The organism is Rhizobium mayense, from assembly GCF_030272705.1.
Taxonomy (GTDB): domain Bacteria; phylum Pseudomonadota; class Alphaproteobacteria; order Rhizobiales; family Rhizobiaceae; genus Rhizobium; species Rhizobium mayense.
Genome location: NZ_JARFYM010000014.1, coordinates 1 through 115,343, shown reverse-complemented (window position 1 = coordinate 115,343; position 115,343 = coordinate 1). Strand labels below are relative to the sequence as shown.

Genomic DNA, 115,343 nt, shown 5'->3' with positions numbered 1-115,343 from the left:
CAGCTTCGTTGCGATCAAGATCTTCGGGTCCGATTTATCGCGGCTATACGCTGGATTGATCGCCCGGTCCTCAAAGGTCTGGGTCCCGTGCAACCGGCGCAGATTGTCCTTTTCGCGTTCAAATCGCTTTTTCCGCTCTCCCGATTTGTCCGATCCTCGTGAAACCGATTCATGGTGATAGAGGCAGGCGAACGGTGTCCAGATGATGCGGAAACCGGCTTCGTGGGCGCGCAGGCAATAGTCGACGTCATTATAGGCGACGGCGAAATTCTCTTCATCGAATGTGCCGATCGCTTCGGCGCAGTCGCCAGAAATCAACATGACCGCGCCGGTCACACAGGTCATCGAATTGCGGACATGCAGCCGGTTCATCGGGCCGCCGAAGTCCTTGGGCTTGTTTCCATACCAATGACCCGCCAGCCCGCCGAAGCCGACGATGACGCCGGCATGCTGGATCTTGTCGTTCGGATAGAGAAGCTTGGCGCCGACAATCCCGGTTCCCTCGTAGGCGAGACAGGCCACCATCTCTTTCAGCCAGTCCGGATCGATAATTTCGACGTCGTTGTTGAGGATGAGATAGTGCTCACCCTTGGCTGCGCTTAGACCGCGGTTGACCGACCGAGAGAAATTAAAGGGTTCCGGTGTGATCGAAGCCGAAAACGCGGGCTGCGTTTTGCGGTAGTGCTCGTAAAGATCCAGGACGTTTTTGTCCGAAGAGCCGTTGTCGATGACAAGTACTTCGAAATTGGCATAGTCCGTTCGCTCGAAGATATCCTTCAGCACCCGGGAAATCAGGTCGAAACTATCCTTGCTCGGAATAATGATGGAAATCTTCGGCCATGAAGTCTCCGGGTGCTCGAACACCACCCGATGCAGGGTTTTTGTCAGTGCCTCCTCGACGCGGATGGGCTGCCGTTGGCGCTCAAAGCAGTCGACAAGGGCTTTTCTTGCATTGGCCGTCGCGGCATCCATGAATTTTCGCGAATAGGTGCGGCCGTTGCGCCTCCACCAATAGGCGGGGTAGGGCAGATGAAGGATCGTGTTGTCGGGCAATCCTTCCAGATAGCGCAGCAGCAGGTCATAATCCTGCGAGCCGTCATATCCGGTGCGGATATTACCGATCTCCTGTAGTCGGCTGCGGCGGTAGATGGAGAAATGGTTGATGTAATTGACGCCCGTCAGCAGAACCGGGTCATAGGCGGGCTTCAACATTAGACCCGTGGGCTTTAGCGTGTCGTCGACAACCAGTTCGTCGGTATAAAGGAAGTTCGCATTCGGATTCTGCTCGAACGTATGCCGCACGACCTTGAAGGCATGGGGAGCTATGACGTCGTCATGGTCCAGCAGAGCGATCCACAGGCCGCGCGCGTGCAGAAGTCCGGCATTTGTGGCGGCCGCTATTCCACCGTTCTTCTCGTTCAGAATGAAGCGAATAGTGTCTTTCGGTCTCCGCGTCTCATACCATCGCCGAGTTTCCGGCGAGGTCGATCCGTCGTCGCTCAGAATAAGCTCCGTACCCTCTTCGTTTTGTGCTTCGAAGGATCTTACGAGATCGTCGAGATACCGAGACGGCGCGTTGTAGACCGGAACGACAACGCTCAGCCACATTCCCGCCGTCGAAGAAATAGGCGCGGCAGCGAGGTCGGCGGCAAGCCGATAGCTCGCCTCCGCATGTTGTATCGCCGCGCTCGGCGAGCGCTTTCCGAAGGCGAGCTTCGGCATCTTCGTCCAAAATTGCGCCAGTTTACCGAGATCGACGCGTTCCGCTTCCCCATGTGCGCCGAGCAGAGTTGAAATATGCTTCTCGGCCGATTGCGCTGAAGAAAATGCCGCAACGTCGAAGCTGAACGTGGTTGGGAAGCTGGCCGGGTCGGCGCGCAGGGAGCAGATGGTGCCGACCGCTCCCACGTCGGCTGTGATGATAAAGCGGCGTCCTGCCGACAGCGTGACCGCATCCTTTTCCCGGAATCCGCGACCGCGATTGACATAGAATTTCGGGTCGATGGCTTCATCGGTGCCGGCTATATGAACGACGACGAGCCTTTTCCGGACAGGCGGGAACCGAATTTCGAAGGCGGGATCATCACCAAGGGATTTCCAAAGATTGGAATGGGCGCCGGGAGAAATCTCTCGTTCAAGATCGTCGTTGGGTAAAATCTTAAGTCTCATTGATTTCTCGATATCCAAATTCCAGCCGCGAATAGTGTCACCCTGGCCGGCCATCAAGCCATATCACCGAGCCCATCGAAACGTATGCCTGGAAATGCCAGTGTCGCGCTTTGCCGCATTTTTTCTATCGACTGTTGTGTGGCATTGCGCGCGACAATTCGCCGGTCTCCATCCTCCACAAGCTGATCGACGGCCATCAGCCATTCCTCCATTGTGTTGCCGATGTGAATTTCTCCGGCAACGGCACAGCGTGCAAATGTCGCGCATCGGGAAAATATCGCGGCGGCTCCCATGCGGCTTATGTCGATCCGCTTGGTATCTGCCCGGCTGTCATTGGTCCTTCCCGCCAGGAGCGGCGTCAAGGCGATGTCGGCGCCATGATCCGTGGTCCTCGCGAGATAGGACGACCACGGCAATTGCGGGCTTATCTTCATTCTGCTGGAGTCAATGTCCTGACGACGCCATTGGCGTGCGAGCTTGCCATCGGCAAAAACCTCGAAATGCAAATTTTCATGCTTGCGCATTGCCGAGTTGACGATCGGCATCAGGAATTCGTGCTCGTGGCGGTGAATACCCGTGGCATGATAGACCATCTTCAGCGTCGCAGTCGTTGCGCTGCTGATCTCGGCTGATTCCCGGGTGCGTTCTGCCGGCATCGGGGCCAGGATCTCGACCCTGTGACCGGCATTGGCCAGCGTGCCCGCCAGGGCCTCCGTGGATACCCATAGATGGGTCAGCAACCGATTGAGGCGCGGGAGAGGCCGGATGGCGAGATTGAGCAGTCTGAATTTATAGGGCCAACCGGCTTCGTCGCCCGCGACGAGGGCGGGAATATCATCGTCGATGAAATAGGCTACGCCCGCCAGGTTGTCGCGCCAGTGCTCCAGCCAGCGCAATTGCGGTTCCTTGATGTAGCGGCAAATGATGACAAATAACCCTTCGCCATCGACATCGTCCAATCTGTCGTCGAGGCCCCTCATGAAGATCGGGACATTGGCAAGAGCTTTGGTTCGCTCATCCAGATAGTAGCTCGCGCTGGGATTAGGGTGTCGCGACAGGATGAGAAGCTGTTTCGCAGCAGGGGCAATACCATCAGGGGATGTGGCAGAAGGTTGCGGCCTTGGTATCAATCCGTAGATGATGTCGCGCAGAGTTTGCATGGGTGACCGACCGAGCGCGATTAGCCTAGACGATTTCGCACGGTCGTCAGCAGGCCGAAGACAATGCCCCAAATTGCCAAGGACGCTGCGAAAATGCCGCCGATCCAGAGTGCCCGTTTGGGATATTCCGCTTCACCCGGCAGGTTCGGCGCAAGAAACGTGTCGAGATAGAGGAGCTGTTGCTTGCTGACAAACTGCACTTGCTCCAGCGTTTTCATACTCGCGGCGAACTGCTGTTCGGCCAGGCTTTGCTCCAGTTCTCGCTGAGACATATCGACCGATACGTCGGCGAGGTTCTGCTCGGATTTATTTTGTCCCGCCACCTGGCTGTTCAGATCCTCCAGCTGCTTTTCCTTGCTGTCGATTTGGCGCTTCAGAACCTTCATCTGTGGCGCAGTCGGCGATACCGTTGCGAGAAGCGCGTCATATTTTTGCTGAAGGTTGATTTTGTCGGTCTGCACGCTCGTGATCAAACTGGTGAGAATTGCCGATGATCCCTCGACGCTGAGGACGCCCGTTTGATTGCGGGCGAGCTGAAGCTGCTCCCGTGTTTTCTGCAATTGATTCTTCGCATTGTCCAAATTGGTTTGAGCGGTGGTGAGGACGTCGCGCCACATGCGGTTGTTGACGTCGTTGACCACGGCTTCGGAAGCCGCAACGACTTCCGTCAATATCTTTTGCGCGTCGGCAGCCGAAAAGGCGCGGACCTTCACGTTCACGATACCGCTGTTGGCATCGATTTTGACCGAAACCATATCCTCCCAGTAGTCGAGCATCTTCTCCGACGTCGCGTCCTGCTTCAGCCTCGCGAGCGGATCGATCGTCGGGTTTCCATAGAGTTTCTGGAAGTCGACCTTGTCCCGGAGAGCGGCCACCATATCCTTGCTGGTGATGAAATTGGTGACGATCAGCGTATTCTGAATAATTTCAGCCGATGGCAGGCCGGTTATCTTGGTCAGCTGATCTTTCCCGAGCGCCGGCGTCGATGACCGGACGGTAAAGCGTGTTTCGGACTGGTATTGATCCGAGGCAATGCGCGTGAAGTAATAGATCGAAGCGGCGTTCGGAATGACGAGCAGCAATACCGTCAGAACCAGTATCGCCCAGCCAATAACCTGCTCCAGGGGGCGGGGGCGCAGTCCGACTACTTTGTAAAGCTGGCTTCGCTTTGATGTCGAAAAACGCAATTTGCGCGCAGTCACCGACAGTTTCGCGGCAACATCGCGGCTGTGCTGGATCGCAGTCAGCTGAACAGTTTCAGACGTCTTTCCGGTATCGTGAGCCATGTTGGACCTAATTGCCAATCCGTCGCATCTTATCTGTTCAATCTGTAGTATGCTTCGATGGCCTGTTCGACCTTGTCGAAAATCATGAGTCTGCCGTCGACAAGCACCATCCCCTTGTCGCAATGCTTTTTGATCATGCTCATGCTATGCGAGATCATGATGATGTCGGAATATTTTCGCCGACTCTCAAATGCGGCTCGACAGCGTTCCTGGAACCGGGCATCGCCCACGGCCAGAACCTCGTCGACAAGATAGCAGTCGAATTCGATAGCCATGGAGAGCCCGAAGGCCAAGCGGGCGGCCATGCCGGAAGAATAGGTGCGCACCGGCGCATTGATATAGTCGCCAAGTTCGGCGAACTCTTCGACAAAACGGGAGACTCGCCTGACATCCTCCCCATAGGCGCGGGCGACAAAATGAAGATTCGCGCGGCCGGTCATAAGGGGATTGAAGCCGCTGGAGAGGCCCAATGGCCAGGAGACCCGAACGTCTTTGGTGATCTTGCCTGAATTCGCCAGCATCGTGCCGGCGATCATCCGCATTGTCGTCGATTTTCCAGCGCCGTTCACGCCGAGCAGGCCGTAGGAATAGCCGGACATGAATTCGCAGGTCACGCGGTCCAGGATTACCTTTTTGCTGTTTTGCGTCTTGAAGTATTTCGACACGTTCTTGAAGCGGATCATCACGCATCTCTCGCTTATATCTGATGATCCTGCACGGACGCCCATATCAGTGAGAGGGTCGCCCAGAGAATGAACAAGCCAAGCAATATGATGAGTGGCGTGGTGATCCGATGCGGAAAGACAGCTTCGTCCGGAAGCTTCGGGTTCACGAATACAGCTAGGTAAAGCGTCTTTCGAAGTGCTTCGGCAAGCACGGCGTCGTAGTTCCTCTGCGAAGCCTCATAGAGCTTTTCCGCAATCACCCGATCTGTGTCGAGCCTGGAATATTCCAGCAGTGCTTTGGCCAGACTCGCATTTTCCGGCCCGGTTAATTCCGATTTCTTTTTGTCGATCTGGGCATCAAGGCTTTGCAGAGCAAGGGCCAGTTGCTGGTAGGTCGGAGAACCCTCCGCATGCGACTGTTTCATCACGAAAAGGCGCGTTTCGAATTCGAGCTTCTGCGCAAGCAGTCCTGTCAGCAGCGTGCTGCTGTCCTTGGCTTGCGCCTCTGGACTGAGCAGCCCGGATTGATGCTGAAATTGGTTGAGCGCGGTCAGGGTGTCGGCATAGGTCTTCCCGCTTTTCTCGACATCCGCCTGCATGCTTTGCACGATGTCGTTGCGCGCGCGCTGCGAGAGCTCGTTGATCAATGCCTCGCTCTCCTGGATGATGGCGTTGGAGAGCTTTACGGAATCGTCGGGCGTGAACGCGCGCACCTTCAACGTGATGATACCGGAGGAGACATCGATGTAGGCACTGACGTGGTTTTGCCAATAGTCCAGAAATTTCTCGTCGGAGTCCGACGAGCGGAATCGAGACAGGATATCCGCATCGTCCCGCGCGAACATCGATCGATAGTCGAGCTTCTCGCCGATCCGTTTGAGGATCTCCGTCGAGCGAACGAAGCTCGTAACGACGTAAGCATCCTGTGTGGCTGAACGCATATTGAGTAGGCCCGCCGACCCGCCGCCATTGTCGGATCCGCTCTTGTCGTCCGAACTGGCGCCGGAAAGGGCACGAACGGCGAAGCGGGCTTCGGCGACATACTGATCCGAAGCGACGAAGACGTAATAAATCACGCTCGCCAGAAACGGCAGGATGACCAACAATAAAAAGATGACGAACCGAAGCGGCGGCTTGCCGCCGGATTGGGGCACGGGTTCCTGTGTGCCGGGAACCGGTATATATTTGATGTCTTCCAGATCATTGTTCTGGCGCCGTTCGGGCACCCTTCGCCGAAACAGTGACGGCAAGAGATGTCGCGCCGGCTTTACCCGCGGAGACCGCTGATCGACCGTCTCTTCAATGGCTATTTTGGGCATATCGGCTTGCATTTGTGTTTCGCAATTCCGGCGCGCTCGGTCTCATCGCCTCACGCACATAATGATCAAAAATAAGGTCTTCCTCGAGCATTAGCTCGGCAATATGCAGTGAGCGCAATCTCGCCGCGACGTCCTCCAGAGCGGTGTGCCGGGAGAGCAGCGGAAGATCGCCTATGGAAATGCCGAGCAGCTCGCCAATCGCGTCTTGGAAATGAAGGCTGTCGGCATCATGCCCGACAATGGTGAAACGTGAGAGGAGGTCGATTGCCGCAGCAACGTCGCCACGCGTGGCTAGTTGCTCCGGAGTTGTGGCGACCAGTTGGCGGGTAACGGGGGATACCAGAACGTTTCTGACGTTCTGCGATGCTTTCTTGAGCGCCGATTTAAGGGACGCCTCACTTTCGAGATTGACCTCAGCAAAGTGTTCCGCCGCCGGTGCCAGGATGATCCTATCCCGGTCGCCAAAGAATGAGATCTGGGTTTTTGCCATTCGCTTCAAAAGAAATATGCGCAGGGCCAATTCATAATAGGGGTCCGTGAGCAGAACGATGGCCTTGAACCCCTTGTCGAGGAACTCCTCGTAGTTCCGCAGCAGCAGGCGCCCACTGATATAGATCGACTGGATGGCGTTGAGATGGAAGGCCTGAAGCGCGGTTTCATGGCCGAAACGCTCTACGGACGGCAGCTCATATTGGAAATGGCGCCCGCAGTGATAATCGAATTTGACCATCGGCAGGAGCTGTGTTTCCAGGCGCAGGATCTTCAGCGGGACCGGTTGCGACACTTGCGGCCGGCGATAAATCAACAATCCCGACTTGGCGTCGTGGATCGTGAGTGTGCTTCGCTTGGCAATGTCGGGAATGATCGTCGTGTCCAATTTGAACCCGACCCGCCCGTTCTCGTGTCGACCTGAGTCGACAACCGCCTGTTTGATCTGATCGCAGGGCAAGACCATCAGCTCGCCATCCGCATCCGATACCCTGATATGCGGCAGATCGGAAAATCCGTCCGGAATGAGATAGCCTTCCAGAACCGTACCCCGATCATATTCGAGATTAAACAGCACGGGTGCCCTCCAGGGTCGGGTTAAGGAGCCGCGTGCGCTTTGCGCGCCAAGAGCGAAAAGCACGGTCCGCCGGAATGGCCGAAGTTCTGATCCTTGATTGTGATGTCGCTGTATCCAAGCTTTTCCAAAAGCGTCAATATGTCGTCTCTATGCATCCAGAAGTGCCGATCCTTCATGCCGCCGCAGAAGGATGCGTTCGAGTTGGCATGCTGATAGCTGCGTTCGTAGTAGCGGACCGGAACGCCCTCGATCACCTTCGTTTCGACCTTCCCGCTGAACGGATTCCGCCGCACATCGCCCTTGGGCATCGCCTCTTCGAGAAAAAAGTGCGTCCAGATAAAAACGGCATTCGCGCGGCTGGCCAGCAGTCTCAAAAACTCTCCGGGATCGGCCATGTGATAGAGGACGCCCGAAGCTATGGCAAAATCATAGACTTCTTCGTGGTCGGTAAGCCACGCCTGAATATCACCCAACAAGAACGAAGCGCTGCTGATATCGAGAATTTGCCTTGTCACCAGGCATCGCAGGAAACAAAGCCGATTTGCCTCGATTGCGTCGATCCGCGCCGGACGTTGGCGATGCAGCATGTATGTGTGCATTCCTTCCAGCGGCCCCACTTCCAGGATAGTCTTCCCTTCGATCGAGCCGAACGATCGCAGCGCCCAATCTAACCGATCGTCCGCATAGAGATGATGCTTTCCGGCATTGAGTCCGAGGGCAGTGGGAAAAGCGCAATTCCAGCCGGGAAGGGCGTCAATCGCATTCTGATGGTCGGGTTTGCCTTGCTCGTATTGATCAAATATCGCCTCCAGAGAATTCTCTGGCGTCTTTTTCCTGGGTCGCTTCGCAAAACCGAGCATTGACAACACTTTCATTTCCATCGGTAGTTCGTCCGGTTTCGAGGCGTCTCTAGGCCGGTATAGTGGGTCGGACTTTGGCCGCCATTTTCTGAATTGCCGCGGCGTGTCCCTTGGACGGCACAATTCATATTGCGGTCTCTTTCACGGCCTAGCGACCACCCGAAAGACTTGTTCCATATCCTCCTTGCTGCCATGGCAATCCGGCGAAGGATGAATTCGACCTTGCTAATCCTGGGTTGTTTAATTCAGTTGCCAATATGTCGGTCATGGTTTAGAGCCCAAGGCCATGATAAGCAAGGGTACCCTCACAAAAAGGAAAGGCGTTCGGTTCCGTTTTTGGATCTAAGGATGCGGATTCGGCTTGTTTTCATTGGTTAACGGGTTCCTCTATCATTGAGTGAATATTAATCTAAGTCTCTTAGAAAATACCGGTATAAATTGTGTTATTCACGTTTTCAGCCTAAATTTTGCAGTGGATATACGACCATCACGTGAGCTAATAAGATCGCACTAGAATTTTTTTGACGGCGTTTGTGCTAAATTGGCTTGTTGAGGGGGCCTCATTATGCTCTTCAAGGCGCCGACGGGTTTTATGAATAATGCGCTGCCCTGATCCAGTCGGTAAGGTCGGCCGGTATTGATTTTGAGGTTATTCAATTGATTCGCGTAGGGGCGGCGATACTAGTTTGCGTTGTGCTGGCGGGATGCAATTCCGTCTCGAGCGAAGGGCCGCTGGCCGGTGCGATAGATGATGACGCTGGGCAATCGGGCGCCGAACTTGGGCGCAAGAATACGGCCGTTTTCGATGTTGTCGACATAGACAGTCGCACGGCGCGCCTTGTCTCCGATTATGTTTCCGGCGCACTTAATCGTCGGTTCGGGATAGGCGGCTCTGTCGGACGCGTTGTTATCGGTGTCGGCGATTCGTTGCGAGTGACCATTTTTGAGGCTGGCGCGGACGGCTTGTTCTCGACGGCTCAGTCCAAGCAGGTGTCGCTGGATATTGTCGTTCAACCGGATGGGACCGCTGCCATTCCCTATGCCGGCACGGTCAAGTTTGCCGGCAAGACGCTGGAGCAGGCCCGTCAAGCGATCCTGGCGGCACTGGCCACCAAGGCGGTCGAACCTGATGTCATTGTAACGAGCACCGGGACGGCATCGCGCACGGTCACCGTTTCCGGCGCTGTCGGCCGTCCCTCGCTGGTTCCTTTGGATTTGACTGGCGAAAAGATCACGCAGGTCATCGCCAAGGCGGGTGGACCGGTCACCCAGCCTTACGAAACCTATGTAACATTGGTTCGCGGCAACAAGACAGGGACAGCTCTTTTGAAGTCGATCATCGAGCATCCGACTGAAGATATTTATGTCCAGCCTGGCGATCAGATCTTCCTCGTACGTGATCCCAGGACCTTTACCCTGCTTGGTGCGGTCAAGGGTGATGGCCGCCTCGAGTTCGGGGCGAACGACTTGAATCTTCTCGAGGCCGTCGCTTTGGGCCATGGCGCGATCGATGAAGCTGCCAACGCGAAGGGATTTTTCCTGTTCCGTTACGAAGAGCCGGAAATCGTCCAAAGCCTGCTCGGCCTCGCTCGCTTCCAAGAGCTCGTGCGCAAGGGCATGTCGCCGGATTCCAAGGGACGCTATCCGATTGTCTATAAATTCGACATGTCGCATCCCGACAGTCTGATCGTCGGCCAGACGTTCCCCGTCAAGAGCCGCGACGTCATCTATGTATCGCGTCACCCATCGGTCGATATTCGGAAATTCCTGACGCTTGTCGGTGCGCCGCTCAACATCGCGTCGCAGGGTGCGTCGACGGCGGTCAATCTGGGGCAATGACGTTGGTTTGATGGCGAGGCGTGCGGAGCCGCGTGCTTTGTCAAGAGCATCAATGCCTGATGTCGGTCGGCGTAAGCCGCATGGTCGAAAGACCGGAATTTATTGGGAATGGACGGGCGATGGTGACAGCCGGCGGGGAGGCGCTTCGTATTTTTGAGATTCCGACTGTGGATCTTCTACAAAGGGTTGTAGTCCGGTATATCCACTCTGATTTGGGTCACGCCGGCTTTCTTTGTCAAATGCGGTGTTCTGCACCCCAGCTTTTGCAGGTGACAACCGCAGATAATTGTGATGTGAACAGTTGATAAGTAACTATGGCTACTTTCATCCCATGCAATTTTTAGAATGACGCCGAGATATCATGACGATTGAAATTATCGGGCGGGCGAGCGTCGCCCCGGGGGCGGGTTCGATAGAAGAGCTGCTGCTCGTCCTCAAGGAAGGACTTTGCACCGTTGGGCGTATCCCCGATGAGCGATGGGATCTCGCGCGTTTTTGGCACCCAGTCGTCGGCACTCAAGGAAAAACCTATAGTTACGCCGCTGGTGTCATGGCGGACATTTACGCCTTCGACCCTGCGGTCTTCGGCCTCTCGCAGCGCGAAGCAATGCAGATGGATCCGCAGCAGCGCATCCTGCTGAACCTCGTCTGGCGGGCTTTGGAAGACGCCAACTTGCCCGTCGACAGCTTCGAAGGCGAGAAGGTAGGCGTCTATGTTGGTGCTTCATCGCTCGACTACGGCAATCTCACCGCCGAAGATCCGGCGTCGGGCAGCCCGTACTTCATGACGGGCAACACGCTCTCGATCGTATCCAATCGCGTTTCACACATTTTCGGCCTGCGGGGGCCGAGCATGACGATCGACACAGCCTGTTCGTCGTCGCTTGTGGCGCTCGATCAGGCGGTGAGGGCGCTGGAATGCGGCGATATCGACACGGCGATCGTCGGCGGCATCAATCTTCTGGTCCATCCTTTGTCCTTTGTTGGCTTTTCGCAGGCGCGCATGTTGTCGCCTGAAGGGCTTTGCCGCGCCTATGACGACAACGGCCGCGGCTACGTCCGCGCGGAAGGCGGCGCAGCCATCATCCTGCGCAGGACGGATCGCGCTTTGCGCGAGAAGGACCGCAGTTACGCGCGGATCCATGCGGTCGGGGTGAATTCTTCCGGCCGGACGAACGGCATCTCGCTGCCATCGCGGGACGCGCAAGCCGCTTTGCTGCGCTCGATCTATGAGGGGCAGAATATCGACGTCAACCGCATCGCCTTCATCGAAGGCCATGGTACGGGAACCAAAGTCGGCGATCCCGCCGAGATTTGGGCGATCGGTGATGTCATTGGGCGGAACCGCAGGGCACCGGTGCCGGTCGGCTCGATCAAGTCCAATATCGGACATACCGAGCCTGCTTCCGGGCTCTTCGGCCTGCTGAAAGCGATGATCGCGCTGGAAAACAATTTCCTGCCGGCGTCGCTGCATTTCGAGCAGCCGAACGAAACTATCGATTTCGAAGGCTTGAACGTTCGGGTCAATACATCGGCCATCGAGCTCCTTCCGGCCAAACGGCCACGCTTTGCCGGCATCAATTCCTTCGGATTCGGCGGCACGAATGCCCATGTCGTCATCGGCGATCCCGATCCGATCGCTCCGCCCGAACCGCAGATGCGGGGCGACGGTACGATTTTCGTTGCAAGTGCCCATACGGCTTCGGCGCTTTCGAAGCTGCTCGATGACTACAGGACCCGCCTCGAAGATGCAGAGCCCAAGGAAGCCCGGCAGATCATCGCGTCGTCCGCCGCCAACCGCGAACCGATGCGCCACCGTTTCGCAGCCAAAGCCAAGGACAGCGTAGCGGTGCTTGCGGCCATCAATGCGCATCTTGCCGGCGAAAGTTCCGTTGGTGAAATCGGCGAGGTGCCGGGCCAGGCGGCCAAGATTGCCTTCGTCTTTTCGGGCAACGGCTCGCAATGGGCGGGCATGGGTGTCGAGGCCTATCAGGAGAACAGCCATTTCCGGCAGTGTTTCCAGTCTTTCAGCGCGCTCTTCGAGTATTATCTCGGCGAGAAGCTGACGGATATTCTGGTCTCTTCCGATCTGTCTTTGCGGCTCGCGGATACCAAGATTGCCCAGCCTCTGCTTTTTGCAGTTCAGGCCTCTCTCTCGGATTGTCTGGCGGCGCTGGGTGTGAAGCCTGACGCGGTCCTCGGCCATTCCGTCGGTGAAATCGCCGCTGCCTATGCGGCCAAAGCGCTGACGGCTGCCGAGGCGGTCGCGATCGTCGCCAAGCGTTCGCTTCATCAGGATCTTCTTGCCGGTGAAGGCAGGATGGCCGCGGTCGTTCTCAACGAGGACGCCGCGCTCGCCTTCGCCAAATCGCAGGGTCTCTATAACATCTGCGTCGCCGCGATTAACGCGCCGAATTCGATAACGATTTCCGGCCCCGTCCACGAGATCGAGGCGTTCAGGGACGCGGCCCGCAAGTCGCAGATCGTCGCCCATATCCTCGACATTAACTATCCGTTCCACCATCCGATCATCGATCGGGCAAAGGACGCCTTTCTCGCCGATCTGCCGGATGTCGAGCCGGATGCAGGCACCGGCACCTTCATCTCGACGGTGACTGGCACTGCCTGCGATGGCCGCCTGCTGGATGCCCAATATTGGTGGCGCAACGTCCGCGATCCCGTGCTTTTCAAGGCCGCCTGCCAGGCGGCGATGGCGATGGGATGCAACCTGTTCATTGAAATCGCCCCGCGTCCGATCCTGTCGAACTATGTGACGGAGATCGCCAAGCAGGCGTCCGTCCAGGCAGTTGCCATACCGACATTGCTGCGGGAGACGCCGCTTCGCAGTCGCGATCCGGTTTCGCAGGCGTTTGCGCGCGCTGTCGCCCATGGCGCGCCTGCACTGCGTTCGCGCGGCAGCGCCACGCGCAATGCTTTCGTCAAGCTGCCCCCTTTGCCGTTCGAGCCGGTGGAGTTGCGTTCGCAGCCGACAACAGACGAAATCGACATTTTCGGTCGCGACGGTAAGAGCCCTTACACCCTGCTTGGCTGGCGCACCGACCCCAACGGCTCCACTTGGAAAAACCATCTGGACGCGCATCTTTTCGCCGATCTGGCGGAACATGTCGTCGATGGCAAGTCTATTCTGCCGGGCAGTGGTTTCATCGAAATCGTCGTCACGGCAGCTCAGCGATATTACCAGACGGATGAGGTCGAGATCGGCAATCTGGAAATCGTCAGGCCCCTGGAATTGCGCCAGGACCGAATGATGGAGCTGTCGACGGTCCTGTCTCCGGAGACCGGCGATATCGAAATTCGGTCACGTGAGCGGCTGAGCAATGATGACTGGACCGTTCATGCCGTCGCGCGCTGCCGCAAGCCGATCGAGAACAGTGCCGTTGAGAGCCAAGCGGGATGGCGGTCCGCGCAGCCGGAATCCGTCCTGACTTCCGAGAAGACCTATGAAACGGCGGAGCGTTTCGGCCTGCAATATGGCCCCCATTTCCGGCTTCTGTCGAAGGCCGTCGCCTTCGGGCGCCATGTCATCGAAGTGGACCTCAAGCCTGCCGCCGGTCCCACCCATCCGTTTTTGACTTACAATCTCAATCCGATGTCGATCGATGCAGCGTTCCATGGTCTCGTGGCGCTATTCGATCAACTGTCCGGCGACGAGGCTGGAGCTCCTTATATCCCGGTTCGCTTCGGAACGGTGCGGGTTGCGGGCAGGGGAAGACCGGTTGCCAAAGCGGTCATAGAGATCGATCGATTCAGTCAAAATTCGATCAAGGCCCGGTTCTGGATGTTCGACACCGATGGCCATCAGGTTGCCGCTTTCGACGATTGCCGCTTCCGCCGCACCTATCTGCGCCGCCACGCGACGCTGGATTCCGTTGCCTTTCATTACGAGACCGTGCCATCGGCTCTCTTCGATCGCCAGTCTCTGCCGAATATGACGCTGCCGGATGCTCCGGTGTTGCACAACGACAATGGAAATCAATCGCTCGATAATGCGACCCTGCTTCTCGACGCGGCGATCTATCGGGCCTGCCATGAGATTGCACTGGCGATCGCAGGCAGAGACGGACTGGTCTCGCTTTCAAGCGTTCCCGACGATCCGGAATTCCGGCCGTTTCTGATCAACTGTCTCTATGCCTTGGAGGATGCCAGCATCGCTTCGGTTGGCGATGGCGAGTGGCACGTTCCCCTTGATTTCACCTTGCCGCCGGTGGGCGACCTTCTGCGGGAGCTGTACCGCGAAGATGCCGGTCGAGTTGCGGAAGCCGTTCTCGTCAACAATGCCTATCGCGAAACCCTGGACCGTCTGGCTGCTGTCCACAAGCACGTGCTGGGCCAACAACGGACCGAGGCGATGGCTCATACGGTGGGAGGGGCGACGCTGGAGCATGTGCTCGTTCACTCTCCCTTAAGCAGCAGGCGGCTTTCGTTGATTGCTGAGGCGCTGTTGGTTGCTGTCGAGGCCAATCCCGGCAGCATCGGCCATATTTTGGAAGCGGGTTCAACATCGACAGCTTTCAGCGAGCGGTTGGCATTGATGGCCGCCGAGGCCGGCGCCCGCCTGATCATAGCCGAGCCGCGGGAGCACATTCGCCGAGCGCTTGAACTCGCTTTCGAGAAAAACCCGCATGTCATTGTCACCGAACCCGGGAAGCTTGTCGATCAGCCGCTTGCCGACATTATCGTTGCGTCTGGTGATCAGAGCCAGCATCTCTTGTCCCATGACGATGGAATGAGGGCTGCCATCCGTATCGCTGGTGCCCGTGGCGCGCAGCTCCTGTTCGTCGATCGCGCGCCGAGCGTCTTCAACGATTTTGCCTTCGGCATGACGGAAGGATGGTTCGCCGGTAGCCAGTCGCCGGAATTCCCAGTGGGCCAGCTTGGTACGCCGCAGCAGGTCGAAAATATCCTCGCGACGCTCGGCTTCGGCAAGGCAAAGCTTGAAGAGCAAGTCTTTCCCGAGGGCGTGCTGATCACGGCTGCGGCCACGTCCGGTAGTCATGTCGAAGACAAGCCTGCCGTATCTCGCTTCGAGACGCCGCTTCTAGTTCTGTCCGAGGGCGGAGAGAGCACCGTCGGCATCGCCGATATGCAGGTGATCACGGTCGACGTCAAAGTGCCGCTTTCAAACCTCGCCGCTGCCCTGGCGTCCCACCGCCCGCGCCATATTCTCTATGTGGCGGAACGGGAAGGCGGCCGCGATGCATCCGAGTTGTCGCAGATGCGGCTGGAGGCGCTTGCAGAGCTGGCCGATGCACTTGCGCGATATGGCCGGGACGACAGACCGTGTCTTGTGATCATGGCTCCGGGCGGCTCGCCGCTTGCCAGCGAGCGGATTGATAGCGCCAATGCCGGGTTGTGGGCCTTCGCGCGCGTGCTGCAGAACGAATACGATACCTTCGACGTTCACCTCCTTGACGCCGACACGGACGATGAGCGGGCGATTGCGGCGGTTGAGACGCTTCTTGTCGCTAAGACCGACAACAGAGAATGGGTGCTCGAGGGCGTGAGCGGCAGGATCGGTGAAATCCGGGCCGTGGCTGGTCCCTTTGCCGTGGCTGCGACGCTCACACGCGATGTTGCTGCGGCGACCATCCGGCAACATGCGAGCGGCCGGTTGGACAGCGTTGTTTGGGAAGAGGCGGATTTGCCGGTGCCGTCGGACGACGAGGTCATCGTTGCCGTCGAAGCCACCGGGCTCAATTTCCGCGACGTCATGTGGGCAATGGGCCTTTTGCCGGAAGAGGCGCTGGAGGACGGGTTTGCCGGCGCGACGATCGGTATGGAGTTCGCCGGCCGCGTGCTGCAAACCGGCTCTGCTGTCAGCGATCTCCAGCCGGGCGACAAGGTCATGGGTATTGGCCCCGCCGCGTTTTCGACCCATGTGCGCGTGCGCCGCGACGGTGTCACCAAACTGTCTGAAACAATGGAAACGGTTGCCGCGGCCACGGTGCCCGTTGCCTTCTTGACCGCGTACTACGCCATGGTCGAGTTGGGGCGTATCCAACCTGGTGAAACCATTCTGATCCACGGTGCCGCCGGCGGCGTCGGCCTCGCAGCGCTTCAGATCGCCAAGCTCAAGGGCGCCAAGGTGATTGCCACCGCGGGCACGATCGAGAAGCGCAGTTTCCTTCAAATGCTTGGCGCCGATCATGTGCTCGACTCCCGCTCGCTGGATTTCGTTGCAGGCGTTCGCCACAACACCCAAGGCGAAGGTGTCGATCTCGTATTGAATTCGCTGTTTTCCGAAGCGATGGAGCGAAGCATCGAGCTGGTCAAGCCTTTCGGCCGCTTCCTGGAATTGGGCAAGCGCGATTATTATTCCGACCGCAAGATCGGGCTGCGCCCCTTTCGCCGCAATATCAGCTATTTCGGCATCGACGCCGATCAATTGCTGATCAGCGCTCCCGCCGTGACGAAGCGCATCTTTGCGGAGATCGGTCAGCTTTTTGCCGATAAAAAGCTGACGCCGCTGCCTTATCGTGCCTTTGGCTACGATGAGATCGGCGGCGCTTTCCGATTGATGCAGAATGCCGGCCATATCGGCAAGATCGTCGTTCGTCCGCCTGTTCTTGGTGTCGATCATGTCTTGCCGGCGCCGAGCAAATCGCTTCGGCTCGATCCTGATGGTATTTTCCTAGTTGCCGGCGGTATCGGCGGTTTCGGCCTGGCGGCTGCCGATTGGCTTGTCTCCAAGGGCGCGCGCCGCATCGCGCTGTGCTCGCGCCGAGGCGTAGCCGATGAGGAGACGCTGCAGACCATTGGTCAATGGAAGAAGAAGGGCGTGGAGGCAACGCTGCACGCCTGCGACATGACGGATGAAGCTGCCGTCGGGACATTGCTCGGCTCTCTTCGAACAGAGGGTGCGCTGAAAGGCGTTGTCCATGCCGCCATGGTCCTCGACGACGGCCTTCTTGCCAATCTGACGCCGGAGCGCAATCGGCCGGTTATCGAGGTCAAAGTCAGGGGCGCCGACATTCTTCATCGATCGACCCTGAATGACAGTCTCGATCTGTTTTTGCTGTTTTCCTCGGCAACGACGATGCTCGGCAATCCGGGGCAAGCGAATTACGTCGCCGCAAACGGCTATCTCGAAGGTTTGGCGCGCGCGCGCCGCGCCGCCGGACTGCCGGCGCTTGCCATCGGTTTCGGCGCCATTGCGGACAAAGGATTTCTTGCCCGCAATATCGAGGTCAACGAACTCTTGTCCAAACGCATCGGCAAGGCCGCTTTGAAGGCGCGGGATGCGTTGGAGCAGGTCGAACGCTATATGCTCGCCGATACCGGCAAGATCGATGCCGCGGCCGTCATGATCGCCGAAATCGACTGGGGTGCGGCTCGCATGTTGCCGATCGCAGGTCGCCCACTGTTCGAGCCGCTGATGCGCCATGCAAACGGGCATCAGTCCCTGAACGAAGGCGACACGATCGATCTCAGGGAATTGATCAAAGGCAAGTCGCAGGACGAAGCGCAAGCGGCTCTGCACGTGCTTGTCGCTTCGGAAATTGCCGCGATCCTGCGCGTGACTGAAGACACGATCACTCCCGACAAGGTGCTGAAGGATATTGGCCTCGACAGCCTGATGGCCATGGAGCTCGGCATGAGCTTCCAGCAGAAGACTGGTTTCGACATTCCGTTGGGCGGGGTCGGGGAGGGGACGACCGTCGGCGATGTCGTCAGCCGGTTGCGTGACCGGGTTATGAACCGTGGCGGCGGAGGGGCGGAACGCGCGGCGGTGACTGAGGATAAGGTCGTTGGCCGGCTGGTGCAGAGCCACTCGTTGCAGCCGCCGCTGAAGAGAGCCGCACACTGATGACGCAAGACGCCAACGACGATACGCCGCCTGGTGACGAGAAAATCAGCCTGCTCGAGCAGATGCGCCGGGCGAGCGAATCCTCTGGACGGAGCCGGGCCGAACGGCTGAACAGGCGGCCGCAGCAGCCGGTCCGCCAGGCCATCCGCTTCGAGGATCTGTCGGAATATAAGCGCGTCATGACGCAGAAGATTGCCGGCGAGTTGGCGGGTATCGCCAATCCATTCTACCGCTCGCATGATATCGCCGCCGGCGCGACGACGCGAATGGGTGGGCGCGAATTCATCAATTTCGCTTCCTACGATTATCTGGCCACCAACACTGATCCGGTTGTCGCAGCCCGTGCAAAGGAGGCCATCGACCGTTTTGGCATTTCTGCTTCCGCCAGCCGTCTTGTCGCCGGCGAGCGCCCGGTGCATGTCGAGCTGGAGCAAGAACTCGCGAAGCTTTACGGCGTTGATGCCGCCGTCTGTTTCGTCAGCGGCTACCTGACCAATGTCGCGACGATCGGCTGCCTGCTGGGGCCGCAGGATCTCGTCATCCACGATGAGTTCATCCACAACAGCGCGCTTGCCGGCATCAAGCTTTCCGGCGCCGCGCGGCGCCTGTTCAGGCACAATGACGCCGAAAATCTGGAAAGCATCCTGAAGACGCTGTCGTCCGACTTTCGCCGTATCCTGGTCATCGTCGAAGGTATCTATTCCATGGACGGCGATGTCGCCGACCTGCCGGCACTGCTGGAGATGAAGGCCCGCTACGGGTTCTGGCTGATGGTGGACGAGGCGCATGCGCTCGGCATCCTGGGCGAAAGGGGGCGCGGCACCTTCGAGCATTTCGGGATCGATCCCCGCGACGTCGACATCTGGATGGGAACGCTTTCCAAGACGACGTCGAGTTGCGGCGGCTATATTGCCGGCAGCAGCGCGCTTGCCGATATCTTGAAGGCCGAGGCAGGCGGTTTCATCTACAGTGTCGGCCTTGCCCCCGTTTTGGCGACGGCAGCCATCGCCGGCCTGCAAATTCTGGAATCCGAACCGGACAGAGCTGCCCGGCTGAGGCGCAACGGCAGTCTCTTCCTGCAATGCGCCAGGGAGGCGGGCCTGGATACCGGTCTAAGCCTCGGTTTTTCCGTCGTTCCCGTCATCGTCGGCGACTCCTTGCGAGCGGTGCAGCTTTCCAATGATCTGCTGAGCGAGGGCATCAATGTGCTGCCCATCATTCATCCGGCCGTGCCCGAGGGCATGGCGCGCCTACGTTTCTTCATCACCTGCAATCACACCGACGAGCAAATCCGCCATTCTATTGCCGTAACTGCCCGGAAACTCAAAGATTTACAGGATCGGAATTTCGGCCTGGGATCCATCGACATGGATAAGGTGATGCAGTTGTTGCCGATGCGTCAGGCCTCCGGCAACCGATAACAGCGAGGCGACCATCTCATGCATGTTATCGTCACGGGGGGCTCAAGCGGTATCGGTCTGGCGATAGCCAGGCTCTATGCCGCAAGAGGCGATCGGGTTTCCCTTCTCGCCCGTCACTTCGGACGCCTGGAGCAGGCACGCATCGAGATCGCTGCGAGCCCGGGCGCTGATCTTTCCCGCATCCAGGTTGCCTGCGTCGACGTCGCATCCGCCAATCAGGTTCTGGAAGCCGTTGAGACCTGCGAACACGCCTTCGGGGCCTGCGACGTCCTGGTTGCCTCGGCTGGCATCGTCGAGCCCTCCGCTTTCGAAAGGATGCCAGCCGCGGTATTTGACGAACAGATCGCCACCAATCTCATCGGAACGGCGAATGTCGTGCGCGCCGTCTATAAGGGGATGAAAACGCGCCGCGGTGGCAAGATCATGATGATCTCCTCCGGCGCCGCCTTGATCGGCATTTACGGCTACACCGCCTATTGCGCTTCCAAGTCGGCATTGGCCGGATTTGCGGAGGCTCTAGGCGCCGAGGCGGGCATTTCCGGGGTGCGTGTCTCCATCTGTTTTCCGCCGGATACGCTCACTCCGCAATATAGCCGTGAACTGCCCATGCGGCCCGCGGAAGCGGAACTCCTCATGGGCGCCGTCAAACCGTGGAGTGCCGAAGCCGTGGCGGCGAAAATTGTCCACAGCCTGGATCGCGGCAGAACGCGGATCCATTTCGGATTATCGCTGACCGCTCTCGGTTATTTCGGTCCGCTGATAAAGCCGCTGTTGATGTGGTGGTTTTCCCACAGGCTGAGAAAAATATCTCGGCAAGGCCGAGATGGAAGTCTTTCCGAAGTGATGAATGGAGGCTTTGATCATAGAAGGTGAAAGCATTCTCCATATTTCATTTGATGCTCCTGCGATCCCGAGGGGACGCGGATAAAAAACAATAAAATTTAGACTTGGCGACTGATCCCTTCCGATTTTGGAAGGAGCTGCCGCAGACTACTATATTCGGACGGTGTTGTTTTGAGACTTCATGATTTTCCGGCTCTTTTGACGGTTGCCTGCTTCGCTTTTTCCTGTGTCGTCATTTTCTTGACCGACCCCTTTGCGATGCCTGCTGCCGTCAACAAGCAAAATCATACAGAGAGAAGTTTGAAGCGGCTGACTTTTGAGTGGGCTGCAAGAATTCCCGTCATCGCTCTCGTCTATGCCTTCTTCTTCGCGATTTCCTGGCGTCCGATTTACGGTGCGCAGGGTGCGATCAGTTTCTTCGTCATCTTCACCGGCATTTCGCGTGCAAAATTCGAGTTCATCCGTGAGCCTCTGGTATTCTCCGACATCGCCCTGGTGGTCGATGTTTTCAAATACCAGGAGATTTTCTACGCGACGTCTCTGAACGTCGTCTTTTGGGTCATCGCGCTCTCCTACGTGTTCGGCGTCAGCGCGCTTTATATGTATTTCGAGCCGTCGATCCTGCCCAGCAAATACGGCGTCTTTTGGATTCTCGTGATGCTGGCGGTTGCCTTCGGTCCTTGGCTCGCCTTGTTCAGCAGGATCGTCAGTGGACCCGTCTGTCGTTTCACGCAGAATGTTCTCGGCAAGGTCGACGTCAAGAAGGATACGGTCAGGTTCGGCACGTTCGAATCCGTCGTCTTTCATTTCGTCATCTGGATGGGCGTCAGGCGCGAAGCGATCGTCACGCAACTATCCGAACGCTTCATTTCCGCCCTTCATGACCTTTGGGAACATGGCGACGACGAACCGCTGATCGTCATATGGCAATCCGAATCCTTCATCGACCTCCGGCATTTCGACGTGAAAGATGTCAAATTGCCCAACCTCGACCGGCTGCGGGATCAGGCAGCACAATGGGGCCGCATGACCAGCGTCTTCGAGGGAGGTTATACGCTCCGCACAGAGTTTGCGGTGTTGAGCGGTCTCTTGCCCGAAAACGTCCATATCGACGCGAGCTACCCCTATTTGCGCGCCAGTCACTACAAGGATGTCGTGTGGCCACAGAGACTGCGAAAGGCCGGCTGGAAGACGCAATTCATCCATCCCTACGACAAGACCTTTTTTCTGCGCCACAAGGCCATGCCACAGCTCGGTTTCGACCGGATGATGATGCTGGACGAATTCGACCACCGGCCCGAGCGTGACGGCCCCTATGTCAGCGACCTGTCGCTGACGAAAAGCGTGATTCGCGCAATCGACGGGGATGGCGTCGGGAAAAATTTTGTCTTCGTCGCTTCCATGGCGAATCATGGGCCTTGGGAGCCCGGTCGCTGTGGAGACCTGACGAATCCGGTGGATATCTATAGCGAACTGCTGATGCGCGCCGACCATGCGCTGGGCAATCTTGCGCATCATCTGGATCGGCTCGACCGTCCAGTGTGGCTGTTGTTTTACGGCGATCACGCACCGCTGCTGAAGGCCTTCGCCGATCCCTTTCCCGATCCGCGCACGGACTACATCATCGTTCCGCTTGGCCGCGCGCGATCGCACTCGCAAAAGCCGAAGCCATCGCAGGAAGAGGCGCCGTGGAATCTCATCGGCACGTTACTGCGTTATGCCGGGCTCAGCACCGAGGTTCCGGAGTGATGGCTGAGAGGCAGGGGGACGCAGCGGCTTCTCAGCGCGTCTTCCTTTTCCTGCAAGGGCCGTCCTCACCGCTTTTCACCGAAATCGCCTGGGGATTAGAGGCCGCTGGCCACCGATGCATCCGTATCAACTTGAACCTTGGCGATTGGATATTCTGGCGTCGTCGCGGCGCCCTCAATTATCGCGGCGCCTTTGCCGGCTGGCGCCATTACGTTCGCCGCCGAATCGAGGCCGGCAAGGTCACCGACGTGATTCTTCTCGGTGAAGAGCGTCCGTATCATCAAGTCGCCATCGAAGAGGCGCGGCAACAGGGCGCCAGCATCAATGTCGTCGAGATGGGATATCTGCGGCCGGATTGGGTAACGATCGAGCGCGACGGAATGTCATCCAATTCCCGCTTTCCTGTCGATCCGCTGTACATCGTGGAGGCCGCCGCGAGCCTTCCCGAGCCGGATTGGACCCGCCGCTTCAGCCACAGCTTCCTGGCGGAGGCGGCATATGATCTCCTTTACAATATTCCCAACGCTTTTCTGTGGTTTCTCTATCCCGGCTACAAGCGCCATGCGCTCTATCATCCGCTGGTGGAATATGCGGGCTGGCTCCGCCGGCTGCCGTCGAGCGGCCGGCGCGCAAGGGAGGCTGAGGCAACGACCGAGCGCTTGATCGCCGACAAAACGCGCTTCTTCGTCTACCCACTGCAGCTTCAGACGGATTATCAACTGCGCTCCCACTCGCCCTTCAATCGGCAGCAGGATGCTATCCGTCAGATCATGCGGTCCTTCGTCGCGCATGCAACTTCCGACTCGCATCTGGTGGTAAAGCTTCATCCGCTCGACAACGACCTCGTCGATTGGAAAGGCTATATCGACGCCATCTGCGCGGAGCTCGGCTTGTCGTCCCGTGTTCATTTTATCGACGGCGGCAATCTCGAAAAACTGATCACGGCGAGCCAAGGTGTGGTGACGGTCAATTCTACCGTCGCACTTTCTGCCCTGCAGGCTGACAGGCCGGTAAAAGCCCTGGGAGCGGCTATCTACGATATCGAAGGCCTGACCGACCAGCGGCCGTTGGATCTTTTCTGGGGCAATCCGGCAACACCGTCACCGGATATTCGCAGCGCATTTCTGAAGCTACTTGCCGCGTCCGTCCAGGTGCGCGGGAATTTCTATTCCCGCGCCGGCGCACGATCGGCATCGGCTGAAATCGTCAAACGTCTTTTGTCGCAGACCGTCAACCTGCCGGCCGCCTATATCGATCCGCCACCACGGCGAAGGCCGATGAAGATCAATATTCCTTGATCGCGTGTTTGAGGATTGAGCAGGAATCAATGACAAGCCTCGGAAAAGCGACGGTGTACATCTTCCACTAGGCATAAGAACAACCCTGGTATCATTAACCCTGAAATTGCCATGCCGGCCACTTATGTCGAGGTTCATAGTGAACTGAACGCAGCGATTCGACGTTGGGACAAAGAGCGAATAACCGGTTTGCAGGGAGCAAACGTCATGGATGGCAGCAAGATGGGACGCTTTATGCTGGAGGAGCTGCTCGCAATCATCGCAGCGCTCGTGCTTGTTTCCGCAGTACTTCTGACGATCGTGATCGCGGGTAATTATTGAGCGGGAACGGCGTACGGCGTTTGCACCGTTGCAGCACGCAAAAAAGCGCTACGAAGCAGCCCGAAAGCCGCGATCTCAGCCAATCAAATTTCATGTTTGGAAAATGGTGGGCGATGAGAGACTCGAACTCCCGACATCCTCGGTGTAAACGAGGCGCTCTACCAACTGAGCTAATCGCCCGTCATGCAAGCGGGTCGTTGGCCCGCCGCGTTCAGTGGCCGTGATCTATGCGGAACGGCAAAAAACCGCAAGAGTGTTTGTGAAGATTTTTTGATTTTTTTGATGGCGTCGCTCCTCCGAGTCGATATCGACACCATGTCCTTTCGCGAAAGCAGCCTTGCCGGGAAGCGTGTATGAGCCGCTTTTGAAATGCGTGAGGCGCGAACCTGCCATGCCAAATCGGCTGAGCCGGAATGCGTCGGCGAAGGTTGTGCAAACAATTCGCTCTCTGTCATGGATTTGTATTTAAACCTGCTTGACACCCAAACACGAACCCCGTAGTTAGCCGCTCATCGAACGGCGAGAGACCGCTTTGATGGGTGCGAAAGCATCCGGAATGCTTGAAATGAAATGCGGGTGTAGCTCAGTCGGTTAGAGTGCCGGCCTGTCACGCCGGAGGTCGCGGGTTCGAGCCCCGTCACTCGCGCCATTTTCAAGCACTTATTCCGGATTTCCGCCTGGCCGATAGGTCAAACGATGCGCGGGTGTAGCTCAGTCGGTTAGAGTGCCGGCCTGTCACGCCGGAGGTCGCGGGTTCGAGCCCCGTCACTCGCGCCATTTGCTTCAAGCCATTACAATCAATCATCAATTTGCTGCGACTGCGAAAACACCGTTCCGCGTTTGCGCGGATTTGTCGCGATATCGTTGCAGCTTGTTGATAAGCCCGGTTCGGTAGTGCTTGAAACGACACATTCAAAAGGCTTGCGCCCGCGCTCCGGCTGCGCTAACCACGGCTTTGTTGCAACGCTCTTTCGCTTGGCTTGGGCATTTGCTCAGAGGCGCCGCCCCGGCGCCCATGGCAAGCAGGGATGGACATGATGACTGGACTGCTCAGTTCCTATATTCCGATAGCGATTTTCATTGGTATTGCCGTGGTGATCGGCCTGGCGTTGTTGATTACGCCGTTTGCCGTCGCCTTCAAGGCGCCTGACTCGGAAAAGCTGTCGGCTTACGAATGCGGCTTCAACGCATTCGATGACGCCCGCATGAAGTTCGACATCCGCTTCTATCTTGTGTCGATTCTCTTCATCATCTTTGACCTGGAAGTCGCCTTCCTTTTCCCCTGGGCCGTATCTTTCGGTGCGATCGGCTGGTTCGGGTTCTGGTCGATGATGGTGTTCCTGGCGGTGCTGACCATCGGCTTTATCTATGAATGGAAGAAGGGAGCGCTCGAATGGGAGTAGCCCAAAGCAACACGACGCTCGTTGCGCCGCAACCGAAGGGGATCATCGATCCCTCAACCGGCAAGCCCGTTGGCAGCAATGACCCGTTCTTCGGCGAGATCAACAATGAACTCGCCGACAAGGGCTTTTTGGTCACCTCGACCGACGAGCTGATCAACTGGGCCCGTACCGGCTCGCTAATGTGGATGACCTTCGGTCTCGCTTGCTGCGCCGTCGAAATGATGCAGGTTTCCATGCCGCGTTACGACGTCGAGCGTTTCGGTTTTGCGCCACGCGCCTCGCCGCGTCAGTCCGACGTCATGATTGTTGCCGGCACGCTGACCAACAAGATGGCTCCGGCTCTGCGCAAGGTCTACGACCAGATGCCGGAACCGCGCTACGTCATCTCGATGGGCTCCTGCGCCAACGGCGGCGGCTACTATCATTATTCCTATTCTGTTGTGCGCGGCTGCGACCGCGTCGTGCCGATCGACATCTATGTACCGGGCTGTCCTCCCACGGCGGAGGCGCTGCTTTACGGCGTGCTTCTGCTGCAGAAGAAAATCCGGCGCACCGGCACGATCGAACGGTAAGGCAGGGGACAAGGCAATATGAGTGAAGCCCTGAACGAACTCGCCACCTATCTCACCGAAATTCGCGGCACGCTGATTTCGTCGTTCGAGATCAAGTATGGCGAGCTGAACGTGACGACGACGGCCGCAAACGTGGTCGCGCTGCTGACGTTCCTGCGTGATGATGCCAAATGCGGTTTCGTCAACCTGACGGATATTTGCGGCGTCGACTGGCCGCAGCGTCCCGATCGTTTCGATGTCGTCTATCACCTGCTGTCGCCGAAGAAGAACCTGCGCATCCGCGTCAAGGTTCCCGTCGCCGAAGATCAGCCGGTTCCCTCGGCCTGCAGCGTCTATCCCGGCGCCGATTGGTTCGAACGCGAAACCTGGGACATGTACGGCGTTCTCTTCACCGGCCACCCCGATCTGCGCCGCCTCCTGACCGACTACGGCTTCGAAGGCCACCCGCTGCGCAAGGATTTCCCGACCACTGGTTTCGTTGAAGTTCGTTATGACGACGCTGCCAAGCGCGTCATCTACGAGCCGGTCGAGTTGAAGCAGGAATTCCGTAACTTCGACTTCTTGTCCCCCTGGGAAGGCACGGACTACGTGCTGCCGGGCGATGAGAAGGCGAAACAATAAAAGGCAATAGGCAGTAGCCAATAGGCAACAGGAGAATGGCGAACGGCGATTAATTCCTACCAGGACCTTACAGTGTGGCAGCGCTCCTTGGATCTTGCCGTTGAATGTTATGCTCTTACTAAGGAATTTCCGAAGGAAGAGATTTACGGCTTGGTTTCACAAATACGGCGCGCATCCGTATCGGTCGCGGCCAACATCGCAGAAGGTTATGGGCGAGAAGCTACAGGGGCTTACGTTCATCATCTCAAGATTGCACAAGGGTCGCTGAAGGAATTGGAAACGCATCTGATATTGTCAACACGAGTAGAGATCGTCGCCTTTGAGCGAATTAAGGCGACGATGTCCTCGGGTGATGAAATCGGCAAGATGCTACGATCGCTTATCCGCCGGTTGCAGGACGAACGACATGGATATGAGAGCTAACGGTTACACTATTGCCTATTGCCTATTGGCTAATGCCTGCAATAAGCGGAGCGCATTGCAATGACAGAACACAACGTTCGCAACTTCAACATCAATTTCGGTCCGCAGCACCCGGCTGCGCACGGCGTTTTGCGTCTTGTCCTCGAATTGGACGGCGAAATTGTGGAACGCGTCGATCCGCATATCGGCCTGCTGCATCGCGGTACGGAAAAGCTGATCGAAACGAAGACCTACCTGCAGGCCGTTCCTTATTTCGATCGCCTCGACTACGTGGCGCCGATGAACCAGGAACATGCCTATGCCCTGGCCGTCGAAAAGCTGCTCGGCCTCGATATCCCGATTCGCGGCCAGTTGATCCGCGTGCTCTATTCCGAAATCGGCCGCATCCTGTCGCATCTGCTGAACGTGACGACGCAGGCCATGGACGTCGGTGCGCTAACGCCGCCGCTCTGGGGCTTCGAAGAGCGCGAAAAGCTGATGGTATTCTATGAGCGTGCCTCGGGCTCGCGCATGCATGCCGCCTATTTCCGTCCGGGCGGCGTTCACCAGGATCTGCCGGAAAAGCTGGTGCAGGATATCGGCGACTGGTGCGATCCCTTCCTGAAGGCGCTCGACGATATCGACGAGCTGCTCACCGGCAACCGCATTTTCAAGCAGCGCAACGTCGATATCGGCGTCGTGTCGCTGGAAGACTGTTGGGCCTGGGGCTTCTCGGGCGTCATGGTCCGCGGCTCGGGCGCCGCATGGGATCTGCGCCGCGCGCAGCCCTATGAATGCTATTCCGATCTCGAATTCGATATTCCGATCGGGAAGAACGGCGACTGCTATGACCGTTACTTGATCCGCATGATCGAGATGCGCCAGTCCGTCCGCATCATGAAGCAGTGCGTCAACCGTCTGCTCGGCGATGCCAAGACCGGACCGGTGTCTTCGCTCGACGGCAAGGTCGTGCCGCCGAAGCGCGGTGAGATGAAGCGCTCGATGGAAGCGCTGATCCACCACTTCAAGCTCTACACCGAAGGCTATCACGTGCCGGCCGGCGAGGTTTACGCCGCCGTCGAAGCGCCGAAGGGCGAGTTCGGCGTCTATCTCGTCTCCGACGGTTCGAACAAGCCGTATCGCTGCAAGATCCGCGCTCCGGGCTATGCACATCTGCAGGCCATGGATTTCATGTGCCGCGGCCATCTGCTTGCCGACGTCGCGGCCGTGCTCGGTTCGCTCGACATCGTGTTCGGTGAGGTGGATCGCTGATGCAGCTTTGGCCGGTCATCGTCGCTGCGGTTTTTGTTGCTTCCGGAGCTTCGGCTCAGCAGGTCGGCAAGACGCAGGCGTTGCCCAGCATCTCTGTGCAAGGTTCGAATGCGAAAAGCTCGAATAGTGCCAAGAGTGGAAATACGGCTTCGCAGAGCGCGACATCGACCATGGCCGATCTCGTGTCACGCGGCTATGAAATAAAGGCCGCTGTGCCGAATGGCGGCAAGTTCGTTGTGTTTATGCAGAAAGACCAGTCGGCCTATGCCTGCGAATTTTCGTCTCTGACGGATACGCGGTGTGGGTCCTTAAACTGAGATAAGGCGTGAAAGATGTCCGTTCGTCGACTAGCCGAAGATCAATTCCAGCCTGCCGCATTCGCCTTTAACCAGGAGAATGCGGTCTGGGCGGAAAAGACGATCAAGAAATATCCCGAGGGCCGCCAGCAATCCGCGATCATCCCGCTGATGATGCGTGCGCAGGAGCAGGACGGCTGGGTCACCAAGGCGGCCATCGAAAAGATCGCCGATATGCTTGATATGGCCTATATCCGCGCGCTCGAGGTCGCCACCTTCTACACGCAGTTCCAACTGCATCCGGTCGGCAGCCGCGCCCATATCCAGGTGTGCGGCACGACGCCCTGCATGTTGCGCGGCGCCGAAGGCCTGGTGAAGGTCTGCAAGAGCCGGATCGCCGACCATGCTCTGGAGCGCAATGCCGAAGGCACGCTCTCCTGGGAAGAGGTCGAATGTCAGGGCGCCTGCGTCAACGCACCGATGGTCGTGATCGGCAAGGATACCTATGAGGATCTGACGCCGGAACGTCTCGAAGAGATCATCGATGCATTCGTCGCAGGCAAGGGCAGCGAAGTCCCGACCGGCCCGCAGATCGATCGTATTTTCTCTGCACCGGAAGGTGGTTTGACGTCGCTCATGGATTCGCCGAAGCCGGCGACGAAGAAGAAGTCCAGTGCTAAGGTTGCTGCGGAGACTGTCGCCGTGCCGGCATCCGAGGCAGCGGCCGTCGGCAACAAGGCTGAGTAAGAGGTAAGGTATGTTACAGGATCAGGATCGCATCTTTACCAATATCTACGGTCTCAAGGACAAGTCCCTGAAAGGCGCGATGGCGCGCGGCCATTGGGATGGCACGAAGCAGATCCTCGAAAAGGGCCGGGACTGGATCGTCAACGAGATGAAGGCTTCCGGCCTTCGCGGTCGTGGTGGCGCAGGCTTCCCGACTGGCCTGAAGTGGTCCTTCATGCCGAAGGAAAGCGATGGCCGTCCGCACTATCTCGTCGTCAACGCCGACGAGTCCGAGCCGGGCACCTGCAAGGACCGCGATATCATGCGCCACGATCCGCATACGCTGATCGAAGGCTGCGTCATTGCCGGTTTCGCCATGGGCGCCCACACGGCCTATATCTATGTCCGCGGCGAATACATGCGCGAACGCGAAGCCCTGCAGGCGGCGATCGATGAATGTTACGATGCTGGACTTCTGGGCAAAAACAACAAGCTCGGCTGGGATTTTGATGTTTTTGTCCATCACGGCGCCGGCGCTTATATCTGCGGCGAAGAAACCGCGCTGCTCGAAAGCCTGGAGGGCAAGAAGGGCCAGCCGCGCCTGAAGCCGCCGTTCCCGGCCAATATGGGTCTCTATGGCTGCCCGACGACCGTCAACAACGTCGAGTCGATCGCCGTCGCCCCGACGATCCTGCGTCGCGGCGCCAGCTGGTTCTCCTCCTTCGGTCGTCCGAACAATGTCGGCACGAAGCTGTTCATGCTTTCCGGCCACGTCAATCGTCCGTGCACGGTGGAAGAATCGATGGGCATCACCTTCCGCGAACTGGTCGAGAAGCATGGCGGCGGCATTCGTGGCGGCTGGGACAATCTGCTTGCCGTCATCCCTGGTGGCGCGTCGTGCCCGGTCGTTCCGGCGGCCGACATCATTGATTGCCCGATGGATTTCGACGGCCTGCGTGAGGTCAAATCGTCCTTCGGTACGGCAGCAGCGATCGTCATGGACAAGTCGACAGACATCATCAAGGCGATTGCCCGTATCTCGGCCTTCTTCAAGCATGAAAGCTGCGGCCAGTGCACGCCGTGCCGTGAAGGCACCGGCTGGATGTGGCGCGTGCTGGAGCGCATGGCCCGGGGCAATGCGCAGAAGCGCGAAATCGACATGCTGTTCCAGGTGACGAAGCAGATCGAAGGTCATACCATCTGCGCGCTCGGCGACGCCGCCGCGTGGCCGGTACAGGGCCTGATCCGCAACTTCCGCCCGGAAATCGAAAAGCGCATCGACCAGTATACGGCCAATGCGACAAGCCACGGCGCGGTGCTGGAAGCGGCCGAGTAAGGACGATCATGGCGAAGACCACAGATACCAGGCAGAATAGCGGAGCGGCCGATGCATCGGCTGATCTCAGCCGTATTGCCGCGGACATGCTTCGGAATTCGCCTGCCTTGCCGATCCACCCGTTGATGTCGCATCCGGCGGCTGCATTTGCCGCCGCGACCGCGATCGGGTTCGGTTTCTCGTCGCAGATGGCGGGTGCGTTCTTCGGCGCGCTGCAAGGCGTGGTCGACGCGACCAACAAGCTCGCTGTTGCGCTCGACGAGAAGAACAATGCCGTTGCCGAGCCTAAGCCGGCAGCAAAGATTGATGGGGCAGGGGAGCCGAAGCCGGTGACGGCATCGCCCGCTGCCAAGCCGACCAAAGCAAAGCCGGCTGAGGTGAAGAAGGTCGAGCCGAAGCGGGTCGCAGCGAAGATATCGCCAGCGGAGGTGCTGGCCAAGCCCAGGACCAAGGCCAAAGCCGTTGCTGCGGAGCCGGTTGCAACAAGGCCAGCGGCGGCGCGTAGCCGCAAGGTCGCCGCTAAAGTGGATGACCTGAAGCGGATTTCGGGCATCGGTCCGAAGTTGGAGCAGGTTTTGAACGGGCGAGGCATTCAGCGCTTTGTCGATATCGCGGCCTGGAACGACGCGGATATCGAGCGGATCGATACGGACCTTGGTTTCGACGGCCGTATCCGTCGCGATGACTGGGTTGGTCAGGCAAAAGCGCTCCTGCCGAAGGGCCGGGGTTGAGACTTTTCTTCGGCTATCCCCAAGCGGCCGAAGAGCGTGAAACAAAGCGGTGAGCATGTTGCGGGCGTGGCCCGCGATGTTTCAGCCGGCGTGCTGATCTTGTGGGGGCAAGGTTCGGCAAAGGTGATTGTGAGCAAGACCGGTGCCACACGGCTCAAATGCCGTGCCGCTGGCGAGACGGTATTGCGGTCATGAAATTGTCTGCGGCCAGGTACGGCGGCAGACGTGACATAGGACTGAGTGGACGATGGCAAAACTGAAGATTGACGGTAAAGAGATCGAAGTTCCGGATCACTACACGCTTATCCAGGCGTGCGAGGAAGCCGGCGCCGAAGTCCCGCGCTTCTGCTTCCATGAACGACTGTCGGTGGCCGGCAATTGCCGCATGTGCCTTGTCGAGGTGAAGGGTGGCCCGCCGAAGCCGCAGGCATCCTGCGCCATGGGCGTACGCGACATCCGCGGCGGCCCGAACGGTGAGCTTCCGGAAGTCTTCACCAACACGCCGATGGTCAAGAAGGCCCGCGAAGGCGTGATGGAATTCCTGCTGATCAACCACCCGCTGGATTGCCCGATCTGCGACCAGGGTGGCGAATGCGACCTGCAGGACCAGGCCATGGCCTTCGGCATCGACAGCTCGCGCTATCAGGAAGACAAGCGCGCCGTCGAAGACAAGTATATCGGCCCGCTCGTCAAGACCGTGATGAACCGCTGCATCCACTGCACACGCTGCGTTCGCTTCACGACGGAAGTTGCCGGCATTTCCGAACTCGGCCTGATCGGCCGCGGCGAAGATGCGGAAATCACCACCTATCTCGAGCAGGCGATGACCTCCGAACTGCAGGGCAATGTCGTCGACCTTTGCCCGGTCGGTGCGCTGACCTCGAAGCCCTTCGCCTTCACGGCCCGTCCGTGGGAACTGAACAAGACCGAATCGATCGACGTCATGGACGCGCTCGGCTCGGCTATCCGCGTCGATACCCGCGGCCGTGAAGTCATGCGCGTCCTGCCGCGCGTCAACGAGCAGATCAATGAAGAATGGATCTCGGACAAGACCCGCTTCATCTGGGACGGCCTGAAGACGCAGCGTCTCGACAAGCCCTATGTCCGCAGGGATGGACGCCTGCAGGCTTCGACGTGGAGCGACGCCTTCGCCGCCATCAAGTCCGCGGTTGCTGCCACCAGCGGCGACAAGATCGGCGCGATTGCCGGCGACCTCGCTTCTGTCGAAGAGATGTACGCGCTCTCCGAGCTGCTGAAGTCGCTGGGATCGGAAAATCTCGACTGTCGCCAGGACGGGACGGCGCTTGATCCGTCGCTTGGCCGTGCAAGCTACATCTTCAACCCGAGCATCGAGGGCATCGAAGCTGCAGATGCGCTGCTGATCATCGGCGCCAACCCGCGCTCCGAAGCGGCCGTGCTGAACTCGCGTATCCGCAAGCGCTGGCGCCGCGGCAAGTTCCCGATTGGCGTGATCGGCGAACATGCGGACCTGCGTTACTCCTATGATTATTTCGGCGCTGGCCCGGATACGCTCGCCGATGTCGTCAGCGGTTCGCATGCCTTTGCCGATGTTCTGAAGAACGCCGAAAAGCCGATGATCATCATCGGCCAGGGCGCGCTCATCCGCGAAGACGGCGCTGAGGTGCTGGCGAATGCCGCCAAGCTCGCCTCCGCTGTCGGCGTCGTGAAGGACGGTTGGAACGGTTTTGCCGTGCTGCACACCGCGGCTTCACGTGTCGGTGGTCTTGACCTCGGCTTCGTGCCGGGCGCAAAGGGCGTCAATGCTGCTGCGATGCTCTCCTCGATGGACGTTCTGTTCCTGCTCGGCGCTGACGAGCTGGACTTCACCCGCAAGAGCGCGAAGTTCACCGTCTATATCGGCTCGCATGGCGACAACGGCGCGCACAATGCCGACGTCATCCTGCCGGCGGCCACCTACACCGAAAAGTCGGGCACCTGGGTCAACACCGAAGGCCGCGTTCAGATGGGCAACCGTGCCGGTTTCGCACCGGGCGACGCCCGCGAGGACTGGGCCATCATTCGTGCCCTTTCCGACGTGCTCGGCAAGAAGCTTCCCTTTGATTCGTTGAGAGAATTGCGCGCCAGGCTCTATGCTGCTTTCCCGCATTTCGCAGGCATCGACGAGATCGCCGAAGGCGATAGCGCCCAAATTGTCGCAGTCGCGAAAAAAGCCGGCGCGATGACGAAATCCGGGTTTGCTTCGCCGATCAAAGACTTCTATTTGACGAACCCGATAGCGCGTGCCTCTGCCGTCATGGCGGAGTGCTCGGCATTGGCCCGCAACAATTTCCAGGCTGCGGCAGAGTAAGGGCAAAGGACTATGGATTCATTCGTTTCGACCTATCTTTGGCCGGCGCTGATTATCATCGGTCAGTCCCTGCTGCTCCTGGTCTGCCTGCTGATCTTCATCGCCTATATCCTTCTTGCCGACCGCAAGATCTGGGCGGCGGTTCAGCTGCGCCGCGGCCCGAACGTCGTCGGTCCCTTCGGCCTGTTCCAGTCCTTCGCCGACCTTCTAAAGTTCATGGTCAAGGAGCCGATCATCCCGGCCGGCGCCAACAAGACCGTCTTCCTGCTGGCCCCACTTGTTTCCGTTGTTCTGGCGCTGTCCACATGGGCCGTCGTGCCAGTGGCGCATGGCTGGGTCATCGCCGATATCAATGTCGGCATCCTCTACATTCTGGCGATTTCGTCGCTCGAAGTGTACGGCATCATCATGGGCGGCTGGGCTTCGAACTCGAAGTATCCGTTCCTCGGCGCGCTGCGTTCTGCGGCGCAGATGGTGTCCTATGAAGTCTCGATCGGCTTCGTCATCGTCACCGTGTTGCTCTGCGTCGGTTCGTTGAACCTGACCGATATCGTCATGTCGCAGCAGACCGGCCTCGGCACCAAGCTCGGCTTGCCGGCTTCGTTCCTTGACTGGCACTGGCTGTCGCTGTTCCCGATGTTCATCGTGTTCTTCATTTCGGCGCTGGCTGAAACGAACCGTCCGCCCTTCGATCTTCCGGAAGCGGAATCGGAACTGGTTGCCGGCTTCATGGTCGAATATGGCTCCTCGCCTTACATGATGTTCATGCTCGGCGAATATGCCGCCGTCGTTCTGATGTGCTCGCTGACCACGATCCTCTTCCTCGGTGGCTGGCTGCCGCCGATCGATATCTGGATCCTGAACTGGGTCCCGGGCATCATCTGGTTCCTGCTGAAGTCGTGCCTCGTCTTCTTCATGTTCGCGATGGTCAAGGCGTTCGTGCCGCGCTACCGCTACGACCAGCTCATGCGTCTCGGCTGGAAGGTGTTCCTACCGCTGTCGCTGGCCATGGTCGTTATCGTTGCATTCGTGCTGAAGCTGACAGGATGGGCATGATGATGTCGATCCTCGCTTCAAGCAGATTTGGAGGTTGAAGATGGCCGGAATTTCCAACGCCGTCAGCTCGCTGTTCCTTAAGGAATTCGTCGGCGCATTCTTTCTGTCGATGCGCTATTTCTTCAAGCAGAAGGCGACGATCAATTATCCCTTTGAAAAGGGACCGGTCAGCCCGCGCTTCCGCGGTGAACATGCGTTGCGTCGCTATCCGAATGGCGAAGAGCGCTGCATCGCCTGCAAGCTCTGCGAAGCCATCTGTCCTGCTCAGGCCATTACCATCGAGGCTGGCCCGCGCCGCAACGACGGCACCCGCCGCACGGTTCGCTACGACATCGACATGGTGAAGTGCATCTATTGCGGCTTCTGCCAGGAGGCATGCCCGGTCGACGCTATCGTCGAAGGGCCGAACTTCGAATTCGCCACCGAAACCCGCGAAGAGCTTTACTTCGACAAGGCGCGGCTTCTGGAAAATGGCGACCGCTGGGAACGCGAAATCGCGCGCAACATCGCGATGGACTCGCCGTACCGCTAAGCGGAATTTTGAATATGCCGTGACGGGCGGCCGAGATTGTCGCCGTCACGGTGGAATAGAGACCGGGGCTTTGCCGGACATTTGTCCAGTTAAGTCCCATCGGGCAGGGAAACTCCCGGCTGCCCGGGGGAAGACGAAAAAGGCACCAACATGGGTCTGCAGGCTCTTTTTTTCTATATCTTCGCCTTTGTCGCTGTGGCGTCGGCGTTCATGGTTATCTCGTCGCGGAATCCGGTCCATTCGGTCCTGTTCCTCATCCTGGTCTTCTTTAATGCGGCCGGCCTCTTCCTCCTGATGGGGGCGGAATTCTTGGCGATGATCCTGCTGGTCGTCTATGTCGGCGCCGTCGCGGTTCTCTTCCTCTTTGTCGTCATGATGCTCGATATCGACTTCTCCGAGCTCAGGGCAGGCATTCTGGAATATGCGCCGGTCGGCGCACTGATCGGCATCATCCTCGCCGCCGAACTGATCGTCGTCATCGGCGGCAGCGTGATTTCGCCAACGATTGCCAAGTCGGTCGCGATGCCTATCCCGGCGCTGACGGCCCGGACGAACACCGCAGCACTCGGCGACGTGCTTTATACCAACTACGTTTATTTCTTCGAGATCGCCGGCCTGGTGCTCCTGGTCGCGATGATCGGCGCGATCGTGCTGACGCTGAAGCATCGCACGCACATCAAGCGCCAGAGCATTCCCCAACAGGTCGCCCGCACGCCCGCGACCGCCGTCGAGGTGGTCAAGGTCAAGCCGGGGCAGGGCGTCTGAGGCGAGCACGAGGGTTAAAGGAACAAGAATATGGTCATCGGACTTTCCCACTACCTGACGGTCAGCGCCATCCTTTTCGTGCTCGGCGTCTTCGGCATCTTCCTGAACCGCAAGAACGTCATCATCATCCTGATGTCGATCGAACTCATTCTGCTCGCGGTCAACATCAACATGGTCGCCTTCTCAACGTTCCTCAATGATATCGTCGGCCAGGTTTTCGCTCTGTTCATTCTGACTGTTGCCGCTGCCGAAGCGGCCATCGGTCTTGCAATTCTCGTCGTCTTCTACCGCAACCGCGGTTCGATCGCGGTCGAAGACGTCAACATGATGAAGGGCTGATAAAGCTATGTTTTTATATAAGGCTATCGTCTTTCTTCCCTTGATCGGCGCGATTATCGCCGGCCTGTTCGGCCGCGGGATCGGTGCCAAGGCTTCGGAATATGTCACCAGCGGCTTGATGATCATCGCCGCGGTTCTGTCCTGGATCGTCTTCTTCACGGTCGCGCTTGGTCATACCGATGGCCCGATCAAGGTCGAAGTGCTGCGCTGGATCCAGTCCGGCGGCATCGACGCCTCCTGGACGCTGCGCATCGATACGCTGACCTCGGTGATGCTGATCGTCGTGAACACGGTTTCGACCCTCGTTCATGTCTACTCGATCGGATACATGCATCACGATCCGCATCGTCCGCGCTTCTTCGCCTACCTTTCGCTCTTCACCTTCGCCATGCTGATGCTGGTGACCTCCGACAACCTCGCCCAGATGTTCTTCGGCTGGGAAGGCGTCGGTCTGGCCTCCTATCTGCTCATCGGTTTCTGGTACAAGAAGCCCTCGGCATCCGCGGCTGCGATAAAGGCCTTCATCGTCAACCGCGTTGGCGACTTCGGTTTCGTGCTCGGCATCGCTGGCGTCTTCGTTCTCTTCGGCTCGATCAATTTCGACGTCATCTTCGGCAACGCACAGAGCTTTGCCGCAGGGCAGGGCGGTCAGCCGGGCGATATCGTGCTCAACCTTTTCGGCATGCACCTTGACCGTGCGCATGCACTGACCGGCGTCTGTCTGCTGCTCTTCATGGGCGCGATGGGCAAGTCGGCGCAGTTCCTGCTGCACACATGGCTGCCGGACGCTATGGAAGGCCCGACCCCGGTGTCGGCGCTCATCCATGCGGCGACCATGGTCACCGCCGGTGTCTTTCTCGTCGCCCGCATGTCGCCGATCTTCGAACTGTCCCCGGATGCCCTGACCTTTGTCACCGTCATCGGTGCGATCACTGCCTTCTTCGCGGCGACGGTCGGCCTGGTGCAGAACGACATCAAGCGCGTCATCGCTTACTCGACCTGTTCGCAGCTCGGCTATATGTTCGTCGCACTCGGCGTCGGCGCCTATGGCGCGGGCATCTTCCACCTGTTCACGCACGCCTTCTTCAAGGCCCTGCTGTTTCTCGGCGCCGGTTCGGTCATTCACGCCGTCGACGGTGAGCAGGATATGCGCCACATGGGCGGCCTGCGTACGCACATCAACAAGACCTTCTGGGTCATGATTATCGGCACCGTAGCGATCACCGGCGTCGGCATTCCCTTCACCCATTTCGGTTTTGCGGGCTTTATTTCGAAGGATGCGATCATCGAGGCTGCCTATGCTTCGCACAGTTCGGTCGCGGGCTTCGCCTTTACGCTCCTGGTCATCGCAGCTCTGTTCACCAGCTTCTACTCGTGGCGCCTGATCTTCATGACCTTCTTCGGCAAACCCCGCGCTTCGCACGAGGTCATGCATCACGTGCATGAATCCCCGAACGTCATGCTGATCCCGCTCTATCTGCTGGGGCTTGGAGCTATCCTCGCCGGCATGGTCTTCAGAAGCGATTTCGTTGGCGAGGCCTATGGCGAGTTCTGGAAGACTGCGCTGTTTACACTGCCCACGAACCATATCTTCGAAGAGATGGAACATGTTCCGGCTTGGGTGAGCGTCAGCCCGTTCGTTGCCATGCTGCTCGGCTTCGTGCTGGCCTGGTACATGTACATCCGGTCGCCGGAGACGCCGCGCATCCTCGCACAGCAGCATCGCGTGCTCTACGAGTTCCTCTTGAACAAGTGGTACTTCGACGAACTCTATGACTTCCTCTTCGTACGCTCCGCCAAAGCGCTTGGTCGCTTCCTCTGGCAGAAGGGCGATATCGGGGTCATCGACGGGATCGGCCCGAACGGTGTCGCCGCTCGCGTCGTCGATGTCACCAACCGCGTCGTTCGCCTGCAGACCGGTTACCTCTATCACTATGCCTTCGCGATGCTGCTCGGCATTGCAGCCCTCGTTACCTGGATGATGCTCGGGAGTTCCCTCTGATGACCGATTGGCCTATTCTTTCAACGGTCACGTTCCTGCCGCTGGTAGGCGTTCTTCTCCTGCTGTTCATGCGGGATGACGGACCCAACGGCCGCCGCAACATCCTGAACGTATCGCTCCTGACGACGGTCTTCACCTTCATCGTCTCGCTGTTCGTCTGGATTGGCTTCGACAACGCCAATCCAGGCTTCCAGATGATCGAGAAGCATGACTGGCTCACCTCCGGCATCAGCTATCACATGGGCGTCGACGGCATTTCCATGCTGTTCGTCATCCTGACGACCTTCCTGATGCCCTTCTGCGTGCTGGCGAGCTGGCTTTCGGTCGAGAAGCGCCTGAAGGATTACATGATCGCCTTCCTCGTCCTCGAGACGATGATGGTCGGCGTGTTTACGTCGCTGGATATCGTGTTGTTCTACGTCTTCTTCGAAGCGGGCCTCATTCCGATGTTCCTGATCATCGGTGTCTGGGGCGGCAGGGATCGCGTTTACGCCAGCTACAAGTTCTTCCTCTATACGCTGCTCGGTTCTGTGCTGATGCTGCTCGCCATCATGGCGATGTACTGGCAGTCCGGCACGACGGATATCCCGACGCTGCTCGCCTACAAGTTCCCGCCGCAGATGCAGATATGGCTGTGGCTGGCGTTCTTCGCCTCGTTCGCGGTGAAGATGCCGATGTGGCCGGTGCACACCTGGCTGCCCGATGCGCACGTTCAGGCGCCGACCGCGGGCTCGGTCATCCTGGCCGGTATTCTTCTGAAGCTCGGCGGCTATGGTCTCATCCGCTTCTCGATCGGCATGTTCCCGAACGCATCGGAATATTTCGCGCCGCTCGTCTATGCCCTGTCTGTCATCGCAATCATCTACACCTCGCTGGTGGCGCTGATGCAGGAAGACATGAAGAAGCTGATCGCCTATTCCTCGGTTGCGCACATGGGCTATGTGACTATGGGCATCTTCGCGGCCAACCAGCAGGGTGTTCAGGGCGCGATCTTTCAGATGCTGTCGCACGGCATTGTCTCGGGCGCGCTCTTCCTTTGCGTCGGCGTGATCTATGACCGCACCCATACCCGCGAGATCGCGGCCTATGGCGGTCTCGTCAGCAATATGCCGAAATACGCCGTCGCGATGATGGTCTTCACCATGGCCAATGTCGGTCTGCCCGGCACCTCCGGCTTCATCGGTGAGTTCCTAACCCTGATCGGCGTCTTCCGCGCCAACACCTGGGTCGCGCTGTTTGCTGCCACCGGCGTTATTCTTTCAGCCGCTTATGCGCTTTGGCTCTACCGCCGCATCATCTTCGGCGCGCTGGAGAAGGAAAACCTCAAGAAGCTGCTGGATCTGTCGCCGCGCGAACAGCTCATCCTCTATCCGCTGATCGCGCTGACGATTTTCTTCGGCGTCTATCCGGCTCCGATCTTCGATGCGACAGCCGCTTCGGTGGATCTGCTCGTGAACAACTACACCGCAGCCCTGCACGCCGCGCAGAATGTTGCGCTGTCGATGAATTGATGACGGGACTTATTCGACATGACTGCTGACACAATTCTTGCAAGCCTGCATCTTTCCATCCCGGAGCTCATCCTCGCGGTCGGTGCGCTTGTGCTGCTCATGATCGGCGTCTTTGCCGGCGAACGGTCGGGACCGACGGTCACCGGCCTTGCCATTGCGGTTCTCGCGGTGGCCGGTCTCTGGATCATCTTCGTGCCGGGCGAAGGCCTGGCTTACGGCGGCGCCTATCTCGCCGACGGCTTCTCGCGCTTCATGAAGATCGTGGCCGTGGTGGGTTCGATCGTTGCCATGTTCATGAGCATGGGGCAGGCGCGCGAGCAGCAGCTCGATCGCTTCGAATTCCCCGTGCTGCTGCTACTGGCGACCCTCGGCATCCTGCTGATGATCTCGGCGCATGATCTGATCTCGCTCTACCTGTCGCTGGAACTGCAGTCGCTGGCGCTATACGTCGTCGCCGCCATCAATCGCGATAGCATCAAGTCTACGGAAGCCGGCTTGAAGTATTTCGTGCTCGGCGCGCTGTCTTCGGGCATGCTGCTCTATGGCATGTCGCTGGTCTACGGTTTCACCGGTCACACCACCTTTGACGCCATCGCTGCGGCTCTCACCGCGGAAACCCGCTCGCTCGGCCTCGTCTTTGGTCTGGTCTTCGTTCTCGCGGGCCTGGCCTTCAAGATTTCCGCCGTGCCGTTCCACATGTGGACGCCGGACGTCTACGAAGGTGCGCCGACCCCGGTCACGGCCTTCTTTGCCGGTGCCCCGAAGGTCGCCGCCATGGCGATCCTGACCCGTATCGTCGTCACCGCTTTTCATCCGGTGCTCGCCGACTGGCAGCAGATCATCGTCTTCATCTCGATCGCTTCCATGCTGCTCGGCTCTTTCGCCGCGATCGGTCAGCGCAACTTCAAGCGTCTGATGGCCTATTCCTCCATCGGTCATATGGGTTATGCGCTGGTCGGCCTCGCTGCCGGCAACAAGACCGGCGTCTCCGGTGTCATGCTTTACATGGTCATCTACATGGTCATGACGCTCGGCTCCTTCGCCATCATCATGGCGATGCGTCGCAAGGATGGCCGCCAGGTTGAAAACATCGACGACCTCGCCGGTCTTTCAACGACCAATCCGTTCATGGCGGTGGTGCTGACGGCGCTGATGTTCTCGCTTGCCGGTATCCCGCCGCTGGCGGGCTTCTTCGGGAAGTACTTCGTCTTCGTCGCGGCTATTCAGGCCCATCTCTATGCGCTCGCCATCATCGGCGTTCTCGCATCGGTCGTCGGCGCCTACTACTATCTGCGCGTCATCAAGGTGATGTGGTTCGATGAAGCCAAGGACGAGTTCACCCGCACGGCCGGTTCGCTGCGTCTGGTCTTTGGCCTCTCCGGTCTCTTCGTCGTCGCCTATGTCTTCTTCGGCGGTGCTATCGGCGGTGCGGCCGATCTCGCTGCCGCGACGCTGTTTTGATGGCGTCTGACTTGAACAGCCGGAAGTCGCTCGCCGACTTCCGGCATGATGCTCTTTCAGAGACTGCGTCCACCAACAGCGAGTGCCTGGAACGGGCGCGGGCAGGTGATGCCGGCAATCTTTGGGTGACGGCGGGCCGCCAGACGGGTGGCCGCGGGCGCCGCGGGCGTCCATGGGTTTCCGAACGCGGCAACCTCTATGCTTCCCTTCTTCTGATTGATCCGGCTCCCGTGAATCGCCTCGGCTCTCTGCCCCTGGCCGTCGCGGTGGCTGTGCACCAGGCGGTGCGCAGCGTGTTGCCGGTGGCGGCCGAGCCTGTCGAGGTCAAGTGGCCGAATGACATTCTGATCGGTCGTAAGAAGACTTGCGGCATTTTGATCGAGGGAGAAGCTCTTCCCGATGGACGCCATGCGCTGGTGATCGGCATCGGCATCAATGTTTCTGTTATGCCGGAAAATCCGCACTACCCAGTCACCTGCCTGCATGAGCATGGCACGACAGTGTCGCCGGAAGAGTTGTTTGCGCATCTTTATGCGTCCATGGCTGAGACGCTCACTGTCTGGAACAGCGGCAAAGGCATTCGCGAGGTGACCGCACGTTGGCGCGAGGTCGCCTGCGGCATCGGCGAAAAGATCACTGTTAACCTGCCGGACCGGTCGATTTCCGGCCATTTCGTCGGAATCGATGATAATGGCTTGTTGATGCTCGATACCGGCGACGGCAAGATTTTGCCGATTGCTGCGGGCGACGTTTTTTTTAATCGTTAGGTAGAAGATAGATATGGCGAACCAAGACGAACTGGTGTTTCTGCCACTTGGCGGCGTCGGTGAGATCGGCATGAATCTCGCGCTCTACGGCTATGGCGCGCCGGAACATCGCCAGTGGATCATGGTCGATTGCGGCGTCACCTTTCCAGGGCCTGATCTGCCGGGGGTCGATCTCGTGCTCCCCGATATCCGCTTCCTCGCCAAGGAACGCAAGAATCTCAAAGGCATCATCATCACGCATGCGCATGAGGACCACTACGGCGCGCTGAGTGATCTCTGGCCCGGCCTGAATGTTCCGATTTATGCTTCGGCCTTTACCGCCGGTCTACTGGAAGCCAAGCGCGACTATGAGAAGTCGATGGGCGAGATCCCCATCACGCCATTCAAGGCCGGCGATCGTATCAATGTCGGTCCCTTCAGCATCGAGGGCGTGGCCGTCAACCACTCCATTCCCGAACCGATGTCGCTGATGATCCGCACGCCGGTCGGCAATGTCATCCATACCGGCGACTGGAAGATCGACCACGAGCCATCGCTCGGACCGTTGACCGACGAGGCCCGTTTCCGCCAGCTCGGCGACGAAGGCGTGCTGGCGCTGATGTGCGATTCCACCAATGCGTTGCGCGACGGCGTCTCTCCCTCGGAAAAGGATGTTTCGGAAAGCCTGCGCAAAATCATCGAGGATGCCGAGGGGCGGGTGGCGATCACCACTTTCTCGTCGAATGTCGGTCGTATCCGCACCATTGCCGAAGCCGCCGAGGCGGCGGGTCGCGAGATATTGCTGCTCGGCAGTTCGCTGAAACGCGTTGTCGATGTCGCCCGTGACATCGGTATCATGGAGGGCATCAAGCCGTTCATCGCCGAAGACGAATATGGCTATATCCCGCGCGACAAGGTCGTCGTCATTCTGACCGGCAGCCAGGGCGAACCGCGTGCTGCCCTTGCCAAACTCTCTCGCGACGAGATGCGTAATGTCGCGCTCGCCGCCGGCGATATCGTCGTTTTCTCCTCGCGCGCCATTCCCGGCAACGAGAAGGCGATCCAGGATATCAAGAACGGCCTCACCGAGCAGGGCGTGCATGTGGTGACGGATGCCGAAGCGTTGGTTCACGTCTCCGGTCACCCGCGCCGCAACGAGCTGCAGAGAATGTATGAATGGACGCGGCCGAAGGTCGTGGTGCCGGTACATGGCGAGGCAACGCATCTGACCGCACACAAGGAACTGGCCGAGCAATCCGGTATCTCCATCGTGCCACGGGTTCGCAATGGCGATATTTTGCGATTGGCACCGGGGCCGGTCGGGGTTATTGGCGAGGCGCCGCATGGCCGCATCTTCAAGGACGGCACGCTGATCGGCGATTTTGACGAAATGGGCATTGGCGAGCGCAAGAAGCTCTCCTATGTCGGCCATGTCGCCGTTAACGTCGTACTCGATGCCCGTTATGATATTGTCGGCGATCCCGATCTCGTGCCGATCGGTCTTCCGGCCTATGACGACGAGGGCGAGGATATGGAGGATACGCTCTTCGACGCCATCGTCGGCGCCATCGAGAGCATTCCGCGCGCCCGTCGCAAGGATATCGACATGCTGCAGGAGGCCGTGCGCCGCGCTGTGCGCGCCGCCGCCAATCAGAGCTGGGGCAAGAAACCGGTCGTGACTGTGTTCGTCACGCGCGTCACGGGGTAATAGCGATCTGGTTGAGGAAAAGGGGACAGCCATGCTCGGGTGCATCAATCACATTGCAATTGCCGTTCCTGACATCGCTACCGCTTCCTCCATCTACCGCGATACCCTCGGCGCCAAGGTGTCCGCGCCGCAATCTCTACCGGAACATGGCGTCACCGTCGTTTTCATCGAATTGCCGAACACCAAGGTCGAGCTGTTGGAACCGCTCGGCGATGCCTCGCCGATATCGGCCTTCCTCGCCAAGAATCCCGACGGCGGCATGCACCATATTTGCTACGAGGTGGATGATATCCTCGCGGCACGCGAACAACTGATTGCGGCCGGTGCCCGCGTGCTCGGCAATGGCGAGCCGAAGATCGGCGCTCACGGCAAACCGGTGCTGTTCCTGCATCCCAAGGATTTCTTTGGGACTCTCATTGAACTCGAGCAACGCTGAACCCGCGCAATCCGGAGGTGTTACCGCGACTTTGCGCGCCAAGCTGACCGCGCGGCGCAGTTGTGTGACATTAGGGCGCTGAGCTGTGCTTTGAAATGCCGGGGCTTTGGTTCTATAAGCTGGTTTAAATGAGGAGAGGGCAAGCCGGTTTGCGGCCTGCTTCGAGGGGAGCATGATGGCCCAGCAGATTTTTTCGACTTGCGCGGTCTATTTCGTTGTCTGGTGGATCACGCTTTTCGCCGTCCTGCCGTTTGGATTGCGCACGCAGGCCGAAGACAATCACGTCGTCCTCGGCACTGTCGAGAGTGCGCCCACGAAATTCCGTGGCGGGAGGGTCGTGCTGATCACGACGCTGGTATCCGCCGTGATCTACGGCGCATGGTACGTCAGCTCGCATTATCTCGGCTTTGGCTTCGACTCGATCCCGCCGATTGTTCCACGCTATTGAGGGCTGAGGTTCATTTCCGAAAAATATTCCGCAATTTTCGGATGAAAGTCGCGCGTCACTGAATAGCCCACAATTCGTCACACCCCTGTCATGTGCCTGAGGCAAAGAGGCGGCGCAAACGGCGATCCTTCCGTTGCGTGAGTTCGTTGTGGTCGGAGACTGCTCTGAAGCTCGTCGATTGGAAAAAACTGCCGATCGGCCGAGGTAGAAAAGCAAAAAAAAACAAGGCTGAAAGCCTTGTTTTTAAGTATCGCGTGATCCTTATCCGTTGCCGGGGCTGCGAGCAAGCGCGCCTAAGATCTGATCCTCCCAAGACTTGACCGCGAAACGGCAAGAATTTAGCCTTCTTGCCTCTTTTGTGAGCTAAAATTAGCTCAAAGATTGAGCCTTGTCATCTATTTTTTTGCATTTTTGCTACAGTCGCGCAGAATTTTTCTGTTGACAGATTTCGCTCACAAATCCTTAGAAACGTGCATCTTTTCGAATTTCTAAAAATATATGACGTTGCCTACGTTTGCGGGTGTTCACCCGGTTTGCTCGCGCTAAATGCGGGTTTCTTTCCTGCGCCGAAGCAGATATGAACGCCTCCAGCAGTTAATTTTTCGAGCGATTCCGCTGGACGCGGAACGTCAAACCATCTGGAATCAGCCCATGCGTCTGTCTCGTTACTTCATGCCCATTCTGAAGGAAAATCCGAAAGAGGCTGAAATTGTTTCTCATCGGCTGATGCTGCGCGCCGGCATGATTCGCCAGCAGTCGCAGGGCATCTATTCCTGGCTGCCGCTGGGCAAGCGGGTTCTCGACAAGGTCAACAATATCATTCGTGAGGAACAGAACCGTTCCGGCGCCATCGAGCTGCTGATGCCGACGCTGCAGTCGGCTGAGCTCTGGCAGGAAAGCGGCCGCTATGATGCCTATGGCAAGGAGATGCTGCGCATCCAGGATCGTCAGGATCGCCCGATGCTCTACGGCCCGACCAATGAGGAGATGGTCACCGACATCTTCCGCTCCTACGTCAAGTCCTACAAGGATTTGCCGTTGAACCTTTACCATATACAGTTGAAGTTCCGCGACGAGATCCGCCCGCGCTTTGGCACCATGCGCTCGCGTGAGTTCATGATGAAGGACGCCTATTCCTTCGATCTGACGATGGAAGGCGCTGTGCATTCCTATAATAAGATGTTCACGGCCTATCTGCGTACCTTCAATCGCCTCGGCCTCAGGGCAATCCCGATGCGCGCCGATACCGGCCCGATCGGCGGCAATCTCAGCCATGAATTCATCATTCTCGCCGACACCGGCGAATCGGAAGTCTTCTGCCACAAGGATTTCGTCAATTTCGACATTCCCGCGGAGGACACGAACTTTGATGATGTCACAGGGCTGAAGGGTATCTTCGACAAGTGGACGTCGCTTTATGCAGCAACTTCCGAGATGCACGACGAGGCGGCCTTCAATGCCATTCCCGAAGGCGAGCGCCTATCGGCCCGCGGCATCGAAGTCGGCCATATCTTCTATTTCGGAACCAAATATTCCGAGCCGATGGGCGCGAAAGTGCAGGGTCCCGACGGCAAGGAGCATGCAGTCCACATGGGATCTTACGGTATTGGCCCGACGCGCCTTGTTCCCGCCATCATCGAGGCATCGCATGACGAAAACGGAATCATCTGGCCGGCTTCGGTCGCGCCCTTTGATGCCGTCGTGATCAACATGAAGGCCGGCGATCAGGCCTGCGACGCAGCTTGCGAGACGATCTATGCTGCGCTGTCAAAGGCCGGCAAGGATGTGCTTCTTGACGACCGCGACGACCGCGCCGGAACGAAGTTTGCCACCGCCGATCTGATCGGCGTGCCCGTGCAGATCATCGTCGGGCCGCGTTCGATCGCAGGTGGCGAAGTGGAAGTCAAGGACCGCAAGACGGGTGCCCGCGAGACGATGACCATCGAAGCGGCGCTCAATCGGCTGGCAGGCTGATAAAACGATAGGATGAGAAGCTGATGGCGGTGAGCGCGGTAATGGAGCAGCAGGAGAAGGTCCTCAAAACCAGCCCGTCAGCGCGCCCGTTTTCCGGCTTCGAGCGGCTTGTCGCCTGGCGCTATCTGCGCGCCCGGCGCAAGGAAGCATCGATTTCGGTCATCGCCGGCTTCTCGCTGGTCGGCATCATGCTCGGCGTCGCGGCTTTGATCATCGTCATGGCCGTCATGAACGGTTTTCGCGCGGAACTCTTCAAGCAGATCCTCGGCTTTAACGGCCATGTCGTTGTCCAGCCGGTGGATTCGCCGCTGAATGATTATGCCACGCTTGCGCAGCGGCTTGCTGCCGTCCCCGGCGTCACCATGGCATTGCCGCTGGTCGAGGGCGAGACGCTTGCCTCCGGCCGTGGTGGTTCAGGCACGGGTGCTCTCGTGCGTGGCATCCGGTCCGAGGACCTTATCAAGCTCAAGACCGTTTCGGACCACATCGTCGATGGCGACCTGGTCGGCTTTAAAGCCGGGCAGGGCGTTATGGTCGGTTCGCGTCTGGCTCGGCAGCTCGGTCTTACGGTCGGCGATCAGATCACGCTCACGGCGCCTGATGGCGATGTGACGCCCTTTGGCGTCAATCCGCGCGTCAAAGCCTATCCGATCTCCGGCATCTTCGAAGTCGGCATGTCGGAATATGATTCCTCCGTGGTCTTCATGCCGCTGGAGGAGTCGCAGCTGTTTTTCAATGCAGAGGGAATCGTCGAGAAGATCGAGCTCTTCGTCAGCAATCCGGATGACGTCGACGAACTGAGGCCGAAGATCGAAGCGGCGGCGGGGCGGCAGGTCTTTCTGACCGACTGGCGACAGGTGAACGAGACCTTTTTCTCGGCGCTGCAGGTCGAACGCAACACCATGTTCATGATCCTCACTCTGATTGTCATCGTGGCCGCGCTCAACATCATTTCCGGCCTGATCATGCTGGTAAAGGACAAGGGTAGCGACATCGCCATTTTGCGCACCATGGGCGCGACGTCCGGGGCGATCATGCGCATCTTCTTCATGACGGGTGCGGCGATCGGCGTCGTCGGCACCGTCGCCGGCGTCGCGCTCGGTGTCGTCGTCTGTCTCAATATCGAATCGATCCGCCAGTTCTTCTCCTGGATATCTGGCACCGTGATCTTCAATCCCGAGGTCTATTTCCTCAGTAAGTTGCCGGCGCAAATGAATCTCGGCGAGACCGTCTCCGTGGTCGTGATGGCATTGACGCTCTCCTTCCTCGCCACGATCTTTCCGGCCTGGCGCGCCTCGCGGCTCGATCCGGTGCAGGCGCTACGGTACGAATAAGGAATTCCACATTTGATGAAGCGCAACGTCGTTCTCCAGCTTACGGGCGTGGAGCGTCATTACGGGCAGGGTGAGACGCGGCTTTCGATCCTGAAGGGCGCAGATTTTGCCTTGAGCAGCGGCGAGATCGTCGCCCTCGTTGCACCGTCAGGAACAGGAAAATCGACGCTTCTCCATGTCGCGGGTCTGCTCGAGCATCCAGATGGCGGCGAGGTGACGATCAACGGCCACGCCTGCGAGGACTTATCCGACGAAAAGCGCACGGCCGTCCGCCGCAGCGAGATCGGCTTCGTTTATCAGTTCCATCATCTGCTGCCCGAGTTTTCGGCGCTGGAAAATATCATGATGCCGCAACTGATTTCTGGCCTTTCATGGAACGAGGCGAGCGCCCGCGCTGCGCAGCTCCTGGACTATATGCGCATCGGTCACCGCGCGGACCATCGCCCGGCTGAGCTTTCCGGCGGTGAGCAGCAGCGTGTCGCCATCGCCCGCGCTGTCGCCAACGCACCGCTGGTGCTTTTGGCCGACGAGCCGACCGGCAACCTCGATCCCGATACCGCCCACTATGTTTTCGACGCCCTCGAAGCATTGGTGCGGCAGTCGGGTCTCGCCGCACTGATTGCTACGCACAATCACGAACTCGCCGCTCGCATGGACCGCCGTGTCACCATCCATGACGGCAAGGTCGTTGAGTTCTGACGGTTTTCGTTAGGGGACGATCAGCCCGCCGCGATAATCCAGCTCATAGGCCTTGCACCCATTCACCAGGATGACTTCACGGCCGATAAAATGGTCGCAGCCGCCAGTGCTTCGATCGACATAACGGCCGAGCGGATGGTCGAATTCGAAGCCGCCAAGAAAGCGTTTCTCATCGAGGTAAAGCCGCATGAGGGCCGCCTTGATGATCATCCCCGCAGCCTTGGCATCGATCAAATCAGGCTCCGCGATCCGTCCGAAATAGTTCATTGCCCACACGGGCTCGCCATCGAGCCAGATAAGCTCCTGTCCGGCGAAATCCGTGCCGCCGATATAGCTGTCAAGATAGCGCCAACGCCCGCTGGCGTAGCCTATGTCATGCGAACCACTGCGGCACGATGGTAGAGCCACGCCGTCGCCGACATAGGTTTCAGCTTTAGCTGTGACGATAAAATCATTCAGCTCGGCAAGATCCGGCACGGGTCTCTCCATCTCATGATGAGAGGTTAGGATGCCATGTATGCTGCAATATGTAAAGAACAAATAGTGAACAAAACGCCGCCGCTACTGGCTCACGCCACAGCCTTTCTGGCCGATATCGTCATTCCAGTCCTGGATCTTGATGGTTTTGGCTTCAGTCTTGAGGTCCTTGCCACCCTTCGTCGCCTTGCCGGTCAGGACATTGTAGTCGCAGGTGAAGCTGCCGTCAGGATTGAGAGTATCCCGGTAATCGTAGGTGTAGCCGGCAACGACGAAGGCGTTGTTCCGGAAGGCGAGTGTGAGCGTCTGATGCCAGCGATCGCGCCCGATCGCGTCGTTCTGGGAGGTAACGGCGATCGAACCATTGGGCAGCGCCCCGATCGACGGCTCCTGGCCGACGATGCCGCCGGGCTCGGCGCTCCCCCATATCTTGTCGGGCGCGGCGGCTGCCAGCTTGAGCAGCGAATGTTCTTGGTCACGGAGATAAATATAGATGCCGATCGTATTGTCGGGCCTGATCGTTCGGTGGGGCTAACGCCAGCAATGCAAGGTCCGGCTTGCCGTCCTTGTTCCAGTCGCCGATTGCGGCGTCGATGATGCGGTCGGGCGCGATCATATCCTCCGCGCGAGCTGCCGATGTAACCGAAAGCAGAATGAGTGTGCAGGCAAGTGACTTCATCATGATCTCTCCGTTCGCGTTTTGATAGCTGAGGGTTGTGCCTTCCGTCCATCGACATCAGCCAAAACAACGATGATGAAATTTATCGATGCACCTATTGACTCTCGAACATAAATAGAACAAAAAAGAAACATAACGAGTAAGGAGCGCGTAAATGACCGATATCATTCGAGACGTTGCAGCATTCACCTCCATCGTCATGTTTGTCGCCAGCTTTTCCCTCATCATGATGGCGATGTGACTCTTGTCCCCACGGGTATTGCGATGCGCCCGTGATTCATGAGGTCAACTTCTGGACTTTATCGTCCGCAATGCCGACAATGCAGCCGATTCATTTGGGCATGCGGAAGGGCATATGATGGCGGATATGGGTAGCAGCGGCGCAACAAGTGCGCCGGTCGGAGACACGCCGGAATTCGTGCATCTTCGTGTCCATTCTGCCTATTCGCTGCTCGAAGGCGCGTTGCCGCTGAAGAAGATCCTCGCCAAGGCGGCCGGCGACAATCAGCCGGCCATTGCCATCACCGATACGAACAACCTTTTCGTCGCGCTGGAGTTCTCCCAGAAGGCGATGGACGAGGGGCTGCAGCCGATCATCGGCTGTCAGGTGTCGATCGACATGGAAGACGGTGTCGAGAGCGAGAAGCGTGGGCCGCAGCAGGCATTGGCCAAGCTGCCGTCCATCGTGTTGCTTGCAGCCACCGAGCGCGGCTATGAGCGACTGGTCGATCTCGTCAGCCGCGCTTATCTTGGCGGAGAAGGCAACGGCGCCGCGCATATCAGCGCCTCTTGGCTGGAGGAGATCGGCACGGACGGCATGATCGCGCTGACCGGTTCGCTCACTGGCCCGGTCGATATGGCTCTGAAGGAGGGCCATGCGCCGCAGGCTCTGTCGCGCCTTCTCACGCTGAAGGGCTTGTTCGGCGATCGGCTTTATATCGAACTGCAACGTCACGGCACTTATGATCGTCGCCACGAGCAGAAGGTGATCGCACTCGCCTACGAACATGACGTGCCGCTGGTCGCGACCAACGAGGCCTTCTTCCCGACCCGCGACGATTACGATGCTCATGACGCGCTGATGGCCGTCGCTCACAATGCCATCGTTTCGGACGATACCCGTTTCCGTCTGACGCCAGACCATTATTTGAAGAGCCGAGCCGATATGGCGAAGCTGTTCGCCAATCTGCCGGAAGCCTTGGAAAACACCGTCGAGATCGCCCGGCGCTGTTCCTTCGTCCTGAAGACACGCAAGCCGATCCTCCCGCGCTTCACCGGCGCCACCGATGATGCAGAGGAGGCCGAACGAGCCGAGGCGGCGGAGTTACGCGCCCAGGCGGTTGAAGGCCTCGACCGACGGCTCGCCTCGCTCGGCATGGCGCCGGGCTATGTGGAGAAGGATTATCGCGAGCGATTGGAATTCGAGCTCAGCGTTATCGAACGCATGAAGTTCCCCGGCTACTTCCTAATCGTCTCGGACTTCATCAAATGGGCCAAGCAGCACGATATCCCGGTCGGACCCGGACGCGGTTCGGGTGCTGGCTCGCTGGTCGCCTATGCGCTGACGATCACCGACGTCGATCCGCTGCGCTTCTCGCTGTTGTTCGAGCGCTTTCTCAATCCGGAACGCGTGTCGATGCCTGACTTCGATATCGACTTCTGCCAGGACCGCCGCGAAGAGGTGATCCGTTACGTGCAGCGGAAATATGGCCGCGAGCAGGTGGCGCAGATCATCACCTTCGGTTCGCTGCAGGCGCGCGCCGCCCTGCGCGACGTCGGCCGCGTGCTGGAAATGCCCTATGGCCAGGTCGATAAGATCTGCAAGCTGGTGCCGAACAATCCCGCCAATCCGACCCCGCTCAGCAAGGCGATCGAGGAAGAGCCGCGCCTTCAGGAGGAAGCCGACAAGGAACCGGTCGTCGCCCGTCTGCTCGACATCGCCCAAAAGATCGAGGGCCTCTATCGCCATGCCTCGACACACGCCGCCGGCATCGTCATCGGCGATCGGCCGCTATCGAAGCTGGTGCCGATGTATCGAGACCCGCGCTCCGATATGCCGGTCACGCAATTCAACATGAAATGGGTGGAGCAGGCCGGCCTGGTGAAGTTCGACTTCCTCGGCCTGAAGACGCTGACTGTTCTGAAGACGGCCGTGGATTTCGTTGCCAAGCGCGGTATCACGCTTGATCTCGCCAGCATTCCGCTCGACGATAAGACGACCTATGACATGCTCTCGCGTGGCGAGACGGTCGGCGTGTTCCAGGTGGAAAGTGCGGGCATGCGCAAGGCCCTGATCGGCATGCGCCCGGACTGCATCGAGGACATCATCGCGCTGGTGGCCCTCTACCGTCCGGGCCCGATGGAAAACATCCCGGTCTACAATGCCCGCAAGCATGGCGAAGAGGAGATCGAATCGATCCATCCGACGATCGACTATCTCCTGAAAGAGACACAGGGCGTTATCGTCTATCAGGAGCAGGTGATGCAGATCGCCCAAGTCCTGTCGGGCTATTCGCTCGGCGAGGCCGATCTTCTGCGCCGCGCCATGGGCAAGAAGATCAAGGCCGAGATGGACCAGCAGCGCGAACGCTTCGTTGATGGCGCCGTCGAGAATGGCGTATCGAAGGGCCAGGCGGACGTCATTTTCGACCTGCTGGCCAAGTTCGCCAACTACGGCTTCAACAAATCGCACGCCGCTGCCTACGCCATCGTCTCCTACCAGACGGCCTATATGAAGGCGCATTATCCCGTGGAGTTCCTGGCGGCGTCTATGACGCTCGATATGGCGAACACCGAAAAGGTCAACGACTTCCGTCAGGACGCCAAGCGTCTCGGCATCGAAGTTATCGCGCCGTCGATTCAGACCTCGTTCCGTCATTTCGAGACGGGCGAAAACCGGATTTACTATGCGCTGGCGGCCATCAAGGGTGTCGGCGAATCTGCGGTCGACCATATTGCCGAAGTGCGCGGCGACCAGCCTTTTGCCGGCATCGAGGATTTCTGCCTGCGTATCGATCCGAAGCAGATCAACCGCCGTGTGTTGGAAAGCCTGATTGCCGCCGGCGCCTTCGATTGTTTCGACGTCGACCGCGCGCAGCTGATCGGCGGGCTGGACCGGATCATGGGCTACGCGCAAGTCGCGCAGGAAAACAAGCGAAGCGGCCAGTCCGACATGTTCGGAAGCGCGGCTTCGGGACCGGAAAAGATCCTGCTTCCGGCCTTTACCCCCTGGCTAGCCTCGGAGCGGCTGTTGCGCGAATTCCAGGTGCTTGGCTTCTATCTCACGGCCCATCCGCTGGACACCTACAAGAACGTGCTCAACAAGATGCGCGTCCAGACCTTCGCCGATTTCTCGACGGCGGTGAAGCAGGGGGCCAGCAATGGCCGCCTGGCCGGCACCGTCATCTCGAAGCAGGAGCGCAAGACGCGCACCGGCAACAAGATGGGCATCTTCGTCTTCTCCGACGCCTCCGGCCAGTTCGAGGCTGTGCTGTTCTCGGAGGTACTCAATCAATATCGCGACGTGCTGGAAGTCGGCAAATCCTTCGTCATTACCGCGCAGGCGGACGAGCGGCCGGAAGGCATCAGCCTGCGCCTGCAAACGGCGCAATCGCTGGAGGAAAAGTCGCTGCAGATGCAGAAGGCGCTACGCGTCTACGTCCGCGATTCCGGCCCGCTGAAGGCGGTGGCCGCCCACCTCAATGCCAAGGGCGATGGTCTCGTCTCCTTCATCGTCATCAAGGAGGAGGGCAAGCGCGAGGTGGAAGTCGCGCTGCCGGAGAAGTACCGCATCACGCCGGAAATCGCGGCCGCACTGCGCACCGCGCCCGGTGTGATCGACGTCGAGCTCGTCTAAAGCAATTCCAGGAAAAGTGCGCAGCGGTTTTCCGTCCGGAATTGCGAAAAACAAAAAGATAGAGCGGTTCTGAGATTCCGAGAAAATCTGGACCGCTCTAACCCCTTTTACCAAGGGCGCCGCGATTGGTGATGGTGATGAAATCGGTCTGGTCGCCGGTTTCCGGGCCGATGCCGGTGTCGGAAATCGTCAGCGACGAGCCGGCCGTGAGCAGATCCTCGATTTTGCGCCTGGTGTCATTGGGTATCGTGACGCGGTCGAGCGCGCGGTCGGCTGCGTCGAGCGATTCCGCGTGCGCCTCGCTGGTGATGCCGAGCCGCTTTTTCGCATCCTTGGAAAGATCGTCTTCCAGCGTCACGCCAAACCAGTCCGCTTTGCCGTTCACCTTATCGATGGTGTGGGCGGTGAAGAAATGCGTGCCGAGCGCTTCCTGTGGCTCAGCGATAATGGCGGGCGCTTCGAACAACGGCTTGAAGTTCTGCCGAACCATGATTTCGCCGTTCGGCGGTTCGCCCTTGCCGGCGACGTCGTAGACAGCCTTCATCAGCGCCGGGCTCACAAGTCCGCCCGATGTCTTGATGTTGTGCGCCTTCTTGAAGTCCTCGATTGCCTGCACTGTCGCCGGTCCGAGCATGCCGTCCGGTGTGCCGGTCGCAAAACCCATGTCGTTCAGCAGCCCCTGCAGGTCGCGGACATTTTCGCGCAGACCCCGGCGGGTGATGAGGATGCCGAGCGGTGCCGGATCGAGGGGCGCCGCCTGGGTGGCTTGTGGCATGGGTAGGGCAGCGACATCGTTGGTGGCGACCTGCACCGGCTGTGCCTGCGACAGGAAGGCGGTCGTGGGCCGCAGTTCAAGATCGGAAAACAGAACAGAGGCAGGGACGGCTTCGGGTTGGAACAGCATGGCATGTTCGAAAGGCTGCGGCACGAGTGGTTGGTCGGCGATGACGACATGCACGCCGCGCTCGGTCATCTGGTAGAGCATCTTGGCGAAAGCCTTGGGCATGCGCACGCAGCCGTGCGAGGCAGGATAGTTCGGCACCGAATTGGATTCGTGCAGCGCGATGCCGGACCAGGTCAGCCGCTGCATGAAGGGCATCGGCGAATCCGAATAGAGATTGGACTCATGATAGACCTCCTTCTCCAGAATGGAGAAGATGCCGCTTGGCGTCGCGTGACCGCGCTTGCCGGTCGAAACCTTCGATGTCGCCACCGCCTTGTCGCCATCATAGACGGCAAGTGATTGCCGGTCCTTTGACACGACGATCTGCAATGTGCGGGCATCTTCCGCGCCAAAGGCAGGATGAATGAGGGCTGTGGCCGACAACAGGCCAAGTCCGAAAAGAAAACGCGACTTCATATACACATACCAAAACGCAATACTCGTATCGCTGCAGGTTAGACTTCGAAGTTTAAGGAAGACTTGAAGGCACGCCGTCCGCCTAAATTGCTTTTTTGGTCGCTTCATCCGGCAAAGGCCTGCCCGATAGACGCAATTGCTAGAGGATGTATTTTATGTGTATCTTAAATTGCAGGATGGGGAACCGGGCGGACGTTCGACATGCATGTGGACGTGATCGAAAAGCTGGAAGATCTGCAAGTGCTGAAAGACAACTGGGATCGGATCTATGAGATCGACCCGGAAGCGCAGTGTTTCTTGTCCTGGACCTGGATATCGAGCTGGTTTGCCTCGCGTTCTCTGCCTTGGATCGTATTGGCGGCAAGGGAAGATACCGATGGCGCCTATGTGGCCTTCTTCCCGATCCAGCTCGGCACCGGACTGGACCGGGGCAAGGGCTTCTACAACACCATTGTCTTGGGCGGCTCCTATTTCGCCTCCTATACCGGCATTCTCTGCGATCCCGCCTTCGCCGATGCCGTCGTCCCAGCCTTCGCCGATTGCGTTCGCTCCTTTCATTGGAGCAGCCTGCATCTTGACGATATCGATCGGTCGTCCGCGCGGATCGGGTCTTTCCTCGATCATTTTCCGCAGGCGGATTTCGTCGGCGACAGGGTCAAGCGCCCTGCGCAGATTACGGATGCGGCCGAGAGGATTGATCCGGAAATCCATGTGCATGTGACGCTGCCGGCGGATTTTGGGTCGTTCCTTCGCGAGAAATTGCATTGGCGGGCGCGGCGGAACGTCCGTCATTGCCTGCGCCAGCTGGATGGCTCCGCCGGGTTCCGGGTGACCCACAGCAATGCCGAAACCATCGAAACGGATTTGGCGACGCTGCTGAGCCTTTGGGAGAAGCAATGGGGGCGGCGTAATCCGGGCTATACGCGCTATGTTCTCGACAACTCGCACTCCATTCTGCCGGATTGCTTGCGCAGCGGCGGTCTTTTTCTGCCAATTCTCTGGCATGACCAGGCGCCGATAGCGGCCTCCGCCGTCCTTATCGATCGCCCCAGAAAGAGCTTACTCTGTTTCCTCAGTGCGCGTGATGTCTCGATCCGAGATATGTCGCCGGGCCTGATGGTGCATGCCTATACGATCCGCTGGGCGATAGAGAATGGCTTTCGGATCTATGACCTCGGTCCCGGCGATTATGAGCACAAGTATATTTTCGGCTCGGTCAGCCGACGCATCGAGCGCTTCCGGATCGATACAAAGACGGGGCGGAACCTCGGCGAGCGGCTGGACCAGCATTGCCTGCCGTTCGTCGTCGCCCGCATCAAAAGCCTGTATTCAGCCGGCGATCTGGCCAATGCCGAGATAGGCTGCCGACAGGTTCTCGCGATCGAGCCGACACACAAGGACGCCCTAGCGCTCTACCGCGAAATCGTGGCGTCGCGAATGCTCTGGCAGGCCATCACATCGGATGATGCTGTCACGGACACGGTGACCGACAGTCAAGGTGCCATCGATCGTGCTGAGGCGGAAAAGCAATGTCGTGCCGCGATCGCCGAAAACCCCGGAGACTTCGACGCGGCGCATCGGTTGAGCATACTCCTGTTGCTGCGTGGCGAGGCCAAGGAGGCGGAAGCCGAGATAGGGCGAGCATTGGAGCTTCGCCCCGACTCCGCCGCAGCCCACTGCACCTACGGCAACCTTCTCGCCGCGATCAGGGATTTCGAAGGCGCCATCGTCCGCTATGATCAAGCGATCGCCCTCGAACCAAATCATGCGATTGCCTATAACAACAAGGGAAACGCGCTGCGCCGCTTGGGGCGCTCCGACGAGGCGCTGGCGAGTTATGAAAAGGCGATTGCGATCAGGCCGGACTATGAGCAGGCGCTCGCCAATCGCGCGGCACTTTTCGATGAAGAGACGGACATGTTGCCGGCGATGATTCAGCTCTCGCGCTTGCCGCTGAATGTGTAGCCGGTTTCGACCGTCTTGTTGCCGAATTTTTCCCTGAGCTTGTCCATCGCCGCTTCCGCCGCGGCCCGGCGGGTCGCCTGTTCGTCAACCAGATCGGGAGGGTCGGCGCGCGCAGCATCGCAGAGGTCGGTGACCCCGATGCCGATCAGGCGGAACTTGGTGCCGTCGGTCTCATGCTCCAGCAGTCGCAGGCCCGTGCGAAAGATGCGGTCAGCAAGCTGGGTGGGGTCTTCCAGACGGCGGTTGCGGGTGCGGCTTTTGAAATCCGCCGTCTTCAGCTTCAGCACGACAGTCCGCCCGGCGATGCTGCTGCGCTTCAGGCGGCGCGATACCTTCTCCGAAAGATCGCGAAGGATCGGCACCAGATCGTCATGGCGGGAAATGTCGTCAAAGAAGGTCGTCTCCGACGACACGCTCTTTGCCGCCTCGTCCGGATGCACTGTGCGATCGTCGATGCCGCGCGACAGACGAGAGAGTCGCTGGCCGATGACGCCATAGCGGCGCATCAGGTCGCCTTCCTCCATCGTCTGCAACTGGCCGATGGTGCGGATGCCATCGCTTTCCAGCGTCGCCGCGAAAGCCTTGCCGACGCCCCAGATGGTGGTCACCGGCTGCGGTTCTAGAAACGACACGGCCTCCTGCCGCCCGATGACGGAAAAGCCGCGCGGCTTCTGCAGGTCGGACGCGACCTTGGCGAGGAATTTGCAGTAGGAAAGGCCGACCGAAATGGTGATGCCGATCTCGCTTTCGATGCGCTTGGCGAATTTCGCCAGGATGCGGGCGGGCGGATCATGATGCAGGCGCTGTGTGCCCGCGAGCTCCAGAAAGGCCTCGTCGATCGAAAGCGGCTGCACCAGCGGCGTCAGCTCCTGCATCAGCGCGCGCACCTCGCGGCCGACGCGGACATATTTTTCCATGTTTGGACGGATGACGACCGCCTGAGGGCAGGCCTCCAATGCCTTGAACATCGGCATGGCCGACCGAACGCCATGGATGCGGGCGATATAGCAGGCAGTGGACACGACGCCACGCTTGCCGCCGCCAATGATGACGGGCTTGTCGGCCAGTTCCGGATTGTCGCGCTTCTCGATCGAGGCATAGAAGGCGTCGCAATCGATGTGCGCCAGCGTCAGGCCGTAGAGTTCGCGATGATAGACAAGGCGCGGACTGCCGCAGGCCCGGCAACGCGTGCGCTCGACCGATTGCTCGCTCAAGCAATCGCGGCAAAAACCGGAAACTTTATCGGGCGCGCTGGTCATAAAAATAGAACAAAAATTGAACATAGCTACCTTATGTTTTAACTTCGTGAGTCTCAAGACGGAAAGCAGCGGGGAGGAGATGCTGGTGGAATTGAAAGCAGTGCCTTTGACGGCGGATCGCTGGGGCGATTTCGAAACGCTTTTCGGGCCAAGTGGCGCCTGTTATGGCTGCTGGTGCACCCATTTCCGTATTCCGACCCCAGAGCGGAAGACGATGGATGGCGATGCGAAGAAAGAATTCATGCAGGCTCGCGTCGCCGCCGGCCCGCCGCCCGGCCTTCTCGGCTATATCGGCGAGCGTCCGGTCGCCTGGGCGCAGGTCTGTCCTCGATCGGAACTGCCGATGTGGAATTCTCCGAAAACCGTATCACGGCCGCTCGATCCGGCCGATGCCGAAGACAGCTCGGTTTGGGCCGTGAGCTGCTTTTTCATGAATTCGCGTGATCGCGGCAAGGGATACAGCCATCGCATGCTGTCGGAAGCGGTGAATTTCGCCAAGGCCTCCGGCGCGCACGTTCTGGAAGGCTGTCCGATCGAGCGGACGAAACAGTCGAAATCCGTCGGGCTCTATGTAGGCTCGCTGCGCATATTCGAGGCGGCCGGATTTTCCGAGGTCGCGAAACGAAAGGACGGGCGACCCTTGATGCGCCTCGTTCTCTGATGCCGGCGCGGGCGCGCTCAGCCGGCGATATGGGCGTGGATCAACGGCGCCGCCTGGGCCCAGTCGTTCGCCTGGGGAATATCGGCCGCGGCAGCCGGCGCCATGCGATGGACGATCGAATCCGGCTTCAGGTTGATGAGAAGGCAGCTTGCGACATGGTCGCGGACCGAATGCAGATTGTGCGCCATATCATCGACGAAGGCGGCGGGCAGGGTGCGGTTGCCGTGCAGTGCCTGAACGATCGGTCCCTTGGGCTGCAGCGAGGCGAGCAGCGGATAGGCGAGGCCGAGCCGGTCGAGAAGGCGGCGGCGCTGGGTCCAGAACTGCGGCGGCATGGCGGTGAGGAAGACGATGTCGGCCTCCTTGGAGAAGCCGCCCAGGGTGTCGACGACGCGATCGAAGGGCACCTGCCAATGCTCCTGCGCTTCGAAAAAGGCGTCGATCAGACGACGGACCTCCTTTTCCTCCAACGCCTCGCCGCTTGCCTTCGAAATGACGTTGCCGGTCAGCCGGAAGGAACGCGGCAGGAATTCATGGCCCTCGCTGTCCAAAAAGACCAGGAAAGGCTCGAAGAAGTGCAGCACCACATCATCGACGTCGCAGACGATCAGCGGCCGGTCTCCCAGGCGGACATGCGATGTGTCCAATTCGAACGGGGCATCCATCGTCAATATTCCCCAGAGGAAAGACCGGGCGGCGAGAAATGCGCCGAGGCGGCGGCGACCGTTTCCGGCTCGATGCCGCTTGCCTGGCAGAACGCAAGCAATGTCGGCTCATGGTTCATCAGAAAATCCAGCATGCCCGCAAGAAAAGCGGGTTCGTTGATGGCGTTGCGCACTTGCGCCGGTTCGACGCCGGTCAAGGCCAGGAAGCGGCCGAACATATCCGGCTCATTGGCCAGCCAGCCAAGTACGGCGATCGCGGTTTCCTGCGGATCGGCGGCCGCATTCTTCGGGTTCTTGAAGTTGTTTTGCATTTTGAGCGGTAAGTTACCTATTTTTCAACCAAATGCCGCTAGCGTCGGATTCAAGTATTTCTGGAATCGATTTCTCGCGACGTTATATTTTCATAGAATGGATGCAATACCGGATGCAGGGACAGCTCTCCATGCCTAAGCAGGTGATGATTGTAGAAGACAACGAGCTCAATATGAAGCTCTTTCGCGATCTGATCGAGGCGTCCGGCTACACGACGATCCAGACCAGAAACGGCATGGAAGCGCTTGATCTCGCTCGCAAACATCGTCCGGACCTGATCCTCATGGATATCCAGCTTCCCGAAGTCTCCGGGCTGGAGGTGACGAAGTGGCTGAAGGAAGACGACGATTTGCACGTCATTCCGGTGATCGCGGTCACGGCCTTTGCCATGAAGGGTGACGAGGAGCGTATCCGTCAAGGCGGCTGCGAGGCGTATGTCTCCAAGCCGATCTCTGTCCCGAAATTCATCGAGACCATCAAGACCTATTTGGGCGACGCCTGAGCGCGGGGAAAGACTGATGACCGCGCGTATCCTGGTGGTTGACGATGTTCCCGCTAACGTAAAGCTGCTCGAAGCGCGGCTTCTCGCCGAGTATTTCGACGTGCTGACGGCGGAAGACGGCTTGAAGGCGGTTGCCATCTGCGAGAGCACCCAGGTCGATCTCATCCTGCTCGACATCATGATGCCCGGCATGGACGGTTTTGAGGTCTGCGAGCGGCTGAAGTCTGATCCTCGCACCACACATATTCCCGTGGTCATGGTCACGGCGCTCGATCAACCGGCCGACCGCTTGCGTGGCCTGAAAGCCGGCGCCGACGATTTTCTGACCAAGCCGGTAAACGACCTGCAGCTCATTTCGCGGGTCAAAAGCTTGCTGCGCCTAAAGACGCTGAGCGACGAGTTGCGCATGCGTAACGAGACGGCCCGTAACTTCGGCATCGACGACTTGATGCGCTTCGGCGATGGCCGCGCCGACGAGGACGGCCATGTATTGCTGGTCGACGGCCGCGCCAATTCGCAGGAGCGTATCATCCGCGCCCTGAGGCCGATCGCAGAAGTGACGGTGACGTCCGATCCGCAGGCGGCCCTGGTCGAAGCTGCGGAAAAGCCGTTCGAGCTCGTCATCGTCAATTCGAATTTCGATGACTACGACCCGCTGAGGCTTTGCTCACAGCTCCGCTCGCTGGAACGGACGCGCTTCCTGCCGGTGCTGCTGGTAACCGATCAAGGGGCTGACGAGATGATCGTCCGCGCGCTCGATCTCGGCGTCAACGACTATATTGTCCGCCCCCTCGATCCGAACGAGCTGGTTGCCCGCTGCCTGACGCAGATCCGCCGCAAGCGATACAACGACCGTCTGCGCGCCAGCGTGCAGCACACTATCGAACTCGCTGTCACCGACGCGCTCACCGGCCTCAACAACAGGCGCTATCTCGACAATCACCTGAAGATCCTCTTCAACCGCTCCCTGACGCGTGGACGGCCGCTCTCGGTGCTGATCACCGATATAGATCGCTTCAAGCAGGTGAACGACACCTATGGCCATGATGCAGGCGACGAAGTGCTGAGGGAGTTTGCCGCCCGTATCCGCTCCACCGTGCGCGGCGCCGATCTGGCCTGCCGTTATGGTGGCGAGGAATTCGTGGTGGTTATGCCGGATACGTCTCCTGAGGTTTCCGCCGCCGTTGCCGAGCGCCTGCGCGCCGTGGTGGAGACCATGCCCTTCACGCTGCGGGCGTCAGGGGTCGCGCTCGACGTCACCGCTTCCTTCGGCATTGCGTCCCGTTGGGAGACGGTCGAAACACCCGAGCAGCTGATGAAGCACGCCGATCGCGCTCTGTATGAGGCCAAAAACGCGGGCCGCAACCGGGTTGTCGCGGCCGCCGCCTGATCGAAACAATCCAACCCGAATCAAAGCCCTTCAATATCCAGGGGCTTTTCTGAGTTATGAACAGGGATTACCAAATTTTAATCTTTGTTCCACAGCCACGGGCACGCCGGTTTCCGCGCGAGAATAGGCTTTGTAATCTGCCCAGCAAATCCGTGTAAATACTCGCTATATTGATAGATATACGATGTCTATTACGCATATCCCGCAATAAAGTTGACCGATGAGAAGTTGAATCAGTAAAAAACTATGGGTATCTGGTGCATATCACAATTTTCATTATGGTGTGCAAATGGTCTCAAATATCTGTAGTGAGAATCTGCTAGGAAAACGATAGTTATCTCTTCCTTTTTAAAATGCACTCGCTTTTAAATTGTCAATTTTTCAGGCAACGAGACTGAATGAAAACACGAATTTTAACCATTCGGCCAAACAAGAATTTTTTATCATTAAGAATTTGTTGATTTTCTTCCGATTTCGCGCAAATTTAGTTTCATACAAGGACAGCCCGCAAGGGCATGAAAATACCCCATGATGCTCAGGTCCGCCGCATCTCCTGGGTCGTGGGGTCGGTCGGCTGGCAGGCAATTTCAAGCGGTTCCTCGTGCCGTTTTGCAGGCTAGCCGGCCCCCAACTTAAAACGCCGCCTTCCAAAGGAAGAGCGGCGTTTTTCGTTGTCATTCAATATCAGAAGGTTGAATGTTAGTTTTTTCTGTTTTTTCGATACCTTCATAAGGTTTTGCACAGAAAAAAGAAAATCATCAAAAGAAAAAGGCGCTAACCTTACGGTTGCGCCCTTTTGTAATCAGAAGTTTAGGAAACTTACTTGATCTTCGTTTCCTTGAATTCGACGTGCTTCTTAGCAATCGGGTCGTACTTCGTCTTCGTCATCTTGTCCGTCATCGTGCGGCTGTTCTTCGTCGTGACGTAGAAGAAACCGGTGTCGGCCGTCGACAGAAGCTTGATCTTGATGGTGGTAGCCTTGGCCATGGTCGTCCTGCCTTTAAGAAAAATGAAAGCCGTGGACGGCCAGTGCGGAGGTCCACGGCAAATTCTGGCGCGAAACTACAAATCGCGCCCGAAAAGTCAACCCCTGCTGCCCATGAAAAGCACCCGTATCACCGAAAGCAGGACATAAAGCCCAAAGAAAAAGGCGATTGCCCAGGCAAAACCGCTGGGGTTGGCGATATCCATGGCACTACCAATCGTTGGTGGGCCGAGGACCATGCCCACGGCATAACAGAAAACGAAGGCGGCGTTGGCAGCCACAAGATCGGTGCCCGTCAGCCGCGTTCCGAGATGGCTCAGGCCCACCGTGTACATGCCGGAGACGCAACCGCCCCAGAACAGCAGGATGACCGCCAGAAGTATCCAATTGGAGGCAAGCGAGGGCAATAGAAGCGCGCCGATCAGGCCGATGGCCGCCATGACGGACAGAAGCGTCCGCTTGTCGCGCAAGTGGTCGGCAAGCAATCCCAAGGGGATCTGGAAGACGAAGTTGCCGACGCCCATCACGGTCAGCAGCAGCGCGGCCTGTGATTCGTTGAAACCAAGCCGAGTCGCATAGCTGGTGAACAACGATCCGCCGCCGACGGTCACCGCGCCGAACACGAAGACGGCGGCGGTCGCCGTAGGCACCAGGAAGACGTAGCGGATGAAATGCAGTTCCGGCTTTTCGTCGACGATGGGGCTCTCGTTGCGGGCGATGAAGATCGGGATAGTCGCCGCCAGAATGATGCAGGCGCCGATGATGAAGGGCATCAGCCCCTCGCTGCCGACCAGCGAGAAGAGCAGGGGACCTGCCGCGAAGCCGAGCGAGAAAACTGTGGAATAGAGGCCGAGAACAAAGCCGCGCTTGGAGGGCGGGGACGCGGCATTGATCCAGAATTCCGAGAGGATAAACAGAGTGGTGGTGGCTCCGTGGAAGATCAGGCGCAGCGGAAACCAGAGCAGCAGGCTTTCGGCGTAATAGAACCCGAGCGAACTCAGTGCGGAGAGCACGACGGCCCAGATCATCGTCTGCACGACACCGAATCGGTGCGCAAGCTTGGTGGTGATCAGGGCCGCTATCATCGCGGCGATCCCCATCATCGCGGTATTCAGACCGATCAAGCTCGACGGAATGCCGCGTTTTTCCAGGATGATGCTGAGAAGCGGAAGGCCGAGGCCGATAGCGATGCCGACAGCGGAAACGGACGAAATGGCGGCGACGAGCGAAGGCCAATGGATTTCTTCGACTTGGCCGGCCTTGCCGTTCGTCGGTTCATACATGAATTGATCCTTAGAGCATGTGGCGAACGAATCGTTCGCAACGCAGAAGATAGAAAGGCACGGCTCGGCCAAATCCAGGTGACGGGTCGGCTTTCATGGGATCGATCACATCCTCCGGAATGATCCTCTCGACGCCCGGCATGTTCAGACAAGAAATGCCGCGGATGTCAAGCCGTTGGAGTTCAAGCAATTCCCAGGAATCACGAATATGCGGGGGATCGATGTTGGTTCCGCCCAAAGGGAGTAATGGGGCACGCCAGCACCCGCCAGCCGGCAAGGCTGGTGAGATCAGTTCGAGCACATCGTTCACGAGCGGCCGTTCCCCTGATCCCATTCTTCCGGACTGTCGTCATGGCCGCCGAAGCCATGCATCCGTAAGGCCCATTGCAGGCCGATGACGCCGCCTTTGATCGGCTGGATCGAGGCAAGTGCGGTGATCACCGTGATCGGAGCCCATATGGCAAGATGGGCCCAGATCGGCAAGTGATAAGCCATGTCGGTCAACATATATCCACCGACCACGACATGGCCGAGCACCAGGACCACCAGATAGGGCGGCAGGTCGTCGGCACGCTGATGGAACAGTTCCTCGCCGCAGACGGCGCAACGGTCGACAGGCTTTAAGAAGGCCCTGAAGAGTTTTCCCGTGCCGCAATGCGGGCAGCGGTTCAGCAAGCCGCGGACAATCGAGCGCCCAAGTGGGCGTTCAGCCTCGTCGGGGCCGCCATAGCGGGTAACGGGATCGGACGGGCTGCTCGTCATGAACGTTTCCTTCCTTCCGGCGGCGCGCCGTTTATCGGCGTCCGCGCGGCGGTCTTGTTCCCGGCGCTTTGCGTGCCGGGGTCTTATTGCGTCGCGTCGCCTTGTGGAAGGAGCGCACCGCCGTGGGCATGGCGCGGCCGTCGCTCAGCATTTCGAAGCGCAAAGCACCGGCAAGCGGAATCGCCTCCGCCAGGCGCACCGTAACGCTGTCGCCGAGGCGAAAGCCGAGCCCCGTCTTTTCACCCGTCAACGCCTGATGCGCCTCGTCGTAGATGAAATAGTCGGAGCCGAGCGTAGATATAGGGATGAAGCCATCGGCGCCATAGTCGGGCAGGGTGACAAAAAGTCCCGATTTGGTGACACCGCCGACACGGGCCTCGAATTCTTCGCCGACGCGGCCGGCAAGATGGTGCGCGATCAGCCGGTCGACCGTCTCGCGCTCGGCAGCCATGGCGCGGCGTTCGAAGGTGGAGATCTCGGCGGCGATATCGTCGAGCGTTGCTTCCTCGTCCGGCGTGATGCCGCCTTCGCCGAAGCCAAGCGACCCGACAAGCGCGCGATGCACGATCAAATCCGCATAGCGGCGGATCGGCGAGGTGAAATGCGCGTATTTCATCAGGTTCAGGCCGAAATGCCCGATATTGTCGGGGCTGTAGATTGCCTGGCTCTGCGAGCGCAGCACCATCTCGTTGACCATGGTCTGATGCGCTGTGCCTTCGGCCTTCGCCAGGATGCCGTTGAAGCTGTTGGCGCGGACATTCCCGCCTTTGACGAGCGAGATGCCGAGCGTTGCAAGGAATTCGCGCAGCACTTCCTGCTTGGCGAGCGTCGGCCCGTCGTGGATGCGGTAGATCAATACCTGACGCTTCTTTTCCAGCGTTTCGGCGGCGGCGACATTCGCCTGGATCATCATTTCTTCGATGAGTTTGTGAGCATCGAGACGCGGCGGCACGAAAACGCGGTCGACAGTGCCATCCGGCTTCAGCAGGATCTTGCGTTCGGGCATGTCGAGTTCGAGCGGCTGGCGCCGGTCGCGGCCGCGTCTCATGATCTCGTAAGCATGCCAAAGCGGCTTGAGGATCGGCTCCAGCATCGGCTCGGTCTTGTCGTCCGGCTTGCCGTCGATCGCCGCCTGCGCCTGTTGATAGGAGAGTTTGGCGGCGCTCTTCATCATGATGCGGTGGAAGGCGTGGCCCACCTTGCGGCCTTCCTTGGAAAAGATCATCCGCACGGCAAGCGCAGGGCGATCGACACCTTCCTTCAGAGAGCAGAGATCGTTCGAGATGCGTTCGGGGAGCATCGGCACGACGCGATCCGGGAAGTAAACTGAATTGCCGCGTTTCAGCGCCTCGCGGTCCAGCGCGGAGCCGGGCCGGACATACCAGGAGACATCAGCAATGGCGACGGTGACGACCACGCCGCCGGGGTTGTCGGGAGAGGTATCCATTTCGGCATAGACCGCGTCGTCATGGTCCTTGGCATCGGCGGGGTCGATGGTGATCAGCGGCAGACTACGCCAATCGTCGCGATGCGACATGGTGGCTGGCTTGGCGGCGTCCGCTTCGGCCATAGCGGCCTGCGGAAAGACATGCGGAATGCCGTGCGCATGGATGGCAATCATCGAGATCGCCTTCTCCGAAGCGACGGAGCCCACGACCGACAGCACCTTGGCGCGCGGTAGACCAAAGCGGCCGAGGCGGGCGACTTCGACTTCGATCAGATCGCCGTCCTTGGCGTCGCCGGTATAGTCCGGATCGATCACCATTTCTTCGCCGCGCCGCTCGATCGGCATCAGCCGTCCGCCGCCGCCCGGCGTTTCGCGGAAGACACCCATGGTCGCTGCCAAACGCTTGTCGATAACCCTGATGATGCGCGCGCTATAGGCCGGACCGCCGCGGTCGACAGCCGGAAAGATCTTCGCGAGGATGCGGTCGCCCATGCCGGCGACAGGTGCCTTGCCCTTGCCGTTGCGGCCGGCAGGCGAGGAGGATTGCTTGATCAGCACGGCCGGCGCCACGCCGTTTTCTTCCGGCCATTCGGTCGGACGGCCGATCAGCTCGCCGTCCTTGTCGCGCGTGGTGATATCGAGGACTGCGATCGGCGGCAATGCTCCGGGGCGGATCAGCGACTTCCGGCTCTTCTGCACCATGCCGTCTTCTTCAAGTTCGCGCAGGAGGTTTTTGAGCTCGACACGGCTCTCGCCCTTCAGTCCGAAGGCCTTGGCAAGCTCCCGCTTGGAAGCCTGCTGCGGGTGATCGGCGATGAAGCGCAGAATGACTTCGCGCGGCGGCAGCACGCCGTGAACGATCGCCATCATCGGTTCCTGATCGCCGCTGTTTTTTGTCGCACGGCCAGCCTTGCCGGGGCGTCGCTCCGACGATGAAATCCTGCCGCGCGGTTCTCTGCTCACTCTGCGCTCTTCTTCGTTGTCTTGGCCGTTTTCGCCTTTGCAGCCGTCTTGGCCTTTGGCTTGGCCGCAGTCTTCGTCGTCTTGCTGGCGGCAGCCGCAGTCTTGGCCTTCGCCTTGGCCGGTGTCTTCGCGCCGCCGGATTTGCCGGCTTTCGCGGCGATTAGCGCCAGCGCCTCTTCAACCGTGATCGCCTGCGGATCCGTGCCCTTCGGCAGGGTCGCATTGACCTTGCCCCAATTGACGTAGGGCCCGTATTTGCCGTCCCGAACGGTGATCGTGCCGCCGCCGTCCGGATGTTCGCCGAGATCCTTCAACGCTGCCGGCGCGCCGCCGCGAGCCCCGCCTCCGGCTGCCTTGTTCTGCTTTTCGGCTAGAACAGTGACGGCGCGATTGAGGCCAACGGTGAAAACGTCCTCGACCGTCTCGAGATTGGCGTAGCTGCCGTCATGCAGCAGGAACGGCCCGTAGCGGCCGATGCCGGACGAAATCATCTTGCCGGTTTCCGGATGCTTGCCAATATCGCGCGGAAGCGAGATCAGCGCCATGGCCTTTTCATAGTCAATATCCTCGGGCTTCCATCCCTTCGGCAGTGAGGCGCGCTTGGCATCCTTGCCGTCGCCGCGTTGGATATAGGGCCCGAAGCGGCCGGACCGCAGCGTCAACTCCTCGCCGGTTACCGGATCCGCGCCGAGCGCCTTCGGTTCGTTCAAGCCGGTGGCTTCAGCCTCTGTGCCGCCTTCCGAGGAAAGCTGGCGCGTGTAATTGCATTCCGGATAGTTCGAGCAGCCGATGAAAGCACCGTATTTGCCGAGCTTCAGCGACAGGTTGCCCGTGCCGCAGACCTGGCAGATGCGCGGATCGCTGCCGTCTTCGCGTTTCGGGAAGACCAGCGGAGCAAGCGCTTCGTTCAGTGCGTCGAGGACATTGGTGACGCGCAGCTCTTTCGTATCCTCGATCTGGGCAAAGAAATCGCGCCAGAAGTCACGCAGCACGTCCTTCCAGTTCAATTCGCCGGCGGAGATGCGATCGAGCTTCTCTTCGAGATCGGCGGTGAAGTCATATTCGACGTATTTCGTGAAGAAGCTTTCGAGGAAGGCGGTGACAAGCCTGCCCTTGGCCTGCGGCACCAGCTTGCGTTTGTCGATCGTCACGTAGTCGCGGTCGCGCAGCGTCGCCAGAGTCGCCGCATAGGTCGATGGGCGGCCGATGCCGAGTTCTTCCATCTTCTTGATCAGCGATGCTTCCGAATAGCGCGGCGGCGGCTCGGTAAAATGCTGCGTCGAATTGATCTTCTGCTTGGCGAGGTTTTCGCGCGCGTTGATCTCCGGCAAGCGGCCATCCTCGCCGTCGGCATCGTCGCTCTGCTCGCCGTCTTCCTTCTGGTCGGTATAGGCGGCGATGAAGCCGTCGAAGCGGATCACCGAGCCGACGGCGCGCAAACCGGCTTTTTGGCCGGCATTGTCCGCCAGGATTTCGACGGTGGTCCGCTCGATCTCGGCCGAAGCCATCTGGCTGGCAATGCCGCGCTTCCAGATGAGGTCATAAAGCCTGATCTGATCGGCATCGAGGAATTTGCGGACGCGGTCTGGCGAGCGATCGAAATCGGTCGGACGGATCGCCTCGTGCGCTTCCTGGGCGTTCTTTGCCTTGGTCGAATAGAAGCGCGCCTTTTCCGGCAGGTAGCGATTGCCGAACTGATCGGCGATGGCGCGCCGTGCCGCGTCGATCGCTTCCGGCGCCATCTGCACGCCGTCCGTACGCATATAGGTGATGAGACCGACGGTTTCGCCGCCGATATCGACACCTTCATAGAGCTTCTGCGCGATCTGCATCGTGCGCGATGCCGAGAAGCCGAGCTTGGAGGAGGCGGCTTGCTGCAGGGTCGAAGTGGTAAAAGGCGGGCTCGGATTGCGCTTGACCGGCTTTGCTTCGACCGTCTCGACGACATAAGCGGCGCCTTCCAGCAGCGCCTTCAGCTTGCCGGCTTCTTCGCCGTTGCCGATCGAACGCGGCTGCAGTCGCTTGCCGTTCGCGGCGACGAGCCGCGCTTCGAATTCGTCACCGCGCGGTGTCTTCAGGATCGCCGAGAGGTTCCAGTATTCTTCGGAGATGAAGCGTTCGATCTCCGACTCGCGATCGCAGACGAGGCGAAGCGCCACCGACTGCACGCGGCCGGCCGAACGGGCACCCGGCAGCTTGCGCCATAGCACCGGCGACAGATTGAAGCCGACGAGATAGTCGAGGGCGCGACGGGCAAGATAGGCGTCGACCAGCGGCACGTCGATATCGCGCGGCTCGGCCATGGCGTCGAGCACCGCCTTCTTGGTGATGGCGTTGAAGACGACGCGCTTCACCGGCTTGCCGTTGATGACGCGTTTCTTGTTCAGGAGGTCGAGCACGTGCCAGGAAATCGCTTCGCCTTCGCGATCCGGGTCGGTCGCGAGAATCAGGCCGTCGGAGGATTTCACCGCATCGGCGATGTCCTTCATGCGCTTCTGCGAAGCGCCATCGACTTCCCAGAGCATCTCGAAATCTTGATCGGGAAGGACCGAGCCGTCCTTGGCAGGTAGGTCGCGCACGTGGCCAAAAGAAGCAAGAACCTTATATCCGGGTCCCAGATACTTATTGATTGTCTTGGCCTTGGCAGGCGATTCCACCACTACAACGTTCATCATAAATCTCTGAATACGAGGTCGTGCCCGGAAAAAGGCACGGGAGAAGCCGGGTATTTCCGTTTCCCCAGCCTTCCGACATGGACAGGGAATTCGTCGCGGTCAAGAGGCGAGTTCGATTTTTGCGGTCGGCGCGGCGATGCGATCCCAGCGGAATGGCATCAATGCTACAAATCCGGACAAACGTTTCCGGACGCTCCCGGCGGGGTGCTGCCATGATATCGGGATCGTCCGCGATACTTTCAATCCAGCATCGAAATCGACACCAATCCGCCGGGGTGCCGATGCAGCCGGCCGGCCATATCCAGTTCGAGAAGCACGGAATGGACTGACGATACCGACAGGCCGGTGTGCCGGATGATATCGTCGATCTCGACCGGCGTCGGCCCGAGCGCATCGATGATCTGCCAGCGGTCGGTATCGTCTGGCGGCAGCGACAGCGGCCTGTCGCTCTTTTCGGCCGGTGCTTCGGCAAGCTGTGAACGGAAAAGATCAGGCTCAGCCAGCGGCCTCAGCGCGCCGATGACATCATCGGGGCTGGTCACGATCATTGCGCCGTCCTTCAATAATCCATTGGTGCCCTCGCAGCGCGGATCAAGCGGCGAGCCGGGCACGGCAAACACCAGCCGGCCGAACTCGCCGGCAAGCCGCGCGGTGATCAGCGAGCCGGAGCGGGTTGCCGCCTCGACCACGACGACGCCAAGCGAAATGCCCGATATCAGCCGGTTGCGGCGGGGGAAGTCTCGCGCCCTTGGCTCCCAGCCGAAAGGCATTTCGCTGACAGCAAGACCGTTGCGCTCCCATATCTCGTTCAGCAGGCTGACGTTCTCAGGCGGATAGGGCTGGTCGAGTCCGCCAGCCATGGCCGCGATCGTACCGGTTTCCAGGCTGGCACGGTGCGCAGCAGTGTCGATCCCGCGGGCGAGGCCGGAGATGACGGCATAGCCGGCCTGACCACAAGCACGAGCGATCATCGCGGTGAACTTGGCGCCACTGATCGAGGCATTGCGTGAACCGACGATGCCGATTGCCGGCCGGGTCGCTGCCGGCAGACTGCCTTTGACGGCAAGCAGCGGCGGCGCGCCATCGATCTCCCTCAGCGCTTGCGGATAATCCGGCTCACCGATGCCGACGAAGCGGGCGCCGAAACGATGCGCGGCTTCTAGTTCACGCAGCGCATCCTGTTCGCTGGCGATGCGGATTGCCCTTGTCGAACCGCCGCGCTGTGAGAGTTCCGGCAATGCGGCGAGCGCTGCTTCGGCTGAACCGTAATGACGGATGAGGTCGCGAAAGGTAGAGGGGCCGACATTGTCGGAACGGATCAGGCGAAGCCAGGCGATTCTCTGTTTTTCGGTCAGCGCAATTCCGGTTCGTCCTGCGCTGCCTGTTGCCATTACCCCTTCGCTCCGATCTTGCTTTCCGTGCCTGCGGCCAGCCTGATAATATTGGCCTTGTGCTTATACCAGGAGATGATGGTCATCACTGCCATCGCCGCGGCAATTTTGTCGGCTCCCAATATCCATAATGCAACCGGAATGACAAGGGTTGCAACCAGTGCCGAAAGCGAGGAGTAGCGGGTGGTGAAGGCAATGGCCAGCCAGACGATCGCGAAGATCAAGGCCATCAACGGCGCGAGACCAAGGAGAATACCCAGATAGGTCGCAACGCCCTTACCGCCCTTGAAGCCGATCCAGACCGGGAAGATGTGGCCGACGAAGGCCGCAAAGCCGGCGAGCACGCCGGCATCTTCGCCGAAGAAATGCGAAACGATCAGCACGACGGCCGTGCCCTTGAAGGCATCGAGCAGCAGCGTTGCCGCCGCCAGCGGTTTGTTGCCGGTGCGCAGCACATTGGTCGCGCCGATATTGCCGGAGCCGATCTTGCGGACGTCGCCGAGGCCGGCCATGCGCGTTAGAACCAGGCCGAAGGGGATGGAGCCGAGCAGGTAGCCGGTGACGATAGCTGCCAGCGCCGTCGGCAGGGTCAGCTGCCATGTCCAGAAATCCGCCATTACTTTTTGTTCCCCTTGAGTCCCAGCTTTGCCTAGAGACCGTGAACCAGCTCGCCCGCGACATAGGTCGCGACCGCCCTCCCGGTCATTCGCGCATCTTCGAATGGTGTATTCTTCGAGCGCGAAAGAAGCATGTCTTTGGCAACAAGCCAAGGCTCATCGAGATCGATCAACGCGATATCCGCTTTGGCGCCGGGCTTTAGCGTCCCGGCGTTAAGACCGAAGATCTGCGCCGGCCGCGTCGACAGGGCGTCGATCAGCCGCATCAGGCTCACTTCACCGCTGTGATGCAGGCGAAGCGCCGCGGCAAGCAGCGTTTCCAGGCCGACCGCGCCGTCCTCAGCCTCTCCGAAAGGCAGGCGCTTGGTATCCACATCCTGCGGGTCGTGCGACGAGACGATGATGTCGATGGTGCCGTCTGCGAGCGCCTCGATCATGGCCGAGCGGTCATCCTCGGAGCGTAGCGGTGGATAGAGCTTGAAGAAGGTGCGGTATTCGCCGATGTCGTTTTCGTTGAGGGCCAGATTGTTGATCGAGATGCCGCAGGTGACCTTTGCGCCGCGTGTGCGGGCGAGGCGGATGGCCTCCGCCGATTCCGGCACCGAGATCATCGCCGCGTGATAACGGCTTCGGGTCAGTGCCGCGATCCTGAGATCGCGCTCGAGCGGGATGAGCTCGGCTTCCTTCGGAATGCCCGACAGCCCGAGCCAGCTCGCGAACAGCCCCTCGTGCATGACGCCGTTGGCGCCGAGATATTTGTCGCGGGTCTCGCAGGAGACAACCGCGCCGAATTCACGTGCATAAGTCATGATGCGGCGCAGGACCTGCGTGTCGTGGACGCAGGAATGCGCGTCGGTGAAGACTACGGCGCCGGCCTCCTTGAGGAGGCCGATTTCCGTCATTTCTTCGCCGGCGAGGCCCCTGGTGATCGCCGCTGCCGGATAGACGTTAACGACGGCCGTGTCGCGCGCAGTCTTTTTAACGAACTCGACCAGCGCGATATCGTCGATGACGGGATCGGTATCCGGCATCATGATGAAGGAGGTAACGCCGCCCGCCGCAGCCGCTCGGCTCGCCGAGGCGATGGTCTCGCGATGTTCGCCGCCGGGCTCTCCGACATGCACGCGGGCATCGACAAGGCCCGGTACGGCGACGAGGCCGGTGCAATCCCGTACCTTCGCCCCTTTCGGCGCGGCATGGCCCGACACATCGTTGCCGGCAGCCAGGATGACACCGTTTTCGACGATGATCGTGCCGACCTCGTCGAGATTGCGCGAGGGATCGACGATGCGGACATTCTGCAGGACGATCGAGTTGCTCATGCGCCAGCTCCCTCGGTGCGCGGCCCCTGGTTTTGTGAGATCAGCAGCGCCTCCATGACCGCCATGCGTACTGCGACGCCCATTTCCACCTGCTCGGCGATGACGCTTTGCGGGCCGTCGGCCACTTCGGAGGCAATTTCGACACCGCGGTTCATCGGACCGGGATGCATGACCAGCGCATCCTCCTTGGCCGCCTTCAGCGTCTCCGCATCGAGCCCATAGAAATGAAAGTATTCGCGCACTGACGGCACGAAGGCACCGGACATGCGCTCGCGCTGCAGCCGCAACATCATCACCACGTCGGCGTCCTTCAGCCCTTCCTTCATCGAATGGAAGACCTCGACGCCCATCTCGGCGATCCCGGCGGGCAGCAACGTGGCGGGTGCCACGACGCGCACCCGGGCGCCCATGGCGTTCAGCAGCAGGATATTGGAGCGTGCGACACGTGAATGCAGCACGTCGCCGCAGATCGCGACGATAATGCGCGAAAGCTTGCCCTTGGCCCGGCGGATGGTCAGCGCGTCCAGCAGCGCCTGCGTCGGATGCTCGTGCTGGCCGTCGCCGGCATTGACCACGGAGCAGGAGACCTTTTGCGCGAGGAGCGAGGCGGCACCCGCGCTGGAATGGCGGATGACGAGGACGTCAGGCCGCATGGCATTCAGCGTCATCGCCGTGTCGATGAGCGTTTCGCCCTTCTTTACCGAGGAATTGCCGACTGACATGTTCATGACGTCGGCGCCGAGCCGCTTGCCGGCCAGCTCGAAGGAGGCCTGTGTTCGGGTCGAAGCTTCGAAAAAGAGATTGATCTGCGTCAGCCCGCGAAGCGTCGACGTCTTCTTTTCGCGCTGGAGGCTGATCTTCACCGCCTCGTCGGCTTTGTCGAGAAGATAGGTGATATCTTGTTCGGTGAGGCCCTTGATGCCGATAAGGTGGCGGTGGGGAAAGAAGACCATGACGCTGCCCTCCGTATTTCGTCAGGGGGTCTATAAAGAGGGAGTGCCTCAGGGGCAAGCGTGGGCTTTCGTCACTGCCGTTTGTTCCCCATGCAATTTCGCTCGAATCTCGCTACAGCAGATGCTGTTGGGAGACGAAACTTCCAGTTTCCTTTTGCAACCCTCTTGCTCTACAAGCGATCCATGACCCAACCGACCCGGACTGACGATACATTTGCCGAACTGAACCAGCCGAGCCTCTGGTCCGGCATCAATGCCTATCGGTCCGATCCGCTGATCGTCGATTTGACGTCCGGCCTGCCGCGCTCGACGCGTGAAGATCTGGAGCAGATGGGCCGCTACGTCACTTCGCACGAGGCGCAGGAACTGGCACGCATGGCGAACCAGGGGGTACCGCAACTGCGCACCCACGGCCCGCGTGGCGAGCGCCTGGATGTGGTCGAGTTTCATCCGGCCTGGCATGCGCTGATGCGCCGCTCCATGTCGTCGGGCCTGCATTCCTCGATCTGGGATCCGCAGGCCGATCCGGACGCCAAAGGCCAATCACACAAGGTCCGCGCCGCGCGCTTTTACCTGACGGCGCAGTTGGAATGTGGCCATCTCTGCCCGCTGACCATGACCAGCGCCTCGGTCGCGGCGATGATGGCGTCTCCGGCCGTGCAGAAGGATTGGGCGCCGAGGATTCTGTCGCGCAAATACGATTCGTCCAACAAGCCCGCCATGCAGAAGAGCGCCGTCACCATCGGCATGGGCATGACGGAAAAGCAGGGCGGCACGGATGTACGCGCCAACAAGACGACTGCCGACAAGGTCAGTGACGGCATCTACCGGCTGTCGGGCCACAAATGGTTCATGTCGGCGCCGATGAGCGACGCCTTCATCATGCTGGCGCAGACCAAGGACGGCATGGGTTGCTTCCTAGTGCCGCGGCTGCTCGAAGACGGTTCGGCCAACGGCCTGCAGTTCCAGCGGCTGAAGGACAAGCTCGGCAATCGCTCCAACGCATCCTCCGAAGTCGAATTCAGCGATACCTTCGGCTTCCTGCTCGGCGCGCCTGATGGCGGTATCCGCACCATTCTCGATATGGTGACCCTGACGCGCCTCGACTGCGCGCTGGCGTCCGCCGGCATCATGCGCGCGTCGCTGGCCGAAGCTGTGCACCATGCCCGCGGCCGCAGCGTCTTCGGCAAGATGCTGGTCCATCAGCCGATCATGACGCGGGTGCTTGCCGACATGGCGCTCGATGTCGCTGCCGCGACGGCACTCGCTTTCCGTCTGGCGGAAGCCTTCGACAAGGCAAGCAGCAGCAGCGAAGATGCCGCTTATGCCCGCGTCATGACGCCCGTCGCGAAATATTGGTGCTGCAAGATCGCGCCTGCGCTGATCTACGAGGCGATGGAGTGCATCGGCGGCAGCGGCTACATAGAGGAGCGCCCGATCGCCCGGCATTACCGCGAAGCTCCGGTCAACGCCATATGGGAAGGTTCCGGCAACGTCATGGCACTCGACGTGCTGCGCGTTCTGAACCGGGGCAGGGACCTGTTCGAAACCGTCTTCGCCGGCCTCGCCCGCGATCTGGGTCCGGCCGGCAAGAAGACCATCGATGTTCTGCGCGCGGCCATGGCGCTTTGCCAGCAGGACGAGGGCGCGGCCCGTCTGCTGATCGAGCAGATGGCACTCGCCGCCGGCGCCGCCGAACTCTATCGCCTGGGCGCAGGCAAGATCGCCGACGCCTTCATCGAAACCCGCTTGGCGGGCGGCTGGCGCGCCACCTACGGCATGCTGGATGCCCGATTTGATGCGAGCTACATCGTGGATTTGCTCTATCCGCCGGCGACTTGAATAGCTGCAGCTCGGATTTATGCAGCCACTTGTAAACCGAGATGGTCGGACATTGGATCGAAATCCCGATCGTCGTGAAGAAGCACGTGGCCTTCCTCGATACAGAACGTACCGATGATAACATCTATGGTTTTTCGTACAGTAATTCCACGCGCTCGTAGAAAACGATAGTTGCGCGCCGCTTTGACTGCAAATGCGTCGTTCAGCATCGGTCGAACTGTAAATTGGCGAAGACTTCTTTCGATCAGAGCCGCATGCCGATCATCACGGGCACCCTGAAGAACTTCGAGAAGTATGAGATCTCCGACCAAAACACCGGGGGGGCCTGCTGCCATCATATTTCGGAGGCGACGTACAGCTTCCGTCTCCGCGTCACGCAAAAGGGAAATCCAAACGGAGCTATCGACGACGATCACTGTTGTCGATCTCTGCGCATCTCATCCAGGTCGCCTTCCCATCCGAGCCCCGCAAGGTCTTCGAGTGCTCGTCTCTGGCGATACCAACGAACTACGCTCCGTAGTGCCTCCTCAACGGTGGCTTTTTTTGTCGACTGTCCTGTTGCAGCCATTGCTTCTGCGATTAGCGCGTCGTCAATTTCTATATTCGTTCGCATTTGCAATCTCGTGTGTATATCGATAGAAAATTATACACATCGATACTTGGGTTGCAAACGCGAAAAAAGTTATTGAGGATATTCATGATCAATCTCCGCACCGTCCAACCCGGCGACATCGACCAGCTCTATGTCATCTCCCTGGTCACCGGCGATGCCGGCAAGGACGCGACGGAACTCCATCGCGATGGACGGATGATCGGGCATATCTATTCGGCACCTTACGCCACGCTTCATCCTGAAATGGCGTTGGTGGCCGAGGATGGCGACGGGGTCTGCGGATATATCGTCGGTGTTTTCGATACCGTTGCGTTCGAGCAGCGCCTGGAGCGCGAGTGGTGGCCGGCGTTGCGCAAACGCTATGCCGAGCCATCAGGCGATCCTTCGGCCTGGGATGCGGATCAGCGGAGGAGTTTCATGATCCACAATCCGAAGCGAACGCCCGCAGCTCTCTTTGATCCATTCCCTGCACACATTCATATGAATCTGCTGCCGCGCACGCAGGGGCAGGGCATCGGCAGCACGCTTCTCGATAGATGGCTCTCCAATGCCCGAGCCCATGGCGTCAAAGGCGTGCATCTGGGGGCAAGTGTCGGCAACCACAATGGGATACGATTTTGGGCATCGCGCGGATTTTCGCGGCTGGAACTACCCCCGGAATTGGCCTCGGAGACCACCGTCTGGTTCGGCCAATCTCTGTAATCTGTGGATTGCACAGCTTTAGATCCGTCGAAGCTCATCGGCTCGTTGTTCACTTCTGTGCGGCTTGTTATTCACCGGCTGGTGACAGGTTGGAGCCGACACGATGCCGAGCGCAAACGCCGTTCTGAAAAAACCGATTGAAATGCCGGCTGAGCCGGAGAAGCGGGTGCGTAACCGCGCCGCTACCGAACAGGCGATTTTGAATGCCGCGAAACGGCTGTTGGCGGAGGAGGGGTTCCAAAATTTCGGCATCAACGCAGTCGCCCGCGGTGCCGGCTGCGACAAGCAACTCATCTATCGCTACTATGGCGGACTCGATGGCCTGGTGGAGGCAATCGGCACCGATCTCGGAAGCTGGGTGAAGGATCGCATCCCCGACGATACCGGCGGCATGTTCCTGCTGACCTATGGCGACCTGATGGAGCGGCTCGCCCTGTTGTTCCTCGATGCATTGCGCGCCGATCCGCTGATGCGCCGTATCGTCGCCTGGGAGGTGTCAGAAAATACCGAACAGGTAAGGCGGCTGTCAGAAGCACGTTCGAAAGCGCTTGCAGGCTGGATCGAGCGCATGCGCGGCTCGCTGACGCCGCCGAAAGGGATCGACACGATCGGTGTCAATGCCATGATCTTTGCCGCCATCCAGCATCTCGTTCTGTCGGCGGCCGTCAGCGGCCAATGCGCCGGTCTTGTGCTGAAAACTTCGAAGGATTGGGAGAAGGCGGCCACAGCGCTGAAGCGGATCGTACGCGGCGTTTACGGCTGATGGTCCGGCCGCGCGAGAGATATCCACAACGCCGCCCGGCCGTTAACCTTAACAATTGGTTTACGTTGCGCCGCATCGGTTAACTCGCCACTGTGCGAAAAGAGATTGTTAACCACCAAGCGTGCAGCCATGGGGTCCAGACCCGCAAAAATAGCGTTTCTTGTCGCGGCGATGATGTTCTTCGCTGCTCTGGCACTAGATATAACGGTGCCGGCGATAGTGTTGAGCGCTATGGCACTGTCGAATTGGCTGGTCCGATCGGTCGATGCGACGCAATACCAGCGTCGAAGGGGAACCGCATGAAGTGGTTGCTGATATTCTGGGCCGCGCCCGTCTCGTTTCTCGGGGCGTGGTACTACCTGTCATATTACGACATGAGTTTCGGCATCTTCATGTTCACGCGGCAGATGCATGATCTGGTCTTCCAAATCTATGGCAAGATCCTAGGCATCCCGCCTGAAACCATTCCGCCGTTGGTTGCCCGTGCCATCGCCTTCGACACCCTGTTGGTCTTCAGCCTCCTCGGCTTTCGCAAGCGTGCCGCCATCCTGGCCTGGTGGAAGCGCCGTCAGGCCTCGGGAAAGGCTGTCCTGCCGAGAGCCGAAAGTCTGTCCAAAGCTCCCTGAAGAATGAAGCTTGCGGCCGCGGAGTCGATACGCTCGGCGCGTTTGGCCCGTGAGACGTCCATTTCCAGCAGTGCCCGTTCGGCGGCGACCGTCGACAGCCGTTCATCCCAGAAGACGAAGGGCAGGTCGGTCTTGTCGGCCATGCTGCGCACGAAGGCCCGCGTCGCCTGCACCCGGGGGCCGGCTGAACCGTCCATGTTCATCGGCAGGCCAATGACGAAGGCCGAGACTCTTTCCTTTTCGGCGAAAGTGAGCAGCACCTGGGCATCCTGGGTGAACTTCACACGCTTGATCACCGGGCGCGGCGTGGCGAACCGCCGGCCGAGATCGGACATGGCGAGTCCGATCGTCTTGGTGCCGAGATCGAGCCCGGCGATCGGCTGGCCAGGCAGGAGCATAACGGCGAGGTCTTCGATGGTCAGCGTCGTCATCAGGCCGTCATCCCCGTCAAAACAAATTGAACTCCGCACCGCTTTTCTTTGTGACGGTTTCGGATATGTCCTAAGACACCAGCCCTGCATTTGAAATCAAGTATTAAGGAGAAAATCCATGAAAATCACTTGGCTCGGCCATGCCGCTTTTCGTATCGAAACGGCCAAGGCTAAAATCCTTATCGACCCTTTCCTGAGCTATAATGCGTCCTTCGCCGGTGCCGGGCTCAACATCAAGGATGTCAGCGCCGGTATCACCCATATCCTGCTGACCCACGGCCATGCCGATCATGTCGGCGACACCGTCCAGATCGCCAAGGACACCGGCGCGGTCGTTCTCGCCAATGCCGATCTCGCCGCCTGGCTCGGCAGCAAGGGTGTCGAGAAGCTGGAAATGGGCAACACCGGCGGCACCGTCCCCCTGGGCAGCTTCTCCGCGACCTTCACCAATGCGCTGCACTCCTCTGCCCAGCTTACCGAGGACGGCGTTTCGCATTCCCTGGGCAACCCCAACGGCCTGATGCTGCACTTCGACGACGAACCGACGCTGTTCCACATGGGCGATACGGACATCTTCTCCGACATGGGCCTGATCAACGAACTGCACCAGCCGGACATCGGTATCGTGCCGATCGGTGACCGCTTTACCATGGGCGGCGCCGTTGCCGCGCTCGCCTGCCAGCGCTTCTTCAACTTCAAGACCGCCATTCCCTGCCACTACGGCACTTTCCCGATCATCGACCAGACGCCGGAAAAGTTCATCGCCGGTCTGGAAGGTTCGAAGACGGCGGTCGCGGCACCCAAGCCGGGTGGCAGCGTTTCCGCCTGACAAAAGTACGTTGCGTATGGCGGACATGGCCTTTATAGCGGTTAGGAAAAGTCCTATCCGGAGAATGCCATGTCCGTCGATCTTGCAACCGTGAAACGCGTCGCCCATCTCGCCCGCATCGCCGTCAGCGATGACGAGGCCGAGCGGATGATGGGCGAATTGAACGGCATCCTGGGCTTCGTCGAGCAGCTTTCCGAAGTGAATGTCGATGGTGTCGAAGCCATGACCTCCGTCACGCCGATGGCGATGAAGAAGCGGACGGATGGCATCACCGACGGCGGCAAGGCCGCCGACATCGTCGCCAATGCGCCGAATACCGACCAGAATTTCTTCCTGGTTCCCAAAGTCGTCGAATAACGGCCGCACGAGCCTGTTCCGACCCATTGCCCTCATTAGACCTGAAGCGAAACAAGATGACTGAACTGACCAGCCTGACCATCGCCGAAGCTCGCGACAAACTGCGAGCCAAGGATATCACCGCCACCGAATTGACCGAGGCCTATCTTTCGGCGATCGAGGCGGCCAATGCTCAGTTCAACGCCTATGTGAAGGTGACGCCGCAAAAGGCGCTTGAAATGGCCAAGGTGTCGGACGTTCGCCTTGCGGAAGGCAAAGCCGGCGCGCTGGAAGGCATTCCGCTGGGGATCAAGGACCTGTTCGGCACCGAAGGCATTCACACCCAGGCCTGCAGCCATATCCTCGACGGCTTCGAGCCGCACTACGAGTCGACCGTCACGCAGAACCTCTGGAACGACGGGGCCGTCATGTTGGGCAAGCTCAACATGGATGAGTTCGCCATGGGCTCCTCCAACGAGACCTCCTATTACGGCCCGGTAATCAATCCCTGGCGCGCTGCGGGCTCCAACCAGCAACTCGTTCCCGGCGGCTCGTCGGGCGGTTCGGCTGCTGCTGTCGCCGCGCATCTTTGCGCCGGCGCCACCGCCACCGACACCGGCGGTTCCATCCGCCAGCCTGCCGCCTTCACCGGCACGGTCGGTATCAAGCCGACCTATGGCCGCTGCTCACGCTGGGGAGTCGTTGCCTTCGCCTCCTCGCTCGACCAGGCCGGCCCGATCGCCCGCGACGTCCGCGATGCCGCCATCCTGCTGAAGTCGATGGCCAGCGTCGACCCCAAGGATACGACCTCGGTCGACATGCCGGTGCCGGATTACGAAGCGTCTCTCGGCAAATCGCTCAAGGGCATGAAGATCGGTATCCCGAACGAATACCGTGTCGACGGCATGCCGGAAGAGATCGAGACCCTTTGGCAGCAGGGCATCGCCTGGCTGAAGGACGCGGGCGCCGAGATCGTCAACATCTCGCTGCCGCACACGAAATACGCCCTGCCGGCCTATTATATCGTCGCGCCGGCTGAAGCCTCGTCGAACCTCGCGCGGTATGACGGCGTGCGCTATGGCCTGCGCGTCGACGGCAAGGATATCGTCGACATGTACGAGAAGACGCGCGCAGCCGGCTTTGGCCAGGAAGTCAAGCGCCGCATCATGATTGGCACGTACGTGCTGTCTGCCGGCTATTACGACGCCTACTATCTGCGCGCCCAGAAAGTCCGCACGCTGATCAAGCGCGACTTCGAGCTCGCCTTCCACGCCGGCGTCGACGCCATTCTGACGCCCGCCACGCCGTCCTCGGCCTTCGGCATCGCCGACGAGAACCTCGCGTCCGATCCGGTCAAGATGTACCTCAACGACATCTTCACGGTGACGGTCAACATGGCCGGCCTCCCCGGCATCGCCGTCCCTGCCGGCCTCGACCAGAAGGGCCTGCCGCTCGGCCTCCAGCTCATCGGCAAGCCGTTCGACGAGGAAACGCTGTTCAAGACCGCGCACGTCATCGAACAGGCCGCCGGCAAGTTCACGCCGGCGAAGTGGTGGTAAGCCGCATATCTGGAAAGGTCGATAGCTGAGAAGTGACGGGCCAGACCTCGTGGTTCGAGGCCCTATCACCTTCGCCGTCGCTTCGGTGCCAGAGCGCCTCACCATGAGGTCTGGAGCGGCCGAGCATCTGACGCCAAGCGAGGGGGAGTAGCCCTCATGGTGAGGCGTGGAGCCCTTTGAGCGTAGCGAAAGGGGCGGAGCCTCGAACCACGAGGGCGGATGATACGGCCTATCGATTATCCAACTGCGCCCTGACCAATCTCAATCCCTGCTCGGTAATCCGATAGGGATGACCACCGGAGGATTTGATGGCCTTTAGGCGTTTGAGTTTGCGAAAGAGCTCGAGGCCAAAGCCGGGATAGAGCCAGCCGTCGCGTGTGAAACAGTTGACGGTCTCGATCTTCTTATTTTCAGAGCGGTTGATTTCGATGCGCCCGCCTTGGGCGAGCATATGCAGGATGCGCTGTTCGGCGCGGGAAATGTCCATGGTTTTCAAGATCCGGAAAGCGCCGTAAGGCGCGACAAAACGATCCGACATTCCGTCTACGGGAAGTCGGGGCTTCGTTTCGGGCCCAGCGCGCAAGAAGGCTTGCGGGCGGGGCCTTTACCGGGTCTGTGAAGAGTTAAACATGGGTCCTACCTAAAGCAGGTTGTACCCAGTGGTCAAGTTTCACCCTTGTTAAACATAGGCAGTCTTCCAGCGCCTGTTGCCATTTGGCCGCTGGAAAAAGCCGTTTTCCGGTGTTTTACTGCTGGAAACGGCGGGGGCCCGATGATCCATATTCGCAATGCGCGTGAGGGAGAGACGGAGATCTTGGTCAATATCGGCCTGCGGTCGTGGCAAACGGCCATGGGGTCGATCGGCGGCACGGATGCGCTGTTGGAAAGTGCCAGCGAAGCCTTCTCGAATTTCACCCGCGGCGCCTGGCTGACGATCACCATCGTCGAACTTAACGGGCTTGTTGCCGGCTGGGCGGCGCGCGAGGCGTTGGACGAGAATATCTCCGATTTCTGGATCGATCCCGATCATCTGCGGCAGGGACTTGGTTCGGCGCTGCTGGCGCAGATAGAGAAGGATGTTCTGGAGCAGGGGCTGGAGAAGATCGCGGTGCAGACCCATGCCGGCAACACCAATGCGATCGAATTCTTCAAGGCGCATGGTTACGCCATCCATTGGTTGTCCGTCGACTATTCGCCGAAGCTCGATCGCGACGTGCCGACGGTCGGACTCTCGAAACTGCTGGTCGATGGCGGCGACGGGACATACGGCACGGGCATATAGCGCCTGCGCGGTGCTGAAAGTCTTGCGCCGCACCGCCAATTGCTCTACCTCACAAAGTTCAGAAGAACAGCATTTCAAGAGCCTCTCATGACCATTGTCGACGTCCGCACACCAGATCCGAAGCGCTTCATTCCCGGTGCCACCGGTGATTGGGAAGTTGTTGTCGGGATGGAAGTCCATGCCCAGGTGCTGAGCAAATCGAAGCTCTTCTCCGGTGCTTCGACCGAGTTCGGCAAGCCGCAGAATTCCAACGTCTCGCTGGTCGATGCCGCCATGCCCGGCATGCTGCCCGTCATCAATGAGGAATGCGTCAAGCAGGCGGTGCGCACCGGCCTCGGCCTGAAGGCTCAGATCAACAAGCGCTCGGTCTTCGACCGCAAGAATTATTTCTATCCCGACCTGCCGCAAGGCTATCAGATCTCGCAGTACAAGGATCCGATCGTCGGCGAAGGCAAGATCGTGATTTCGCTCGGTCCGGATCGCCAGGGTCAGTTCGAGGACATCGAAATCGGCATCGAGCGTCTGCACCTGGAGCAGGACGCCGGCAAGTCGATGCACGACCAGCACGCCACCATGTCCTATGTCGACCTCAACCGTTCCGGCGTAGCGCTGATGGAAATCGTCTCCAAGCCGGACATGCGCTCGTCGGACGAGGCCAAGGCCTATATGACCAAGCTGCGCTCGATCGTCCGCTATCTCGGCACCTGTGACGGCAACATGGACGAAGGCTCCATGCGCGCGGACGTCAACGTCTCCGTGCGCCGTCCGGGAGGCGAGTTCGGCACGCGCTGCGAGATCAAGAACGTCAACTCCATCCGCTTCATCGGCCAGGCGATCGAATATGAAGCCCGACGCCAGATCGCGATCCTTGAGGATGGCGGCACGATCGACCAGGAAACCCGCCTCTTCGATCCGAACAAGGGCGAGACCCGCTCCATGCGCACCAAGGAAGATGCGCATGACTACCGTTATTTCCCCGATCCGGACCTGCTGCCGCTCGAATTCGACGACGCATTTATTGACGCCTTGAGGGCCAATCTGACGGAACTGCCCGACGACAAGAAGGAGCGTTTCGTTCGCGACCTCGGCCTGTCGATCTATGACGCCTCCGTGCTCGTCTCGGAAAAGGCGATCGCTGATTATTTCGAAACGGTCGCCGCCGGCCGTGACGGTAAGATCGCGGCAAACTGGGTCATTAACGACCTCTTGGGCGCCTTGAACAGAACCGGCAAGACCATTGAAGAGACTCCGGTGTCGCCCGCCCAGCTCGGAGCTATCATCGACCTGATCAAGGCCGAAACCATCTCCGGCAAGATCGCCAAGGACCTGTTCGAAATTGTGCTCACCGAAGGCGGCGATCCCGCGGAGATCGTCGAAGCCCGCGGCATGAAGCAGGTCACAGACACCGGCGCCATCGAGAAGGCCGTCGACGAGATTATCGCCGCCAATCCGGATCAAGTCGCCAAGGTCAAGGCCAAGCCGACGCTCGCCGGCTGGTTCGTCGGCCAGGTGATGAAGTCGACCGGCGGTAAGGCCAATCCGCAGGCCGTGCAGGCCCTCGTCAAGGCCAAGCTCGGCATCGAAGAGGAATAGGCGCCGTGTATTTCGTCCGCACGGCCGGCGAACAGGATCTCGGGAAGGTCCGCGACCTTCTCGTGGAGACCTGGCACGCCGCCTATGACCGTCACTTTGGCGCGGCGAAGGTCGACGAACTGATCGACCTTCTTCTATCGCCCGCCAAGTTGAGAGCGCGGCTGGCAAAGCCGCATTCTGAGTTCCTGGTTGCCGACAACGGCGAGGATATCGGCGGCATGGGCTATGCCGTCATGTCCGAGCAGATGACCAAGACCGTTCTCCTGCACATGCTCTATGTCCGCCCCTCGCTGCAGCGCAACGGCATCGGACGTGACATCTTCGCCGAGCTGGAAACCTGCTTTCCGGACGCCGAGGTCATGCGCCTCGATGTCGAGCCCGAAAATGCCGAAGCCATCGCCTTTTACGAGGCTCATGGCTTTGCCGAGGTCGGCCGCAACGAGAATGCGGGGCCGGGACAGTCGGGTATTCCGGCGCTGGTGTTCGAGAAGCGGCTGGCTACGCAGTAGGCAGGCCGCCTTTTGCTGCGTGTTCGCCATATTTTTGGTGGAGAGCCGCAATGAGCATGAGAATCTCTCCTCTTGACGCGTTGAGATCGGCTACCTTGATAGAAATGCGTTGGGTGCCATTGGCAGAGTCACGGATGTTAAGTCGTGCGGCGGCTGTCGTTTGTTCAATATGCTCTCCGGTGCGGAGCCACATTCTGATGGCGCGTTGATCGCGGTATTCGGTGAGGCCAAGATCGCGTGGAATATCTACGTCGCCACAGATACCGGAAGCGGCCAGCGATCGCAAAACGGTCCGATAAACTACGCGCGCGATTGGAGGGCGTCCTGCAATAGGACGGACTTCTGGTTGCGCAGTCAGATCAATTCGGTCTATCGCCGGCCAGGGGATGATTGCTCCACCAAATCGCCGGTCAATTATGCCCTGGGGACCTACAGTCAAAACGCCTGTTCGACTTCCCATCCAAATTCTGGATATGCCCTGGCTTGTGCGAAACGCTGCCAGCGTAAAAATCACTATCTGAACGAAGCGAGCTGTAACGCCGCCGACCTGCAATATGGCTATTAGCCCAAAGAAAATCGCAACGGGTATGAGCAGGAGCGTCTTCAGGTATATTTCAGGCATGAAGTACCGAAACGTATAGGTTTCGCTCGCGAATATGGTTGGCTCCTTCGGCTCAGCAAATGCGGACCTAAGGCGCCGAAAGAACCTGCTATTGCTCCATACCGTGCTTATGAGCGCCATCACCGCTTAATCACCTATTTCGCGCAGCTCGGTTGAGGGCTTTCCTTGCGGTCGCTGTTGTTTGCTCCGATGCAAAGAGCCTATGGTCTGTTCAAGAGATCTGAGCATGAGATGACAATGAGGCGCGTTTGAAAGAAATGCCACACATCAAAAAACATTCACTAGATTAGTTCGTCCGCCTTGTATCGAGGTTCCGGTGTCCGATATTGATGTTCGTGAGCATCGCCTGCGGCATTGAGCGATCTGTGTTGGACGGTGCTCCCATCCAAGACCTAGGTACAATAGATTGCCCTCACAAGATCTACTTATCCGCGAATCTCACGAATCTGACCTCCCGGCTCTTATCGCCCTGTTCGCCGCCGACGCTCTCGGCGGGCACGGCGACACCACCGATCCGGCTGCCTATGACGACTACCTCCGTGCCTTCCGCACCATCCAGTCTTCTCGCGACCAGACACTCTACGTCGCCGAACTGGCGGGCGAAGTTGTCGGCACGTTCCAAACCACGCTCATGACCTCGCTGAACGGCCGCGGCTCCTCGTCGATGATCATCGAAGCCGTGCAGACGCGGACCGATCTGCGCGGGCAGGGGATAGGTGCCGCCATGATCAATTTTTGCATCGGCGAGGCAAAAGGCCGCGGCGTGCGGCTTGTACAACTGACCTCGAACGCCCTTCGCAAGGATGCCCATCGTTTCTATGAGAGATTGGGTTTTAAACCGAGCCATCTCGGCTTCAAGATGGCCTTGAAATGAAGCGCGTTTCCCATGCGAATCTCTGGACAATCCGTCTGTCAGGCGGCATAAGCAAACTATCGAATTCTGGTTTCGCCTGCTCCCAACGGGCATAAGGAAAAGACATGTGGAATTTACTCGTACAAACCTTCACCTGGTGGAATGGTCAGACGATGGGCACCCGCTTTGCGACCTGGCGGTTCGGCAAGCGCGTTGGCGAGGATGAATTCGGCAATGTCTACTATGAGGGCGGCATGTCCTCCTACGGTCTTCCTAAGCGCTGGGTAATCTACAAGGGTTATGCCGAAGCCTCTGCAATTCCCCCAGGCTGGCACGGCTGGATGCACCATCGCACCGACGTTCCGCCGACCAAGGACAACTACGTCGCCAAGGAATGGCAGAAGTCGCACCGCGCCAATCCGACCGGCTCGCCGCAGGCCTATCGTCCGCCGGGCTCGCTGTCCGTTGCCGGCGAACGTCCGCGCGTCACCGGCGATTACGATGCCTGGACCCCGGGCAACTGAGCATAGAAGGCCGGCCCGTCCTTTGGCCACAATTGGCCTTTAGGCGCAGAATGTGCCGGCTCGTGCTCGGCGCTTTGACCGAGACCAAGCGGAGATTGGCGGATATGACGTTTTTCACGCGGAGCGCTTCTTTGCGTGCGATGTCGGGAGTAGCGCTCGCCGTCGCCATGGGTGCTCTGTTGCCGCCCTCCGCTGAGGCGGCCCGTATCTCCAATCCCGTCGCCGTCTTTTCCGGCCTCGATAAGATCACTGGCCGCATCACCACGTTCGATGTCTACATCAACGAGACCGTGCAGTTCGGTGCCCTACAGGTGACGCCGAAGGCCTGCTATTCCCGTGACGATACCGAGCAGCAGAAGGTCGATGGCTTTGTCGAAGTGGACGAGATTACGCTCGACCGCCGCATCCGCCGCATCTTCACCGGCTGGATGTTCGCCGACAGCCCGGGCCTCAACGCCGTCGAACATCCGATCTATGACGTCTGGCTGAAAGAGTGCAAGCAGAAGTCGGATGTCCCGCCGCCGGACAGCGCCGGCGCCAAGTAGTGGCTTTCAAGAAAATGAACTGCAAATTTGTACGGCCCGCAGAAGCCTTGCTCCTGCGGGCATAGTTTTAGCTTCATTCCGGATTGGCCGCGGCTTCACCTATTGCCTGACGGCCGGCTGCCTCCGACAAGTCGAGGGTGATCCTCATCCCATCTTTGGGCCTGTGGCGCAGAAAGTCGTCACGGCCCGATTGGGCTTTCAATCTGCCTCCATCGTGGAGAGCCTGAATCCGCGAACGCGAGATCGGCAGTTCTGACGCCAGCAAGCGATCAAGACGCAGATTCATGGGGAACTCGACTGATATCTCGATGTCCAGGACAGTCCATTCGCTTGGCTCATTTCTGGCGACTTTCCGAATGATGACATCCGGCGGTTCCTCGATGCGTTTGGCTTTTCGCTTCAATCCGTCGAGATCGAATTCCTGGGCTCGCACCCAATCTGGATCGCTGCGCTGCAATGCCTCGAGCGTGGAGGGGGCGAGGTCGTGAACGGTCCGGCGTTCGAAGAGCGTTCGGTTCCAGGTCTTTTGACAATCGATGCATTTGTAAATAAGCCACGCATCAAGCCTCTTGCCGTTAGCATTGAGCCTGATTTTGCCGCTCGATCTGAAGGGTCTCGGTGATCCACAACCGCTGCAGGCGATCCATGGCTGAGGCGAGGTTCGACGCGAAATGGTCCAACGGACCTGAAGAATGTTGCACATACCGTCTTGGTCTTCCGTTTGGAAGTCCACCAAGCTGGCGGTGAGACAAGCCCGTCAGGGCACGGCATGGCGATATTGCAGGACGGCTGAAGAGCTGAGACAGCAGTGGCTGCGCTGGGCGCGTTTGACAATGCCAAACCGGTCTCAGGCCATCACCCGATGGACATGAATATGCACCAGACGGCGCTGGGCCACCCTGATGCGCTGGGTGCTTTGGATGAGACCGGTAATTACAAAGGCAAAATGAAACCTCTACGCGCAAACGCCCTTCGCGCGAAACGGTAGCAGCGAACAGCCGGGATTTGAAGCCCGGAAAGCCTCAGTGGTGAATTGTTCTCGTCGTCCGTCAGCTTCGCAGCGATACAGGCTGAGAATTCGACGGCTAGCTGCTACTCTGCCGGGTTGATAATCGCCTTATTCTTTCAGTTTCATGAAATCTCTGGTTTCTCGATTTAAAGATCGCGACATGATTGAATATAACATGTGTGACCGTCTTCGATGATCTGATGCTGCCATGCAAGTTCGAGAATGTAATCCCGCCCACCCAAAGTCTTTCGCCGGTATCTTTTGTTTAAGCATTGCACAAGGAGTTCCGATGCCTAGACCGAGAAGCAGAGAAATCGCGACCGATTGGATGCACCATATCGGCGACGACAGGTTTCTGACGGAACTGACCATACCCGGCACGCACGATACCATGACATACCTCGCGGAAAATGATTCCGTGATGGAAGGGCGCAATCTGTCACTGTGCCAGCACCTTCCATTGAAAGATCAACTCAATCGCGGCATTCGCTTCATCGACGTGCGTCTATACGCAAGTCTTGATTACGGCGGCCAGAACCTGGTTCTCTGCCATGGCTCGGTCAGCTTGAACCATACTTTCGATTATGTGCTGAGCGAGTGCTGCAAGTTTCTCGCGGAACACACCTCCGAATGCATCATAATGTCGATCAACAATGACCGGAGGAAAGACGACAACGTCAAGCTGTTCTCGGAACTGGTTTCCGCCAGCGTGAGCGATCCACGCTACCGTGACTTCTTCTATACCGAAAAGAAAATACCGAAGCTGGGTCGGGTTCGCCGCCGCATAGTGTTACTGCGCCGCTTCGACGACAGTGAGGTTGGCATCAATGTGACTGATTGGCCGGGCGACCAAACCTTCGAACGCAAAAATAGCGACGGGGTCGTCTACAACGTACAAGATGAGTTCGATGCCTGGGGATACGCCACGCTCGGACGAAAATACGACCACTGGAAGAAACAGGCTTTGAACGCGGCACAGGACCAAATCAAAGACAAGCTCTATATCAATTTTAGCAGCGGCACAGGCGGTGCCCCAGCCGCTATCAAGATGACACCCACACCGGAATATATAGCCGACTCTGTCAATCCTCGGCTCCTTGATTTCTTCAGCGAAGCGACGCCCGCGCGTTATGGCGTTATACCAATGGATTTTCCCGAGGCGTTGCTGAAGCCGGCCAATCTTATCTCGACCATTATCAGCACCAACGTCGCCGACCGGGTCGTTGATGGCGGCATTTATGAACTGCGGCCGAAGCTTGCGCCAGACAGTGCGTTGACCGTGTACGGCCGCGAGAACGACTATTACCGCGACGTCGGTATTTCCAAGGCACAATCAAGTGACAATCAACGCTGGTTGCTGGGGGACATCGACCGGGATGGCTATTTCTGCCTGGCTCCGCTCAGTGTTTCCGACTTGGCCTTGTCCGTTCGCGATGGTAGCACCAGCGATGGAGCGGCAATCACTCTCGACGACCCGTCTCATCAAGACTATCTAAGATGGAAGCTCGAAACACGCCCGGATGGTTTGGTGACGTTAAGTCCCAAGAACGCGCCCGGTTCGGTTCTTGACGTCTATGGCGGCTCGCGCGCGGACGGTACTCTGGTGAAGCTTTACCATTATTACCCTCCCCAGAATGGTAATAACGCCTATTCCGAACGCTGGCAGCTGGTGCGCGTCGGTTAGGTTTCAATTGTCCTAGAGCGCCGCGCGTTCATTTGAACGCGGGATGCTCTAGAAGCTGAGATTAGGCGATTCCATCGCCTTTTCCAGCATTCTTGCGTATTGATCCTTCGGCACATCGATTGCACCGAATGTCCTCAAATGTTCGGTGGTGAATTGGGTGTCGAGCAGGGTGAAGCCGCGCTGCTTTAGGCGTTCGACCAGATGGACGAGGCAGATCTTCGAGGCGTCGGTGCGGCGCGAAAACATGCTCTCGCCGAAGAAGGCTGAGCCCAGCGATACGCCATAGAGCCCGCCGACCAGCTTACCGCCTTCCCAAGCCTCGACGGAATGGGCGTGGCCGATATGGTGCAGGGTCGAATAGAGCGTCCGGATGGTTTTGTTGATCCAGGTGCTTGGCCGGCCGTTGGTCTGCTCTGCGCAGGCGGCGATGACGGCGTCGAAATCCGTATTGAAGCGAATATCGAAAGGCTTGCGGCGGATGGTCTTCGCCAGGCTTTTCGAAACGTGGAACGTGTCGAGCGGCAGCACGCCGCGCAGCTCCGGCTCGACCCAGAAGATTTCCGGATCGTCAGCCGATTCCGCCATCGGGAAGAGCCCGATGGAATAGGCACGCAGCAGGATCTCCGGAGTAATGCCGGGATTTCTGCCGCGCGGTCCTACCATAGGTCAAGCCGATCCCTTCGCCAGATAGTTTTCCAGCCAGTGTATATCGTAATCGCCATTGGCGATATCCTGGTTGGAAACCAGGTCCTGGAACAGGGGCAGGGTGGTCTTGATGCCGTCGACCACGAATTCATCGAGCGCGCGGCGCAGACGCATCATGCATTCGACGCGAGTGCGGCCATGCACGATCAGCTTGCCGATCAGGCTGTCATAATAGGGCGGGATTCTGTAGCCCTGATAGGCGCCGGAATCGATGCGCACACCGAGACCGCCCGGCGCATGGAAATGTGTGATCGTGCCTGGCGAGGGCACGAAGGTGCGCGCGTCCTCGGCATTGATACGGCATTCGATGGCGTGGCCGTGAAAATGCACATCGTCCTGTGTCACCGAAAGACCGCCGCCCGAGGCGACGCGGATCTGTTCGTGCACGAGATCGATGCCGGTGATCGCTTCGGTAACCGGATGCTCCACCTGCAGGCGGGTGTTCATTTCAATGAAATAAAACTCGCCGTTTTCGTAGAGGAACTCGATAGTGCCGGCGCCGCGGTACTTCAGCTTCTTCATGGCGTCGGCGCAGATCTGACCGATCTTCATGCGCTGCTCGACATTGAGTGCCGGCGAATTGGCTTCTTCCCAGACTTTCTGGTGGCGGCGCTGCAGCGAGCAGTCGCGCTCTCCGAGATGCACGGCATTGCCTTCACCGTCGCCGAACACCTGGATTTCGATGTGGCGCGGCTTGCTGAGATATTTTTCCATGTAGACGGATTCGTTGCCGAAGGCTGCCGCCGCTTCCGTGCGCGCCGTCGACCAGGCTTCGATGACGTCAGCTTCCGTGCGCGCCACCTTCATGCCGCGGCCGCCGCCGCCGGCGGTCGCCTTGATCAGCACCGGGTAGCCGATTTCCCTGGCCGTCCTCAGCGCATCCGCCTCGGTCTTCACTTCGCCGTCGGAGCCGGGAACAACGGGGATACCGAGTTGCTGCGCGGTGGTCTTGGCGGTGATCTTGTCGCCCATGATGCGGATATGCTCCGCCGTCGGGCCGATAAAGGTGATGCCATGTGCTTCGAGAATATCGGCGAACTTGGCGTTCTCCGACAGGAATCCATAGCCCGGGTGCACGGCATCGGCGCCGGTGATCTCACAGGCGGCAACGATCTGGTGGATGTTGAGATAGCTGTCACGCGACGGCGGCGGGCCGATGCAGACGCTTTCATCCGCCAGGCGCACATGCATCGCGTCGCCGTCGGCGGTCGAGTGAACCGCTACACTCGCAATGCCAAGCTCCTTGCAGGCGCGCAGCACACGAAGGGCGATTTCTCCGCGATTGGCTATGAGAATCTTCGAAATCATGGGCATGGGGCCTACTCGATGACGACCAGGGCTTCGCCGTATTCGACCGGCCGTCCGTCCTGAACGAGGATTTCGGTGACAATACCGGATTTCGGCGCGGGGATCTGGTTCATCGTCTTCATCGCTTCGATGATCAGCAGCGTCTGGCCTTCCTTGACGGAGGCGCCGACCTCGATGAATTGCGCAGCGCCCGGAGCGGGCGCCATGTAGACCGTGCCGACCATCGGCGCGCTGACGACGTTATCGGGATTGCGCGACTTGCCGGCAGGTGCGGCGGCTGCGGCAGCCGGGGAGGCGGCGACGGCGGGTGCTGCTGCGGCATAGGCGGGTGCTGCGATCGGCGCCTGAACATACTGCATCGTGCCGGCGCGAGAGACGCGGATACGCAGATCTTCCTGCTCGACTTCGATCTCGGTCAGATCCGTCTCGTTCAGAATATTGGCGAGGTCGCGAATCAGCGCCTGGTCGATGCCCAATTTCTTTTCAGCCATGGATGTTTTGCCCTGTATTCTTGTTATTGCGTGATGGATTTCAGCGCGTGCAGCGCCAAGATGTAGCCGTAAGGCCCGAAACCACAGATCATGCCCTTGGCGGCGGGCGCGATCATCGATTTGTGCCGGAATTCTTCGCGTGCGTGGATGTTAGAGATATGCACCTCCACCACCGGAATGGAAATGGCTCGGATCGCGTCATGAAGCGCGATCGACGTATGGCCATAGGCGCCCGGATTGATGGCGATGCCGGCGGCGACATCTCCGGCTTCGTGCAGCCAGTCGACGAGCACGCCTTCATGATTGCTCTGGCGAAAGTCGACGACGAAGCCGAGGCTTTCGCCCACGGATTTGCAGTCGGCTTCTATATCCTTGAGAGTCTTGCCGCCATAGATGCCCGGCTCGCGTTTGCCAAGGGCATTCAAATTGGGTCCGTTCAGGACGAAAATGGTTTGCGCCATCAGAGGTTCCGTCAAAGTGCAGCGCAACCTATAGACTCCCGAGGGCCTATAGGAAAGCCCCTAGGGCATAGGTTGCGCATGTCTAGGTGTGGAAACGCCCCGAATTTGGCGATTTTACGCATGGTTCCGAAATCGGTCCGATTTCAGAATGGCCCGTGCATCTTCTGAGGCGCAACTGTGCCCATTATGCAACCCGAAAGCTGCGCGGCACAGTCATTTCCGCGGTTTAGCAGGTCGTCTTGCCGCAACTGCGGACATTGGCGATCTTCTGCTGAATGGCATCGAGGCCGATAGCGCCGGAGATTGCCTCGTTACCGATGACATAGGCCGGCGTGCCGGTGACGTTGAGGTCGGTGGCAAGCTGGTAGGTGGCTTTTACCGAATCATTGTTCGGGCTCTTGGCCATTTCCGCGCGGATTGCCGCTTCGCTAACGCCGAGCGAGGCCGCGACTTCGATGGCGCTGTCCTCCGAGGCGCGGCCATCGCTGCTAAGCAGCGTATGGTGGAATTCGGCATATTTTTCCGGTGCCAGCTTGCGGAAAGCATCGGAGACCCTGGACGCGGCAACGGAATCCGGCCCGAGGATCGGGAACTCCTTCAGCACGAAACGCACATTCGGGTCTTGTTTCAACAGCGCGTCCATGTCGGGCAGCGCATGGCGGCAATAGGTGCAATTATAATCGAAGAACTCGACGACGGTGACGTTGCCCTTCGGATTGCCGATCGTGACGTCATTCTTGGAATTGAAGATAGCATCCTTGTTTTCGGTGACAGCCCGGGCTGATTGGGCGAGGCGCTGCTCATCCTGTTTCTTCTCAAGCGCCGCCTGCGCGTCCAAAAGAACTTCCGGATGCTCGACGAGATATTGCTTGATGAACTCACCGAATTCTTTTTTCTGTTGGTCATCCAGCGCCGCAGCGGGCTGGATCATGGCGAATGATGCAGTGATGGCGATCGCTGAAACCGTCAGCAGGGTCTTGGAAAAAAAGGTCATTGGGTCCTCGTTTGGGTAGATGCTGAGGTTTATCGTCTGCGTCGGGATATCATTGCCAGATTAAAATCCACAGATGCTTGCGGGCAATTTAGGGCGCATGCTTATTTCCAGAAACAGGAATTTTCACGACAAAGCCGCAATCGCGGGATTGTGAACAGGCTAATATTGCGGCAATTGTCTGGCGCTAATCCGATCCGAGAAAGAAATGACCTTGTTTTCCCTATCCAAACGCAGCGATGTCGAACCCTTCCACGCCATGGATGTGCTGGCGGAGGCGACGCGGCGGCGCCAGGCGGGGCATGCTGTCATCTCGATGGCCGTCGGCCAGCCATCGCATCCGACGCCGCAGGCCGCACTTGAGGCGTCGCGCGAAGCACTCGGTCACGGCCGCATAGGCTATACGGACGCACTCGGCACGCTGGCGCTGAAACGGGCGCTTGCCGGTCACTATCAGGTCCGGCACGGCCTCACCATCGACCCCAAGCGGATCGCGATCACCACCGGTTCGTCGGCCGGCTTCAACCTCGCGTTCCTGACGCTGTTCGATCCCGGCGACAGCGTTGCGATCGCCCGTCCCGGCTATCCCGCCTATCGCAATATTCTCGCTGCCCTCGGGCTGGACGTCCTCGAAGTGCCTGTCACCGCCGAGACGCAGTTCACGCTGACGCCGGAAAGCCTTGAGGCGGCGCAAGCAGCCAGCGGCAAACGACTGAAAGGCGTGTTGCTCGCAAGTCCCGCCAACCCGACCGGCACGGTAACGGGCAGGGCTGCGCTGAAGGCGCTTGCCGATTATTGCGCCGACCGCTCGATCGCCTTCATCTCCGACGAGATCTATCACGGCTTGACCTTCGTCGGCGAAGAGACGAGCGCGCTGGAACTGACCGACGAAGCGATCGTCATCAATTCCTTCTCGAAATATTATTGCATGACCGGCTGGCGTATCGGCTGGATGGTGCTGCCGGAGCGACTGGTGCGCCCGATCGAGCGCGTCGCCCAGAGCCTCTATATCTCAGCGCCCGAACTTTCGCAGATTGCCGCCGCCGCGGCGCTCGGGGCAGGAGCCGAGCTGGACGTTTACCGCGAAAGCTATCGCCGCAACCGTGATTTTCTAATGCGCCGTCTGCCGGAAATCGGTTTTTCCATCGCTTCGCCGATGGACGGCGCTTTTTATGCCTATGTCGATGTCAGCAAGTTCACCAACGATAGTATGGCCTTCGCCCGCAAGATGCTGGCCGAAATCAACGTCGCCGCCACCCCCGGCCTCGACTTCGATCCGATCGAGGGACACCGCACTATGCGCATCTCCTATGCCGGCTCGAACGCGGAGATCGAGGAGGCGGCGGAACGCATCGCGGCCTGGCTGAAATAGACTTTTGTATCAGTGGTTTGGATCGGGCCGCCCCGTCCTTCGAGGGTCGCTTCGCTCCGGCCTCAGGATGAGGCGGAGCCGGCTTTGCGGCGTGCGGCAGCGTACGGGTAACTCGCGGTTAGACGTAGAAGATTAGCCCTCATCCTGAGGCGGGAGCGAAGCGACCCTCGAAGGACGAGGGCTGGTGTGAGAGCGCTATTTGTCGCTGTTGGTCTTCTCGCTCGTCGCCGCACTTGTGAGGAGGGTGAGTGGCAGAAGAAGAACGTCGATAGCCGACGATATTCGCCTATGATCATCCAAAACAAAATCCGGCCGCGTTGCCACGGCCGGATTTTGTTTATTTCGGTCCGAACAGCAGTGTTCAGAAGAAACCGCGGCGTTGCCACCAACCGGCCTTCTTAGGCTTGGTCGGCTCGCCATCGGTCTCGCCGCCTTCGCTGGTGCGGGTGGATCTGACCACCGGTTCGGAGGAAGTGACGTTCGACTCGCGGTTGGCGCGTATCGGCTTGCTCTCGGCTTCGATCACCTCGGGTTCCGCTGCGGCCACCGGTTCGACGGCACTGTCGAGATCGCCGGCGATTTCGGCAACAGTTTCGACCTCCGCGTCGACTGCGGGTGCCTCTTCGGCGACCGGCGCTTCGACTGGTGATGCTTCGGCTTTCGGCTTGCGACGGCTACGGCTCTTGGGCTTTACCTCTTCGGCGACGACGGGCGCAGTTTCGACTGCCGCCATGGCCGGTTGGCTTTCGACGGCAGCTTCACCTTCGGTGACAATGATTTCAGCGACGGTCACAGCGACATCCTCTTCGCCGTCACTCTCATCGTCGGCGCCTTCGTCGGAAGCTACCGCTTCACTGCCGGCGGCCAGTTCATTGCCTTCACCGTCACGATTGCGGCGGCCACCGCGCTTCCCGCGACGGCGGCGCTTGCGCTTCTGCTGTCCATCGTCGCCGGACACGGCAGCGACTTCGCTGCTGCCGCTGCTGTCGTCCTCGTCGCCTTCATCCGCGTCCTCGTTACCATCCTCCTCGGATGTATCGGCGGACTCGGAAGCGACCTGGGTGTCACTGCCACGGCCGCGACGGCGGCGACGGCGCTTGCGCTTGCGTCCGCCCTCGTTGACTTCGGACCGGGCGACAGGTTGCTGCTCGACGCCGGCGGCCTTTTCTTCGAGTTCTTCGTCTTCGTCCTCATCGGCTTCGATGACGATGTCGTCGTCTTCATCCTCCGGAATGGCGGCGAAATTGAACAGAGTTTCGATCTTCACCGGATTTTCCACCGGCTCGCCGCGGTCAATCGCGAAATGCTGCGTGCCGACGGCATTGTCCGCGTCGATGACGATGGAGACGCCGAAGCGGTTTTCGTAATCGACGATCGTCTGACGCTTGTGGTTCAGCAGGTAAAGCGCGATGTCCGGTGTCGTCCGCACGGTGATATCGTGCGTCGTATTCTTAAGCAGATATTCCTCGATGCCGCGCAGAACATGCAGCGCAACGGAAGACTGTGACCGCACGTGGCCAGTGCCGCCGCAATGCGAGCAGATCTGCGTCGTGCTTTCGAGAACCGAAGCGCGGATGCGCTGGCGCGACATCTCCAGAAGGCCGAAATGCGAGATGCGGCCGACCTGGATGCGGGCGCGATCGTTCTTCAGGCACTCCTTCAGCTTCTTCTCTACAGCGCGGTTATTGCGCTTTTCTTCCATGTCGATGAAGTCGATGACGATCAGGCCGGCAAGGTCGCGCAGTCGCAGCTGGCGCGCAATTTCCTCGGCCGCTTCCAGATTGGTCTGGAGCGCGGTATCCTCGATCGAATGCTCTCGGGTCGAGCGGCCGGAGTTGACGTCGATCGAAACCAGCGCTTCCGTCTGGTTCATGATCAGGTACCCGCCTGAACGCAACGTCACCTGCGGCTGCAGCATGCGGTCGAGCTGCGCCTCGATGCCGGAGCGCGAAAAGATCGGGTGAATGTCGCGATAGGGCTGAACCACCTTGGCGTGGCTCGGCATCAGCATCTTCATGAAATCTTTCGCTTCACGATAGCCTTCTTCGCCGGCAACGATGATCTCGCCGATATCCTTGTTGTAGAGGTCGCGGATCGAACGCTTGATCAGGCTGCCTTCTTCGTAGACCAAGCAAGGAGCGGTCGATGCCAGTGTCAGCGTGCGGACGTTTTCCCACAGGCGCATCAGATATTCGAAGTCGCGCTTGACCTCGACCTTGGTGCGGTTGGCGCCGGCGGTACGCAGGATGACGCCCATGCCCTGCGGCACTTCGAGCATCTTGGCAATTTCCTTGAGGCGCTTGCGGTCCTGCGGATTGGTGATCTTGCGGGAGATGCCGCCGCCGCGCGCCGTGTTCGGCATCAGAACCGAATAGCGGCCTGCGAGCGACAGATAGGTGGTGAGCGCCGCACCCTTGTTGCCGCGCTCTTCCTTGGCCACCTGCACCAGCAGGATCTGACGGCGCTTGATGACTTCCTGGATGCGGTACTGCTTGCGCGGCTTGCGCTGTGTGCGATCCGGAACCTCTTCCATCGCGTCTTCGGCGCCGACGGATTCGATCACTTCCTCTTCATGGTCGTGATCGTCATCATCGTCGTCATCGTGACGGCGCTTGGAAACGTCGACGTCTTCGGAAATCGAGTCGGTTTCGACCATCGCGGCCATTTCGCCGGACGGGCCTTCCTCGTCTTCGCTGGGCGCATCGACCGTTGCCGTCGCTTCGACTGCAGGCGCCTCTTCGGCGGCTGCTTCCGCGACTACTTTCTTGCGGCTGCGGCGCGGCTTCGGCTTCTTTGCCGGAGCTTCCTCGGCGGGAGCCGCTACCTCAAGGGCAGGGGCTTCTTCGGCTTGGGCTTCGTCTGCGACAACCGCTTCAGCTTCAGGTTCGTCCTTGTGGACGATGCCGATGTCGGGCTGTTCCTGCTGGGAAAGATCGAGCGCGGTTTCGACATGTTCGACATCGTCGTCACGGCGATGCTCCTCGGCTTCCGCCTTCAGGAGCGCCTGCCGGTCGGCCAGCGGGATCTGATAGTAGTCAGGATGGATTTCGGCAAAGGCCAGGAAACCGTGCCGGTTGCCGCCGTAATCCACGAAGGCGGCCTGCAACGAGGGCTCAACCCTCGTCACCTTGGCGAGATAGATGTTGCCGCGGATCTGCTTCTTGTGCTGCGACTCGAAGTCAAATTCTTCTATGCGGTTCCCGCGAACGACAACAACACGCGTCTCTTCCTCGTGAGACGCATCGATAAGCATTTTGTCTGCCATGAAAGCTGTGCTCCTCGGCGCCGGCATGCGGAAAGGCGCCGGCCTGCCGTTAGGACAGGCTGGATGCGATCCACCATTGCTGCACCGGATAATGAAAGTCGCGATTGGTTGTTTTGCGATGACAGCAGCCAGACAACAGCCGGGACATCAGTTCCCCGGGGTCTGTTCACTTCCTGAAAAAGCTGCTGCGGTACCATCCGTAACCAAACGAGATCGACAATGCCTTAGACCCATCAACCGGGTCCGATGAATGTGCTCTCTTTAAAGAGCGTTTGGTGGCTCTCCACCGATGAATTTCCCGCGCAAAACCGGAAATTCAGATATCCAGTATGGGAGCAGAAGCACCGGAGACGGCGGATGACGGCCGCTTATGGCGCCTGGTACTCGAGGCGGCTGCCTTTGCGGCGACTCTATCCCGTCAACACTTCTACCCTAATATGCGTTGTATGTTTAATCTGTCACAATAGCAAGGGGAAAGCCAAGTATGCCATAATATTGATGGATTCGTCGTGTGATGAGGATGCGGGGACGGCGTTTCCGATTCTTCTCCCGGCGCGCCATCACATCAACACCATCGCATTACCCGTGATCTTCCCGTTATTTTTGGACTTCAAAAACAACATTGAAATCGATATGGGGCGCGGTGAGCAGTTGTTAAAGGGATAGCGGCATGCGACGGAGAATGAGGTGAGGGCTTTGCGAATTGCAGCAGTAGCCCTCGCAGTGACGGCTCTTTCAATCCTTTCGCCGCTAGCGACAGCCGTGGCCGCAGCCGATCCCTTGTTGGCCTACGGCGCACGCATCGCCGGCGACGATGCCCGCACCCGAATCGTCATCGATATGGACCGCGAGCCGACGTTCACGGTTCATTATCTCGACAACCCAGTGCGTGTTGTCATTGACCTTCCGGCAACGGCCTTTGGCTTTCCTGCTGGTGACCTGAAGCCGGTCGGCCTCTTCAAGGACATACGCTACGGCACCATGGATGAGGACAGCGCCCGCATCGTGCTGACGGCCGCCAAGCCGGTGAAGCTGGTCATGGCCAAGGTGCAGCCTGACGAAAGCGGCAAGGGGCATCGCCTCGTACTCGACGCCGAAATGCTGCCCGCCGCGCAATTTGCGGAGCTGATCAAGCAGGAAAGCTGGACCAACGACGACACCGCAAAAGATGTCGGTCCGGTGGCGCCGATGGAAAAGGCTGATCCCGGCTCCTTTCTCGTGGCGGTCGACGCCGGTCACGGCGGTATCGACGCCGGTGCGACGGCCAGCGACGGCGTCACGCAGGAAAAGGAAATCACGCTCACCTTCGCCAAGCTCCTGGCGGACAAGCTGAATGCCCAGCCCGGCATCAAGGCCTTTCTGACGCGCGACAAGGACGAATATCTGTCGTTGTCGCAGCGAGTGACCATCGCCCGACAGAACCATGCCTCGCTGTTCATCTCGCTGCATGCCGACACGCTGAAGCAAAAGGATATCCGAGGCGCCACGGTCTATACGATCTCCGATAAGGCCTCCGATAAGCTCGCAAGCGAAGTCGCTGACCGCGAAAACAATTCCGATCAGCTCGCCGGTGCCGACACGCAGGCCCAGCCCGCTGCCGTCGCCGATATTCTGATGGATTTGACGCGGCGCGAGACGCAGGCTTTTTCCATTTCGCTGGCACAGGATGTGCTGACCTCGTTCAACGGCCAGATCGCCATGATCAACAATCCGCATCGTCATGCCGGCTTCCGCGTGCTCCAAGCGCCCGACGTTCCCTCGATTTTGCTCGAACTAGGCTTCCTTTCGAACAAGGATGATGAGAAGCTGCTGCTCGATCCGGATTGGCGGCAGAAATTGGCCGACCGACTGACCGATGCCGTGAAACAATACCGCGTTTCGACCATTGCGAATGGCGGCTGAGAATGCGGACGGCGAGCGCTGTTCGTGTCTTCCATGTAACAGCCGCTGCTTATGGGCTGGGATGAATTGAGGAATACTGGCGGGGAGCCCTATTTTGCTCACATTCCCGCCGTTACAGCGAAGTACTGTTTGCCCGCGGGCGGCATGCACGGCTTTGTGCCGTTGCCGTCTTGCATTAACACCTTGAGCGTGCAAAACGCCCGTGAATGTGCGATGGTCTCGCACATGCGCCGCATGAAGAGAAGCACCGGTAGCTTTATATGGTCAGACTGATTGGATATTTCTTTGGGCTGGGCTGCATCCTGTTCCTGGGTGCGGCTGCGGCTGCGGCTATTTATCTGAGCGTCGTCTCCAAGGATCTGCCCGACTACGAGGTCCTCGCGAAGTACGCGCCGCCGGTGACGACCCGCATTCATGCCGGCAACGGTGCACTGATGAAGGAATATTCGCGGGAGAACCGGCTGTTCCTGCCGATCCAGGCCATTCCCGACCGCGTCAAGGCCGCTTTCCTTTCAGCCGAAGACAAGAATTTCTACAATCATCCCGGCGTCGATGTCGGCGGCCTGATGCGCGCCGTTGCCGTCAACCTCCAAAATATCGGTTCCGGCCGCCGTTTCGTCGGCGCATCGACCATCACCCAGCAGGTTGCCAAGAACTTCCTGCTTTCGGCCGACCAGACCTTCGACCGCAAGATCAAGGAAGCGATCCTCTCCTTCCGCATCGAGCAGACCTATAGCAAGGACAAGATCCTCGAGCTTTATCTCAACGAGATCTATTTCGGCCTCAATTCCTATGGCATTGCTGGTGCTGCGCTCACCTATTTCGACAAGTCGGTGAACGAGCTGACCATTGCCGATTCGGCCTATCTCGCTTCGCTGCCCAAGGGCCCGTCCAACTATAATCCGTTCCGCCACCCCGACGCGGCGATGACGCGCCGCAACTGGGTGATCGACCGCATGGTCGAGAACGGCTATGTCAGCCAGAGCGATGGCGAAGACGCCAAGAAGCAGCCGCTCGGCGTCGTCCCCCCGAAGAATGGTCCGTCGCTTTTCGCCTCTGACTATTTCTCCGAAGAAGTTCGCCGGCAGTTGATCGACCAATACGGCGAGAAGATGCTTTATGAGGGCGGGCTTTCGGTACGCACCTCGCTCGATCCGCAAATGCAGCTGGAAGCGCGCAAGGCACTACAGGACGGTCTTGTGGACTATGACGAGCGCCGCGGCTTCCACGGCCCGATCAAGCAGATCGCGACATCGCAGGACTGGGGCTCGGAACTTGCGAAGATCCCGGCCTTAGGTGATGTGCCGGAATGGCAGTTGGCCGTCGTGCTTTCGGTGTCCGACCAGACGGTCGATATCGGCCTGCAGCCGAGTGTCGACGCTGCCGGCAAGGTCGCAGGCGACCGCAAGCGTGGTACGATCGCCGCCGCCGACATGCGCTGGGCTTATCGCTCGGCGAATGGCGCCAAGACGGCGAAATCGCCGAGCGGCGTGCTGAATGCTGGTGACGTCATCTACGTCCAGAAGACCGGCGATGCCGATTCCAGCACCTATCGCCTGCGCCAGCCGCCGAAGGTGCAGGGTGGCCTCGTCGCCATGGATCCGCATACCGGCCGCGTGCTCGCCATGGTCGGCGGCTTCTCCTATGCGCAATCGGAGTTCAACCGCGCCACCCAGGCAAAACGCCAGCCGGGCTCGTCCTTCAAGCCCTTCGTTTACGCCGCGGCCATGGACAATGGCTATACGCCGGCGTCGGTCATTCTCGACGATCCGCTCCAGATCACGCTCAGCAACGGGCAGGTGTGGAAGCCGGAAAACTACGAAGGCGAGGGCGGCGGCGCCCATACGCTGCGCTTTGCCATCGAGCATTCGCGCAACCTGATGACCGTGCGTCTCGCCGCCGATATGGGCATGCCGCTGGTCGCCGAATATGCCGACCGTTTCGGAATCTACGACCATATGAATCCGGTGCTTGCCATGGCGCTTGGCGCCGGCGAGACGACGGTGCTGCGCATGGTTTCCGCCTATTCGGTCATCGCCAATGGCGGCAAGCAGATCAAGCCGACCTTGATCGACCGGATTCAGGACCGTTACGGCGCGACCATCTTCAAGCACGAGGAACGCGTCTGCGACACCTGCAATTTCAGCGAGTGGCAGAACCAGGACGAGCCCGTCATCGCCGACAACCGCGAGCAGGTGCTTGATCCGATGACGGCCTATCAGGTCACGTCGATGATGCAGGGCGTCGTCGTCCGCGGCACGGCCGCCGGCAAGGTGAAGCTCAATACCGATGTCGCCGGCAAGACCGGCACGACCAATGATGAGAAGGACGCCTGGTTCGTCGGCTTTACGCCGAGCCTCGTCGCCGGCCTTTATATCGGCTACGACACGCCGAGCACGCTTGGCCGGGGAGCGACCGGCGGCTCGATCGCTGCGCCGATCTTCAACGAGTTCATGCAGGCTGCCACCAAGGATCAGCCGCCGCAGAAGTTCCAGGTCCCGGCGGGCATGAACATGATGGCCGTCAACCGCGCGACCGGTATGGCTGCGCAAACCGGTGATCCCGACGCCATCATGGAGGCCTTCAAGCCCGGCACCGGCCCGGCCACGACCTATACGGTCATCGGCGGCGGCGATGCGTCGGCGCAGGTCGCGCCCGAGGAAATTCTCAAGACCTCGCCGCAGGCCAACCAGGCGGTCACCTCCGGTGCGGGCGGTCTCTTCTGATCTCATCGGATTTCTTCGATGATCTTGCCGCGGGGCTTTACAGTCGCGGCATGTGTAACTATGTCACCAGCACTCTTTGAATCGAACAGCCGTTCATAGCGAACGGCCGAATAAAGAAGCGGGAATATGCGAGCGGAAATCGAAAATGTAGTCGACGAAACCAAGCAGGCCATCAGCTTGCTGAGGAGGCATCTTTGACTGGGATCAGGCGGTAAGACGACTGGACTGGTTGAACAACAAGGCAGAGGATCCGACCCTCTGGAACGATGCCACCGAAGCGCAGAAGCTGATGCGTGAGCGCCAGCAGCTGGATGACGGCGTCAATGGCGTGCGTGCCCTGGAGCGGCAGCTTTCCGACAATGTCGAGCTGATCGAGCTTGGCGAGGAAGAGGGCGATCCCGATGTCGTCCGCGAGGCCGAAGAGGCTCTCAAGGGCCTGAAGACGGAAGCTGCGCGCCGGCAAGTGGAAGCCATGTTGTCGGGCGAGGCCGATTCCAACGACACCTACCTGGAAGTCCATTCCGGTGCTGGCGGTACCGAGAGCCAGGACTGGGCGAACATGCTGCTGCGCATGTATACCCGCTGGGCCGAGCGGCAGCGCTTCAAGGTGGAATTGCTCGAAGTCCACGACGGCGAAGAAGCCGGCATCAAATCGGCGACGCTTCTGGTCAAGGGCCACAATGCCTATGGCTGGCTGAAGACTGAATCGGGCGTTCACCGCCTGGTGCGCATCTCGCCCTACGACAGCAACGCCCGTCGTCATACGTCGTTCTCGTCGATCTGGGTCTACCCTGTCGTCGACGACTCGATCCAGATCGAGATCAACGAAAGCGACTGCCGCATCGACACCTATCGTTCGTCCGGCGCTGGCGGCCAGCACGTCAATACGACAGACTCGGCCGTCCGCATTACGCACATCCCGACTGGCATCGTCGTGCAGTGCCAGCAGGAACGTTCGCAGCACAAGAACCGTGCCAAGGCCTGGGACATGCTACGCGCCCGCATGTACGAAGCGGAACTGATGAAGCGGGAAGAAGCTGCCAACGCCGAAGCCGCCTCGAAGACCGATATCGGCTGGGGCCATCAGATCCGTTCCTACGTTCTTCAGCCCTATCAGCTCGTCAAGGACCTGCGCACCGGCGTCGCCAGCACGGCCCCGGATGACGTGCTCGACGGCGATCTCAATGAATTCATGGAAGCCGCCCTCGCGCACCGCATCAGCGGCGCGGCCGATGCGGTCGTGGATGACGTGGACTAAGAGTGGGATCTGTTTGATTGAAGAAAGGCCCCGGAGACGGGGCTTTTTTTGTGCGTAACACGGTAGTCACGGGATGGCTAGTGAGCTAACCGGTCAACGATTTCGGCGAGCCGTCAATGTCTGATCCGCATATCCGTGTCATCGCGCTTGCCATTGTTCGGCATCCGAAGACCGAATGCCTGTTGGTGTTCGAGGGAAGGGATTCCACGCGAGATATCGTCTATCATCGCCCTTTTGGCGGCGGCATCTTGCTCAACGAGACCGCCGCGGCTGCAGCCGTGCGCGAGGTTCGGGAAGAGATCGGCATGATCGTTGAATCGGCGCGCATGCTGGGAGTTACGGAATCATTCTTCGTTGCGAATGAGGCGCTCAGACATGAAATCGCGTTGCTTGTGGAGTGCCGATGCGTCGACGAAGCAATGTACGACCGTACATTCTTTCCAGATATCGAAGGCAACGGTGAACATGGGTTTTGGAGAAGTCTGGAAGAGGGCACGCCTCTATTTCCGGAAGCGCTGCAGGAAGTTCTTCGGAACTGATGAGGTCGCTGCAAAATCTCCCTGAAATGCAGATCGCGAGCCGCAGGCGCCGGCTCAACAGCGGCTACGCTCGAGGCACGCTGTCGATATCAGTCTCGCGCAACAATTGGTCTAGTGTCAGAAGCGGCGTACTCATCGCTTTCGCATAGGCATAGTGAAAACAATCAAAGTTGCTCAGGTGACGGCGACCGATGCCATGTTTTTCGGCGACTGCAACGGCGAAGGACAGTACACGGCGCGGCGAATCCGGTTCCTGAAGGCGAATGTTGCGCGCATCCAGCCATTCAAGGACAGCACCCTCGACTTCGCTGTATTTGCAATTGAGCTGGTCCGGCCGCGAGAGCACGATGATAGCTTCCCATGCGGCCAAAGCTGACGTTGAAGGGGAGGTGGCATCTAACAGCGCTGCCTCGTAGGCCTTGGCGCTGTCCTCGCCCGCCATCATGGACACGATCGCGCAGGCATCGACAAACATTATTCGTCGCCGTTGAGATCGTGATCAAGCTGGTGATAAGCCTCAGGCGGCACCGGTTTCCGGTTTGGCGCAAAAGACAAGCCACGTTTAGCGAGAATTTTGCGAGCCGTCTCGCTTGGTGCTTCCCGGCGCAGGCGCATGTTGATCGCCTCCCTCAGCGCAACAATAACGGCATCTGTTACGGTTGTTTGGTCGATCCTGGCCAGTTCCCTGGCGAGTGTATCCGCCTCTTCATTTCGGATGCTAAGCACCATCTGTATAGCTCCATGCGTCTAGCTTACTATACAGGCTTGTGTGGCAATCCTCAATCCGAAAACTGCTCCGCCAATATCCGCTCCGACCACGACCTGTCCGGATCCGACAGGATGCGCGCCGTCGTGTCTTCGGTCTGGGCGATCCTGACGCCCACGACGGATTTGACCTCGGTGTTGTCGGCAACCGCGTTGACCGGGCGTTTTTCCGGCTCCAGCACGGTGATGTCGATTGTCACCTTATTCGGCAACAGGGCGCCGCGCCAGCGACGCGGGCGGAAAGCACTAACGGGGGTGATGGCGAGCAGCGGCGCCTCCAGCGGCAGGATGGGGCCGTGGGCGGAAAGATTGTAGGCGGTTGAGCCGGCGGGCGTCGTCACCATCAGGCCATCGCAGATCAGTTCCGGCAGACGGACATGACCGTCGATCTCGACCTTCAGCTTCGCCGCCTGATAGGACTGGCGAAATAGCGACACTTCGTTGATGGCAAGCGCGACGGACGTGCTGCCGTCTTCGTTGCGCGTGCTCATCTGCAGCGGATGAAAGGCATTTTCGACCGCCGCATCGATACGCTCGGCCAGGCATTCCGTGCGATAATCGTTCATCAGGAAGCCGATTGAGCCGCGATTCATGCCATAGACGCGCTTGCCGGAGTTCATCGTATTGTGCAGCGTCTGCAGCATGAAGCCATCGCCGCCGAGCGCAACGACAATATCCGCATCTTCCTGCGGCGTCTGGCCGTAAAGTCGAATTAATTCTTCACGCGCGGCCTGGGCTTCCGGCGCGGTCGATGCGAGAAAACAAACAGATTGAAAAGCGCGTGACATGCAATTTCCTTTGAATAATCATACTAGGTAATGATATTCCCCCTATGCGACAAGACGTTTTGCGGAAACTGGTGAACCCGCAAAGGTCTTTTGATCTGCGGCACCAAAGCCGGACGGCGGATTTTCCCTTTACAGGAAATGAAAATCTGCTACTTGGCATGCCGATGTGCCCTTGTAGCTCAGTTGGTAGAGCACCTGATTTGTAATCAGGGGGTCGCGGGTTCGAACCCTGCCGGGGGCACCAACACTCTTCCCAAGGATTTCAGTGGTTTATCGTGCTCCTCTTCCGCTAATTGCGGGTGGGACGCGTGTTTCATGACACATCCGACTTTCCTTTGTTTCTGGGTATTCCTCTTAGAATTCGGCGATTCCATACGACATGGATAGAGCCCATTCCCAAACAACACGCTTAATCGCCAGTCGGCATTGCCACGCTTGATCGCGCGGTGACAAAGGTTATTTCCGCTAAAATTGCATATATAGTAGAAGATTCTCTTTAAAGTTACACGCGTACTGTCTTTGACGACTTTCCATCAAACTGAGCCCAAGGGTGGCCGTCGTGACTCGTCGTTCGATGATATTGTCTTCGATGCTCGCGCTGTCGATTGCTCTGACGATCGCGATTAGACTTCAACATACATCGGTGAAGGGGGCCGAGAACGCGTTTGCGTCGTGGAACCTGCGTGAAAGCGTGTCGCTTGCTAATCCTTTGCAAAAGGCTAACGGTGGCACTCTGGAGAATGCAAGGCTCGTTCGTGCTGCAATTATGCGTTCGGATTTTGAAACCGCTGAAAGATTGACGCAGAACGTCCTTAAGGCGGGTCACCTGCCCACCCCGAATGTACGTCCCATCAAGCATTTCCTTGATGTCCTCATCGATCCAGCCGATCTGCAGTTCGAGACGCAACTAAGCGGTTGGGTTCAGAAATGCCCCGACAGCATGGTCGCGCATTTGCTCCGCGCGAAATTCCATTACGACGCGGGTTGGTTCCGACGTGGTCATGGATACGTCAGCACGGTGAGTGAACAGGGCGTCCAGGAGTTTGTGGATGACATGCATAAGAGTGAGCTGGACATCGACCGAGCGCTTCAGCTCGATGCCAACGAACCCTATCTTCAGTTGTTGCGTTTGGAAATCCTGCACGGGTCCGGCTATTCGGACAAAATGGGTCAAGCCCTACAAGACAGCATCTCCAAGTTTCCGACTTTCTTCCCGCCCTATGATGTTGTTCTTTCCGCTCTCCAGCCCAAATGGGGTGGTAATGTCGACGTCATGTTCAGCTTTGTTGACCATTTTAAGTCGACCGACCCTAATGGCATCGCGACCAAACTCCTTGACCTGGATGTCTATCGCTACCTCTTGAGTACGGCTTCCTCGCAATGTCAGGATGATAGGGAAAACAGCGACTATCAGCGCCTCTCCGAATGCGTGCGCGAGTTCATGAAGACAAATATGACTGGCGATCGCGAGGGCAGGGTGGTCGAAGCGCTGAGCGAGTTAGGTCAAAGAGACAACTACATCGCAACCAAAGCCGTCGAGGACGTTCTTTCCTCTATGATTGATACGGCAGGGTCGGAGACCTATGCGGGACCAGTCCTCCAGGCGGCCGCCAATGGTTACGAGAGCGATACGCGACTGCGTGAAGATAGCAATTCTCACAATCACTACATGATCGATAGCCTCGTCGCCAAGACGTGGCTGCGGCAGGGCAATCTCGACAATGCACTCAGCAAGTACCAAGAGGCGCTGCGCGACCTGCTGCCCGCGAAGTTCCCATCGACGGAAGAGCAAGACGCGGCGACTGCCGCGATCAAGGAGCAGATGGCGAAGGTCTATGCCAAGCAACGTCGTTACGCAGACTCTGTCGACGTAGCACAAGAAGCGGTTGCGCTAGGAGCTAGCTCCGATAGCCAGTTGCTCGTTTGCTACGGCTATTTCCAGCAGAAAAAGTATGAAGCTGCGGTCGACGAGTGCGCAGAGCTAGCGAATGATCAGGCAAATGGTATGACCGCCCGATATTGGCGCGGGTCCGCATTTCGCGAATTGCACGATGACGACAACGCAATCAAAGAGTTTAGCGCGGTCGCAGCGTCCAAGAATGGCTGGCGAGCTTCGGCCGCGATTGGCTTGTCAATGATTTACTTTGGCCGAAACGACAACCCGGAAGCGCTCAATGTGCTCAACAAGTACGACTATCTGTATGATGTCAAATCGACAGGCAAGGACGACGTCGCCGTTGCGTTCAACAATCGATGCTACGCCCATATGGAACTAGGCGATCTAAAAAAGGCCTTGGAAGACTGCACAGCATCGCTCGCCAACGGCAACATCCCGGATGCTTATAAGAAGCAACAAGAGCTATTGAAGCGGATTGCGGCCCGCTAACCGACGAACGCGTTTTTCGAAATTGTGCAGCCATGTTAGGCCAAGTAGGGCCATCTAGCCAGCTGGGTCCCAGGCCGCGCCGTCACGGCGCATGGCCGGTTTGGACCTATGACGCCATGCCGACAGTCCGACGAGCAGCGCTATAATAGCGCCAAGAACAAGGCTGACCGGGCCTGTCCCCAAATCGAGACCGCCGCGATCGGGCGTCACGCCCGCCCAATCGGCGAAGGAAGCCCCAAGGGGACGCGTAAAGATATAGGCGAGCCAGAAAGCCATAATCTCGCCCAGCAATCCGAAGCGATAGGCCAGCCCAGGCAAGGCGAAGACCAGCAGAAAAAATAGCCCGCCGCCAAGATAACCCAATCCGAATGTCGTGGCCGCCAGATCCCCGGCCGCCGTACCCAGAGCAAAGGTCGTCAAAATGGCGGCCCAGTAAAACAATTCGCGTCTTGGGCTGAAGATGCTGTGAATGGAGAGTGTGCGTTCGGACAGATACCAAACCGCAAAAATCAAGGCCAACGACAGCAGAAAGAAGCTCGTCGAGACGGTGTAGGGTATGCCGAGACCCACGTGGAGTACGTCGGCAGCCATGGTGCCAAAGATGCTGACGAGCACGATCGCCAGCCAATAAACCAGTGGCATATATCGTCGCACGAAGAGCTGCAGGGCGAGACACGTACAAAGCACTAGGAAGGAAATCGCGACCACAATGACCGGATCATACCGGTGGGCGAGAAAATCGGAGGTTGTTTCCCCCACGCCCGTTGTCAAAATTTTGATAATCCAAAAGAGCAGAGTAATTTCCGGAACCTTCGAAAAGGCCTCGGACCGAATTGCTTGATTCATATCATGGCTCCTGTTCGAGCGACCACCAGCCTCCTTCTCGTCAAGCATCCAGCTGACATCTGCCTTAAAGCAGCGGCGTTTCGTTCAATGGTTCGGCGGCCAACCGGCCTAAAATTGTCTTCCGACGATCTCGTAAAGGTTGGAGGCTTCGACAGGTTCGGTGCCATGACGGATGTCACCGCGAAGAAAAGCCCGGCGCAAGGCCGGGCCCGATGTAGAAATATAGAAATATTATCGGCAGACACGCTCTTCCCGAACGACCCTATGGCCGTGGTGCCATTCCTTCACGACCTTCGTGTAGCAGTGGCGGTGGTGATAATCGGGATAGTGATGGTGGTGGTAATAGGGATTGTAGCCTTGTGCCTGGGAGGGAAGGGTTGTGGCTGCAAGAGAGGCGAGGGCGATTGCAGAAGCGATAAAGAACTTGTTCACCGGGGGTCTCCGAACATTTTGCTCTTGTACAACGTCTCCGAGGACGTTGATTCAAAGGTAATAGCCAGGGGATGAACGTGGCCTGAGGGTAGCGTTCACGTGCGCTTCATCTGGAGTTGTGCCCGCTCCCAATGATAGGCCGGAAAAAGCGAGCCTGCGCCCCTGGTGCGGGACTTCACCTGCAACAGCATGCTGTTGAAAAGCCGCTGCCCTTTGAAAAGGTGAGGCCGACCGCTAACATGTGATTCTCGTCATTGCTGCGTGTAGAGAAACATGACCACCAAACCCAAGAAGCCCAAACTCGAACATTCCGAGCTCTCCGGTGAGTTTACCGAGGACGGCGTGACCGTGCTCGTCGATATCTTCCGTCCGGCGGGCACCCAGCAAGATTGGCGAATGGAAGTCATCACGCCGGAGGAGGATCTCATCGAATGGGAAGAGCCCTTCGCGACCGACCGTGAGGCCTTCGACGAGTTCCTGGCGACGATCGCACGCGATGGTATTAGGACTTTCTTTGACGATTCGGATCCGTCGATTCACTGAGCTATGCCGGGCCATTGGGATCGCTGTGAGGTGCATTAGCGTCGGTGGCGTATTGCTGACCTCAGGGATGATTTGCCCGATCTCCGAATGGGAATCCGCCGGAGGTATGTACATTTACAACACATAAAATAGGCATACACTTTCTCCCATCAACGGAGGGCGAGGGTGCATCCATGAGCGAGGCATTGAGGCCTATTGTCTTGGGCTTGTCGTTTGTTGCGATTGCAAGCGCACCGGCGATGGCCGGGCAGAATTGCTACTGTAAAAGCAAGGACGGAACGCTACACCAGGTCGGCGAGATCGCCTGTATGAATGTGGACGGCAAGAGCTATCTCGCGCGATGCCAGATGAACCTCAACGTCACCTCCTGGTCAAAGCTGCAGGATGGATGTCCGGTCACGGAGCGCTCGCCGTGGGAGCCATCCGCCGGACATCCGCAGCCGATCGTCGTTCGCTGAACCGCCCTAATGGTAGCTTTAACCGCCCTGCTTGCGGACCAGAACCAAGGGCTCTCCCTCTTCCTCCTCGGATTTCTGGAAGCTGCCATCCGGCCGCATGTCGAAAGAGAGCGAAGAGCCGTCCGTGCCCATCATCACCAGGCCGAAACCCTCCATGACCCAGAGGGAAAGCTTGAGATCGCCGATATTGGCAGGGCAGTCGCTGCCCGGTGACATCTTGGGTGTCCCGTCCGTGTCGGCATCGCTGGAGAGCGTAATGCTGCAGATGGTTTTGCCGCCAGGCTGCTGGATCTCCCAAGTTCCGGCGACGCTTGCGATGGTTGGGACATGGTCGACATCGCCAAGCGCCGGCAACAGCCACATCGGGTCACCCTCTTCGATTTCCCAGGGCGAACCTTCTTCTTCTTGCTGGAATCGCGCCACCACTTTCTGCGTCGCGTCGGTCAGGGCCAGTGTGCCGTCTTCGCCGAAATTCCAGGCGGCCGCTTTGGCAAGCGCGGGCAGGGTGGAGGCGCATGCGTCCGCGCCGCTGATGGCGTAGCCGCCGGCCGCCGGCGTGGTTTCGAAGGTAATGCGGCAACCCTTGGCGCCGCTTTCGGGTGCCAAGAGCCATATTCCGGCTTGCGCCTTGATAAGTTCGTCATCGACGGCGCCTGCCGGTTGGCCGGTGGCAAGGATGAGGGCGGCGGAAGCGGCCGCGAGGCTAAAAGTACGGATCAAGGCAAATTCCCCCAAATCTGCAGCGGCAGCCCCAGCGCCGCTAGATTTTCAGATAAGACCGCGCTGCATAAAGGGCGATAGCGGCCGCGTTCGATACATTGAGCGACTTGATGGCGCCGGGCATGTCGAGGCGCGCCAGCGCATTTACCGTTTCGCGCGTTTTCTGGCGCAGCCCCTTACCCTCGGAGCCGAGGACAAGCGCGACTTTCTCGCCCGAAAACGTGCCCTCGAGCGCCGCCGGCCCTTCCGAATCAAGGCCGATGGTGACGAAGCCGAGACGGTGAAGCTCGCCGAGCGCATCGGCGAGATTGGTGATCTGTATATAGGGTATCAGCTCCAGCGCGCCGGAAGCGGATTTCGCCAGCACGCCCGATTCGGTTGGGCTATGTCGCTGGGTGGTGATGACGGCGCCGGCGTCGAAGGCCACGGCCGAGCGCATGATGGCGCCGACATTATGCGGATCGGTCACCTGATCGAGCACCAGCAGCAGTGGGCTATCCTTCAATGCCTCCAGGCGACGGACGGGCAGGGGACGCGTCTCCAGCATGACGCCCTGGTGGATTGCCTCGGGACCAAGCACCTTGTCGATATCCTGCGGCGAGACGATTTCGACCGGAATGCCGAGTTCCTCGACCGGTCCGATCTCAAGCCGCACGAGCGCGTTTTGCGTCGCCGACAGCTTGATGTTCTTCCGCTCGGGGTTGGCGAGAGCCGCACGAACCGTATGCAGGCCGTAGAGATAGACCTGGTCGGGGGCCAGCGCCGGCGGCTTCCAGTCGTCCGCGTTGCGCGGTTTGCGCTTCTGTGGTTGCGGCGTCGGAATTTCGCCACGCTCACGCTTGGCGTCGCGATGCGCGCGCCGTAGAGTGGCGTAATGCGTGTCCTTGGCCGACTTGTCGCCAGCGGTGTTTTCTGGGCCTGAACGGCCGGATGTTCTGTCTTTGCTCATGCGGCTTTATAGCCGGAGCGCCGTTGAGCGCATAGTCCTCTTTCGCCCGGGGACTTTTCCAGCAAGTTGAAATTTTTTCGTCATTTTTGGCTGAACCTCATGTTGACAGACGGAAACGGTGCGGTCATATACGCGGCGCAGATCGCGGCGGCGACGTCGGGTCTAGCAAGCTTGGTCTCAGGATCCAGTCGGAAAACTGGAGGGATGCCCGAGTGGTTAAAGGGGACGGACTGTAAATCCGTTGGCTCAGCCTACGTTGGTTCAAATCCAACTCCCTCCACCATTCCGCGCCGGATCTTGGCCACCCGCGGGTATAGCTCAATGGTAGAGCAGCAGCCTTCCAAGCTGAATACGCGGGTTCGATTCCCGCTACCCGCTCCAAGTTTTTCGATCAAATCGTTTTCCCAAGCCAATGGCGCGTCAACCGCGCTTTTTTGGTGCGAGCACTCGCTATGTATTCGGCCGCGTCGCTACCTGTTCCCTTCGGCACGCGGCGGAACTATGCGGTGATGATGGCTGCCCGGCCGGCCATAATGGTGATTTTCCGGGTGACGATGCATCGAGTGCTGAGGTCGTCCGCGATTGCGGTAATTGCGGTGATCGTAGCGATAACGATCGTTGCGATAGCGATAGTGGTCGCTGGAATATCGCGATCGATACCGATTGCTGCCGCCATAGATCACCGTGCCGCCATAATAGCCGCCGCTGTACTCGTTGTAGCCGTAGGGACCGCTTTCGACGGCGCAGCTTGAAAGCAGGCCAGCCAGACCCAGGAAGACGGCCGCGAGTAGAGATTTGCTCTGCATGATTGCTCCTCCCGCCAGGCTATATGGGGCGGAGTATGCGACCGGCAATTGAGAGGGCGGGCAAATCTCCGCTGTGGTTTTAAATATTTGCCGACCGCTGCCTGTGCCCGAAATCTCCTGAAGCTGCTCGATGAATGTCAAAACCGCGCGCCAAATCGCAGGCTGAGCGATCACCGATCGCTCGCATTTTTCGTGAAACTACCATCGCAAACTACGGGAGCACGGCCTGTCCCCACTCCGCCATATCGTCACGGGACTGCATGTTTACATCTCTAGCGTGAGATCTTGCTTAAACAGGAACGCGCGATAGATAGTACCGGCCAACCTAAACGGGGGAGTACCCAATGGGAATTTTTGCCAAAATCAAAAGCGCCATCTGGGGCGAGGCGAAAGCGGCGGAAGTCGCGCCTGCCTCCACCCAAACAGCCACGGCCGGTGTGGCTCCGGCAGCCACGCCCGCACCGCCACCTTCTTCTTCTACCGGATCGGCACCAACAACGGGTGCGCAAGCCACACAGGCGGCAGCCGCGCCGGTGGATATCGCGTCGATTCTGGATGCAGCCGTTAGGAAGAGCGGCCAAAAACTCGACTGGAAACATTCGATTGTCGATCTCATGAAGGCGCTCGGCATGGATGCCAGCCTCGCGGAGCGCAAGGAGCTTGCACAGGAATTGGGCTATACCGGCGACGCCGGGGATTCCGCGAAGATGAACATATTTCTGCACAAGGCTCTCATGAAGAAGCTCTCGGAAAATGGCGGCAAAGTGCCGGCAGATCTGCTTGATTGATTGAAGTACATCGTTCGGGATGCAGTCTCCTTTCGAAGGCTGCGGATCATTGCGCCCTCTCCGCATCGGGGAGGGCGTCTTTCGTTGCTCGGCAATCCACGGACGGTTCGGCTCCGGCAACAGTTCAGACACCTGGAATATTTCCTCGGCGTGCCTATCTAACCGTCTGAACCGGCAAATGCTTTTACGTCTTTCCGGATCGGCCGGCGAACACTTCGGCGCGAATCAATGCCGACCGCGCATATTGTCCGCCATCGGCTACGCTTCGCCAAGAATAGGGCCTGCAATTAAGTCTTGCGCAAATGCGACGAAAGCCTTAAACGGCGGCACTAAACCGGTTCGCCGGGGTCACCATTTACGTTCACAGGAAGCATTCAAATGGCAAAGAGTAAGTTTGAGCGCAATAAGCCGCACGTTAACATCGGGACGATCGGCCACGTTGACCACGGCAAGACGTCTCTGACGGCAGCGATCA

101 protein-coding genes, 6 tRNA genes and 1 pseudogene (1 of these 108 running past the window's edge) are annotated in these 115,343 nt (G+C 59.0%); 65 read left to right on the top strand and 43 right to left on the bottom strand.

Annotation, left to right across the window (positions count from 1 at the left end):
- The 7 genes in view from PY649_RS18380 to PY649_RS18350 are tightly spaced (at most 53 nt apart) and all read right to left on the bottom strand, a layout consistent with a single transcriptional unit that may run on beyond the window.
- Positions 1–2,169: the 5' portion of a glycosyltransferase family 2 protein gene (locus tag PY649_RS18380; protein WP_285870033.1), read on the bottom strand. Its footprint begins 18 nt before the window's first position; the window shows 2,169 of its 2,187 coding nt (coding positions 1–2,169); the start codon lies at positions 2,167–2,169; the stop codon falls past the left edge of the window.
- Positions 2,170–2,222: 53 nt separating this feature from the next.
- On the bottom strand, positions 2,223–3,329 hold the full coding sequence (locus PY649_RS18375; RefSeq protein ID WP_285870032.1) for a hypothetical protein: 1,107 nt from the start codon (positions 3,327–3,329) through the stop codon (positions 2,223–2,225).
- 20 nt (positions 3,330–3,349) lie between these two features.
- Positions 3,350–4,615, bottom strand: a complete 1,266-nt coding sequence (locus PY649_RS18370; protein ID WP_285870031.1) for a KpsE/RkpR family capsule polysaccharide export protein — start codon at positions 4,613–4,615, stop codon at positions 3,350–3,352.
- Positions 4,616–4,644: 29 nt separating this feature from the next.
- Positions 4,645–5,298, bottom strand: coding sequence for an ABC transporter ATP-binding protein (locus tag PY649_RS18365; protein ID WP_285870030.1), 654 nt, complete (start codon positions 5,296–5,298; stop codon positions 4,645–4,647).
- 14 nt (positions 5,299–5,312) lie between these two features.
- Entirely contained in the window at positions 5,313–6,599 is a 1,287-nt protein-coding gene (locus PY649_RS18360) for a KpsE/RkpR family capsule polysaccharide export protein (protein ID WP_285870029.1), read from the bottom strand.
- The gene (locus PY649_RS18355; RefSeq protein ID WP_285870028.1) at positions 6,580–7,665 is read right to left on the bottom strand and encodes a hypothetical protein; all 1,086 of its coding nucleotides are present in this window, start codon (positions 7,663–7,665) and stop codon (positions 6,580–6,582) included. The genes PY649_RS18360 and PY649_RS18355 overlap by 20 nt, the downstream gene beginning before the upstream one ends.
- Positions 7,666–7,685: 20 nt before the next feature.
- Positions 7,686–8,546 (bottom strand): class I SAM-dependent methyltransferase, encoded by an 861-nt coding sequence (locus PY649_RS18350; RefSeq protein ID WP_285870027.1) that lies wholly within the window; start codon positions 8,544–8,546, stop codon positions 7,686–7,688.
- Positions 8,547–9,185: 639 nt separating this feature from the next.
- Between PY649_RS18350 and PY649_RS18345 the strand changes: the two genes are divergently transcribed.
- The 6 genes from PY649_RS18345 (at position 9,186) to PY649_RS18320 (ending at position 23,503) form a co-directional block, all read left to right on the top strand.
- Positions 9,186–10,364: a polysaccharide biosynthesis/export family protein gene (locus PY649_RS18345; RefSeq protein ID WP_285870066.1), complete on the top strand. Its 1,179-nt coding sequence runs from the start codon at positions 9,186–9,188 to the stop codon at positions 10,362–10,364.
- A gap of 361 nt (positions 10,365–10,725) precedes the next feature.
- Complete coding sequence (locus PY649_RS18340; protein ID WP_285870026.1) at positions 10,726–18,192, top strand: type I polyketide synthase; 7,467 nt, start codon at positions 10,726–10,728, stop codon at positions 18,190–18,192.
- Complete coding sequence (locus PY649_RS18335) at positions 18,192–19,613, top strand: aminotransferase class I/II-fold pyridoxal phosphate-dependent enzyme (protein WP_285870025.1); 1,422 nt, start codon at positions 18,192–18,194, stop codon at positions 19,611–19,613. Before PY649_RS18340 ends, PY649_RS18335 begins: the two co-directional genes overlap by 1 nt.
- Before the next feature lie 18 nt (positions 19,614–19,631).
- Entirely contained in the window at positions 19,632–20,486 is an 855-nt protein-coding gene (locus PY649_RS18330) for an SDR family oxidoreductase (protein WP_285870024.1), read from the top strand.
- A gap of 141 nt (positions 20,487–20,627) precedes the next feature.
- A complete protein-coding gene (locus PY649_RS18325) occupies positions 20,628–22,205 on the top strand; it encodes an LTA synthase family protein (protein ID WP_285870023.1) in 1,578 nt (525 codons plus the stop codon).
- Positions 22,205–23,503, top strand: a complete 1,299-nt coding sequence (locus tag PY649_RS18320; RefSeq protein ID WP_285870022.1) for a capsule polysaccharide biogenesis protein — start codon at positions 22,205–22,207, stop codon at positions 23,501–23,503. Before PY649_RS18325 ends, PY649_RS18320 begins: the two co-directional genes overlap by 1 nt.
- Before the next feature lie 425 nt (positions 23,504–23,928).
- Here the strand turns inward: PY649_RS18320 and PY649_RS18315 are convergent.
- A tRNA-Val gene (locus PY649_RS18315) sits at positions 23,929–24,004 on the bottom strand.
- Between the two features lie 392 nt (positions 24,005–24,396).
- Between PY649_RS18315 and PY649_RS18310 the strand changes: the two genes are divergently transcribed.
- The 26 genes and pseudogenes from PY649_RS18310 to PY649_RS18185 all read left to right on the top strand — a co-directional run bounded on the left by PY649_RS18310 (position 24,397) and on the right by PY649_RS18185 (position 48,523).
- Positions 24,397–24,473, top strand: a tRNA-Asp gene (locus PY649_RS18310).
- Between the two features lie 51 nt (positions 24,474–24,524).
- Positions 24,525–24,601: transfer RNA gene (locus PY649_RS18305), tRNA-Asp, on the top strand.
- A gap of 260 nt (positions 24,602–24,861) precedes the next feature.
- Entirely contained in the window at positions 24,862–25,227 is a 366-nt protein-coding gene (locus tag PY649_RS18300; RefSeq protein ID WP_028754004.1) for an NADH-quinone oxidoreductase subunit A, read from the top strand.
- The gene (locus PY649_RS18295) at positions 25,218–25,799 is read left to right on the top strand and encodes a NuoB/complex I 20 kDa subunit family protein (RefSeq protein ID WP_285870021.1); all 582 of its coding nucleotides are present in this window, start codon (positions 25,218–25,220) and stop codon (positions 25,797–25,799) included. Before PY649_RS18300 ends, PY649_RS18295 begins: the two co-directional genes overlap by 10 nt.
- A gap of 18 nt (positions 25,800–25,817) precedes the next feature.
- Positions 25,818–26,420: an NADH-quinone oxidoreductase subunit C gene (locus PY649_RS18290; protein WP_285870020.1), complete on the top strand. Its 603-nt coding sequence runs from the start codon at positions 25,818–25,820 to the stop codon at positions 26,418–26,420.
- Positions 26,421–26,468: 48 nt separating this feature from the next.
- Positions 26,469–26,843, top strand: coding sequence for a four helix bundle protein (locus PY649_RS18285; RefSeq protein ID WP_285870065.1), 375 nt, complete (start codon positions 26,469–26,471; stop codon positions 26,841–26,843).
- Positions 26,844–26,903: 60 nt separating this feature from the next.
- A complete protein-coding gene (locus PY649_RS18280; protein ID WP_285870019.1) occupies positions 26,904–28,094 on the top strand; it encodes an NADH-quinone oxidoreductase subunit D in 1,191 nt (396 codons plus the stop codon).
- Positions 28,094–28,411, top strand: a complete 318-nt coding sequence (locus PY649_RS18275) for a hypothetical protein (protein WP_285870018.1) — start codon at positions 28,094–28,096, stop codon at positions 28,409–28,411. Before PY649_RS18280 ends, PY649_RS18275 begins: the two co-directional genes overlap by 1 nt.
- Positions 28,412–28,426: 15 nt before the next feature.
- Positions 28,427–29,131, top strand: a pseudogene (gene nuoE, locus PY649_RS18270) (NADH-quinone oxidoreductase subunit NuoE); the annotation flags it as partial.
- 16 nt (positions 29,132–29,147) lie between these two features.
- Positions 29,148–30,452, top strand: a complete 1,305-nt coding sequence (gene nuoF, locus PY649_RS18265) for an NADH-quinone oxidoreductase subunit NuoF (protein WP_285870016.1) — start codon at positions 29,148–29,150, stop codon at positions 30,450–30,452.
- An 8-nt stretch (positions 30,453–30,460) separates the two neighbouring features.
- Positions 30,461–31,183: a helix-hairpin-helix domain-containing protein gene (locus tag PY649_RS18260; RefSeq protein ID WP_285870015.1), complete on the top strand. Its 723-nt coding sequence runs from the start codon at positions 30,461–30,463 to the stop codon at positions 31,181–31,183.
- Positions 31,184–31,430: 247 nt separating this feature from the next.
- Positions 31,431–33,512 (top strand): NADH-quinone oxidoreductase subunit NuoG, encoded by a 2,082-nt coding sequence (gene nuoG, locus PY649_RS18255; protein WP_285870014.1) that lies wholly within the window; start codon positions 31,431–31,433, stop codon positions 33,510–33,512.
- A gap of 12 nt (positions 33,513–33,524) precedes the next feature.
- Positions 33,525–34,568, top strand: coding sequence for an NADH-quinone oxidoreductase subunit NuoH (gene nuoH / locus PY649_RS18250; protein WP_285870013.1), 1,044 nt, complete (start codon positions 33,525–33,527; stop codon positions 34,566–34,568).
- Between the two features lie 40 nt (positions 34,569–34,608).
- The gene (nuoI, locus tag PY649_RS18245) at positions 34,609–35,100 is read left to right on the top strand and encodes an NADH-quinone oxidoreductase subunit NuoI (protein ID WP_028754013.1); all 492 of its coding nucleotides are present in this window, start codon (positions 34,609–34,611) and stop codon (positions 35,098–35,100) included.
- Positions 35,101–35,250: 150 nt separating this feature from the next.
- Positions 35,251–35,865, top strand: coding sequence for an NADH-quinone oxidoreductase subunit J (locus tag PY649_RS18240; protein WP_285870012.1), 615 nt, complete (start codon positions 35,251–35,253; stop codon positions 35,863–35,865).
- Between the two features lie 30 nt (positions 35,866–35,895).
- Positions 35,896–36,204: an NADH-quinone oxidoreductase subunit NuoK gene (gene nuoK, locus PY649_RS18235; protein ID WP_285870011.1), complete on the top strand. Its 309-nt coding sequence runs from the start codon at positions 35,896–35,898 to the stop codon at positions 36,202–36,204.
- Between the two features lie 7 nt (positions 36,205–36,211).
- The gene (gene nuoL, locus PY649_RS18230) at positions 36,212–38,206 is read left to right on the top strand and encodes an NADH-quinone oxidoreductase subunit L (protein WP_285870010.1); all 1,995 of its coding nucleotides are present in this window, start codon (positions 36,212–36,214) and stop codon (positions 38,204–38,206) included.
- Positions 38,206–39,717 carry an NADH-quinone oxidoreductase subunit M gene (locus PY649_RS18225; protein WP_285870009.1) on the top strand — a complete coding sequence of 504 codons (1,512 nt, stop codon included), beginning with the start codon at positions 38,206–38,208 and terminating at the stop codon, positions 39,715–39,717. Before nuoL ends, PY649_RS18225 begins: the two co-directional genes overlap by 1 nt.
- Before the next feature lie 18 nt (positions 39,718–39,735).
- A complete protein-coding gene (gene nuoN / locus PY649_RS18220) occupies positions 39,736–41,178 on the top strand; it encodes an NADH-quinone oxidoreductase subunit NuoN (protein ID WP_285870008.1) in 1,443 nt (480 codons plus the stop codon).
- Positions 41,178–41,945: a biotin--[acetyl-CoA-carboxylase] ligase gene (locus tag PY649_RS18215; RefSeq protein ID WP_285870007.1), complete on the top strand. Its 768-nt coding sequence runs from the start codon at positions 41,178–41,180 to the stop codon at positions 41,943–41,945. Before nuoN ends, PY649_RS18215 begins: the two co-directional genes overlap by 1 nt.
- Positions 41,946–41,958: 13 nt before the next feature.
- Positions 41,959–43,632 (top strand): ribonuclease J, encoded by a 1,674-nt coding sequence (locus tag PY649_RS18210; protein ID WP_285870006.1) that lies wholly within the window; start codon positions 41,959–41,961, stop codon positions 43,630–43,632.
- Between the two features lie 31 nt (positions 43,633–43,663).
- Positions 43,664–44,068, top strand: coding sequence for a methylmalonyl-CoA epimerase (gene mce / locus PY649_RS18205; protein WP_285870005.1), 405 nt, complete (start codon positions 43,664–43,666; stop codon positions 44,066–44,068).
- Between the two features lie 175 nt (positions 44,069–44,243).
- On the top strand, positions 44,244–44,516 hold the full coding sequence (locus PY649_RS18200) for a DUF1467 family protein (RefSeq protein WP_285870004.1): 273 nt from the start codon (positions 44,244–44,246) through the stop codon (positions 44,514–44,516).
- Between the two features lie 651 nt (positions 44,517–45,167).
- Positions 45,168–46,490 (top strand): proline--tRNA ligase, encoded by a 1,323-nt coding sequence (gene proS, locus PY649_RS18195; protein ID WP_285870003.1) that lies wholly within the window; start codon positions 45,168–45,170, stop codon positions 46,488–46,490.
- 23 nt (positions 46,491–46,513) lie between these two features.
- Positions 46,514–47,824, top strand: a complete 1,311-nt coding sequence (locus PY649_RS18190; RefSeq protein WP_285870002.1) for a lipoprotein-releasing ABC transporter permease subunit — start codon at positions 46,514–46,516, stop codon at positions 47,822–47,824.
- Between the two features lie 15 nt (positions 47,825–47,839).
- Entirely contained in the window at positions 47,840–48,523 is a 684-nt protein-coding gene (locus PY649_RS18185) for an ABC transporter ATP-binding protein (protein ID WP_285870001.1), read from the top strand.
- A 9-nt stretch (positions 48,524–48,532) separates the two neighbouring features.
- Here PY649_RS18185 and PY649_RS18180 read toward each other — a convergent pair whose 3' ends face one another.
- Positions 48,533–49,000 (bottom strand): DUF5680 domain-containing protein, encoded by a 468-nt coding sequence (locus tag PY649_RS18180; protein ID WP_285870000.1) that lies wholly within the window; start codon positions 48,998–49,000, stop codon positions 48,533–48,535.
- 36 nt (positions 49,001–49,036) lie between these two features.
- Here PY649_RS18180 and PY649_RS35065 point away from each other — a divergent pair, with 36 nt between their 5' ends.
- Positions 49,037–49,597, top strand: coding sequence for a hypothetical protein (locus PY649_RS35065; RefSeq protein ID WP_349644432.1), 561 nt, complete (start codon positions 49,037–49,039; stop codon positions 49,595–49,597).
- Positions 49,598–50,037: 440 nt separating this feature from the next.
- Positions 50,038–53,535 (top strand): DNA polymerase III subunit alpha, encoded by a 3,498-nt coding sequence (gene dnaE, locus PY649_RS18170; protein WP_285870064.1) that lies wholly within the window; start codon positions 50,038–50,040, stop codon positions 53,533–53,535.
- Between the two features lie 97 nt (positions 53,536–53,632).
- Here the strand turns inward: dnaE and PY649_RS18165 are convergent, their stop codons facing one another.
- The gene (locus PY649_RS18165) at positions 53,633–54,895 is read right to left on the bottom strand and encodes a L,D-transpeptidase family protein (RefSeq protein WP_285869999.1); all 1,263 of its coding nucleotides are present in this window, start codon (positions 54,893–54,895) and stop codon (positions 53,633–53,635) included.
- 201 nt (positions 54,896–55,096) lie between these two features.
- On the opposite strand from PY649_RS18165, the gene PY649_RS18160 reads away from it, so the two are divergent.
- Complete coding sequence (locus PY649_RS18160) at positions 55,097–56,860, top strand: GNAT family N-acetyltransferase (RefSeq protein ID WP_285869998.1); 1,764 nt, start codon at positions 55,097–55,099, stop codon at positions 56,858–56,860.
- Here the strand turns inward: PY649_RS18160 and PY649_RS18155 are convergent.
- Positions 56,830–58,119 (bottom strand): DNA polymerase IV, encoded by a 1,290-nt coding sequence (locus PY649_RS18155; protein ID WP_285869997.1) that lies wholly within the window; start codon positions 58,117–58,119, stop codon positions 56,830–56,832. The genes PY649_RS18160 and PY649_RS18155 overlap by 31 nt on opposite strands.
- Positions 58,120–58,198: 79 nt before the next feature.
- Between PY649_RS18155 and PY649_RS18150 the strand changes: the two genes are divergently transcribed.
- Positions 58,199–58,780, top strand: coding sequence for a GNAT family N-acetyltransferase (locus PY649_RS18150; RefSeq protein WP_285870063.1), 582 nt, complete (start codon positions 58,199–58,201; stop codon positions 58,778–58,780).
- A 17-nt stretch (positions 58,781–58,797) separates the two neighbouring features.
- Here the strand turns inward: PY649_RS18150 and PY649_RS18145 are convergent, their stop codons facing one another.
- Positions 58,798–59,445: a hypothetical protein gene (locus PY649_RS18145; protein WP_285869996.1), complete on the bottom strand. Its 648-nt coding sequence runs from the start codon at positions 59,443–59,445 to the stop codon at positions 58,798–58,800.
- A gap of 2 nt (positions 59,446–59,447) precedes the next feature.
- Positions 59,448–59,756 carry a DUF3572 domain-containing protein gene (locus PY649_RS18140; protein ID WP_285869995.1) on the bottom strand — a complete coding sequence of 103 codons (309 nt, stop codon included), beginning with the start codon at positions 59,754–59,756 and terminating at the stop codon, positions 59,448–59,450.
- A 131-nt stretch (positions 59,757–59,887) separates the two neighbouring features.
- On the opposite strand from PY649_RS18140, the gene PY649_RS18135 reads away from it, so the two are divergent.
- On the top strand, positions 59,888–60,259 hold the full coding sequence (locus PY649_RS18135) for a response regulator (RefSeq protein WP_028754034.1): 372 nt from the start codon (positions 59,888–59,890) through the stop codon (positions 60,257–60,259).
- A gap of 16 nt (positions 60,260–60,275) precedes the next feature.
- On the top strand, positions 60,276–61,649 hold the full coding sequence (locus PY649_RS18130) for a PleD family two-component system response regulator (RefSeq protein ID WP_285869994.1): 1,374 nt from the start codon (positions 60,276–60,278) through the stop codon (positions 61,647–61,649).
- Positions 61,650–62,468: 819 nt separating this feature from the next.
- On the opposite strand, the gene rpmG is transcribed toward PY649_RS18130, so the two are convergent.
- The 10 genes from rpmG to PY649_RS18080 form a co-directional block, all read right to left on the bottom strand.
- Complete coding sequence (gene rpmG / locus PY649_RS18125) at positions 62,469–62,636, bottom strand: 50S ribosomal protein L33 (RefSeq protein ID WP_003587245.1); 168 nt, start codon at positions 62,634–62,636, stop codon at positions 62,469–62,471.
- A 96-nt stretch (positions 62,637–62,732) separates the two neighbouring features.
- Positions 62,733–63,917: an MFS transporter gene (locus tag PY649_RS18120; RefSeq protein ID WP_285869993.1), complete on the bottom strand. Its 1,185-nt coding sequence runs from the start codon at positions 63,915–63,917 to the stop codon at positions 62,733–62,735.
- A gap of 10 nt (positions 63,918–63,927) precedes the next feature.
- On the bottom strand, positions 63,928–64,227 hold the full coding sequence (locus PY649_RS18115) for a hypothetical protein (RefSeq protein WP_285869992.1): 300 nt from the start codon (positions 64,225–64,227) through the stop codon (positions 63,928–63,930).
- Positions 64,224–64,679 carry a DUF983 domain-containing protein gene (locus tag PY649_RS18110; protein ID WP_285869991.1) on the bottom strand — a complete coding sequence of 152 codons (456 nt, stop codon included), beginning with the start codon at positions 64,677–64,679 and terminating at the stop codon, positions 64,224–64,226. The genes PY649_RS18115 and PY649_RS18110 overlap by 4 nt, the downstream gene beginning before the upstream one ends.
- A gap of 31 nt (positions 64,680–64,710) precedes the next feature.
- Positions 64,711–67,089 carry a ribonuclease R gene (gene rnr, locus PY649_RS18105; protein WP_285869990.1) on the bottom strand — a complete coding sequence of 793 codons (2,379 nt, stop codon included), beginning with the start codon at positions 67,087–67,089 and terminating at the stop codon, positions 64,711–64,713.
- Positions 67,086–69,761: a type I DNA topoisomerase gene (topA, locus tag PY649_RS18100; protein ID WP_285869989.1), complete on the bottom strand. Its 2,676-nt coding sequence runs from the start codon at positions 69,759–69,761 to the stop codon at positions 67,086–67,088. Before topA ends, rnr begins: the two co-directional genes overlap by 4 nt.
- A gap of 242 nt (positions 69,762–70,003) precedes the next feature.
- Positions 70,004–71,155, bottom strand: coding sequence for a DNA-processing protein DprA (gene dprA / locus PY649_RS18095; protein WP_285869988.1), 1,152 nt, complete (start codon positions 71,153–71,155; stop codon positions 70,004–70,006).
- Entirely contained in the window at positions 71,155–71,772 is a 618-nt protein-coding gene (plsY, locus tag PY649_RS18090) for a glycerol-3-phosphate 1-O-acyltransferase PlsY (protein WP_285869987.1), read from the bottom strand. The genes dprA and plsY overlap by 1 nt, the downstream gene beginning before the upstream one ends.
- A 32-nt stretch (positions 71,773–71,804) precedes the next feature.
- The gene (locus PY649_RS18085) at positions 71,805–73,094 is read right to left on the bottom strand and encodes a dihydroorotase (RefSeq protein ID WP_285869986.1); all 1,290 of its coding nucleotides are present in this window, start codon (positions 73,092–73,094) and stop codon (positions 71,805–71,807) included.
- Positions 73,091–74,047: an aspartate carbamoyltransferase catalytic subunit gene (locus PY649_RS18080; RefSeq protein WP_285869985.1), complete on the bottom strand. Its 957-nt coding sequence runs from the start codon at positions 74,045–74,047 to the stop codon at positions 73,091–73,093. Before PY649_RS18080 ends, PY649_RS18085 begins: the two co-directional genes overlap by 4 nt.
- 183 nt (positions 74,048–74,230) lie before the next feature.
- Between PY649_RS18080 and PY649_RS18075 the strand changes: the two genes are divergently transcribed.
- A complete protein-coding gene (locus PY649_RS18075) occupies positions 74,231–75,889 on the top strand; it encodes an acyl-CoA dehydrogenase family protein (protein WP_285869984.1) in 1,659 nt (552 codons plus the stop codon).
- Between the two features lie 17 nt (positions 75,890–75,906).
- Here the strand turns inward: PY649_RS18075 and vapC are convergent, their stop codons facing one another.
- On the bottom strand, positions 75,907–76,305 hold the full coding sequence (gene vapC / locus PY649_RS18070) for a type II toxin-antitoxin system VapC family toxin (protein ID WP_285869983.1): 399 nt from the start codon (positions 76,303–76,305) through the stop codon (positions 75,907–75,909).
- The gene (locus PY649_RS18065) at positions 76,302–76,502 is read right to left on the bottom strand and encodes a type II toxin-antitoxin system VapB family antitoxin (RefSeq protein ID WP_285869982.1); all 201 of its coding nucleotides are present in this window, start codon (positions 76,500–76,502) and stop codon (positions 76,302–76,304) included. The genes vapC and PY649_RS18065 overlap by 4 nt, the downstream gene beginning before the upstream one ends.
- 84 nt (positions 76,503–76,586) lie before the next feature.
- On the opposite strand from PY649_RS18065, the gene PY649_RS18060 reads away from it, so the two are divergent.
- The 3 genes from PY649_RS18060 (at position 76,587) to PY649_RS18050 (ending at position 78,593) form a co-directional block, all read left to right on the top strand.
- Positions 76,587–77,204, top strand: a complete 618-nt coding sequence (locus tag PY649_RS18060) for a GNAT family N-acetyltransferase (protein ID WP_285869981.1) — start codon at positions 76,587–76,589, stop codon at positions 77,202–77,204.
- Between the two features lie 103 nt (positions 77,205–77,307).
- Entirely contained in the window at positions 77,308–77,967 is a 660-nt protein-coding gene (locus tag PY649_RS18055; protein WP_285869980.1) for a TetR/AcrR family transcriptional regulator, read from the top strand.
- Between the two features lie 299 nt (positions 77,968–78,266).
- The gene (locus PY649_RS18050; RefSeq protein ID WP_285869979.1) at positions 78,267–78,593 is read left to right on the top strand and encodes a DUF6105 family protein; all 327 of its coding nucleotides are present in this window, start codon (positions 78,267–78,269) and stop codon (positions 78,591–78,593) included.
- Here PY649_RS18050 and ruvX read toward each other — a convergent pair.
- On the bottom strand, positions 78,536–79,024 hold the full coding sequence (gene ruvX / locus PY649_RS18045; protein ID WP_285869978.1) for a Holliday junction resolvase RuvX: 489 nt from the start codon (positions 79,022–79,024) through the stop codon (positions 78,536–78,538). The two genes, PY649_RS18050 and ruvX, sit on opposite strands and share 58 nt — an antisense overlap.
- A gap of 118 nt (positions 79,025–79,142) precedes the next feature.
- On the opposite strand from ruvX, the gene PY649_RS18040 reads away from it, so the two are divergent.
- The 3 genes from PY649_RS18040 to gatA all read left to right on the top strand — a co-directional run bounded on the left by PY649_RS18040 (position 79,143) and on the right by gatA (position 81,748).
- Positions 79,143–79,853 (top strand): metal-dependent hydrolase, encoded by a 711-nt coding sequence (locus tag PY649_RS18040; protein ID WP_285869976.1) that lies wholly within the window; start codon positions 79,143–79,145, stop codon positions 79,851–79,853.
- A 69-nt stretch (positions 79,854–79,922) separates the two neighbouring features.
- Positions 79,923–80,210 (top strand): Asp-tRNA(Asn)/Glu-tRNA(Gln) amidotransferase subunit GatC, encoded by a 288-nt coding sequence (gene gatC / locus PY649_RS18035; RefSeq protein WP_285869974.1) that lies wholly within the window; start codon positions 79,923–79,925, stop codon positions 80,208–80,210.
- Between the two features lie 56 nt (positions 80,211–80,266).
- Positions 80,267–81,748: an Asp-tRNA(Asn)/Glu-tRNA(Gln) amidotransferase subunit GatA gene (gene gatA, locus PY649_RS18030; protein WP_285869972.1), complete on the top strand. Its 1,482-nt coding sequence runs from the start codon at positions 80,267–80,269 to the stop codon at positions 81,746–81,748.
- A gap of 229 nt (positions 81,749–81,977) precedes the next feature.
- Here the strand turns inward: gatA and PY649_RS18025 are convergent, their stop codons facing one another.
- Complete coding sequence (locus PY649_RS18025) at positions 81,978–82,235, bottom strand: YjhX family toxin (protein WP_285870062.1); 258 nt, start codon at positions 82,233–82,235, stop codon at positions 81,978–81,980.
- A gap of 285 nt (positions 82,236–82,520) precedes the next feature.
- Here PY649_RS18025 and PY649_RS18020 point away from each other — a divergent pair, with 285 nt between their 5' ends.
- The 3 genes from PY649_RS18020 (at position 82,521) to PY649_RS18010 (ending at position 85,132) form a co-directional block, all read left to right on the top strand.
- Entirely contained in the window at positions 82,521–83,030 is a 510-nt protein-coding gene (locus PY649_RS18020; protein WP_285869971.1) for a GNAT family N-acetyltransferase, read from the top strand.
- A gap of 87 nt (positions 83,031–83,117) precedes the next feature.
- Positions 83,118–84,623, top strand: a complete 1,506-nt coding sequence (gene gatB, locus PY649_RS18015; protein ID WP_285869970.1) for an Asp-tRNA(Asn)/Glu-tRNA(Gln) amidotransferase subunit GatB — start codon at positions 83,118–83,120, stop codon at positions 84,621–84,623.
- Between the two features lie 5 nt (positions 84,624–84,628).
- Positions 84,629–85,132 (top strand): GNAT family N-acetyltransferase, encoded by a 504-nt coding sequence (locus tag PY649_RS18010; protein ID WP_285869968.1) that lies wholly within the window; start codon positions 84,629–84,631, stop codon positions 85,130–85,132.
- Here PY649_RS18010 and PY649_RS18005 read toward each other — a convergent pair.
- Complete coding sequence (locus PY649_RS18005) at positions 85,122–85,754, bottom strand: hypothetical protein (RefSeq protein WP_285869967.1); 633 nt, start codon at positions 85,752–85,754, stop codon at positions 85,122–85,124. The genes PY649_RS18010 and PY649_RS18005 overlap by 11 nt on opposite strands.
- A 406-nt stretch (positions 85,755–86,160) precedes the next feature.
- On the opposite strand from PY649_RS18005, the gene PY649_RS18000 reads away from it, so the two are divergent.
- From PY649_RS18000 to PY649_RS17990, 3 genes are all read left to right on the top strand, one after another.
- Positions 86,161–86,628 carry a GNAT family N-acetyltransferase gene (locus PY649_RS18000; RefSeq protein WP_285869965.1) on the top strand — a complete coding sequence of 156 codons (468 nt, stop codon included), beginning with the start codon at positions 86,161–86,163 and terminating at the stop codon, positions 86,626–86,628.
- Between the two features lie 104 nt (positions 86,629–86,732).
- Complete coding sequence (locus PY649_RS17995; protein WP_285869963.1) at positions 86,733–87,131, top strand: NADH:ubiquinone oxidoreductase subunit NDUFA12; 399 nt, start codon at positions 86,733–86,735, stop codon at positions 87,129–87,131.
- 104 nt (positions 87,132–87,235) lie between these two features.
- On the top strand, positions 87,236–87,676 hold the full coding sequence (locus PY649_RS17990; protein ID WP_285869962.1) for a DUF2155 domain-containing protein: 441 nt from the start codon (positions 87,236–87,238) through the stop codon (positions 87,674–87,676).
- 73 nt (positions 87,677–87,749) lie between these two features.
- On the opposite strand, the gene PY649_RS17985 is transcribed toward PY649_RS17990, so the two are convergent.
- Positions 87,750–88,379 carry a DUF1062 domain-containing protein gene (locus PY649_RS17985; protein ID WP_285869961.1) on the bottom strand — a complete coding sequence of 210 codons (630 nt, stop codon included), beginning with the start codon at positions 88,377–88,379 and terminating at the stop codon, positions 87,750–87,752.
- Between the two features lie 595 nt (positions 88,380–88,974).
- Between PY649_RS17985 and PY649_RS17980 the strand changes: the two genes are divergently transcribed.
- Positions 88,975–90,369 carry a phosphatidylinositol-specific phospholipase C domain-containing protein gene (locus PY649_RS17980; RefSeq protein WP_285869960.1) on the top strand — a complete coding sequence of 465 codons (1,395 nt, stop codon included), beginning with the start codon at positions 88,975–88,977 and terminating at the stop codon, positions 90,367–90,369.
- A gap of 48 nt (positions 90,370–90,417) precedes the next feature.
- Here PY649_RS17980 and aat read toward each other — a convergent pair whose 3' ends face one another.
- From aat to PY649_RS17955, 5 genes are all read right to left on the bottom strand, one after another.
- Positions 90,418–91,032 carry a leucyl/phenylalanyl-tRNA--protein transferase gene (gene aat / locus PY649_RS17975; RefSeq protein ID WP_285869959.1) on the bottom strand — a complete coding sequence of 205 codons (615 nt, stop codon included), beginning with the start codon at positions 91,030–91,032 and terminating at the stop codon, positions 90,418–90,420.
- Between the two features lie 3 nt (positions 91,033–91,035).
- The gene (gene accC / locus PY649_RS17970) at positions 91,036–92,388 is read right to left on the bottom strand and encodes an acetyl-CoA carboxylase biotin carboxylase subunit (RefSeq protein WP_285869958.1); all 1,353 of its coding nucleotides are present in this window, start codon (positions 92,386–92,388) and stop codon (positions 91,036–91,038) included.
- A 5-nt stretch (positions 92,389–92,393) separates the two neighbouring features.
- Positions 92,394–92,873 (bottom strand): acetyl-CoA carboxylase biotin carboxyl carrier protein, encoded by a 480-nt coding sequence (gene accB, locus PY649_RS17965; protein ID WP_285869957.1) that lies wholly within the window; start codon positions 92,871–92,873, stop codon positions 92,394–92,396.
- Positions 92,874–92,896: 23 nt separating this feature from the next.
- Positions 92,897–93,334: a type II 3-dehydroquinate dehydratase gene (gene aroQ, locus PY649_RS17960; RefSeq protein ID WP_285869956.1), complete on the bottom strand. Its 438-nt coding sequence runs from the start codon at positions 93,332–93,334 to the stop codon at positions 92,897–92,899.
- A 226-nt stretch (positions 93,335–93,560) separates the two neighbouring features.
- Positions 93,561–94,328 (bottom strand): DsbA family protein, encoded by a 768-nt coding sequence (locus PY649_RS17955; RefSeq protein WP_285869955.1) that lies wholly within the window; start codon positions 94,326–94,328, stop codon positions 93,561–93,563.
- A 211-nt stretch (positions 94,329–94,539) separates the two neighbouring features.
- On the opposite strand from PY649_RS17955, the gene PY649_RS17950 reads away from it, so the two are divergent.
- A complete protein-coding gene (locus PY649_RS17950; protein WP_285870061.1) occupies positions 94,540–95,697 on the top strand; it encodes a pyridoxal phosphate-dependent aminotransferase in 1,158 nt (385 codons plus the stop codon).
- 361 nt (positions 95,698–96,058) lie between these two features.
- On the opposite strand, the gene PY649_RS17945 is transcribed toward PY649_RS17950, so the two are convergent.
- A complete protein-coding gene (locus PY649_RS17945; RefSeq protein WP_285869954.1) occupies positions 96,059–98,962 on the bottom strand; it encodes an Rne/Rng family ribonuclease in 2,904 nt (967 codons plus the stop codon).
- A gap of 687 nt (positions 98,963–99,649) precedes the next feature.
- Here PY649_RS17945 and PY649_RS17940 point away from each other — a divergent pair.
- The 4 genes from PY649_RS17940 to PY649_RS17925 all read left to right on the top strand — a co-directional run bounded on the left by PY649_RS17940 (position 99,650) and on the right by PY649_RS17925 (position 105,387).
- The gene (locus PY649_RS17940) at positions 99,650–100,864 is read left to right on the top strand and encodes an N-acetylmuramoyl-L-alanine amidase (protein ID WP_285869953.1); all 1,215 of its coding nucleotides are present in this window, start codon (positions 99,650–99,652) and stop codon (positions 100,862–100,864) included.
- Between the two features lie 260 nt (positions 100,865–101,124).
- Positions 101,125–103,590 carry a penicillin-binding protein 1A gene (locus PY649_RS17935; protein WP_285869952.1) on the top strand — a complete coding sequence of 822 codons (2,466 nt, stop codon included), beginning with the start codon at positions 101,125–101,127 and terminating at the stop codon, positions 103,588–103,590.
- Between the two features lie 126 nt (positions 103,591–103,716).
- Positions 103,717–104,848, top strand: a protein-coding gene (gene prfB / locus PY649_RS17930) for a peptide chain release factor 2 (RefSeq protein ID WP_285869951.1) whose coding sequence is annotated in 2 segments (ribosomal slippage) — positions 103,717–103,785 and positions 103,787–104,848 — 1,131 coding nt in all. Because the reading frame shifts where the segments join, the coding sequence is not laid out codon by codon here.
- A 116-nt stretch (positions 104,849–104,964) separates the two neighbouring features.
- A complete protein-coding gene (locus tag PY649_RS17925; protein WP_285869950.1) occupies positions 104,965–105,387 on the top strand; it encodes an NUDIX domain-containing protein in 423 nt (140 codons plus the stop codon).
- A 64-nt stretch (positions 105,388–105,451) separates the two neighbouring features.
- Here PY649_RS17925 and PY649_RS17920 read toward each other — a convergent pair whose 3' ends face one another.
- Genes PY649_RS17920 through PY649_RS17910 form a run of 3 tightly spaced genes read right to left on the bottom strand, consistent with a single transcriptional unit; the run spans position 105,452 to position 106,940 of the window.
- Complete coding sequence (locus PY649_RS17920; protein WP_285869949.1) at positions 105,452–105,862, bottom strand: type II toxin-antitoxin system VapC family toxin; 411 nt, start codon at positions 105,860–105,862, stop codon at positions 105,452–105,454.
- Positions 105,862–106,116: a type II toxin-antitoxin system VapB family antitoxin gene (locus PY649_RS17915; RefSeq protein ID WP_285869948.1), complete on the bottom strand. Its 255-nt coding sequence runs from the start codon at positions 106,114–106,116 to the stop codon at positions 105,862–105,864. Before PY649_RS17915 ends, PY649_RS17920 begins: the two co-directional genes overlap by 1 nt.
- Before the next feature lie 50 nt (positions 106,117–106,166).
- Positions 106,167–106,940 carry an NAD kinase gene (locus tag PY649_RS17910; RefSeq protein WP_285869947.1) on the bottom strand — a complete coding sequence of 258 codons (774 nt, stop codon included), beginning with the start codon at positions 106,938–106,940 and terminating at the stop codon, positions 106,167–106,169.
- A 168-nt stretch (positions 106,941–107,108) separates the two neighbouring features.
- Between PY649_RS17910 and PY649_RS17905 the strand changes: the two genes are divergently transcribed.
- Both PY649_RS17905 and PY649_RS17900 read left to right on the top strand, forming a co-directional pair.
- Positions 107,109–107,184: transfer RNA gene (locus PY649_RS17905), tRNA-Thr, on the top strand.
- A 315-nt stretch (positions 107,185–107,499) separates the two neighbouring features.
- Positions 107,500–109,326: a tetratricopeptide repeat protein gene (locus PY649_RS17900; protein ID WP_285869946.1), complete on the top strand. Its 1,827-nt coding sequence runs from the start codon at positions 107,500–107,502 to the stop codon at positions 109,324–109,326.
- 54 nt (positions 109,327–109,380) lie between these two features.
- Here PY649_RS17900 and PY649_RS17895 read toward each other — a convergent pair whose 3' ends face one another.
- Together PY649_RS17895 and PY649_RS17890 are read right to left on the bottom strand one after the other, a co-directional pair.
- On the bottom strand, positions 109,381–110,220 hold the full coding sequence (locus PY649_RS17895) for a COG4705 family protein (protein WP_285869945.1): 840 nt from the start codon (positions 110,218–110,220) through the stop codon (positions 109,381–109,383).
- Between the two features lie 183 nt (positions 110,221–110,403).
- The gene (locus PY649_RS17890) at positions 110,404–110,604 is read right to left on the bottom strand and encodes a hypothetical protein (protein ID WP_285869944.1); all 201 of its coding nucleotides are present in this window, start codon (positions 110,602–110,604) and stop codon (positions 110,404–110,406) included.
- Positions 110,605–110,877: 273 nt separating this feature from the next.
- Here PY649_RS17890 and PY649_RS17885 point away from each other — a divergent pair, with 273 nt between their 5' ends.
- Together PY649_RS17885 and PY649_RS17880 are read left to right on the top strand one after the other, a co-directional pair.
- Positions 110,878–111,147 (top strand): hypothetical protein, encoded by a 270-nt coding sequence (locus PY649_RS17885; protein WP_285869943.1) that lies wholly within the window; start codon positions 110,878–110,880, stop codon positions 111,145–111,147.
- Between the two features lie 173 nt (positions 111,148–111,320).
- Complete coding sequence (locus tag PY649_RS17880; RefSeq protein WP_285869942.1) at positions 111,321–111,605, top strand: hypothetical protein; 285 nt, start codon at positions 111,321–111,323, stop codon at positions 111,603–111,605.
- Between the two features lie 18 nt (positions 111,606–111,623).
- Here PY649_RS17880 and PY649_RS17875 read toward each other — a convergent pair whose 3' ends face one another.
- Both PY649_RS17875 and rlmB read right to left on the bottom strand, forming a co-directional pair.
- Positions 111,624–112,325, bottom strand: a complete 702-nt coding sequence (locus PY649_RS17875; RefSeq protein ID WP_285869941.1) for an AprI/Inh family metalloprotease inhibitor — start codon at positions 112,323–112,325, stop codon at positions 111,624–111,626.
- A gap of 40 nt (positions 112,326–112,365) precedes the next feature.
- Positions 112,366–113,274: a 23S rRNA (guanosine(2251)-2'-O)-methyltransferase RlmB gene (gene rlmB / locus PY649_RS17870; RefSeq protein ID WP_285869940.1), complete on the bottom strand. Its 909-nt coding sequence runs from the start codon at positions 113,272–113,274 to the stop codon at positions 112,366–112,368.
- Positions 113,275–113,472: 198 nt separating this feature from the next.
- Between rlmB and PY649_RS17865 the strand changes: the two genes are divergently transcribed.
- Both PY649_RS17865 and PY649_RS17860 read left to right on the top strand, forming a co-directional pair.
- A tRNA-Tyr gene (locus PY649_RS17865) sits at positions 113,473–113,557 on the top strand.
- Between the two features lie 24 nt (positions 113,558–113,581).
- Positions 113,582–113,655: transfer RNA gene (locus PY649_RS17860), tRNA-Gly, on the top strand.
- An 89-nt stretch (positions 113,656–113,744) separates the two neighbouring features.
- Here the strand turns inward: PY649_RS17860 and PY649_RS17855 are convergent.
- Positions 113,745–114,080 carry a hypothetical protein gene (locus PY649_RS17855; protein ID WP_285869939.1) on the bottom strand — a complete coding sequence of 112 codons (336 nt, stop codon included), beginning with the start codon at positions 114,078–114,080 and terminating at the stop codon, positions 113,745–113,747.
- Between the two features lie 344 nt (positions 114,081–114,424).
- On the opposite strand from PY649_RS17855, the gene PY649_RS17850 reads away from it, so the two are divergent.
- Both PY649_RS17850 and PY649_RS17845 read left to right on the top strand, forming a co-directional pair.
- Positions 114,425–114,868 carry a DUF3597 domain-containing protein gene (locus tag PY649_RS17850; RefSeq protein WP_285869937.1) on the top strand — a complete coding sequence of 148 codons (444 nt, stop codon included), beginning with the start codon at positions 114,425–114,427 and terminating at the stop codon, positions 114,866–114,868.
- A 378-nt stretch (positions 114,869–115,246) separates the two neighbouring features.
- Positions 115,247–115,343 (top strand): GTP-binding protein (locus PY649_RS17845; RefSeq protein ID WP_133624442.1); only part of this gene is annotated, 97 nt, incomplete at its 3' end.

What these genes read in the sequence shown, in the direction of transcription:
- rlmB (WP_285869940.1), bottom strand. Translation starts at nt 113,274, where the DNA reads ATGAGCAAAGACAGAACATCCGGCCGTTCAGGCCCAGAAAACACCGCT.
- accB (WP_285869957.1), bottom strand. Translation starts at nt 92,873, where the DNA reads ATGGCTGAAAAGAAATTGGGCATCGACCAGGCGCTGATTCGCGACCTC.
- ruvX (WP_285869978.1), bottom strand. Translation starts at nt 79,024, where the DNA reads ATGACGACGCTGACCATCGAAGACCTCGCCGTTATGCTCCTGCCTGGC.
- PY649_RS17915 (WP_285869948.1), bottom strand. Translation starts at nt 106,116, where the DNA reads ATGGTGCTTAGCATCCGAAATGAAGAGGCGGATACACTCGCCAGGGAA.
- PY649_RS17880 (WP_285869942.1), top strand. Translation starts at nt 111,321, where the DNA reads ATGAGCGAGGCATTGAGGCCTATTGTCTTGGGCTTGTCGTTTGTTGCG.
- PY649_RS18215 (WP_285870007.1), top strand. Translation starts at nt 41,178, where the DNA reads ATGGCGTCTGACTTGAACAGCCGGAAGTCGCTCGCCGACTTCCGGCAT.
- PY649_RS18210 (WP_285870006.1), top strand. Translation starts at nt 41,959, where the DNA reads ATGGCGAACCAAGACGAACTGGTGTTTCTGCCACTTGGCGGCGTCGGT.
- PY649_RS18140 (WP_285869995.1), bottom strand. Translation starts at nt 59,756, where the DNA reads ATGCAAAACAACTTCAAGAACCCGAAGAATGCGGCCGCCGATCCGCAG.
- PY649_RS18135 (WP_028754034.1), top strand. Translation starts at nt 59,888, where the DNA reads ATGCCTAAGCAGGTGATGATTGTAGAAGACAACGAGCTCAATATGAAG.
- PY649_RS18075 (WP_285869984.1), top strand. Translation starts at nt 74,231, where the DNA reads ATGACCCAACCGACCCGGACTGACGATACATTTGCCGAACTGAACCAG.
- PY649_RS18290 (WP_285870020.1), top strand. Translation starts at nt 25,818, where the DNA reads ATGAGTGAAGCCCTGAACGAACTCGCCACCTATCTCACCGAAATTCGC.
- PY649_RS18370 (WP_285870031.1), bottom strand. Translation starts at nt 4,615, where the DNA reads ATGGCTCACGATACCGGAAAGACGTCTGAAACTGTTCAGCTGACTGCG.
- PY649_RS18005 (WP_285869967.1), bottom strand. Translation starts at nt 85,754, where the DNA reads ATGCCTGAAATATACCTGAAGACGCTCCTGCTCATACCCGTTGCGATT.
- PY649_RS18280 (WP_285870019.1), top strand. Translation starts at nt 26,904, where the DNA reads ATGACAGAACACAACGTTCGCAACTTCAACATCAATTTCGGTCCGCAG.
- dprA (WP_285869988.1), bottom strand. Translation starts at nt 71,155, where the DNA reads ATGGCAACAGGCAGCGCAGGACGAACCGGAATTGCGCTGACCGAAAAA.
- nuoK (WP_285870011.1), top strand. Translation starts at nt 35,896, where the DNA reads ATGGTCATCGGACTTTCCCACTACCTGACGGTCAGCGCCATCCTTTTC.
- PY649_RS35065 (WP_349644432.1), top strand. Translation starts at nt 49,037, where the DNA reads ATGTATGCTGCAATATGTAAAGAACAAATAGTGAACAAAACGCCGCCG.
- PY649_RS17920 (WP_285869949.1), bottom strand. Translation starts at nt 105,862, where the DNA reads ATGTTTGTCGATGCCTGCGCGATCGTGTCCATGATGGCGGGCGAGGAC.
- PY649_RS18150 (WP_285870063.1), top strand. Translation starts at nt 58,199, where the DNA reads ATGCTGGTGGAATTGAAAGCAGTGCCTTTGACGGCGGATCGCTGGGGC.
- PY649_RS18080 (WP_285869985.1), bottom strand. Translation starts at nt 74,047, where the DNA reads ATGGTCTTCTTTCCCCACCGCCACCTTATCGGCATCAAGGGCCTCACC.
- PY649_RS18240 (WP_285870012.1), top strand. Translation starts at nt 35,251, where the DNA reads ATGGGTCTGCAGGCTCTTTTTTTCTATATCTTCGCCTTTGTCGCTGTG.
- PY649_RS18165 (WP_285869999.1), bottom strand. Translation starts at nt 54,895, where the DNA reads ATGAAGTCGCGTTTTCTTTTCGGACTTGGCCTGTTGTCGGCCACAGCC.
- PY649_RS18055 (WP_285869980.1), top strand. Translation starts at nt 77,308, where the DNA reads ATGCCGAGCGCAAACGCCGTTCTGAAAAAACCGATTGAAATGCCGGCT.
- PY649_RS18050 (WP_285869979.1), top strand. Translation starts at nt 78,267, where the DNA reads ATGAAGTGGTTGCTGATATTCTGGGCCGCGCCCGTCTCGTTTCTCGGG.
- PY649_RS18335 (WP_285870025.1), top strand. Translation starts at nt 18,192, where the DNA reads ATGACGCAAGACGCCAACGACGATACGCCGCCTGGTGACGAGAAAATC.
- PY649_RS18130 (WP_285869994.1), top strand. Translation starts at nt 60,276, where the DNA reads ATGACCGCGCGTATCCTGGTGGTTGACGATGTTCCCGCTAACGTAAAG.
- PY649_RS17985 (WP_285869961.1), bottom strand. Translation starts at nt 88,379, where the DNA reads ATGTGCAACATTCTTCAGGTCCGTTGGACCATTTCGCGTCGAACCTCG.
- PY649_RS18110 (WP_285869991.1), bottom strand. Translation starts at nt 64,679, where the DNA reads ATGACGAGCAGCCCGTCCGATCCCGTTACCCGCTATGGCGGCCCCGAC.
- PY649_RS17935 (WP_285869952.1), top strand. Translation starts at nt 101,125, where the DNA reads ATGGTCAGACTGATTGGATATTTCTTTGGGCTGGGCTGCATCCTGTTC.
- nuoL (WP_285870010.1), top strand. Translation starts at nt 36,212, where the DNA reads ATGTTTTTATATAAGGCTATCGTCTTTCTTCCCTTGATCGGCGCGATT.
- PY649_RS18065 (WP_285869982.1), bottom strand. Translation starts at nt 76,502, where the DNA reads ATGCGAACGAATATAGAAATTGACGACGCGCTAATCGCAGAAGCAATG.
- PY649_RS18020 (WP_285869971.1), top strand. Translation starts at nt 82,521, where the DNA reads ATGATCCATATTCGCAATGCGCGTGAGGGAGAGACGGAGATCTTGGTC.
- PY649_RS18025 (WP_285870062.1), bottom strand. Translation starts at nt 82,235, where the DNA reads ATGGACATTTCCCGCGCCGAACAGCGCATCCTGCATATGCTCGCCCAA.
- mce (WP_285870005.1), top strand. Translation starts at nt 43,664, where the DNA reads ATGCTCGGGTGCATCAATCACATTGCAATTGCCGTTCCTGACATCGCT.
- PY649_RS17925 (WP_285869950.1), top strand. Translation starts at nt 104,965, where the DNA reads ATGTCTGATCCGCATATCCGTGTCATCGCGCTTGCCATTGTTCGGCAT.
- PY649_RS18330 (WP_285870024.1), top strand. Translation starts at nt 19,632, where the DNA reads ATGCATGTTATCGTCACGGGGGGCTCAAGCGGTATCGGTCTGGCGATA.
- PY649_RS18040 (WP_285869976.1), top strand. Translation starts at nt 79,143, where the DNA reads ATGAAAATCACTTGGCTCGGCCATGCCGCTTTTCGTATCGAAACGGCC.
- PY649_RS18340 (WP_285870026.1), top strand. Translation starts at nt 10,726, where the DNA reads ATGACGATTGAAATTATCGGGCGGGCGAGCGTCGCCCCGGGGGCGGGT.
- PY649_RS17955 (WP_285869955.1), bottom strand. Translation starts at nt 94,328, where the DNA reads ATGACCTTTTTTTCCAAGACCCTGCTGACGGTTTCAGCGATCGCCATC.
- aat (WP_285869959.1), bottom strand. Translation starts at nt 91,032, where the DNA reads ATGGTAGGACCGCGCGGCAGAAATCCCGGCATTACTCCGGAGATCCTG.
- PY649_RS17855 (WP_285869939.1), bottom strand. Translation starts at nt 114,080, where the DNA reads ATGCAGAGCAAATCTCTACTCGCGGCCGTCTTCCTGGGTCTGGCTGGC.
- nuoH (WP_285870013.1), top strand. Translation starts at nt 33,525, where the DNA reads ATGGATTCATTCGTTTCGACCTATCTTTGGCCGGCGCTGATTATCATC.
- PY649_RS18185 (WP_285870001.1), top strand. Translation starts at nt 47,840, where the DNA reads ATGAAGCGCAACGTCGTTCTCCAGCTTACGGGCGTGGAGCGTCATTAC.
- aroQ (WP_285869956.1), bottom strand. Translation starts at nt 93,334, where the DNA reads ATGGCGCAAACCATTTTCGTCCTGAACGGACCCAATTTGAATGCCCTT.
- PY649_RS18160 (WP_285869998.1), top strand. Translation starts at nt 55,097, where the DNA reads ATGCATGTGGACGTGATCGAAAAGCTGGAAGATCTGCAAGTGCTGAAA.
- dnaE (WP_285870064.1), top strand. Translation starts at nt 50,038, where the DNA reads ATGGCGGATATGGGTAGCAGCGGCGCAACAAGTGCGCCGGTCGGAGAC.
- PY649_RS18225 (WP_285870009.1), top strand. Translation starts at nt 38,206, where the DNA reads ATGACCGATTGGCCTATTCTTTCAACGGTCACGTTCCTGCCGCTGGTA.
- PY649_RS18145 (WP_285869996.1), bottom strand. Translation starts at nt 59,445, where the DNA reads ATGGATGCCCCGTTCGAATTGGACACATCGCATGTCCGCCTGGGAGAC.
- PY649_RS18200 (WP_285870004.1), top strand. Translation starts at nt 44,244, where the DNA reads ATGGCCCAGCAGATTTTTTCGACTTGCGCGGTCTATTTCGTTGTCTGG.
- gatC (WP_285869974.1), top strand. Translation starts at nt 79,923, where the DNA reads ATGTCCGTCGATCTTGCAACCGTGAAACGCGTCGCCCATCTCGCCCGC.
- gatB (WP_285869970.1), top strand. Translation starts at nt 83,118, where the DNA reads ATGACCATTGTCGACGTCCGCACACCAGATCCGAAGCGCTTCATTCCC.
- nuoF (WP_285870016.1), top strand. Translation starts at nt 29,148, where the DNA reads ATGTTACAGGATCAGGATCGCATCTTTACCAATATCTACGGTCTCAAG.
- PY649_RS17980 (WP_285869960.1), top strand. Translation starts at nt 88,975, where the DNA reads ATGCCTAGACCGAGAAGCAGAGAAATCGCGACCGATTGGATGCACCAT.
- PY649_RS18320 (WP_285870022.1), top strand. Translation starts at nt 22,205, where the DNA reads ATGGCTGAGAGGCAGGGGGACGCAGCGGCTTCTCAGCGCGTCTTCCTT.
- PY649_RS18375 (WP_285870032.1), bottom strand. Translation starts at nt 3,329, where the DNA reads ATGCAAACTCTGCGCGACATCATCTACGGATTGATACCAAGGCCGCAA.
- nuoI (WP_028754013.1), top strand. Translation starts at nt 34,609, where the DNA reads ATGGCCGGAATTTCCAACGCCGTCAGCTCGCTGTTCCTTAAGGAATTC.
- topA (WP_285869989.1), bottom strand. Translation starts at nt 69,761, where the DNA reads ATGAACGTTGTAGTGGTGGAATCGCCTGCCAAGGCCAAGACAATCAAT.
- plsY (WP_285869987.1), bottom strand. Translation starts at nt 71,772, where the DNA reads ATGGCGGATTTCTGGACATGGCAGCTGACCCTGCCGACGGCGCTGGCA.
- PY649_RS17885 (WP_285869943.1), top strand. Translation starts at nt 110,878, where the DNA reads ATGACCACCAAACCCAAGAAGCCCAAACTCGAACATTCCGAGCTCTCC.
- PY649_RS17895 (WP_285869945.1), bottom strand. Translation starts at nt 110,220, where the DNA reads ATGCTTGACGAGAAGGAGGCTGGTGGTCGCTCGAACAGGAGCCATGAT.
- nuoG (WP_285870014.1), top strand. Translation starts at nt 31,431, where the DNA reads ATGGCAAAACTGAAGATTGACGGTAAAGAGATCGAAGTTCCGGATCAC.
- PY649_RS18085 (WP_285869986.1), bottom strand. Translation starts at nt 73,094, where the DNA reads ATGAGCAACTCGATCGTCCTGCAGAATGTCCGCATCGTCGATCCCTCG.
- rpmG (WP_003587245.1), bottom strand. Translation starts at nt 62,636, where the DNA reads ATGGCCAAGGCTACCACCATCAAGATCAAGCTTCTGTCGACGGCCGAC.
- PY649_RS18300 (WP_028754004.1), top strand. Translation starts at nt 24,862, where the DNA reads ATGACTGGACTGCTCAGTTCCTATATTCCGATAGCGATTTTCATTGGT.
- PY649_RS17990 (WP_285869962.1), top strand. Translation starts at nt 87,236, where the DNA reads ATGACGTTTTTCACGCGGAGCGCTTCTTTGCGTGCGATGTCGGGAGTA.
- PY649_RS18365 (WP_285870030.1), bottom strand. Translation starts at nt 5,298, where the DNA reads ATGATCCGCTTCAAGAACGTGTCGAAATACTTCAAGACGCAAAACAGC.
- PY649_RS17945 (WP_285869954.1), bottom strand. Translation starts at nt 98,962, where the DNA reads ATGGCAGACAAAATGCTTATCGATGCGTCTCACGAGGAAGAGACGCGT.
- PY649_RS18350 (WP_285870027.1), bottom strand. Translation starts at nt 8,546, where the DNA reads ATGGAAATGAAAGTGTTGTCAATGCTCGGTTTTGCGAAGCGACCCAGG.
- PY649_RS18295 (WP_285870021.1), top strand. Translation starts at nt 25,218, where the DNA reads ATGGGAGTAGCCCAAAGCAACACGACGCTCGTTGCGCCGCAACCGAAG.
- PY649_RS17995 (WP_285869963.1), top strand. Translation starts at nt 86,733, where the DNA reads ATGTGGAATTTACTCGTACAAACCTTCACCTGGTGGAATGGTCAGACG.
- PY649_RS17850 (WP_285869937.1), top strand. Translation starts at nt 114,425, where the DNA reads ATGGGAATTTTTGCCAAAATCAAAAGCGCCATCTGGGGCGAGGCGAAA.
- gatA (WP_285869972.1), top strand. Translation starts at nt 80,267, where the DNA reads ATGACTGAACTGACCAGCCTGACCATCGCCGAAGCTCGCGACAAACTG.
- PY649_RS18060 (WP_285869981.1), top strand. Translation starts at nt 76,587, where the DNA reads ATGATCAATCTCCGCACCGTCCAACCCGGCGACATCGACCAGCTCTAT.
- proS (WP_285870003.1), top strand. Translation starts at nt 45,168, where the DNA reads ATGCGTCTGTCTCGTTACTTCATGCCCATTCTGAAGGAAAATCCGAAA.
- PY649_RS18260 (WP_285870015.1), top strand. Translation starts at nt 30,461, where the DNA reads ATGGCGAAGACCACAGATACCAGGCAGAATAGCGGAGCGGCCGATGCA.
- PY649_RS17910 (WP_285869947.1), bottom strand. Translation starts at nt 106,940, where the DNA reads ATGTCACGCGCTTTTCAATCTGTTTGTTTTCTCGCATCGACCGCGCCG.
- nuoN (WP_285870008.1), top strand. Translation starts at nt 39,736, where the DNA reads ATGACTGCTGACACAATTCTTGCAAGCCTGCATCTTTCCATCCCGGAG.
- PY649_RS18190 (WP_285870002.1), top strand. Translation starts at nt 46,514, where the DNA reads ATGGCGGTGAGCGCGGTAATGGAGCAGCAGGAGAAGGTCCTCAAAACC.
- PY649_RS18120 (WP_285869993.1), bottom strand. Translation starts at nt 63,917, where the DNA reads ATGTATGAACCGACGAACGGCAAGGCCGGCCAAGTCGAAGAAATCCAT.
- PY649_RS18275 (WP_285870018.1), top strand. Translation starts at nt 28,094, where the DNA reads ATGCAGCTTTGGCCGGTCATCGTCGCTGCGGTTTTTGTTGCTTCCGGA.
- PY649_RS18360 (WP_285870029.1), bottom strand. Translation starts at nt 6,599, where the DNA reads ATGCCCAAAATAGCCATTGAAGAGACGGTCGATCAGCGGTCTCCGCGG.
- accC (WP_285869958.1), bottom strand. Translation starts at nt 92,388, where the DNA reads ATGCCCATGATTTCGAAGATTCTCATAGCCAATCGCGGAGAAATCGCC.
- PY649_RS18155 (WP_285869997.1), bottom strand. Translation starts at nt 58,119, where the DNA reads ATGACCAGCGCGCCCGATAAAGTTTCCGGTTTTTGCCGCGATTGCTTG.